114 protein-coding genes and 1 riboswitch (2 of these 115 running past the window's edge) are annotated in these 107,801 nt (G+C 68.5%); of the genes, 66 read left to right on the top strand and 48 right to left on the bottom strand.

The window, feature by feature from the left end; genetic code table 11:
• From MJ605_RS11170 to MJ605_RS11145, 6 genes are all read left to right on the top strand, one after another.
• Positions 1-842: the 3' portion of an NAD(P)H-dependent flavin oxidoreductase gene (locus MJ605_RS11170; protein ID WP_243041592.1), read on the top strand. The gene continues 226 nt to the left of window position 1, outside the view; 842 of the gene's 1,068 nt are visible here — the last part of the coding sequence; its start codon lies beyond the left edge, outside the window; the stop codon is at positions 840-842.
• Positions 843-914: 72 nt separating this feature from the next.
• Positions 915-1,307, top strand: coding sequence for a ribosome silencing factor (gene rsfS / locus MJ605_RS11165; RefSeq protein ID WP_243041591.1), 393 nt, complete (start codon positions 915-917; stop codon positions 1,305-1,307).
• Positions 1,308-1,389: 82 nt separating this feature from the next.
• The gene (rlmH, locus tag MJ605_RS11160) at positions 1,390-1,860 is read left to right on the top strand and encodes a 23S rRNA (pseudouridine(1915)-N(3))-methyltransferase RlmH (protein WP_243041590.1); all 471 of its coding nucleotides are present in this window, start codon (positions 1,390-1,392) and stop codon (positions 1,858-1,860) included.
• A 170-nt stretch (positions 1,861-2,030) separates the two neighbouring features.
• Positions 2,031-2,480 (top strand): GNAT family N-acetyltransferase, encoded by a 450-nt coding sequence (locus tag MJ605_RS11155; RefSeq protein ID WP_243041712.1) that lies wholly within the window; start codon positions 2,031-2,033, stop codon positions 2,478-2,480.
• Positions 2,481-2,575: 95 nt separating this feature from the next.
• Positions 2,576-4,087 (top strand): succinyl-CoA:acetate CoA-transferase ScpC, encoded by a 1,512-nt coding sequence (gene scpC, locus MJ605_RS11150; RefSeq protein WP_345779529.1) that lies wholly within the window; start codon positions 2,576-2,578, stop codon positions 4,085-4,087.
• A 31-nt stretch (positions 4,088-4,118) separates the two neighbouring features.
• Positions 4,119-4,688, top strand: a complete 570-nt coding sequence (locus MJ605_RS11145; RefSeq protein ID WP_243041589.1) for a Maf family protein — start codon at positions 4,119-4,121, stop codon at positions 4,686-4,688.
• Positions 4,689-4,787: 99 nt separating this feature from the next.
• Here the strand turns inward: MJ605_RS11145 and MJ605_RS11140 are convergent, their stop codons facing one another.
• Positions 4,788-5,576: a CPBP family intramembrane glutamic endopeptidase gene (locus tag MJ605_RS11140; protein ID WP_243041588.1), complete on the bottom strand. Its 789-nt coding sequence runs from the start codon at positions 5,574-5,576 to the stop codon at positions 4,788-4,790.
• A 226-nt stretch (positions 5,577-5,802) separates the two neighbouring features.
• On the opposite strand from MJ605_RS11140, the gene MJ605_RS11135 reads away from it, so the two are divergent.
• Positions 5,803-7,359, top strand: a complete 1,557-nt coding sequence (locus tag MJ605_RS11135) for a TerC family protein (protein ID WP_243041587.1) — start codon at positions 5,803-5,805, stop codon at positions 7,357-7,359.
• A gap of 84 nt (positions 7,360-7,443) precedes the next feature.
• On the opposite strand, the gene MJ605_RS11130 is transcribed toward MJ605_RS11135, so the two are convergent.
• Entirely contained in the window at positions 7,444-7,839 is a 396-nt protein-coding gene (locus MJ605_RS11130; protein ID WP_243041586.1) for an MAPEG family protein, read from the bottom strand.
• 98 nt (positions 7,840-7,937) lie between these two features.
• Here MJ605_RS11130 and ypfJ point away from each other — a divergent pair, with 98 nt between their 5' ends.
• Both ypfJ and MJ605_RS11120 read left to right on the top strand, forming a co-directional pair.
• Positions 7,938-8,801, top strand: a complete 864-nt coding sequence (gene ypfJ, locus MJ605_RS11125) for a KPN_02809 family neutral zinc metallopeptidase (RefSeq protein WP_243041585.1) — start codon at positions 7,938-7,940, stop codon at positions 8,799-8,801.
• Positions 8,802-8,904: 103 nt separating this feature from the next.
• A complete protein-coding gene (locus MJ605_RS11120; RefSeq protein ID WP_243041584.1) occupies positions 8,905-9,264 on the top strand; it encodes a YkgJ family cysteine cluster protein in 360 nt (119 codons plus the stop codon).
• A gap of 58 nt (positions 9,265-9,322) precedes the next feature.
• On the opposite strand, the gene MJ605_RS11115 is transcribed toward MJ605_RS11120, so the two are convergent.
• Together MJ605_RS11115 and MJ605_RS11110 are read right to left on the bottom strand one after the other, a co-directional pair.
• Positions 9,323-10,117 (bottom strand): DODA-type extradiol aromatic ring-opening family dioxygenase, encoded by a 795-nt coding sequence (locus tag MJ605_RS11115; protein ID WP_243041583.1) that lies wholly within the window; start codon positions 10,115-10,117, stop codon positions 9,323-9,325.
• 133 nt (positions 10,118-10,250) lie between these two features.
• Positions 10,251-12,089, bottom strand: coding sequence for a DEAD/DEAH box helicase (locus MJ605_RS11110; protein WP_243041582.1), 1,839 nt, complete (start codon positions 12,087-12,089; stop codon positions 10,251-10,253).
• Between the two features lie 120 nt (positions 12,090-12,209).
• Here MJ605_RS11110 and MJ605_RS11105 point away from each other — a divergent pair, with 120 nt between their 5' ends.
• The 3 genes from MJ605_RS11105 to rimJ all read left to right on the top strand — a co-directional run bounded on the left by MJ605_RS11105 (position 12,210) and on the right by rimJ (position 14,450).
• Positions 12,210-12,959 (top strand): SDR family NAD(P)-dependent oxidoreductase, encoded by a 750-nt coding sequence (locus MJ605_RS11105; protein ID WP_243041581.1) that lies wholly within the window; start codon positions 12,210-12,212, stop codon positions 12,957-12,959.
• 91 nt (positions 12,960-13,050) lie between these two features.
• A complete protein-coding gene (fghA, locus tag MJ605_RS11100; RefSeq protein ID WP_279237534.1) occupies positions 13,051-13,899 on the top strand; it encodes an S-formylglutathione hydrolase in 849 nt (282 codons plus the stop codon).
• The gene (rimJ, locus tag MJ605_RS11095) at positions 13,896-14,450 is read left to right on the top strand and encodes a ribosomal protein S5-alanine N-acetyltransferase (RefSeq protein ID WP_243041580.1); all 555 of its coding nucleotides are present in this window, start codon (positions 13,896-13,898) and stop codon (positions 14,448-14,450) included. The genes fghA and rimJ overlap by 4 nt, the downstream gene beginning before the upstream one ends.
• A gap of 69 nt (positions 14,451-14,519) precedes the next feature.
• Here the strand turns inward: rimJ and MJ605_RS11090 are convergent, their stop codons facing one another.
• Positions 14,520-15,836: a DEAD/DEAH box helicase gene (locus MJ605_RS11090; protein ID WP_243041579.1), complete on the bottom strand. Its 1,317-nt coding sequence runs from the start codon at positions 15,834-15,836 to the stop codon at positions 14,520-14,522.
• 196 nt (positions 15,837-16,032) lie between these two features.
• Entirely contained in the window at positions 16,033-16,689 is a 657-nt protein-coding gene (locus MJ605_RS11085; RefSeq protein WP_243041578.1) for a class I SAM-dependent methyltransferase, read from the bottom strand.
• A gap of 176 nt (positions 16,690-16,865) precedes the next feature.
• Here MJ605_RS11085 and MJ605_RS11080 point away from each other — a divergent pair, with 176 nt between their 5' ends.
• Together MJ605_RS11080 and MJ605_RS11075 are read left to right on the top strand one after the other, a co-directional pair.
• Positions 16,866-18,110, top strand: coding sequence for an MFS transporter (locus MJ605_RS11080; RefSeq protein ID WP_243041577.1), 1,245 nt, complete (start codon positions 16,866-16,868; stop codon positions 18,108-18,110).
• A gap of 48 nt (positions 18,111-18,158) precedes the next feature.
• Positions 18,159-18,644, top strand: coding sequence for an FKBP-type peptidyl-prolyl cis-trans isomerase (locus tag MJ605_RS11075; RefSeq protein WP_243041576.1), 486 nt, complete (start codon positions 18,159-18,161; stop codon positions 18,642-18,644).
• Between the two features lie 489 nt (positions 18,645-19,133).
• On the opposite strand, the gene MJ605_RS11070 is transcribed toward MJ605_RS11075, so the two are convergent.
• From MJ605_RS11070 to MJ605_RS11055, 4 genes are all read right to left on the bottom strand, one after another.
• Positions 19,134-19,562, bottom strand: a complete 429-nt coding sequence (locus MJ605_RS11070; RefSeq protein ID WP_243041575.1) for an organic hydroperoxide resistance protein — start codon at positions 19,560-19,562, stop codon at positions 19,134-19,136.
• Positions 19,563-19,566: 4 nt separating this feature from the next.
• Complete coding sequence (locus MJ605_RS11065) at positions 19,567-20,025, bottom strand: MarR family winged helix-turn-helix transcriptional regulator (RefSeq protein WP_243041574.1); 459 nt, start codon at positions 20,023-20,025, stop codon at positions 19,567-19,569.
• A 99-nt stretch (positions 20,026-20,124) separates the two neighbouring features.
• On the bottom strand, positions 20,125-20,700 hold the full coding sequence (locus MJ605_RS11060) for a C40 family peptidase (RefSeq protein WP_243041573.1): 576 nt from the start codon (positions 20,698-20,700) through the stop codon (positions 20,125-20,127).
• A gap of 94 nt (positions 20,701-20,794) precedes the next feature.
• Complete coding sequence (locus MJ605_RS11055) at positions 20,795-22,114, bottom strand: hypothetical protein (protein ID WP_243041572.1); 1,320 nt, start codon at positions 22,112-22,114, stop codon at positions 20,795-20,797.
• 54 nt (positions 22,115-22,168) lie between these two features.
• Between MJ605_RS11055 and MJ605_RS11050 the strand changes: the two genes are divergently transcribed.
• The 4 genes from MJ605_RS11050 (at position 22,169) to MJ605_RS11035 (ending at position 26,039) form a co-directional block, all read left to right on the top strand.
• The gene (locus MJ605_RS11050; RefSeq protein ID WP_243041571.1) at positions 22,169-23,428 is read left to right on the top strand and encodes an NAD(P)/FAD-dependent oxidoreductase; all 1,260 of its coding nucleotides are present in this window, start codon (positions 22,169-22,171) and stop codon (positions 23,426-23,428) included.
• 40 nt (positions 23,429-23,468) lie between these two features.
• The gene (gorA, locus tag MJ605_RS11045; protein WP_243041570.1) at positions 23,469-24,815 is read left to right on the top strand and encodes a glutathione-disulfide reductase; all 1,347 of its coding nucleotides are present in this window, start codon (positions 23,469-23,471) and stop codon (positions 24,813-24,815) included.
• Positions 24,816-24,835: 20 nt separating this feature from the next.
• Positions 24,836-25,618, top strand: coding sequence for an N-formylglutamate deformylase (hutG, locus tag MJ605_RS11040; protein ID WP_243041569.1), 783 nt, complete (start codon positions 24,836-24,838; stop codon positions 25,616-25,618).
• 193 nt (positions 25,619-25,811) lie between these two features.
• Positions 25,812-26,039 carry a hypothetical protein gene (locus MJ605_RS11035; RefSeq protein WP_243041568.1) on the top strand — a complete coding sequence of 76 codons (228 nt, stop codon included), beginning with the start codon at positions 25,812-25,814 and terminating at the stop codon, positions 26,037-26,039.
• Between the two features lie 81 nt (positions 26,040-26,120).
• On the opposite strand, the gene MJ605_RS11030 is transcribed toward MJ605_RS11035, so the two are convergent.
• The 7 genes from MJ605_RS11030 to asnS all read right to left on the bottom strand — a co-directional run bounded on the left by MJ605_RS11030 (position 26,121) and on the right by asnS (position 32,377).
• Positions 26,121-26,543 carry a RidA family protein gene (locus tag MJ605_RS11030; protein ID WP_243041567.1) on the bottom strand — a complete coding sequence of 141 codons (423 nt, stop codon included), beginning with the start codon at positions 26,541-26,543 and terminating at the stop codon, positions 26,121-26,123.
• On the bottom strand, positions 26,540-27,208 hold the full coding sequence (gene can / locus MJ605_RS11025) for a carbonate dehydratase (protein WP_243041566.1): 669 nt from the start codon (positions 27,206-27,208) through the stop codon (positions 26,540-26,542). The genes MJ605_RS11030 and can overlap by 4 nt, the downstream gene beginning before the upstream one ends.
• A gap of 10 nt (positions 27,209-27,218) precedes the next feature.
• Complete coding sequence (locus tag MJ605_RS11020; RefSeq protein ID WP_243041565.1) at positions 27,219-28,670, bottom strand: aldehyde dehydrogenase; 1,452 nt, start codon at positions 28,668-28,670, stop codon at positions 27,219-27,221.
• A gap of 247 nt (positions 28,671-28,917) precedes the next feature.
• Complete coding sequence (locus MJ605_RS11015) at positions 28,918-29,706, bottom strand: SDR family oxidoreductase (RefSeq protein ID WP_243041564.1); 789 nt, start codon at positions 29,704-29,706, stop codon at positions 28,918-28,920.
• Positions 29,707-29,736: 30 nt separating this feature from the next.
• On the bottom strand, positions 29,737-30,051 hold the full coding sequence (locus MJ605_RS11010) for a hypothetical protein (RefSeq protein ID WP_243041563.1): 315 nt from the start codon (positions 30,049-30,051) through the stop codon (positions 29,737-29,739).
• 35 nt (positions 30,052-30,086) lie between these two features.
• Positions 30,087-30,962 carry a MalM family protein gene (locus MJ605_RS11005; protein ID WP_243041562.1) on the bottom strand — a complete coding sequence of 292 codons (876 nt, stop codon included), beginning with the start codon at positions 30,960-30,962 and terminating at the stop codon, positions 30,087-30,089.
• Between the two features lie 14 nt (positions 30,963-30,976).
• Entirely contained in the window at positions 30,977-32,377 is a 1,401-nt protein-coding gene (gene asnS, locus MJ605_RS11000; protein ID WP_243041561.1) for an asparagine--tRNA ligase, read from the bottom strand.
• Positions 32,378-32,509: 132 nt separating this feature from the next.
• On the opposite strand from asnS, the gene MJ605_RS10995 reads away from it, so the two are divergent.
• The 8 genes from MJ605_RS10995 (at position 32,510) to radA (ending at position 39,172) form a co-directional block, all read left to right on the top strand.
• Complete coding sequence (locus MJ605_RS10995; RefSeq protein WP_243041560.1) at positions 32,510-32,836, top strand: HesB/IscA family protein; 327 nt, start codon at positions 32,510-32,512, stop codon at positions 32,834-32,836.
• A 263-nt stretch (positions 32,837-33,099) separates the two neighbouring features.
• The gene (gene rpsF / locus MJ605_RS10990; protein ID WP_243041559.1) at positions 33,100-33,525 is read left to right on the top strand and encodes a 30S ribosomal protein S6; all 426 of its coding nucleotides are present in this window, start codon (positions 33,100-33,102) and stop codon (positions 33,523-33,525) included.
• A 17-nt stretch (positions 33,526-33,542) separates the two neighbouring features.
• The gene (rpsR, locus tag MJ605_RS10985) at positions 33,543-33,773 is read left to right on the top strand and encodes a 30S ribosomal protein S18 (RefSeq protein ID WP_111983860.1); all 231 of its coding nucleotides are present in this window, start codon (positions 33,543-33,545) and stop codon (positions 33,771-33,773) included.
• A 170-nt stretch (positions 33,774-33,943) separates the two neighbouring features.
• Positions 33,944-34,393, top strand: coding sequence for a 50S ribosomal protein L9 (gene rplI / locus MJ605_RS10980; RefSeq protein ID WP_243041558.1), 450 nt, complete (start codon positions 33,944-33,946; stop codon positions 34,391-34,393).
• A gap of 204 nt (positions 34,394-34,597) precedes the next feature.
• Entirely contained in the window at positions 34,598-36,022 is a 1,425-nt protein-coding gene (locus tag MJ605_RS10975; RefSeq protein WP_243041557.1) for a replicative DNA helicase, read from the top strand.
• A gap of 198 nt (positions 36,023-36,220) precedes the next feature.
• Positions 36,221-36,436: a hypothetical protein gene (locus tag MJ605_RS10970; protein WP_243041556.1), complete on the top strand. Its 216-nt coding sequence runs from the start codon at positions 36,221-36,223 to the stop codon at positions 36,434-36,436.
• Positions 36,437-36,623: 187 nt separating this feature from the next.
• Complete coding sequence (alr, locus tag MJ605_RS10965) at positions 36,624-37,712, top strand: alanine racemase (RefSeq protein ID WP_243041555.1); 1,089 nt, start codon at positions 36,624-36,626, stop codon at positions 37,710-37,712.
• Between the two features lie 80 nt (positions 37,713-37,792).
• The gene (radA, locus tag MJ605_RS10960; protein ID WP_243041554.1) at positions 37,793-39,172 is read left to right on the top strand and encodes a DNA repair protein RadA; all 1,380 of its coding nucleotides are present in this window, start codon (positions 37,793-37,795) and stop codon (positions 39,170-39,172) included.
• A gap of 110 nt (positions 39,173-39,282) precedes the next feature.
• Here the strand turns inward: radA and MJ605_RS10955 are convergent, their stop codons facing one another.
• Genes MJ605_RS10955 through MJ605_RS10945 form a run of 3 tightly spaced genes read right to left on the bottom strand, consistent with a single transcriptional unit; the run spans position 39,283 to position 41,565 of the window.
• A complete protein-coding gene (locus tag MJ605_RS10955; protein ID WP_243041553.1) occupies positions 39,283-39,891 on the bottom strand; it encodes a glutathione S-transferase family protein in 609 nt (202 codons plus the stop codon).
• A gap of 13 nt (positions 39,892-39,904) precedes the next feature.
• Entirely contained in the window at positions 39,905-40,765 is an 861-nt protein-coding gene (gene purU / locus MJ605_RS10950) for a formyltetrahydrofolate deformylase (protein WP_243041552.1), read from the bottom strand.
• Positions 40,762-41,565, bottom strand: coding sequence for a cytochrome C assembly family protein (locus tag MJ605_RS10945; protein ID WP_243041551.1), 804 nt, complete (start codon positions 41,563-41,565; stop codon positions 40,762-40,764). Before MJ605_RS10945 ends, purU begins: the two co-directional genes overlap by 4 nt.
• Before the next feature lie 120 nt (positions 41,566-41,685).
• On the opposite strand from MJ605_RS10945, the gene MJ605_RS10940 reads away from it, so the two are divergent.
• From MJ605_RS10940 to rplS, 8 genes are all read left to right on the top strand, one after another.
• A complete protein-coding gene (locus MJ605_RS10940) occupies positions 41,686-41,973 on the top strand; it encodes an autorepressor SdpR family transcription factor (protein WP_243041550.1) in 288 nt (95 codons plus the stop codon).
• The gene (locus MJ605_RS10935; protein ID WP_243041549.1) at positions 41,970-42,611 is read left to right on the top strand and encodes an SdpI family protein; all 642 of its coding nucleotides are present in this window, start codon (positions 41,970-41,972) and stop codon (positions 42,609-42,611) included. Before MJ605_RS10940 ends, MJ605_RS10935 begins: the two co-directional genes overlap by 4 nt.
• A gap of 27 nt (positions 42,612-42,638) precedes the next feature.
• Positions 42,639-43,955 (top strand): alpha/beta hydrolase, encoded by a 1,317-nt coding sequence (locus MJ605_RS10930; protein WP_243041548.1) that lies wholly within the window; start codon positions 42,639-42,641, stop codon positions 43,953-43,955.
• A 79-nt stretch (positions 43,956-44,034) separates the two neighbouring features.
• On the top strand, positions 44,035-45,417 hold the full coding sequence (gene ffh / locus MJ605_RS10925; protein ID WP_243041547.1) for a signal recognition particle protein: 1,383 nt from the start codon (positions 44,035-44,037) through the stop codon (positions 45,415-45,417).
• Between the two features lie 249 nt (positions 45,418-45,666).
• The gene (gene rpsP, locus MJ605_RS10920) at positions 45,667-45,921 is read left to right on the top strand and encodes a 30S ribosomal protein S16 (protein WP_243041546.1); all 255 of its coding nucleotides are present in this window, start codon (positions 45,667-45,669) and stop codon (positions 45,919-45,921) included.
• Between the two features lie 2 nt (positions 45,922-45,923).
• Positions 45,924-46,439, top strand: coding sequence for a ribosome maturation factor RimM (rimM, locus tag MJ605_RS10915; protein ID WP_243041545.1), 516 nt, complete (start codon positions 45,924-45,926; stop codon positions 46,437-46,439).
• A 34-nt stretch (positions 46,440-46,473) separates the two neighbouring features.
• Positions 46,474-47,244, top strand: a complete 771-nt coding sequence (gene trmD / locus MJ605_RS10910; protein ID WP_243041544.1) for a tRNA (guanosine(37)-N1)-methyltransferase TrmD — start codon at positions 46,474-46,476, stop codon at positions 47,242-47,244.
• Positions 47,245-47,273: 29 nt separating this feature from the next.
• Positions 47,274-47,669 (top strand): 50S ribosomal protein L19, encoded by a 396-nt coding sequence (gene rplS / locus MJ605_RS10905; protein ID WP_121878566.1) that lies wholly within the window; start codon positions 47,274-47,276, stop codon positions 47,667-47,669.
• 606 nt (positions 47,670-48,275) lie between these two features.
• On the opposite strand, the gene MJ605_RS10900 is transcribed toward rplS, so the two are convergent.
• Together MJ605_RS10900 and epmB are read right to left on the bottom strand one after the other, a co-directional pair.
• Positions 48,276-50,318 (bottom strand): GGDEF/EAL domain-containing response regulator, encoded by a 2,043-nt coding sequence (locus MJ605_RS10900; protein WP_243041709.1) that lies wholly within the window; start codon positions 50,316-50,318, stop codon positions 48,276-48,278.
• A gap of 136 nt (positions 50,319-50,454) precedes the next feature.
• On the bottom strand, positions 50,455-51,465 hold the full coding sequence (gene epmB, locus MJ605_RS10895; protein WP_243041543.1) for an EF-P beta-lysylation protein EpmB: 1,011 nt from the start codon (positions 51,463-51,465) through the stop codon (positions 50,455-50,457).
• An 85-nt stretch (positions 51,466-51,550) separates the two neighbouring features.
• Here epmB and efp point away from each other — a divergent pair, with 85 nt between their 5' ends.
• From efp to MJ605_RS10855, 8 genes are all read left to right on the top strand, one after another.
• A complete protein-coding gene (efp, locus tag MJ605_RS10890) occupies positions 51,551-52,120 on the top strand; it encodes an elongation factor P (protein WP_243041542.1) in 570 nt (189 codons plus the stop codon).
• A 261-nt stretch (positions 52,121-52,381) separates the two neighbouring features.
• Positions 52,382-53,722, top strand: a complete 1,341-nt coding sequence (locus tag MJ605_RS10885) for a TRZ/ATZ family hydrolase (RefSeq protein ID WP_243041541.1) — start codon at positions 52,382-52,384, stop codon at positions 53,720-53,722.
• Between the two features lie 9 nt (positions 53,723-53,731).
• Positions 53,732-53,986, top strand: coding sequence for a YciI family protein (locus MJ605_RS10880; protein WP_243041540.1), 255 nt, complete (start codon positions 53,732-53,734; stop codon positions 53,984-53,986).
• A 31-nt stretch (positions 53,987-54,017) separates the two neighbouring features.
• The gene (gene ubiG / locus MJ605_RS10875; protein ID WP_243041539.1) at positions 54,018-54,740 is read left to right on the top strand and encodes a bifunctional 2-polyprenyl-6-hydroxyphenol methylase/3-demethylubiquinol 3-O-methyltransferase UbiG; all 723 of its coding nucleotides are present in this window, start codon (positions 54,018-54,020) and stop codon (positions 54,738-54,740) included.
• The gene (gene gph, locus MJ605_RS10870; RefSeq protein WP_243041538.1) at positions 54,737-55,408 is read left to right on the top strand and encodes a phosphoglycolate phosphatase; all 672 of its coding nucleotides are present in this window, start codon (positions 54,737-54,739) and stop codon (positions 55,406-55,408) included. Before ubiG ends, gph begins: the two co-directional genes overlap by 4 nt.
• Complete coding sequence (locus MJ605_RS10865; RefSeq protein ID WP_243041537.1) at positions 55,405-56,244, top strand: squalene/phytoene synthase family protein; 840 nt, start codon at positions 55,405-55,407, stop codon at positions 56,242-56,244. The genes gph and MJ605_RS10865 overlap by 4 nt, the downstream gene beginning before the upstream one ends.
• Before the next feature lie 115 nt (positions 56,245-56,359).
• Positions 56,360-57,313, top strand: coding sequence for a GTP cyclohydrolase FolE2 (gene folE2 / locus MJ605_RS10860; protein ID WP_243041536.1), 954 nt, complete (start codon positions 56,360-56,362; stop codon positions 57,311-57,313).
• 71 nt (positions 57,314-57,384) lie between these two features.
• Positions 57,385-57,846: a YbaY family lipoprotein gene (locus tag MJ605_RS10855; protein ID WP_243041535.1), complete on the top strand. Its 462-nt coding sequence runs from the start codon at positions 57,385-57,387 to the stop codon at positions 57,844-57,846.
• An 85-nt stretch (positions 57,847-57,931) separates the two neighbouring features.
• Here the strand turns inward: MJ605_RS10855 and MJ605_RS10850 are convergent, their stop codons facing one another.
• Positions 57,932-59,269, bottom strand: coding sequence for a dihydroorotase (locus MJ605_RS10850; RefSeq protein ID WP_243041534.1), 1,338 nt, complete (start codon positions 59,267-59,269; stop codon positions 57,932-57,934).
• Positions 59,259-59,519 carry a membrane protein insertion efficiency factor YidD gene (yidD, locus tag MJ605_RS10845; RefSeq protein WP_243041533.1) on the bottom strand — a complete coding sequence of 87 codons (261 nt, stop codon included), beginning with the start codon at positions 59,517-59,519 and terminating at the stop codon, positions 59,259-59,261. The genes MJ605_RS10850 and yidD overlap by 11 nt, the downstream gene beginning before the upstream one ends.
• A gap of 125 nt (positions 59,520-59,644) precedes the next feature.
• Between yidD and dksA the strand changes: the two genes are divergently transcribed.
• Positions 59,645-60,736, top strand: a complete 1,092-nt coding sequence (gene dksA, locus MJ605_RS10840; RefSeq protein ID WP_279237533.1) for an RNA polymerase-binding protein DksA — start codon at positions 59,645-59,647, stop codon at positions 60,734-60,736.
• An 87-nt stretch (positions 60,737-60,823) separates the two neighbouring features.
• Here dksA and MJ605_RS10835 read toward each other — a convergent pair whose 3' ends face one another.
• Both MJ605_RS10835 and cysS read right to left on the bottom strand, forming a co-directional pair.
• A complete protein-coding gene (locus tag MJ605_RS10835; protein WP_243041531.1) occupies positions 60,824-61,264 on the bottom strand; it encodes a SufE family protein in 441 nt (146 codons plus the stop codon).
• Positions 61,265-61,584: 320 nt separating this feature from the next.
• On the bottom strand, positions 61,585-62,973 hold the full coding sequence (gene cysS / locus MJ605_RS10830; protein ID WP_243041530.1) for a cysteine--tRNA ligase: 1,389 nt from the start codon (positions 62,971-62,973) through the stop codon (positions 61,585-61,587).
• A gap of 233 nt (positions 62,974-63,206) precedes the next feature.
• Between cysS and MJ605_RS10825 the strand changes: the two genes are divergently transcribed.
• The 12 genes from MJ605_RS10825 to MJ605_RS10770 all read left to right on the top strand — a co-directional run bounded on the left by MJ605_RS10825 (position 63,207) and on the right by MJ605_RS10770 (position 75,081).
• The gene (locus MJ605_RS10825) at positions 63,207-63,749 is read left to right on the top strand and encodes a glycine zipper 2TM domain-containing protein (RefSeq protein ID WP_243041529.1); all 543 of its coding nucleotides are present in this window, start codon (positions 63,207-63,209) and stop codon (positions 63,747-63,749) included.
• A gap of 305 nt (positions 63,750-64,054) precedes the next feature.
• Positions 64,055-65,062: an N-acetylornithine carbamoyltransferase gene (locus MJ605_RS10820; RefSeq protein WP_243041528.1), complete on the top strand. Its 1,008-nt coding sequence runs from the start codon at positions 64,055-64,057 to the stop codon at positions 65,060-65,062.
• A 4-nt stretch (positions 65,063-65,066) separates the two neighbouring features.
• Positions 65,067-65,693, top strand: coding sequence for an FMN-binding negative transcriptional regulator (locus MJ605_RS10815; protein WP_243041527.1), 627 nt, complete (start codon positions 65,067-65,069; stop codon positions 65,691-65,693).
• Positions 65,690-66,169: an OsmC family protein gene (locus tag MJ605_RS10810; protein ID WP_243041526.1), complete on the top strand. Its 480-nt coding sequence runs from the start codon at positions 65,690-65,692 to the stop codon at positions 66,167-66,169. The genes MJ605_RS10815 and MJ605_RS10810 overlap by 4 nt, the downstream gene beginning before the upstream one ends.
• A 44-nt stretch (positions 66,170-66,213) precedes the next feature.
• Positions 66,214-67,407 (top strand): argininosuccinate synthase, encoded by a 1,194-nt coding sequence (locus MJ605_RS10805; RefSeq protein WP_243041525.1) that lies wholly within the window; start codon positions 66,214-66,216, stop codon positions 67,405-67,407.
• A gap of 82 nt (positions 67,408-67,489) precedes the next feature.
• Entirely contained in the window at positions 67,490-68,641 is a 1,152-nt protein-coding gene (locus MJ605_RS10800) for an acetylornithine deacetylase (RefSeq protein ID WP_243041524.1), read from the top strand.
• Positions 68,641-69,957 (top strand): acetylglutamate kinase, encoded by a 1,317-nt coding sequence (locus MJ605_RS10795; RefSeq protein ID WP_243041708.1) that lies wholly within the window; start codon positions 68,641-68,643, stop codon positions 69,955-69,957. The genes MJ605_RS10800 and MJ605_RS10795 overlap by 1 nt, the downstream gene beginning before the upstream one ends.
• A 4-nt stretch (positions 69,958-69,961) precedes the next feature.
• On the top strand, positions 69,962-70,915 hold the full coding sequence (argC, locus tag MJ605_RS10790) for an N-acetyl-gamma-glutamyl-phosphate reductase (protein WP_243041523.1): 954 nt from the start codon (positions 69,962-69,964) through the stop codon (positions 70,913-70,915).
• Between the two features lie 90 nt (positions 70,916-71,005).
• Positions 71,006-72,301 carry an argininosuccinate lyase gene (locus tag MJ605_RS10785; RefSeq protein WP_243041522.1) on the top strand — a complete coding sequence of 432 codons (1,296 nt, stop codon included), beginning with the start codon at positions 71,006-71,008 and terminating at the stop codon, positions 72,299-72,301.
• Positions 72,302-72,314: 13 nt separating this feature from the next.
• On the top strand, positions 72,315-72,662 hold the full coding sequence (locus MJ605_RS10780; protein WP_243041521.1) for a cupin domain-containing protein: 348 nt from the start codon (positions 72,315-72,317) through the stop codon (positions 72,660-72,662).
• Positions 72,659-73,819 (top strand): glutamate 5-kinase, encoded by a 1,161-nt coding sequence (gene proB, locus MJ605_RS10775; RefSeq protein WP_243041520.1) that lies wholly within the window; start codon positions 72,659-72,661, stop codon positions 73,817-73,819. The genes MJ605_RS10780 and proB overlap by 4 nt, the downstream gene beginning before the upstream one ends.
• A complete protein-coding gene (locus MJ605_RS10770) occupies positions 73,816-75,081 on the top strand; it encodes a glutamate-5-semialdehyde dehydrogenase (protein ID WP_243041519.1) in 1,266 nt (421 codons plus the stop codon). Before proB ends, MJ605_RS10770 begins: the two co-directional genes overlap by 4 nt.
• A gap of 22 nt (positions 75,082-75,103) precedes the next feature.
• Here the strand turns inward: MJ605_RS10770 and MJ605_RS10765 are convergent, their stop codons facing one another.
• Positions 75,104-76,018, bottom strand: a complete 915-nt coding sequence (locus MJ605_RS10765; protein ID WP_243041518.1) for a LysR family transcriptional regulator — start codon at positions 76,016-76,018, stop codon at positions 75,104-75,106.
• 122 nt (positions 76,019-76,140) lie between these two features.
• Between MJ605_RS10765 and MJ605_RS10760 the strand changes: the two genes are divergently transcribed.
• Positions 76,141-77,394: an MFS transporter gene (locus tag MJ605_RS10760; protein WP_243041517.1), complete on the top strand. Its 1,254-nt coding sequence runs from the start codon at positions 76,141-76,143 to the stop codon at positions 77,392-77,394.
• 4 nt (positions 77,395-77,398) lie between these two features.
• On the opposite strand, the gene kynU is transcribed toward MJ605_RS10760, so the two are convergent.
• Genes kynU through MJ605_RS10745 form a run of 3 tightly spaced genes read right to left on the bottom strand, consistent with a single transcriptional unit; the run spans position 77,399 to position 80,274 of the window.
• Complete coding sequence (kynU, locus tag MJ605_RS10755; RefSeq protein ID WP_243041516.1) at positions 77,399-78,679, bottom strand: kynureninase; 1,281 nt, start codon at positions 78,677-78,679, stop codon at positions 77,399-77,401.
• A 54-nt stretch (positions 78,680-78,733) separates the two neighbouring features.
• Positions 78,734-79,243, bottom strand: coding sequence for a hypothetical protein (locus MJ605_RS10750; RefSeq protein WP_243041515.1), 510 nt, complete (start codon positions 79,241-79,243; stop codon positions 78,734-78,736).
• The gene (locus MJ605_RS10745; RefSeq protein ID WP_243041514.1) at positions 79,240-80,274 is read right to left on the bottom strand and encodes an amidohydrolase family protein; all 1,035 of its coding nucleotides are present in this window, start codon (positions 80,272-80,274) and stop codon (positions 79,240-79,242) included. The genes MJ605_RS10750 and MJ605_RS10745 overlap by 4 nt, the downstream gene beginning before the upstream one ends.
• 215 nt (positions 80,275-80,489) lie before the next feature.
• Here MJ605_RS10745 and MJ605_RS10740 point away from each other — a divergent pair, with 215 nt between their 5' ends.
• Entirely contained in the window at positions 80,490-80,864 is a 375-nt protein-coding gene (locus MJ605_RS10740; protein ID WP_243041513.1) for a YciI family protein, read from the top strand.
• A 34-nt stretch (positions 80,865-80,898) separates the two neighbouring features.
• On the opposite strand, the gene MJ605_RS10735 is transcribed toward MJ605_RS10740, so the two are convergent.
• Together MJ605_RS10735 and MJ605_RS10730 are read right to left on the bottom strand one after the other, a co-directional pair.
• Positions 80,899-82,113, bottom strand: a complete 1,215-nt coding sequence (locus MJ605_RS10735) for a beta-ketoacyl-[acyl-carrier-protein] synthase family protein (RefSeq protein WP_243041512.1) — start codon at positions 82,111-82,113, stop codon at positions 80,899-80,901.
• A gap of 10 nt (positions 82,114-82,123) precedes the next feature.
• Positions 82,124-82,378: a phosphopantetheine-binding protein gene (locus MJ605_RS10730; RefSeq protein WP_243041511.1), complete on the bottom strand. Its 255-nt coding sequence runs from the start codon at positions 82,376-82,378 to the stop codon at positions 82,124-82,126.
• Between the two features lie 224 nt (positions 82,379-82,602).
• On the opposite strand from MJ605_RS10730, the gene MJ605_RS10725 reads away from it, so the two are divergent.
• Both MJ605_RS10725 and MJ605_RS10720 read left to right on the top strand, forming a co-directional pair.
• On the top strand, positions 82,603-83,661 hold the full coding sequence (locus MJ605_RS10725; RefSeq protein WP_243041510.1) for a peptidogalycan biosysnthesis protein: 1,059 nt from the start codon (positions 82,603-82,605) through the stop codon (positions 83,659-83,661).
• Entirely contained in the window at positions 83,648-84,523 is an 876-nt protein-coding gene (locus MJ605_RS10720; protein WP_243041509.1) for an arginase family protein, read from the top strand. Before MJ605_RS10725 ends, MJ605_RS10720 begins: the two co-directional genes overlap by 14 nt.
• 90 nt (positions 84,524-84,613) lie before the next feature.
• Here the strand turns inward: MJ605_RS10720 and MJ605_RS10715 are convergent, their stop codons facing one another.
• From MJ605_RS10715 to crcB, 11 genes are all read right to left on the bottom strand, one after another.
• Positions 84,614-85,810: a DegT/DnrJ/EryC1/StrS family aminotransferase gene (locus MJ605_RS10715; RefSeq protein WP_243041508.1), complete on the bottom strand. Its 1,197-nt coding sequence runs from the start codon at positions 85,808-85,810 to the stop codon at positions 84,614-84,616.
• Between the two features lie 12 nt (positions 85,811-85,822).
• Positions 85,823-86,260, bottom strand: coding sequence for a DMT family transporter (locus MJ605_RS10710; RefSeq protein WP_243041507.1), 438 nt, complete (start codon positions 86,258-86,260; stop codon positions 85,823-85,825).
• Positions 86,261-86,264: 4 nt separating this feature from the next.
• Entirely contained in the window at positions 86,265-86,630 is a 366-nt protein-coding gene (locus MJ605_RS10705; protein WP_243041506.1) for an EamA family transporter, read from the bottom strand.
• A gap of 16 nt (positions 86,631-86,646) precedes the next feature.
• Positions 86,647-87,486, bottom strand: coding sequence for an alpha/beta hydrolase (locus tag MJ605_RS10700; protein ID WP_243041505.1), 840 nt, complete (start codon positions 87,484-87,486; stop codon positions 86,647-86,649).
• Positions 87,487-87,655: 169 nt separating this feature from the next.
• Complete coding sequence (locus MJ605_RS10695; RefSeq protein ID WP_279237532.1) at positions 87,656-88,642, bottom strand: cytochrome-c peroxidase; 987 nt, start codon at positions 88,640-88,642, stop codon at positions 87,656-87,658.
• Between the two features lie 138 nt (positions 88,643-88,780).
• A complete protein-coding gene (locus MJ605_RS10690; protein ID WP_243041503.1) occupies positions 88,781-89,299 on the bottom strand; it encodes a hypothetical protein in 519 nt (172 codons plus the stop codon).
• 170 nt (positions 89,300-89,469) lie between these two features.
• The gene (gene parC, locus MJ605_RS10685) at positions 89,470-91,707 is read right to left on the bottom strand and encodes a DNA topoisomerase IV subunit A (protein WP_243041502.1); all 2,238 of its coding nucleotides are present in this window, start codon (positions 91,705-91,707) and stop codon (positions 89,470-89,472) included.
• A 125-nt stretch (positions 91,708-91,832) separates the two neighbouring features.
• Complete coding sequence (locus MJ605_RS10680) at positions 91,833-92,708, bottom strand: TraB/GumN family protein (RefSeq protein ID WP_243041501.1); 876 nt, start codon at positions 92,706-92,708, stop codon at positions 91,833-91,835.
• Positions 92,709-92,799: 91 nt separating this feature from the next.
• The gene (gene cfa / locus MJ605_RS10675) at positions 92,800-93,918 is read right to left on the bottom strand and encodes a cyclopropane fatty acyl phospholipid synthase (RefSeq protein ID WP_243041500.1); all 1,119 of its coding nucleotides are present in this window, start codon (positions 93,916-93,918) and stop codon (positions 92,800-92,802) included.
• Positions 93,919-93,978: 60 nt separating this feature from the next.
• On the bottom strand, positions 93,979-94,323 hold the full coding sequence (locus MJ605_RS10670) for a DUF190 domain-containing protein (RefSeq protein ID WP_243041499.1): 345 nt from the start codon (positions 94,321-94,323) through the stop codon (positions 93,979-93,981).
• Between the two features lie 11 nt (positions 94,324-94,334).
• Positions 94,335-94,721, bottom strand: coding sequence for a fluoride efflux transporter CrcB (gene crcB, locus MJ605_RS10665; protein ID WP_243041498.1), 387 nt, complete (start codon positions 94,719-94,721; stop codon positions 94,335-94,337).
• Between the two features lie 67 nt (positions 94,722-94,788).
• Positions 94,789-94,894, bottom strand: a riboswitch (Fluoride riboswitch).
• 112 nt (positions 94,895-95,006) lie between these two features.
• Between crcB and MJ605_RS10660 the strand changes: the two genes are divergently transcribed.
• Entirely contained in the window at positions 95,007-95,147 is a 141-nt protein-coding gene (locus MJ605_RS10660) for a hypothetical protein (protein ID WP_243041497.1), read from the top strand.
• A gap of 108 nt (positions 95,148-95,255) precedes the next feature.
• A complete protein-coding gene (locus tag MJ605_RS10655; protein ID WP_243041496.1) occupies positions 95,256-96,524 on the top strand; it encodes a multidrug effflux MFS transporter in 1,269 nt (422 codons plus the stop codon).
• A 22-nt stretch (positions 96,525-96,546) separates the two neighbouring features.
• Here MJ605_RS10655 and MJ605_RS10650 read toward each other — a convergent pair whose 3' ends face one another.
• Positions 96,547-98,571 (bottom strand): S1 family peptidase, encoded by a 2,025-nt coding sequence (locus MJ605_RS10650; protein ID WP_243041495.1) that lies wholly within the window; start codon positions 98,569-98,571, stop codon positions 96,547-96,549.
• 129 nt (positions 98,572-98,700) lie between these two features.
• On the opposite strand from MJ605_RS10650, the gene MJ605_RS10645 reads away from it, so the two are divergent.
• The 3 genes from MJ605_RS10645 to MJ605_RS10635 are packed head-to-tail and all read left to right on the top strand — an operon-like array spanning position 98,701 to position 101,472.
• Positions 98,701-99,660, top strand: coding sequence for a pseudouridine synthase (locus MJ605_RS10645; RefSeq protein ID WP_425601002.1), 960 nt, complete (start codon positions 98,701-98,703; stop codon positions 99,658-99,660).
• Between the two features lie 34 nt (positions 99,661-99,694).
• Complete coding sequence (locus MJ605_RS10640) at positions 99,695-100,756, top strand: class I SAM-dependent methyltransferase (protein ID WP_243041493.1); 1,062 nt, start codon at positions 99,695-99,697, stop codon at positions 100,754-100,756.
• Positions 100,753-101,472, top strand: a complete 720-nt coding sequence (locus MJ605_RS10635) for a pseudouridine synthase (protein WP_243041492.1) — start codon at positions 100,753-100,755, stop codon at positions 101,470-101,472. Before MJ605_RS10640 ends, MJ605_RS10635 begins: the two co-directional genes overlap by 4 nt.
• Positions 101,473-101,487: 15 nt before the next feature.
• On the opposite strand, the gene MJ605_RS10630 is transcribed toward MJ605_RS10635, so the two are convergent.
• Complete coding sequence (locus MJ605_RS10630) at positions 101,488-101,688, bottom strand: hypothetical protein (protein WP_243041491.1); 201 nt, start codon at positions 101,686-101,688, stop codon at positions 101,488-101,490.
• 225 nt (positions 101,689-101,913) lie between these two features.
• Between MJ605_RS10630 and MJ605_RS10625 the strand changes: the two genes are divergently transcribed.
• Together MJ605_RS10625 and MJ605_RS10620 are read left to right on the top strand one after the other, a co-directional pair.
• A complete protein-coding gene (locus tag MJ605_RS10625; RefSeq protein WP_243041490.1) occupies positions 101,914-103,473 on the top strand; it encodes a protein adenylyltransferase SelO in 1,560 nt (519 codons plus the stop codon).
• A 25-nt stretch (positions 103,474-103,498) separates the two neighbouring features.
• Positions 103,499-103,951, top strand: coding sequence for a hypothetical protein (locus tag MJ605_RS10620; protein ID WP_425601001.1), 453 nt, complete (start codon positions 103,499-103,501; stop codon positions 103,949-103,951).
• Positions 103,952-104,226: 275 nt separating this feature from the next.
• On the opposite strand, the gene MJ605_RS10615 is transcribed toward MJ605_RS10620, so the two are convergent.
• From MJ605_RS10615 to MJ605_RS10605, 3 genes are all read right to left on the bottom strand, one after another.
• Positions 104,227-104,958, bottom strand: coding sequence for an SH3 domain-containing protein (locus tag MJ605_RS10615; protein ID WP_243041489.1), 732 nt, complete (start codon positions 104,956-104,958; stop codon positions 104,227-104,229).
• A gap of 182 nt (positions 104,959-105,140) precedes the next feature.
• Entirely contained in the window at positions 105,141-107,012 is a 1,872-nt protein-coding gene (locus MJ605_RS10610; protein WP_243041488.1) for a 3'-5' exonuclease, read from the bottom strand.
• 72 nt (positions 107,013-107,084) lie between these two features.
• Positions 107,085-107,801, bottom strand: partial view of an oxygenase MpaB family protein gene (locus MJ605_RS10605; RefSeq protein ID WP_243041706.1) — the 3' portion only. 225 nt of this gene lie beyond the right edge of the window; 717 of the gene's 942 nt are visible here — the last part of the coding sequence; the start codon falls outside the window, past its right edge; the stop codon is at positions 107,085-107,087.

Below are 107,801 nucleotides of genomic sequence, written 5' to 3'. Positions count from 1 at the left end.
CGTTCGCCGAGGACGAGCCGGCGATCGACTTCGCCCGCGCCACGCTGGATGCCCTGATGGAGCGCGAAGGACTGGCGGTGCGCACCAGCCTTCCCGAGCGCTGGGCGCCGCGTTTCAGCGACCAGTTCGCCGCGCTGTGCGAGGCGCGGCCCGCCGCGGCGAGTTTCACCTTCAACCTGCTCGCGCCCGCGCAGGTGGCCGAATTGAAGCGGCGCGGCATCGCGGTGATCGGCAGCGCCACCACGCTGGCCGAGGTACGCGCCTGGGCCGACCTCGGCGCCGATGCGGTGAGCCTGCAGGGCGCCGAGGCCGGCGGCCATCGCGGCAGTTTCCTGCATGCGCCGGAGCAGGCCATGATCGGCCTGTTCGCCCTGTTGCGGCAGGCCGCGCGCGCGGTGGACGTGCCGCTGATCGCCGGCGGCGGCATCATGGACGGTGCCGGCATGCTGGCCGCCGAGGTGCTCGGCGCCGACGCGAGCCAGCTCGGCACCGCGTTCCTGGCGTGTCCCGAATCGGCGGCGGCGCAGGCCTGGAAGGACGATCTCACGCGAGCCCAAGACGTGGACGTCGCCACCATCCGCAGTTTCTCCGGCCGCGCCGCGCGGGGCCTGCGCAACACCTATGTGGAGGCGATGGCGGCGGCCGAGCCGCGCCTGCCGGCCTATCCGGTGATGAATGCGCTGACCGCGCCGCTGCGCCGGGCCGCGGCGGCGGCCGGGCGGGGCGACCTGATGTCGGAATGGTGCGGGCAGGCGGCCGGCCTGGTCCGGCCGATGCCTGCGGCGGAGCTTGCGGCCACCTTGCTGGATGAATACGCGAAGGCCAGGCAAACCCTTGCTTGACGTGGGTTTGAGGCCTGGGCGTTATACTGGCGGCGCGCCATCCCGCGCATCGATCCACCGAGGCAACCGCACTTGAGTCAGACCTCCCCGCGCAGCACCAAATCCGCCACCACGGCGGTCGTTCGCCAGCAAGTCCTTCATGCGCTGGACGAACTGAAGGCCAAGGACATCCGTGAAATCGATGTCCGCGGCAAGACCTCCATCGCCGACCTGCTGGTCATCGCTTCCGGCACTTCCGCGCGCCACGTCAAATCCATCGCCGACGAAGTGGTCAAGTTCGCCAAGCAGGCGGGCGTGATGCCGCTCGGCGTGGAAGGCGAGCAGGAAGCGGAATGGGTGCTGGTGGACCTGGGCGACGTGATCGTCCACGTCATGCTGCCGCGCATCCGCGAGTTCTACGGCCTGGAACGGCTGTGGACCGTGGGCGACCACGCCGTCGACGCCGAAGTCGCCAGCGTGGGCTGATGCCCCCCGCTTCGGTGCCTGTCGCCACGCGCGTCCCGGCGCGCGTGGACGTGCCTGCCGTTTCCGATTCGCGGTGCGATGCATGCGCGCGCGCCTGATCGCCGTGGGCGAACGCATGCCCGCCTGGGTGGCGGAAGGCTTCGCCGAATACCGCAAGCGGCTGTCGCACGAGCTGCCGCTGGAGCTGGTCGAGCTGAAGCCGGGCGCGCGCGGCAAGGGCCGCGACGATGCGCGCGCGATCCAGGACGAGGGCGCAGCGATCCTGGCCGCCCTGCCGCGCGACACCCACGTGGTCGCGCTCGATGGTCGCGGCAAGCCATGGTCCAGCGAGGAACTGGCCGCGCAACTGGCCAAGTGGCGCATGGCCGGGCGCGACCTGGCGTTCCTGGTCGGCGGTCCCGACGGCCACGCGCCGGAGGTGCTGGCGCGCGCCGACCAGAGCTGGTCGCTGGGACCGTTGACGTTGCCGCACATGCTGGTGCGGCTGGTGCTGGCCGAACAGTTGTACCGCGCCACCACCCTGCTCTCAGGCCATCCCTACCACCGCGCCTGAAGCCCCTTCTGCCTTGCCAATCCAATCCCCTGTAGGAGCACACCCTGTGCGTGACCGTGAGCTGGGGCATTGCCGCTGCACCCGGTATTCGCGCGCAGAGCGCGCTCCTAAAGGGAAGATGGACGGCATGCCGCATACTCGCGGCGTCCGTCGCCGAGGGAGAACGGGGCATGTCCATCACGGTGCGCCAGGCCACCATCCACGATCTCGACCAGCTCGCGCCGCTGTTCGACGGCTACCGGCAGTTCTACGGGCAGCCCGCCGATCCGGCGCTGGCGCGGCGATTCCTGCGCGAACGTCTCCAGCACCACGAGTCGGTGCTGCTGCTGGCGCTGGACGGGGATGGCGAGGGCGTGGGTTTCGTGCAGCTCTATCCCCTGTTTTCCTCGGTGCGGGCGGCACGTTTCTACCTGCTCAATGATCTTTTTGTCGCACCTGGCGCGCGTCGAAGTGGGGTAGGTGCGGCATTGATGCGCGAGGCGGCCGATCTTGCGCGGGCGCTGGGCGCCGTGGGCATGTCACTGAGCACGGCGCATGCCAATGAACCGGCACAGCGGCTCTATGCATCCCTCGGGTGGAAACGTGACACCGAATTTCGCGAATACACCCTGGCTTTTTAGGGCAATGCCTACACCAGACCATCGTCTAGGTTGCCAGTAGATTGACGTACCCACGGGTTACGATCGGTGGATTGCAACGTAAGGAGTGAACGACCGTGGACAAGCGCATCCGCCACGCGGGACTGGCCAGCAAGGTGATGACGGCGGCACACGCCGCCGAGCTGATCGACCCCGGCATGACGATCGGCATGAGTGGCTTTACCGGCGCGGGCTATCCCAAGGCGGTGCCGCAGGCACTGGCCGCGCGGATGATGGCCTCGCACGAGCGCGGCGAACCGTTCCGCGTGCGCGTGCTCACCGGCGCCTCCACCGCGCCCGAGCTGGACGGCGCGCTGGCCCGCGCCGACGGCATCGACCTGCGCCTGCCGTACCAGTCCGACCCGGAGCTGCGCGCGCGCATCAACCGCGGCGAGATGGACTACCTGGATATCCACCTGAGCCATGTCGCGCAGTACGCGTGGTTCGGCTTCTTCGGCAAGCTCGACCTGGCCATCGTCGAGGCCACCGCGATCATGCCCGACGGCAGCCTGCTGCCTTCGTCCTCGGTGGGCAACAACAAGACCTGGCTGGACCTGGCCGACAAGGTGATCGTCGAGGTCAACCACTGGCAGCCGCTCGAAATGGACGGCATGCACGACGTCTACTACGGCACCGCGCTGCCGCCGCACCGCAAGCCGATCCCGCTGCTCAAGCCCGACGACCGCATCGGCGAGCCCTACCTGCGGCTCGATCCCGCCAAGGTCGTCGCGGTGGTGGAAACCAACGCGCCCGACCGCAACAGTGCGTTTGCACCGCTCGACGACTGCTCGCGCGCCATCGCCGGCAACCTTATCGAATTTTTCCGGCACGAGATCGCCAAGGGACGGCTCAATTCACAATTGCTGCCACTGCAATCGGGCGTGGGCAATATCGCCAATGCCGTGCTGGCCGGCCTGCGCGACGGTGGCTTCAGTGGGCTCACCGCTTATACCGAGGTGATCCAGGACGGCATGCTCGACCTGCTCGCCAACGAGGTACTGACGGTGGCCTCGGCCACCTCGTTCTCGCTGAGCCCAGCGGGCATCGAGCGCTTCCTCGACAACATCGATTTCTTCCGCAAGCGCATCATCCTGCGCACGCAGGAGATCTCCAACCATCCGGAACTGGTGCGCCGCCTCGGCTGCATCGCCATGAACGGCATGGTCGAGGCGGACATCTACGGCAACATCAATTCCACCCACGTCGCCGGTACCAGCATCATCAACGGCATCGGCGGCTCGGGCGACTTCGCGCGCAACGGCTTCCTGTCGTGTTTCCTCACGCCGAGCACGGCCAAGAACGGCGCGGTGTCGTGCATCGTGCCGATGGTCAGCCACGTGGACCACACCGAGCACGACGTGGCGGTGGTGGTGACCGAGCAGGGCCTGGCCGACCTGCGCGGGCTGTCGCCGCGCCAGCGCGCCAAGGTGGTGATCGAGCGCTGCGCGCACCCCAGCTACCGCCCGATGCTGCAGGACTACTTCGATCGCGCGCTGCGCGACAGCCGCGGCAAACATACGCCGCACCTGCTGACCGAGGCGTTGTCCTGGCACCAGCGTTTCCTCGAAACCGGTGATATGCGACCGTAGGCACCCTTCGACGCCGCCGGTGCATCCCGCCATGCTGTATCTCGCCTCCCAGTCGCCACGCCGCCGCCAGTTGCTCGAACAGATCGGCGTGGCCTTCCGCGTGGTGGACGTGGACGTGCCCGAGCAGCGCGCACTGGCCGAGTCGCCACGCGCATACGTCAGCCGCGTCGCGCGCGAAAAGGCGCGGGCCGGCCTGGCAGTCCTGGACGACCCGCGGGTGGCCGTGCTCGGGGCCGATACCGAGGTGGTGCTGGACGACGAGGTATTCGGCAAGCCCGCGGACGCGGCCGATGCGGCGGGCATGCTGCGCCGGCTGTCCGGCCGCGTGCACGAGGTGATCTCCACCGTGTGGCTGGTGAACCGCAAGGGCGAATGGAGCGATACCAGCCTGTCGCGCGTGCGCATGCCCGAGCTGGACGACGCCACCATCGCCGCCTACATCACCACCGGCGAGCCGTTCGGCAAGGCCGGCGCCTATGCCATCCAGGGTCATGGCGCCACGCTCATCGAGCACCTGGACGGCAGCCATTCGGGCGTGATGGGGTTGCCGGTGTTCGAGACGGCGCGCCTGTTGCGCGCGCACGGGCTGATCCACGCCTGATCACCTGTGGGAGCGCACCCTGTGCGCGATCGCGTCGCCGCCGCATTGCTTCGATGGCTTGTCGCGCACAGAGTGCGCTCCCACAGAAGGCGTGGGTGGCTACTTCCCCGGCGCCATCACGAACCAGGACACCACCGCCAGCAGGTTGTTCATGCCGTGCGCCAGCACCGCCGGCCAGATCGAGCCGGACTGCACGCGCAGCCAGCCCAGCACCAGGCCGAGCAGGGCCAGGTTGGGCAGGGCGTACCAGAGGAAGGACAGGTCCGGCAGGTGCACGCAGGCGAACAGTGCGGCGGTCAGCACCACCGCCCAGGCGTTGCCTGCGTGGCGGGCGATGGCCGACAGCAGCACGCCGCGGAACAGCAACTCCTCCACCAGCGGGCCGAGCGTCACCACCAGCAGGGCCAGCGGCACGCGCAGCGGCAGCGGGATATGGGCGCCCAGTTGCTTGATGTCCTGGCTGACCTCGTGGCCCTGCGCCAGCCACTGCGTGAGCATGCCGCCGACCAGCGGCATCAGGACGCCCAGCGCCGCCGCGACCACGTACATCAGCGCCTGCGGCGGCGGCGTGAAACCCAGCCCCGGCAGGCGGCCCACCGACCATAGGACGGGCCAGCGGTGCCGCACCAGCCGTACGGTGCAGGCGGCGGCGAGCAGGAGGGTGACCATCACCGCGATCGCGCTGGATGCCGGGTCCACCAGCCAGGCACGTCCCACATGGACAACATCGGTGATGGCGCCGCCATGGCGCAGCACGGCGAGCAGACCCGCCACCAGGCTGACCAGGCCGCCGATCGCCAATTGCAGCGCGAAGTAGAGGGCGATCAGCCCGAAGGCGTGCCACACGCCCGGCGCAGGCAAGGATGGCGATGCGGGGGAAGGGGGCATGCGGCTCGCATCCATCGGTGGTTCCTGCCTGGGCGCGCGCCTATGGATCACCGCCAGGACGCAACGCGCTCGTCGCCGGACGCCGACACGCTAGCCCTTGCCCGCGCGGCGGCGCAATCCTGCCCTTTGGCAGGGGCCGTCGCGCGGCTGTCACCGTCGCTGCCCGCCCGCCCTGTATAGTGGATGGACGTTCCAAGGAGGAAAGTGGCGCGCCACGCGCCGACCCATGTTCGCATTCGACTGGCTGGCCGACCCGACGGCCTGGGCGGGACTCCTCACCCTGGTGGTGCTGGAGATCGTGCTCGGCATCGACAACCTGGTGTTCATCGCCATCCTCGCCGACAAGCTGCCGGTGCGGGAGCGCGACCGGGCCCGCGTGCTCGGCCTGTCGCTGGCCTTGGTCATGCGCCTGGCCCTGCTGGCGGCGATGTCGTGGATGGTCAAGCTCACCACGCCCATCGTCGAATGGGGCATGGTCTCGCTTTCCTGGCGCGACATCATCCTGCTGCTGGGCGGCGCCTTCCTGCTGTTCAAGGCCACGGTGGAATTGCACGAGCGACTGGAGGCGGGCGACCACCACGATGCCGCCAAGCGCACGCCGGCGCGCTTCTGGCTGGTGGTGGCGCAGATCGTGGCGCTGGACGCGGTGTTCTCGCTCGATTCGGTGATTACCGCGGTCGGCATGGTCGATCACCTGTCGGTGATGATGATCGCGGTGGTGCTGGCGATGATCCTGATGATAAGCGCCAGCAAGCCATTGACGAGCTTCGTCAACGCGCGGCCGACGGTGGTGATCCTGTGCCTGTCGTTCCTGCTGATGATCGGTTTCAGCCTGGTGGCCGAAGGCTTCGGCTTCCATATCCCGAAGGGCTACCTGTACGCGGCCATCGGCTTCTCGATCATGATCGAGGCGTTCAACCAGACCATGCGGCGCAATCGCCAGCGCAGCCGGCTGGGCAGCGCGCGCACGCTGCGCGACCGCACCGCGATGGCGGTGCTCAACCTGCTTGGCGGCGCCGGTGGCGAGGACGAGGATGCCGCGTCGAGCACGGCCGCCGCCGTGTCCGAGGGCAGCGTGGCGGTGTTCGGCAAGGACGAACTGGCGATGGTGCAGGGTGTGCTCGACCTGGCGCACCGCCCGGTGCGATCCATCATGACGCCGCGCCCGGAGATCCGCTGGATCGATCCGCGTGAAAACGCCGAAGCGCTGCGGGGGGAGATCGCGGCCTCCAGCCATGCGTGGCTGCCGGTGGCCGGCGACGACCTCGACCAACTGGTAGGCGTGGCCTCCTCGCGCGACCTGCTGGCCAGCCTGCTGGAGCACGGGCGCATCGAGGTGGAGCAGGTGGTGCGCAAGCCGCTCACCGTGCTCGAATCGCTCAGCGTGCTGCGCCTGATCGAGGCATTCCGTCGCTCGCCGCTGCAGGTGGCGCTGGTGGTGGATGAGTACGGCAGCGTGCTCGGCCTGGTCACGCCCACCGACGTGCTGGAAGTGATCGCCGGCGAATTTCCCGACGAGGACAGCGGCGATCCCGCCGCCGTGCAGGAGACCGACGGCAGCTGGCTGCTCGATGCCAGCCTGGACCTGCGCCGGGTGGAACAGCTGCTGGGTCTCAGGCTGAGCGGCGACGACAGTTTCTCCACGCTGGCCGGCTACGTGCTGCAACAGTTGGGGCGCTTGCCCAATGTGGGCGACAGCTTCACCAGCGAGGATCTTCGCTTCGAGGTGGTGGCGATGGACGGAGCGCGCATCGAACGCCTGAAGGTGACGCCGGTGGGTTGAGGAGGCCAGTCGCGCACAGGGTGCGCTCCCACAAGGCAGCGGCACTTTTGTGGGAGCGCACCCTGTGCGCGACTGGCCTTTGCCTCAAGCCACCAACAAGGCCCGCACCAACCCGACCACGCCGAGCAGCAAGGCCGCCGCCCATCCGGCGGAGGACACCAGGTAACCCGGCCCGCGCCTGGCCGGGTCCTTCAGGTAGGCCCAGGCGTACCACGCGCGCCCCAGCACCCAGACCAGGCCGGCCACGCCGCTCCACAGCGGATAGCCGTATTGCACCGCCAGCCATAGCGTGGGCAGGAACAGCACGGTGGCCTCCAGTGTATTCATCTGCACGCGGAAGGCGCGCTCGAACGCCGGGTGGCCGCTGACGGCCGGCGCCTTGATACCGTATTTCCCCCGCGCATGGCCAACGACCCAGATCGTGCCGAACTGCAGCAGGACGGTGAGCAGGACGACGAGGGCGGGCAGGTGCTGGGTCATGACGGGTTCTCGCGACGGGAATGGCGCAATGTAGCGGTAGGAGACGCCAGGGGGTATCGTCACGTGACCGTCGATACCGTGCGAGCGAGGGCCGTCTTATGGATTGGCAGAAAGGCGAGCGCAGTCAGAACGTCGAGGTCGACAGCGGGGGCGGCGGTCCCCGTTTCGGTGGTGGGCGGGGCCTGGGGCTGGGCGGCATCGTGATCCTGGCCATCCTGGGCCTGGTGTTCTTCAAGGATCCCACCGCCCTGCTGGGCCAGGCGGACAGCGGCAGCGGCGGCCAAGTCGCCGTGCCCAGCGGTCCACAGACGCAGGTCGATCCGCAGACCAAGGATTTCGTGAGCGCGGTGCTCGGTTCCACCGAGAAGACCTGGGGCGACATCTTCACCGCGCACGGGCAGCAGTACGTCGATCCCAAGCTGGACCTGTTCAGTGGCGGCGTGAATACCGCCTGTGGTTCCGCCTCGACGGCGGTCGGGCCGTTCTATTGCCCCGGCGACCAGAAGGTCTACCTGGACGTGGCGTTCTTCCAGGAGCTGGAAAACCGCTTCCACGCCGCCGGCGATTTCGCCCGCGCCTACGTGATCGCGCACGAGGTGGGCCATCACGTGCAGAACCTGCTGGGCATCTTCGACCAGGTGGAGCAGGCGCGCCGCCGCGGCGCGCGCATGGAAGGCGCCGATGGCCTGTCCGTGCGCCAGGAACTGCAGGCCGACTGCTTCGCCGGCGTCTGGGCCAACCGGACTCAGCAGCGCCTGCAATGGCTGCAGCAGGGCGACGTCGAGTCGGCGCTCAACGCCGCCAGCCGGATCGGCGACGATACCCTGCAGCGGCAAGCCCAGGGCCGGGTGGTGCCCGATTCCTTCACCCACGGCACCTCGGCGCAGCGCGTGAAGTGGTTCCGCGCCGGCTTCGACAGTGGCGACATCGGCAGCTGCAATACGTTTGCCGGGGAACCCTGAACGTTCCTGGCGGAAGCCGGCACGGCGGGCCCCTGCACGAAGCATGCACGGCAGTCTAGAATGCCGCCGCCGCGCGCCTTGGGGTGCGCCTTGTCCGATCCGCATGCCGCATCCTTGCCTGCGTTGTGGCGCTTGCTGCGCTTTCTTCCGCGTCGCCTTCCACTGGTCCGAGGCGGATGCCGCCCTGGGCGGCGTGGTGCCGCCGGAACTGGCCGAGACGCTCGACCCGCATCGTCTCGTCATGCGCGGCACGCAGGCCTCCAAGCCCCGCTGCATCGCCTTGCGCGGCGTGGTGGGCGAGGCGGCCCACTGCGGCATCTACGAGCACCGGCCCTCGGTGTGCCGCGAAGTGGAGCCGGCCTGGGAATATGGACGTCCGAGCGTCCAATGCGACAAGGCGCGCCTGGCCCATGGCCTGGCTCCGCTGGCGCCGGACGACTGGCTTGTGCCGATCGCCGGCTAGTACCTCGGAGCCTGCTCACGATCTCCGCGTGGCCCGCGTTGGGATCGTGAACAGGCTCTCAGGCGGCGGGATCGTCGAAGCGATAGATATCCATGGCCAGCAGGCCGTGCTCGATGCCGGCATCGATACGGGTGGCCTGTGTACCCTCGCCGCCCGCGCCCATCGCCACGAACAGCGGCAGCAGGTGCTCGTCGGTGGGGTGCGCCCGCTCGGCGAAGGGCGCCTGGCGCCGGTAGTCGAGCAGGGCGGGCACGTCGCCCTCGGCCAGCTTGCGCTCGATCCACTCGATGAACGGGCGCACATAGGGGGCCTCGTGCTCCTCGCCGTAGCCCTCGCGGAAGTCGTGCAGGTTGTGGGTGATGCTGCCTGAGCCGATCACCAGCACGCCTTCCTCGCGCAGCGGCGCCAGCGCCTGCCCGACCGCGTACTGGTGCGCGGGGCCGAGCTGCGGCTGGATCGACATCGGCACCACCGGGATGTCGGCCCGCGGATAGAGCAGGCGCAGCGGCACCCAGGCGCCGTGGTCCAGCCCATGGGTGGGGTCGAGCGTGGTCGGCAGGCCGGCCTTGTCGAGCAGTTCGGTGACGCGGGCGGCAAGCGCAGGCTCGCCCTTCGCCGGGTATTCGATATCGAACAGCGCCTGCGGAAAACCATAGAAATCATGGATGGTCTCCGGCCGTGCCGCCCCGCCCACCTGCGGCTGCCGCGTCAGCCAGTGCGCCGTGGCCACCACGATGGCACGCGGCCTAGGCAGCGCTTGCGCCAATTCCGCCAACCGCTCGCCGACACGGCGTGGCTGGATGGCGGTCATGGGGGAGCCGTGGGAGATGAATAGGCTGGGAAGAGGGGGCATGGCGGGACACCTCGGGCAATGCCCTAGGGTAGGGGCTGGGGGCGTATTTGCAGGAGGGGTGGGGTGAACGGTGCGTTGTGGGAGGGGAACGATGAAGGGGCATGGCGGTTGCTCGCGGCCGCCTCATCGCCAGTTACTTGCCGCGACGCGGCGGCTTGCCCCCGCCATGCGCATGCGGCTTCCCCTTGCCGTGCGGCTTCTTGAAGCCACCCGGCCGAAAACCGCTGCCCGGGCGCTTCGGCGCTGCTTCGCCCGCGCCGGTGTCATTGCCGTCCCATTCCTTGATGCGCAGTTGCTGCTGGCTCACCCACACTTTCTGTAGGTGCTGGAATACCTCCGGCGGCATGCCGTCGGGCAGGTCGACCAGGCTGTATTCGCCGCGGATGCTCAGGCGGCCGATGAACTGGCTGTCCAGGCCCGCCTCGTTGGCGATGGCGCCGATGATGTTGCCGGGCTTGACGCCGTGCTCGTGGCCGACTTCGATGCGATAGGTGCGCTTGCCTTCCTCGGTATGGTGCGGGCGCACCGGGCGCGCCACGTATTCGCGCGGGGCGTCGTCGCGGTCGCGCGGGCGGCGCTCGCGTTCGCCGTGGTGTTCGCCGTGCTCGCGCGGCGCGTGTTCGCGCTTGGGCGGCGGCGCCAGCAGCAGCGGCTGGTTGCCCTGGGCGATGCGCGCCAGCGCGGCGGCGATCTCGATGGCGGGGATGTTGTATTCCTGCTCGTACTGCTCGATCAGCTGCTGGAACAGGTCCAGCTCGCCCAGCGCCAGCGTGTCGGTGATGCGCTGCTTGAACTTGGCGATGCGCTGGTCGTTGACCGCCTCCACCGTCGGCAGCTTCATCTCCTCGATGGGCTGGCGGGTGGCGCGCTCGATGGCGCGCAGCATGCCCTTCTCGCGCGGGGTGACGAACAGGATCGCCTCGCCGCTGCGGCCCGCGCGGCCGGTGCGGCCGATGCGGTGCACGTAGCTTTCCGTGTCGTAGGGGATGTCGTAGTTCATCACGTGGCTGATGCGTTCCACGTCCAGGCCGCGCGCCGCCACGTCGGTGGCCACCAGGATGTCCAGCTTGCCGTCCTTGAGCTGCTGGATCACGCGCTCGCGCTGCGGCTGGGCGATGTCGCCGTTGATCGCGGCGGCGGCCAGGCCGCGCGCCTGCAGTTTCTCGGCCAGTTCTTCGGTGGCCTGCTTGGTGCGCGCGAAGATAATCATCGCGTCGAACGGCTCGGCCTCCAGGATGCGCGTCATCGCGTCGAGCTTGTGCATGCCGCTGACGAACCAGTAGCGCTGGCGGATGTTGGCGGCGGTGGTGGTGGAGGACTTGATGGTCACCTCCACCGGCTCCTTCAGGTGCTGCTGCGCGATCTTGCGGATCGGCGGCGGCATGGTGGCGGAGAACAGCGCGACCTGGCGGGTCGGCGGGGTGGCTTCCAGCACCTTCTCCACGTCGTCGATGAAGCCCATGCGCAGCATCTCGTCGGCTTCGTCGAGCACCAGGAAGCGCAGTTCGGAAAGATCCAGCGTGCCGCGTTCCAGGTGGTCGATCACGCGGCCGGGCGTGCCCACCACGATCTGCACGCCGCGCTTGAGCGAGTGCAGCTGCGGGCCGTAGCTCTGGCCGCCGTAGATCGGCAGTACCTGCAGGCCAGGCAGGTGCGCGGCATAGCGCTGGAACGCTTCGGCCACCTGGATGGCCAGTTCGCGCGTGGGCGCGAGCACCAGCGCCTGCGGCTTGCCGGGCTTGAGGTCGATGCGCGAGAGGATCGGCAGGGCGAACGCGGCGGTCTTGCCGGTGCCGGTCTGGGCCTGGCCGAGCACGTCGCGGCCTTCCAGCAGCGGCGGGATGGTGGCGGCCTGGATCGGCGAGGGCGACTCGTAGCCGACGTCGGCCAGCGCGCGCAGCAGCTCCGGATGGAGGCCGAGCGCAGCGAAGCCGACGGCTGCCGGCTGGGAATCGGAAGACGGGGAGGACATGGGGGGAACCTCGACATGGCATGCACGGCGGCATGCGGGAGAATGGCTTATTGTAGCAGGCCGGCCCGTGCCGGCCCGCCCTTTTGTGACACCCTTGAGTCGATTTGCAGAGGAATATTCATGTCTGGACGTCTTGATGGTCGTATCGCGCTGGTGACCGGCGCATCTTCGGGTATCGGCGAGGCCACCGCGCTGGCGCTGGCCGAGGCGGGCGCCAAGGTGGCGATCGCCGCGCGTCGCCGCGATCGCCTGGAAGCGCTCGCCGGCAAGCTGCGGGCGCTGGGCGCCGAACCCACCGTGCTGGTGGCGGACCTGGCCTCCGAGGCCGAGGCCCGGCGCATCGTGGAGGAAACCGAGGCGCACTACGGCCGGCTGGACATCCTGGTGAACAACGCCGGGGTGATGTACCTGGAGCCGGTGGAGCAGGCCGACCTGGGACGCTGGCGGCATATGCTGGAACTGAACGTGCTCAGCCTGATCGCCTCTACCCAGGCCGCGCTGCCGGGCATGCGCGCGCGCCGCGACGGCCATATCGTGAACATCTCGTCGACGGCGGGCCGCGTCGCCAATCCGAACGCGGCCGCGTATTCGGCGACCAAGTTCGGCGTGGTGGCGTTTTCCGAGGCGCTGCGTCGCGAGGTCTACCCGCACAATATCCGCGTCAGCGTGATCGAGCCCGGCGTGGTGGAGACCGAGCTGCGCGACCACATCGGCCATGCCGAGGTGAAGGCCAACCTCAACGCATGGGCCGACAGCATGCGCCAGCTGCAGGGGCGCGACGTGGCCGAGGTCATCGCCTTCTGCGTATCGCGTCCCGCACACGTGAACATCAACGAAGTGCTGATGCGGCCCACCGACCAGGAGCGCTGAGAGCTTTTTTACGATCTCCGCGGAGATCGTGAACAGGCTCTCTGCTATCCGCACTATCATGGCCGCTCGCCTCACCACAGGGAGAGCAGCCATGGCAGAGATCGAGACGATTTCCGAGCAGCGTTGTCACGACGGTGTGCAGGGCTTCTACCGTCATCACTCGGACAGCTGCGGCGGTCCGATGCGTTTCGCGCTCTACCAGCCGCCGCAGGCGGCGCAGGGGCCGCGCCCGGTGCTGTACTACCTGGCCGGCCTCACCTGCACCGAGGAAACCGCCACCATCAAGGCGGGCGCGCAGCGCCTGGCGGCGCAGCTGGGGCTGGTGCTGGTGATGCCCGACACCAGCCCGCGCGACACCGGCTTCGAGGGCGCCACCGGCGACTGGGAGTTCGGCGAGGGCGCAGGTTTCTACGTCGACGCCACGCAGGCGCCGTGGTCGTCGCGTTTCCGCATGCATAGCTACGTGGTGGACGAGCTGCCTGCGCTGTTGGCGCGGCATTTCCCGATCGACCGCGAGCGCAGCGGCATCACGGGTCACTCGATGGGCGGGCACGGCGCGCTGACCATCGCATTGCGCCATCCGGGGCGCTATCGCTCGGTATCGGCGTTCGCCCCCATCGTGGCGCCCACCCAGGTGCCGTGGGGCCAGAAGGCGTTTCCCCGCTACCTGGGCGAGGACAAGGCCGTGTGGACGGAGTACGACGCCTGCGAGCTGGTGCGGCGGCATACGTTCGACGGCACCATCCTGATCGACCAGGGCGAGGCCGATGGCTTCCTCGCCACCCAGCTCAAGCCCGAGCTGTTCGACCAGGCCTGCGCCGAGGGCGGGCAGTCGCTGGTGCTGCGCCGGCACGCGGGCTACGACCACAGCTACTACTTCATCGGCACCTTCATCGACGACCACCTGCGCCATCACGCCAGGGCGCTCGGTTGCCTGTGAACCTGATCCACCCGATACAGACCGCGCGCACCGTGGTGCGTGCGGCCGACGCCGGTGATGCCCGCCGGCTGCTGCGCTATCGCGTGGAGAATCGCGAGCACCTGGCGCCGTGGGAGCCGCTGCGCGAATCCTCGTACTACACGCTGGAGCACTGCGTGCAGGCGCTGGCCGAGGCGTGCGAGGCGATGCGGCTGGACCGCGCCTATCCGTTCCTCGCGCTGGACCACGCCGGCGAGCAGGTCCTGGCCTGCTTCACCTTCGCCAACGTGGTGCGCGGCGCGTTCCAGGCCTGCCATCTCGGCTACAGCGTCGCCGCCTCGCGCCAGGGCCAGGGACTGATGCACGAAGTACTGGACGCGGCACTGCCGTGGGCCTTCCGGCAGTTGGACATGCATCGGGTGATGGCCAACTACATGCCGCGCAACGAGCGCAGCGGCAGGCTGCTCGAACGTCTCGGCTTCGAGCGCGAAGGCTATGCGAAGCGTTACCTGCAGATCGCCGGCACCTGGGAGGACCATGTGCTCACCGCGAAGATTCGCGGGGCGGATTGATTCACGTGCATCGAGAGAACACAGGCTTGCGCTCCCTCGGCAAGCCGAGGGAGCGCGCTCCATCCGCCATTAGGCCTTGGCGGCGGGCCGGCGGCGGCGCTGGCGCTTGCGGTTGCCTTCGGCGGGGCGTTCGTTGCCGCCGTGGCCGTGGCTGGTATTGTGCGGACGATGCGAGCCCTGCGGACGACCGCTCGGTCGCGGCTGGCGCTGGCCCTGCGCCGGGCGGGGCGCGCCCGCGTCGAGGCGCAACGGATGCGAGGGTTCGAAGCCGGCCACGTCGCTGATAGCGATGTCCTGCTTGAGCAGCTTGCGGATGTCGCGCAGCAGGCCCGATTCCTCGTGGCTCACCAGCGACACCGCCATGCCGTCGGCGCCCGCGCGGCCGGTGCGGCCAATGCGGTGCACGTAGTCCTCGGCCACCATCGGCAGGTCGAAGTTGATCACGATGGGCAACTGGTCGATGTCGATGCCGCGCGCGGCGATGTCGGTGGCTACCAGCACGGTGATGCGGCCGCTCTTGAAATCGGCCAGCGCGCGGGTGCGCGCGTTCTGGCTCTTGTTGCCGTGGATGGCGGCGGCGCGCATGCCTGCCGCCTCCAGGTAGCGCACCAGCTTGTCCGCGCCGTGCTTGGTGCGGCTGAATACCAGCGTCTGGCGGCGGCTGTCCTGCGCCAGCACGTGCAGCAGCAGGTCGCGCTTGCTGGCGGCGTCCACCGGATGCACGTGGTGGGTCACCGTGGTCGCCACCGAGTTCGGCGGCGTTACCGAGACCTCGCGCGGCTCATGCATGAACTGCATGGCCAGCGCCTTGATCAGCGGCGCGAAGGTGGCCGAGAACAGCAGCGTCTGTCGCTGCCTGGGCAGCGCGGCCAGGATGCGCTTGAGCGCCGGCAGGAAGCCCATGTCCAGCATGCGGTCGGCTTCGTCCAGCACCAGCACCTCGATACCCGAGAGATCCACCGAGCGCTGCTGCATGTGGTCGATCAGCCGGCCCGGCGTGGCGATGATGACATCAACGCCGCGGCGCAGGGCCTGCATCTGCGGCCCCATGCTGACGCCGCCGAAGATGGTGGTGCTGCCGATGCGCAGGTGCTTGCCGTAGGCGCGCAGGTTGTCGTGTACCTGGGCGGCCAGCTCGCGCGTGGGCGTCAGTACCAGGGCGCGGGGGCGACGGGTGGTGGCGGCGGGACCCTGGGACAGATGCTGCAGCAACGGCAGCGCGAAGGCGGCGGTCTTGCCGGTGCCGGTCTGGGCGGCGGCGAGCAGGTCGGCGCCCTCCAGCACGATGGGAATGGCGGCGGCCTGGACGGGTGTGGGTTCGGCGTAGCCTTGTTCGGCAAGCGCGCGCAACAACGCGGGCGCAAGGCCCAGCGATTCGAAGGACATGGTAGCTCCAGAGCAACCCGGAGCGTTCGACGAACCGCGTTGCAGTAATGAATAAAGAGGGAGGACGACCCGAGGTCGTCTGGCGATTATAGCGCAACGCGCCCAAGCCTGCCTTGAGAGCCTCACGATCTCCCCGTAGCCCGCGGGGAGATCGTGAACAGGCTCTGAGAGGCGGTGGGCGGGTGCAGCCCTTCGTTCATGCCAGCTCCCTTTCGCCCACGATCAGGTAGCAGTCGAGCGGCATCCGCCCATGCAGCGGCCGCAGGGTGACGCGCAGGCCCGCCGCCTCCATGGGCCCGCGCAGCTCCTCGGCGCTGGGATAGTGTTGCGCGCCGACCCGCATCCAGCCGCTGGTGCGCAGGAAGAATTCCGATACCCGCGTGAGCTGGTAGCGCCAACTGCGCTCGCGCAGCATGGTGCGGACTATCACCCGTCCGCCGGGGGCCAGGTGCGCGATGGCGTTGGCAAGCAGGGTCTGCTGGCAGTCCCGGGGCAGGTAATGCAGCACGTCCAGTAGCGCCACGTGGCCGCGCAGCGGATGCTCGGCATGGCCATCGGCCAGGCGCAGGCGGAGCACCCGCTCCAGTCCCGCGTGACGCAGCGCGCGCTGGCCCGCCTCGATCTTGCGTGGGTCGTTGTCCAGTCCCAGATAGCCGCGCAGCACGCCGCGCACATGCAGGTATTGCCCCAGCAAACCCATGCCGCAGCCGATGTCCAGCAAGGGCAGCGGACGCGCGGCCACCAGCTCGGCCACCGCGGCATAGGCGGGATCGGCGGCCAGCTTGCCTTGCACGTAGCGGCGTTGGAGCCAGTGATCGTAGGAACCAGCGATGCGTTCGAGGGCGGCGTCCATGGCCGCCATATCAGCCGGTGGCGTGCCTGCATGGCGTGAAGGCGGAGTGCGCCAGGCATGGCACCGTCGTCACGCGCGCCGCACCGTCCGCCCTTGCGCTGCGGCGGCGCTGATGGTTCGCTTGGCGCCCTGTGCGCCGCGCCCGCGGATACGTTCGCCACGATGGAGTCTCGCCCATGTCACCGTTCGCGCCCCTGCGGGAGCTGACTTCCACCCAGCGCCATACGGTGCTCGCCAGCTTCCTGGGCTGGACGCTGGATGCCTTCGACTATTTCCTGCTCACCTTCGTGATCGTGGGCGTCGCGCGGGAATTTCATGTCGACAACGACGAAGTAGCGGTCGGCCTGCTGCTGACGCTGGCGGCCCGACCGTTGGGCGCGCTGCTGTTCGGGCGCCTGGCCGACCGCTACGGGCGGCGCCCCATCCTGATGCTGGACGTGGTGCTGTTCTCGATCTTCGAACTGGCCACCGCATTCTCCACCTCGCTGACCATGCTGCTGGTGCTGCGCTTCCTGTTCGGCGTGGCGATGGGCGGCGAATGGGGCATCGGCGCCTCGCTGGCGATGGAGTCGATCCCGCCGAAGTCGCGCGGCGTCGTGTCGGGCCTGCTGCAGAGCGGCTATCCCTGCGGCTTCTTCCTCGGCGCGCTGGTGAACTGGCTGTTGGTGGACCATATCGGCTGGCGCGGCCTGTTCGTGGTGGGCGCGGCGCCGGCCCTGCTGGTGCTGTACATCCGCCGCACCGTGCCCGAGTCGGAGGTGTGGCGGCAGGAGCACAAGGGGCAGGCGCGGCAGGGCCTGTTCGCCGCCATGCGTGGCCACTGGAAGTTGGCAATCTACCTGATGCTGCTGATGATGGCCTTCAACATGTTCAGCCACGGCTCGCAGGACCTCTACCACACCTTCGAGGAGGAGAGCCTGCACCTGCCCACCGGCTCGGGTGCGGCCTTCATGCTGGTGGCCATGCTCAACCTCGGCGCGCTGGTGGGCGGCCTGTTCTTCGGCGCGCTGTCCGAGCGGATCGGGCGCCGCCGCGCCATCGTCCTGGCCGCGCTGCTGGCTATCCCGGTGATCCCGCTGTGGATGCACGGCGGCTCGCTGTGGGCGCTGGCGCTGGGCGCCTTCCTGATCCAGGTGATGGTGCAGGGCGCCTGGGGCGTGGTGCCCACCCATCTCAACGAGCTGTCGCCGGAGGGCATGCGCGGCACGCTGCCCGGCTTCGCCTACCAGACCGGCAACCTGCTGGCCGCGGTGACCGCCAATGCACAGTTCGCCATCGCCCGGTGGCATGGCAACGACCTGGCCTTCGCCATGTCGGTGTGGATCGCCGGCGTGGCCGTGCTGCTGGCCGTGCTGGCCCGGCTGGGGCCCGAGGCACGCGGCGTGCGCTTCGGCCGGTCCCGCGCCGCTACGGGCGGCTAGCCGGGCAGACTGCTAGAATCCCAGGTTTGATCCATCACGAGACACGCAATGAAGGCTGGCAAGGACAAGGTCATCTCGCTCCACTACACGCTGACGGTGGACGGGGAAAAGATCGAGAGTTCGCTCGACCGCAACGAGCCGCTGTGGGTGCTGCTGGGCCATGGCCAGCTGATCCCCGGCCTGGAGAAGGCGCTGGAAGGCCACGAGGCCGGCGAGAGCCTGCAGGCCGAGATAGCCCCGGCCGAGGGCTACGGCGAGCGCCAGGAGGGCATGACCCAGCGCGTGCCGAAGAAGTATTTCCAGCAGGCCGCCAAGCTCAAGCCGGGCATGAGCACGGTGCTGGCGCTGAAGGAAGGCGGCCACCGCGTGGTGGTGGTGCAGAAGGTGGGCATGACCACGGTGGACGTGGATCTGAACCATCCGATGGCGGGCAAGACGTTGATGTTCGACGTGACCCTCAATGAGGTACGCGATGGGAGTGAGGAGGAGATCGCCCATGGCCATGCGCATCCGCCGGGTGCCGATGCCCATTGATGGCGGCGTCCCGCTTGGGGCGTTGCCGCCTCGAGAATGCCCGCCGCCCTGTGTAGGAGCGCACCCTGTGCGCGACCGCTTTTCGCCTCGGTCTGCCTTGCTCGTCTCGTCACCCCGGCGAAGGCCAGGGCCCAGGGCCTCGGTGCTTGGTTGTCGCGCTGCCGCCAGGGTGCCGCCTACGACCGAAGGAAGTCCCCGTGGGACGCGGCGGGCGTTTCGACGACCTGCCGGCCGCAACGCGCCGTGGCGGTGAGGGAGCGCGGCACTGCGATAGATACAAGCCTCGAAGGCCTTCGCAAGCCGAATCCGTGTCTCCTTCCGCCACACACCGCGGGGCGGCGATGCACTGAGGACTTAAAACCGCGCGCGCCTTACTCCCTCTCCCCTCCGGGGAGAGGGCTGGGGTGAGGGGCGGGCCTTGCGAGGCCTTTGCTGGTTCAAACAACAACGGCGCCTTTCGGCGCCGTTGTCGTTTCTTCTTTTAGTCGCTTACACCAGCGTGATCTGCACGTCCACGTTGCCGCGCGTGGCATGGGAATACGGGCAGATGTCGCGGTGGGCGGTGTCCACCAGTTCCTGCGCCACGGCGCGGTCGATGCCGGGCAGGCTCACGTCCAGCTTCACGGCGATGCCGAAGCCGGTCGGTTCGCGCGGGCCGATGCTCACGTGCGAGGTCACCGAGGCTTCCTTCAGCGCCACGTTCTTCTGGCGGGCCACGAAGCGCACCGCGCCTTCGAAGCAGGCGGCGTAGCCGGCCGCGAACAGTTGTTCCGGGTTGCTGCCGGCGCCGCCCGGGCCGCCCAGGCCCTTGGGAACGACCAACTGCAGGTCGAGCACGCCATCGTCGCTCTTGACGTGGCCTTCGCGGCCGCCGGTCACGGTGGCGTTGGCGGTGTAGAGAATCTTGCTGATGTTCATGGTGTCAGTCCTCGGTGGGGGATAGTTGGAGTTGCCGGGTGAGCTGCTTCAGTTCATCGCGCAATGCCTGCATCTGTCCGGGGGACAGGCGCAGGCGCTGCGCCATGCATGGGGGGATGCCTTCGGCCTGTTCGCGCAGGGCGAGGCCGGCATCGGTGAGCCGGATTTCCACCTCGCGCTCGTCCTCGGTCCGGCGCCGGCGATCGACCAGGCCCGCGGCCTGCAACCGCTTCAGCAGCGGGGTGAGCGTTCCCGAGTCCAGCAGCAGGCGCTGGCCCAGCTCGCGTACGGTGAGGCCGTCCTGCTCCCACAACACCAGCATCGCCAGGTATTGCGGGTAGGTCAGCCCCAGCGGCTCCAGCAGTGGTCGGTAAAGGCCGGTGACCGAGCGCGATGCCGCATAGAGCGCGAAGCAGAATTGCTGGTCCAGCAGCAGGTGGTCGGGGGTAGGTTTCCGTTTCATGGGGAGGATCATAAGCTCAAAATTAAATTGCATACAATTTAATTTTTCAATGGGAACGATAGGCGCGGCCTGCGCCGGCCCGGGCGAAGCAGGGGGAGGCTAATCGAGCAGGCGTTTGCCGAAGGCGAAATGGTCGCGCCAGTAGGGGCCGTCGATATCGTCCAGCCGCACCGTGCCGCCGCTGTTGGGGGCGTGCACGAAACGGCCCTTGCCCACGTAGACGCCGACGTGGCTGATGCCGCCGGAGCCGCCGAAGAACACCAGGTCGCCGCTCACCAGGTCGGCCATCTGGCGTACCCGTCGGCCGCTCATCTGCGCCATGTCGCGCGAGCTGTGCGGCAGGGCGAGGCCGGCGGCGTTCTGGTAGATGTAGTCGACCAGGCCGCTGCAGTCGAAGCCGCCATCCGGGGTGTTGCCGCCCCAGCGGTAGGGGGTGCCCACCAGGGCGATGGCGCGGAACAGCACATCGTTGGCCGTGCCCATGCTGCCGGCCGGCGCGCGGGCCGGCAGGTTGGCCAGCGACGAGTGTGAGTCCTTGTAGGTGGGCTCGGGGCGGCGGGCGCCGCCGGCGCAGGCGGCGAGCAGGAGGATCGCCGCGCCCAGCACCACCACATGCCGGGCCGCGCGCCAGGGTGTGTCCTGGCGCAAGGACGATTCGGCAGGCTCCTGGCACATCGCGCATCCCCTCAAGCATGAGACGGGCTTGAGGTTAGCAAATCAATGGTTTGGATAGAAGTTCTAAGTGGTCACTGGAAATCATCTCGCTGGCTCATGAGCCGGGCGGATCGACCTTGAGGTTGCGCTGGCTGAGCCTGCGGCCCTCGCGGTCCCAACTGGTCACCAGGTATTCGCCGGGGCGCAGGTACAAGGAGTTCATGCTGTTGTCGGTGAGAAAGACATAGCGGTCGGCGGGAATCGCATCCTCGCTTTCGCCGGCAAAGCGGGCTTCGACCATGCAGGGCAACTGCCGCTGGCACATGTCGCTGGAAATGACCCGGGTCTGGCGCGCGCCATCCAGGCCCAGCCAGTGCGGTCGGCGCTGGTGGCCGGAGGGCGGCAGGATCACGTCCACGTCGTGCCGGGTGGGATCGGAGGCCCACACGCTGCCGTTCTCGCGGCTGACCAGCACCGATGGACGCTCGACCGGGAATTGCCCGTACAACTGCCGGTAGGGGTCGCCCTTGGGCATGGGGCCGATGTCGCGCCAGCGGGTCTGGTCGATGGACAGCGGATCGAATCCGGTGAGCTGCTTCAATTGCATGGCCATCGGCTGGATGGCGTTGCCCAGGTTGCCCGGCGCCTTGTCGATGTGGGCGTAGCCGGCATGCACGAACAAGCGTGCCTTGGGGTCCTTGGCGAATACCTGCCGGTACAGCAGCCTGGCCTGGCCCGCCTCGCGGTCGGCTAGCGCATCGACGTCCGATTCGTAGGCCACCACCTGGAAACCGAGGCGGATCGCCTCGCGGATGATGTCGCCGTACAACGGCTCGTGCAGGTACTGGCTGCCGGTACTGGCGATGGCATAGCCACGTTTCATCAGGCCTGGATCGTCGTTGCCCAGCGCCTCGGCCGCGAAGTAGTTGAAGCCTTCCGCGCGCAGCTTGGGCAGCAGGGCCAGGGTCAGCTCGCGGGTATGCGCATCGTGGTGGGCCTCGTTGATCATCACGATGCGTCGCTCGCTCGACAGCCGGGCGATCTCGTCCGCCGCATCCACTGCCTGCCAGTCGGCGGGCAGGGGCAGGGTGACCGGCGTCTGCACGCGGTTGTCGAACGGGAAGTCCATGATGGCCTCGTCGTACAGGCCCAGCTCGTCCTCGATGGACGACAGCAACTGCTGGTCCACCAGGCGATCTTTCAGGGTCAGTTGCGGCATCACCTCGCGCAGGTACAGGTAGCGCGCCAGGTCGGTCTTCAGGTGGATGGTCTCGGCGAACAGGTCGCGCGACACCTGCAGGGACGAGGAGGCGGTGGCGGGCTTCTGCTGCGCCGCCGCCGTGCCGCCGAGCAGAACGGTGGCGATGGCGGGCAGCCATGCCACCGAGCGCCATGCATGCTTCATCCCGCCGGACTTCACCTCGGACGCTTCCATTGCTCTGATCCCCCCGCAGTTAGGGCCAAGCCGCAGCGACGCTACAATAACGCCATGGATGCTTCACGCAGTGATGTGTTGATTCTCGGCGGCGGCGTCATCGGCCTGGCCAGTGCGTATTACCTGCTGAAGTCCGGGGCCACCGTGCGCGTTCTGGAGCAGGGTACCCCGGGCTGCGGCAGTTCGCACGGCAATTGCGGCACGATCACCCCCAGCCACGCCGCCCCCCTGGCGATGCCGGGCATGCTGGGCGTGGCCCTGCGCTCCATGCTGCGTGCCGATGCCCCGTTGTACATCAATCCACGCTTCGATGGCCCGCGGCTGCGCTGGCTGCTGGGTTTCGCCCGGCATTGCAACTGGCGCGACTTCGAGCGTGCCGCGCGTGCCCGCTCGGCTATCCTGCAGCGTTCGCGCCGGCTGCTGGCCGAGCTGGTCCGGGACGAACGGTTCGACTGCGAGTTCCGCGAGGAAGGCGAGCTCTATGTCTATCGCACCGCATCGGCCCTGCAGTCCGACGAGAAGCACCATGCCCGGGTGCTCGACCGGCTGGGCGTGGAAGTGCAGCGCCTGAACGGCGACGAGGTGCAGGCGCGCGAGCCGGCCCTCAAGCCGGGCGTGGCGGGCGGCCTGTTCCATCCCGGCGATGCGCGCCTGCGGCCCGACCGCTACGCGGCGGAACTGGCGCGGCGCGTCATCGAGCTGGGCGGCGTCATCGAGAGCGGCGCGCGCGTCGAGCGCTTCGGCACCGATGCTGGCCGCATCGGGCAGGTGCACACCACGCGCGGCGCGTTCCGCGGCGAGCGCGTGGTGCTGGCGCTGGGCGCCTGGTCGCCGCTGACCGCCCGCTTGCTCGACCTGCGCCTGCCGATGCAGCCGGGCAAGGGCTATTCACTCACCTACACGCGTCCGGCGCAGGCCCCGCGCCACGCGCTGGTGCTGCGCGAGGCGGCGGTGTGCGTCACCACCTGGGAGTCCGGCTTCCGCCTGGGCAGCACGATGGAGTTCTCCGGCTATGCCGAGGGCCTCAATCGCACGCGCCTGGACGCCTTGCGCCGTGGCGCGGCAGAAAGCCTGCACGTGCCGGAAGGGCCGCAATTGCAGGAAGAATGGTGGGGCTGGCGGCCCATGAGCGTGGACGAGGTGCCGATCATCGGCCCGAGCACGCGCTGGTCCAACCTGCTGCTGGCCACGGCGCACGGCATGCTGGGCATCAGCATGTCGGCCGCGACGGGCGAGCTGGTGGCGGCGCTGCTGCATGGCGGCACGCCGCCGATCGATCCCGCGCCCTATGCGCCGGCGCGTTTCGGGGCATGATGCCGGCGTCGCCCGCACGCCGATGGCTGGAGAACATGGCATGGCCGAATCCTTTGACCTGATCGTGCTCGGCGGCGGCTCCGGCGGGCTGGCCTCGGCCTTCCGCGCGGCGCGCCACGGCGCGCGCGTGGCCTTGCTGGAGCCCGCCGCGCTGGGCGGCACCTGCGTCAACGTCGGCTGCGTGCCGAAGAAGGCGCTATGGTACGCGGCGCAACTGGCGCAAGGGCAGCACCTGGCGCTCGACTACGGGTTTGCCGTCACGCCCGGCGCGCTCGACTGGGAGCATTTCCGACAGCTGCGCCAGCGCTATATCGACGGCATCCGGGAGCGCTACGCCGCGCGCCTGGCGGAGTCCGGCATCCGGGTGTTCGCCGAGGCCGGCCGCTTCGTCTCGGCCGACACCATCGCCACGGCCAGTGGCGGCGAACTGCGCGCTCCACAGGTCGTGATCGCCACCGGCGGCCGGCCGCGCCGCCTGGATGTGCCGGGCTTCGAGCTGGGGCTGGTGTCCGACGACATCTTCGCGCTGCATGACCTGCCGCGACGCATCGCGGTGATCGGCGGCGGCTATATTGCCGTGGAATTCGCGGGCCTGCTGCGCGCCCTGGGCAGCGAAGTCACCCTGCACGTGCGCAACCGCCTGCTGGCGGGCTTCGATGCCGAGCTGGTGGACATGCTGGAAGAACACATGCGCGTGCAGGGCATCGAGGTCACGCACCAGGTGCGGGTCGATGGCCTGCGCCGCGAGGGCGAGGGCATCGTTTTCGACGATGGCGTCAACGGCCCCTGCGGTCCCTATGACGCGGTACTGTGGGCGGTGGGGCGCGTGCCCAATACCGACCGCCTCGGCATCGAGGCGGCCGGCGTGCACGTGGACCAACTGGGGCGCGTGGTCACCGACGCGTGGCAGAACAGCAGCGTGCCCGGCATCTATGCGGTGGGCGACGTCACCGAGCGTTTCCAGCTCACGCCGGTGGCGGTGGCCGCGGGCCGCCACCTGGCCGATCGCCTGTTCGGCGGGCAGCCGGACAGCCGGCTCGACTACGAGAACATCGCCAGCGTGGTGTTCGCCGAGCCGCCGCTGGCGATGGTGGGGCTCACCGAGGCGCAGGCGCGCGAGTTCCACGGCGACGCCCTGCGCGTCTACCGCAGCCACTTCACGCCGCTGCAGTGGGCGGTGGCCGGCCACAAGCAGCAGAGCCTGATGAAGATCCTCTGCATCGGCGAGGAGGAGCGCGTCGTCGGCATCCACGTGCTCGGCCCCGGCGCCGAGGAAATGCTGCAAGGCTTCGCCGTGGCGATGAAGATGGGGCTGCGCAAGCGCGACCTGGATGCGACGGTGGCGATCCATCCCAGTTCGGCGGAGGAACTGGTGCTGATGGGCTAGCGCCGGAATAGACTGCCGGCATGACTGCTACCTACACGCTCCACCGCGGCACCGCGCCGCTGCTGATCAGCCTGCCGCACGATGGCAGCCATATCCCCGGCGGCATCGCCGCGCGCATGCGCCCGAACGCCCGGCGCTCGGCCGATACCGACTGGCACATGCACCGCCTCTACGCGCCGCTGGCCGAGGTGCTGGGCGCCAGCGTGCTGCGGCCGCTCGCCTCGCGCTACGTGGTGGACCTCAACCGTCCCGCCGATGGCCAGGCGCTCTACCCGGGACGCCGCGAAACCGGGCTGGTTTCCACCATCGGCTTCGATGGCGAACCGCTCTACCTCGACGGCGAGGAACCCTCGGCCGAGGAAATTCAACAGCGGGTGAACGCGTTCTGGCGTCCCTACCATGAGGCACTTTCGCAAGAACTTGAACGCTTGCGCGCCGAGCATGGGCGCGTCGTGCTGTGGGAAGGGCATTCCATCCGCAGCCGGGTGCCCATGCTGTTCGAGGGACGGCTGCCCGACTTCAACCTGGGCACCGCCGACGGCGCCAGCTGCTCGCCGGTCCTGCAGCAGCGCTTGCAAGGCGTGCTGGAGACCCAGTCCCGCTATGGCTTCGTGGTGAATGGGCGCTTCAAGGGCGGCTACATCACCCGCCACTACGGCCGTCCGGAAAACGACGTGCAGGCCGTGCAACTGGAGCTGGCGCAGCTCAACTACATGGACGAGGACAGCTTCGCCTACGACGAGGCGAAGGCTGCCACGTTGCAGGAGACCATCGCGGCGCTGCTGCGCCTGTGCGTGGCATAAGCGCAAGAAGCTTCGGCTCCCGTTAGGGACTTGCAAAGTCAAGACGCTCGCGGCGGAAATCTCACGCGCCCGCTTGCGCCGGGCGGTTCCGGCACGCGCCGAAACGTGCCATGGTTTGGCCGTCGCGCCGCCCGTGTCGCCGGGTTCCGGCCGGGTCCGCGATGCAGGTTTCCAATGTTCGAGGCTCATCAACATGCGTAAGTTCGCGATCGCTTCCCTGCTTGTGGCGGGTGTTGCCCTTTCCGGCGCGGTGCTGGCCCAGGACGCTGCTCCCCCGGCGGCGCCCGCGAAGTCGGCCAGTTCCTCTTCGCACCATCACAAGAAGGACAAGTCGGCCAACAGCCAGCCGAAGCAGAAGGGCGGCCACTCGGTCAAGCGCACGGCCAAGTCGACGCTGCCGCAGACCACGGCCAGTCACTGAGCGCCAACGATGCGAAGCCCTGCGCGTGAGTGTCGGGGCTTTCGTTTGGAAAGGTGATGGGCGTGGCACGCCCGCTTTCCCTTATTCGCCTTTCAGAGCCGCCACGCACTTGAGCTCGATCGCGATCGGCGTCGGCAACGCGGTGATGCCTAGCGTGGTGCGGCAGGCGTCCACGCCGGCGAAATACTCAGCATAGAGCCGGTTGTAGGCGGCGAAATCGCGCGCCATGTCGGTGAGGAACACGGTCACGTCGACCAACGCATCCCAGCGCGCGCCGCTGGCCTCCAGGATCGCACGCACGTTGGCGAATACCTGGTGGCACTGCGCCTCGATGTCGTAGCCGACCAACCGGCCCTGCGCGTCGTAGACATTGCCGGGAATGACGTTGTCGCCGGGCCGGCGGGGGCCGACGCCGGAGAGGAACAGCAGGTTGCCCACCCGCCGCGCGTGCGGATAAGCCCCGACCGGGGCGGGCGCCTGGTCGGTGCGGACGGTGTCGCTCACCGGTTGAATTCCGGCAGGGTGCCCAGGCGCTGCAGGGCGTGCTCGTAGGCGGGCCGGAGTTCCGGGTAGGCGCTGACGTGCATGCCCAGATCGTTCACATGGCCATCGAACAGGCTGTAGCACCACGCGTGCACTGACAGCTTCTGCCCACGCTCCCACGCATCCCTCACCATGGTGGTGTGGCACACGTTGACCACCTGCTCCATGGCGTTGAGCTCGCACAGGCGAGCGTTGCGCAGGTTCATCAGGTCGATGGAGGAAAGCAGGCCGGCATGCTTCTGCGCCACGTCGCCCACGTGGCGCAGCCAGTTGTCGACCAGCCCGAGGCGGCGGTCGTCCAGCACTGCCTGCACGCCGCCGCAGCCGTAGTGGCCAACCACCAGGATGTGCTCGACCTTGAGCACGTCCACGGCGAACTGGATGGTGCTCAGGCAGTTGAGGTCGGTATGCGAGACCACGTTGGCGACGTTGCGCTGCACGAAGATGTCGCCGGGCGGCAGGTCCACGATCTGCGTGGCCGGTACGCGCGAGTCGGAGCAGCCGATCCACAGGTATTTGGGCGCCTGCTGCTGGGCGAGGCGTTCGAAGAAGCGCGGGTCCTGAGCGCGTACCGCGGCCGACCACACGCGATTGCTGTCGAGCAGGTTTTGCAGGGGGCTTTTCACAGAGAGGTTCTCAATAGCGTATGCAGATGTTTTTCGGCTCGGTGAAGAAGCGCAGCGCTTCCACGCCGCCCTCGCGTCCCAGGCCGGATTGCTTGGCGCCGCCGAACGGCGTACGCAGGTCGCGCAGCAGCCAGCAGTTGATCCAGACGATGCCGAAGTCCAGCCGTTCGCCGATGCGGTGCGCGCGGGAAAGGTCGCGCGTCCACACCGACGCGGCCAGGCCGTAGCCGGTGCCGTTGGCGATGGCCAGCGCCTCGTCCTCGTCCTCGAACGGGATCAGGCTCACCACCGGCCCGAAGATCTCGTGCTGGTTGGTGAGGGCGTCGGGGCCCAGGCCCTCGATGACCGTGGGGGCCACGAACCAGCCTTCCGCGCAGCGGCCCGGCACGTGGACGGCCTCGCCGCCGCAGAGCACGGCGCCGCCTTCCCCGCGCGCGGTGGCGATGCAGTCCATCACCTTGTCAAAGTGCTCCCGCGAGACCAGCGCCCCCAGGTCGCTGCCCGGCTCGTGCGGATCGCCCACGCGCAGCGCCTTCACACGCGCCAGGTAGCGTTCGCGGAACGCACCGTAGATCGAGCGCTGCACCAACAGGCGCGAGCCACACAGGCAGATCTCGCCCTGGTTGGCGAAACCGGAGCGCACGATGGTGTCCAGGTTCGCGTCGCTGAGATCGGCATCCTCGAACACCACGGCGGGATTCTTGCCGCCCAGCTCCAGCGAGACCTTCTTGAAGTGCGGCGCCGCCGCGGCGGCGATCTGCGCGCCGGTGCGCGTGCTGCCGGTGAACGACACCGCCTTGACCGCGGGATGTTCCACGATGGCCTGTCCCACGCTGGGGCCGCGGCCCTGCACGATGTTGAGCACGCCGGGCGGGAAACCCGCCTCGATGCTCAGCTCGCCCAGCAGGGCGGCGGTGCAGGGCGTGGTCTCCGAGGGCTTGGCGACCACCGCGTTGCCCGCGGCCAGCGCGGGAGCGATCTTCCAGGTGAACAGGTACAGCGGCAGGTTCCACGGGCTGATGCAGCCCGCCACGCCGAGCGGCTGGCGCAGCGTGTAGTTGATCGCGCCGGTTTCCATCGCGTGCGATTCGCTGCTCCACGCCACCACCTGGGCCGCGAAGTAACGCAGGTTGGCGATGGCGCGCGGAATGTCCAGGCTGCGCGCCTGGGCCAGCGGCTTGCCGCTGTCGCGCGACTCCAGCGCGACGAAGTCCTCGAACCGCTCCTGGACGAGAGTGGCCAGCTTGTGCAACAGGCCGGCGCGCCGCTCGGCGGGCGTCGTGGCCCAGCCCGGCGCGGCGCGCTGTGCCGCCGCCACGGCATCGGCGACATCCTCGGCGGAGGCATCGGGACAGTGCGCGAACACCTGGCCGGTGGCCGGCTCGAACACGTCCAGCCAGCGATCGTCGCGCGGCGCCTGCAGGCGGCCATCGATCAGGTTGGCGAGGCGCGGAATAGGCATCGGCGAAGCTTAAGGCCTGCGCCCGCCGAATGCACCGGACGCCGCCGTATGCGGCGCGATATTGCTTTCTGTAGGAGCGCACTCAGTGCGCGACCGCAGGGACGAGGGACGAGTAGCGAGGGCGCAAACCCGAAAGTCTATCGCCCTATACAGGCTGGCCTCAGGTACCTGGACTTTGCGCCCCCGCTACCCGCCCCTCGTCCCCCCGCTTCACCGGCCGCGCACTGGGTGCGTCCCGCAGGTGGAATCAGGCCAGCGCCCGTGTCCGCCCGCCATCCACCGCGATGCTGATGCCGTTGACGTAGGCCGCGGCCGGCGTGCACAGGAAGGCGACCACGGCGGCCACCTCAGCGGCCTCGCCGAAGCGCCGGGCCGGCACGCTGGCCAGCATGCCTTGCGCCACTTCTTCCTCGCTGCGGCCGCTGCTTCGTGCCTGCGCCGCCAGCAGCCCGTCCAGCCGCGCCGTGCGGGTGTAGCCGGGCAGCACGTTGTTGACCGTGATGCCGTCGGCCGCCACCTCGCCCGACAGGGTCTTGGCCCAGGCGGCCACGGCGGCGCGCACGGTGTTGGAGACGCCCAGGCCCGCGATCGGCTCCTTCACCGAGGTGGAGATTACGTTGACGATGCGCCCGTAGCCGCTGGCCCGCATGCCCGGCAGCAGCGCCTGCACCAGCGTCTGGCCGGCCAGCAGGTGCTGGCGGAAGGCACTTTCGAAATCGGCCGCCTCGGCGGCGTGGATAGGCCCGCCCGGCGGGCCGCCGGTATTGTTGACGAGGATTTCCAGCGGATGGTCGGCCACGATGTCGGCCAGTGCGTCGCGCAACTGGTCGGTGTGCAGCATGTCCACCGCGAACCAGCGATGGTGCTGGCCGTCGCGGCGTGGCAGGACCTCGACGGTCGTCTTCAGCGCATCGGCCGAGCGCGCGAGCAGGGTGACGCTGGCGCCCAGCCCGGCCAGCTCGGTGGCGCTGGCGCGGCCGATGCCTCGCGAGGCGCCGCATACCAGGGCATGGCGACCGCTCAGATCCAGCAGCATGGCGGGACTCCTTGTTGGCGGGGAAACGGGTTAGCGCGCGTTGAACTGGAGCCCCAGGGCGGCGAACCAGCACAGCCATGCGGTCCACAGACTGTAGCGCCAGGCCTGCCGCCAGCGCGTGATGGCGCCGTCCTCCAGGGCGGGCAGTACCGGCGAGCGCAGCGCCAACTGCAGGCGCATCCAGGTGCGCAGCAGGTTGGTCGGCCTGCCGTCGCTCTCGGCGATGATCTGCCACTCGTGCGGATGGCGACGGCGCAGCAACGCGGCCACACGGTACTGCGAGGCGAAGTGCAGCAGGAAGCAGGCCACGCCGGCAAGCAACAGGGTGAGATAGAGCTCGATCATGCCGTGCCTGTCATCAGGGTTTGTCCGCGACGCGGTCAGCCGTTCGATGCGTTGCTGGCCGGCGCGGTCGAGGCCGCGCCATTCTGCGTCCCCGTGGCCTTGGCGGCATCGGTCTTGCCGTCATTGCCACCGCCCAGCCCGGGCAGGGGAAGGGCCTCGCGCAATGTGCTGAGCACGCCGTTGCCTTCCGCCGGCTTGGCGCAGATGGCGCTGTCGATGGCGCTCTGGTAGGTCTTGTCCATCAGCCCCAGCCAGACGGTGCCATCCGGCCCGTGCGGCACCTTGAAGGTGCCGGCCGCGGCCATCTTCACCGGCGCCTCGGCGGAGAAAGCGGCGGGCGATTGCTCCCAGTAGGTGCTGTCGGCCTGCTGCTTGGCCGAGCTGTACAGCACCAGGTAGCGGGCGCGGGGATCGTTGATTTCCGCGCTGCCGAAGGCGCCGGTGGTCTCGTCGGTCCAGCCCATGTGCTCGCACAGGCCGATATCCTTGCTGCTGATCGGCTGGAACGCCTCGTCCAGCACCACCACGGTCGGGGCGAACAGGTAGCTGGCGCGCAGCCAGCGCCCGTTGAGCTCGGACTTGAAAGCAATGCGGTAGGGCAGCCTGGCCTCGCGCGGCAGGCTGAAGCTGAGGAAATAGCTGCGTTCGCCATTGAGGCTGGCCACCATGCTGCCGGGACCCAGTACGAACTTCTGCGGCCGCCAAGGCAGGACGTTCTGGTAGGAGAAGTCGGCGAAGGTGGTGCAGCAGGGCGTGGCTTGCTGCAAGGCCTTCTTGGCCTGGTCGAGGCTGCCGTTGACGTTCTCCGGCGGCCGCAGGTTGGGCGGCACCAGCGTATTCATGCTGTGGCAACCGCCCACCGTGAGGGCGAGCAGGGTAATGGCGATGGCGGTGATCGGGCGATAACGCATGGATGGACCGTGGATCAGAATTCGGCTGTCCCTGCCGCACGTGGATAGGGAATGGCGTCGCGGATGTTGGACAGGCCGCACACGTAGACCAGCAGGCGCTCGAAGCCCAGGCCGAAGCCGGCGTGCGGCACGGTGCCGTAGCGGCGCAGGTCACGATACCAGCCGTAGGTGGCCGGATCGAGCCCGAACTGGACCATGCGGCGGTCCAGGTAGTCCAGGCGCTCCTCGCGCTGGCTGCCGCCGATGATTTCGCCGATGCCCGGCGCCAGCACGTCCATCGCCGCGACGGTTTTCCCGTCGTCGTTCAGGCGCATGTAGAAAGCCTTGATCTGCTCGGGGTAGTTCATCACCACCACCGGCCGGCCGACGTGCTTCTCGGCGAGGTAGCGCTCGTGCTCGGTCTGCAGGTCGATGCCCCAGGCCACCGGGAAATCGAACTTCTGGCCCGATTTCTTGAGGATCTCCACCGCCTCGGTGTAGTCGATGCGCTCGAACGGTTCGGCGATAAAGGCTTCCAGACGGCTGATCGCCTCGGGCAGCACGCGCTCGGCGAAGAACGCCATGTCGTCCGGGCGCTCCTCCAGCACGGCCTTGAAGATCGCCTTGAGGAAGCCCTCGGCGCAGTCGGCGTCGGCGTTGAGGTCGGCGAAGGCGATCTCCGGCTCCACCATCCAGAACTCGGCCAGGTGGCGCGGCGTGTTGGAGTTCTCGGCACGGAAGGTCGGGCCGAAGGTGTACACCTTGCTCATCGCCAGGCAGTAGGCCTCGACGTTGAGCTGGCCGGACACGGTGAGGAAGGCCTCGCGGCCGAAGAAGTCCTTGCGGTAGTCGATCTTGCCGTCCGGCGTGCGCGGCAGGTTGGCCAGGTCCAGGGTGGACAGGCGGAACATGTCGCCGGCGCCCTCGGCGTCGGAGGTGGTGATGATCGGCGTGTTGATCCAGAAGAAGCCTTGTTCGGTGAGCCAGCGGTGGATCGCCGTCATCATCGTGTGGCGCACGCGCGTCACCGCGCCAAACAGGTTCGTGCGCGGGCGCAGGTGGGCCACCTCGCGCAGGAATTCCATGGAATGCTGCTTGGGCTGGATCGGGTAGGTCTCCGGGTCGTCCACGAAGCCGGTGACCTCGACCGACTCGGCCTGGATCTCGAAGCGCTGGCCCTTGCCCTGCGAGGGCACCAGGGTGCCGGTGGCGATCACGCCCGCGCCGGCGGTGAGGTGCTTCACCTCGCCTTCGTAGTTGGGGACCTGGCCGGTGACCACCACCTGGATCGGGTCGAAGCAGGAGCCGTCGCTGATATTGACGAAGGACAGGCCTGCCTTGGAATCGCGCCGCGTGCGGACCCAGCCGCGCACGGTCACGGTGCTGCCGGCCTCGATGCCGCCGGAGAGAGCCTGTTTGACGCTGACCACCGCCATGGATTGAAACTCCTGCTGGGCGCCGCATATCGGACGCGTAAGTCGAACGGGGCATGATAATGTACGTCCCATTCAGGTAGCGACCTTTCGCGATCCCTTTCCGACCACCGAAACGCCCCGCAGTTGCACGCCATGACCATCACCATCACGCCAGCCGCCAGCGAACGCATGCGTACCTTCCTTGCCGGTACCCCCGGCGCCGCCGGCGTGCGCTTCGGGGTCAGGCGCACGGGCTGCTCGGGCTTCGGCTACGTAGTGGACCTGGCCGACGCGGTGAACGAAGGCGACGAGATGGTCACCATCGACGGCGTGCCGCTGATCGTGGACGGCAAGAGCCTGCCGCTGGTCGACGGCACCGTGATCGACTTCCAGCGCCAGGGCCTGAACGCCAGCTTCGTCTTCCACAACCCCAACGCCACCGGCGAGTGCGGCTGCGGCGAGAGCTTTACGGTGGGGTGAGCCGTTGTGAAGCAGGGGCGAGTAGTAGGGGCGTGAGCCCATACGGTTGAGCAGGTCGTTGTGCCCAGGCGCCCGGTTTTGGCGCCCTCGCTACTCATCCCTGGTCCCTGGCCCCGGTCACTCCTTGCGCTAACCCCACGTCCCGCCATATTATTCCGCTTCTGTCCGCACCCCAAGGGGGCCGGATGGAACCTTGCCTCACCGCATAGGGCGGGAGGCTGCCAGGCCCCAAAAGGGCCGCATCCACAAGGAGTTACCCACCAATGTCCCTGCGACATTACGAAGTCGTGTTCCTGGTCCACCCTGACCAGAGCGAGCAGGTCCCGGCGATGATCGAGCGCTACAAGGCGCTGATCGAGACCGATGGCGGCAAGATCCACCGCCTGGAAGACTGGGGCCGCCGCCAGCTGGCCTACCCGATCGTGAACCTGGCCAAGGCCCACTACGTCCTGCTCAACATCGAAGTGAGCCAGAACGTGCTGAACGAGCTGGAGTCGGGCTTCCGCTTCAACGATGCCGTGCTGCGCCACCTGGTCATCAAGCGCGATGGCGCCGACACCGAGCAGTCCTTCATCCTGAAGTCGAAGGAAAAGGACGACGCCAAGTCCTCGCGCCGCCGCGATGACGACAGCGACGGTGAAGAGCGCGGCAGCCGCCGTGACAACGACGATCGCGACAGCGACGACTGATCAGGAGCCTTAAAGCCATGTCCAAGTTCTTCCGCCGCCGCAAGTTCTGCCGCTTCACGGCCGAAAACGTGAAGGAGATCGATTACAAGGATCTCAACACGCTGCGCCAGTACGTCACCGAGAACGGCAAGATCGTGCCGAGCCGCATCACCGGCACCAAGGCCCGCTACCAGCGCCAGCTGGCGACCGCCATCAAGCGCGCCCGCTTCCTGGCCCTGCTGCCGTACACCGACAACCACGACGTCTAAGCACGTCGAAGGAACAGGGAGTAGGGAACAGGGAATAGAAAAAGCCGTCCACCGCAAGTCCGCGACGCTTTCGCTCTTCCGATTCCCTATTCTCCATTCCCGATTCCCTCCTTCGGACACCCGTCCACGGCTGCGTCGGGCCACACCGGCGCTAACGAAAAGGAACCACCATGGAACTGATTCTTCTCGAGAAAGTCCGTAACCTCGGCAACCTTGGCGACAAGGTCAATGTGAAGCCGGGCTATGGCCGCAACTACCTCCTGCCGCAGGGCAAGGCCGTGCCGGTCAACGCCGCCAACCTCGAAGCCTTCGAGAAGCGCCGCGCCGAGTACGAGGCCAAGGCCGCCTCGCAGCTGTCCGGCGCCGAGTCGCGCAAGGCCAAGCTGGAAGGCGTCGAGGTGACCATCACCGTCAACGCCAGCCCGGAAGGCAAGCTGTATGGCTCGGTCGGTCCGCGCGAAATCTCCGAGGCCCTGCAGGCCGCCGGCCATGACGTGCACAAGAACGAAGTGATCCAGGGCGAAGGCCCGATCCGCCACACCGGCGAGTTCGAGGCCGTGATCGCGCTGCACGCCGACGTGCAGACCCAGGTCAAGGTGATCGTGGTCGGCGAGAAATAAGCCGATACCTCGCTCGCCATACCCCAGACGGGCGCCTCCGGGCGCCCGTTTGCTTTTGCAGTGGGGGTGGTTCACTGCGTTATCCACAACTAACCACAGTTTTTCCACAGGGTTATTGTCTCGCCGTCTGAGATGGCGCCGCGTATGCTCTGTGCCCAACGTCTGGCTGCCGGCACGTGCGCCGGCCCGCTGCGAGGAATCGCGATGTCCTTCGTTTCCGATCGTTCCGACCGCTCCGAGCGCGGCGGCCGCGAGCGCCGGCCCGCGCCCAGCATCGACGCGCTGCGCGTGCCGCCGCATTCCATCGATGCGGAACAGGCGGTGCTGGGCGGCCTGATGCTGTCGCCCGACTCGCTGGACAAGGTAGCCGACCGCCTGGGCGAGCAGGATTTCTACCGCAAGGACCACCGCCTGATCTGGCGCGCCATCACCGAACTGGCCACCAAGGGCATGCCCTGCGATGCGGTGACCCTGGGCGACTGGTTCGAGGCCAACGGCCTGGCCGAGATGGTCGGCGGCGCCGGCTACCTGATCGAACTGGCCAATACCACGCCCAGCGCGGCGAATATCGCCGCCTATGCGGAGATCGTGCGCGAGAAGTCCGTGCTGCGACAGCTGATCGACGCCGGCACCGCGATCACCGAGGACGGCTACCAGCCCGATGGCAAGGGCGTGCAGGAGGTGCTGGAAAGCGCCGAGCAGCGCGTGTTCAAGATCGCCGAGTCGGGCGCGCGCGGCAAGAAGGATTCGGTCTCCATGCGCGAGGCGGTGAAGGACGCCTTCCGCATCCTGTCCGAGCGCTACGAGAACCGCGGCCAGCTCACTGGCATCTCCACCGGCTTCACCGACCTGGACGAACTCACCTCGGGCCTGCAGCCTTCCGACCTTATCATCGTCGCGGCGCGTCCCTCGATGGGCAAGACCGCGTTCTCGGTGAACATCGCCGAGTCGGCCGCGTTGCGCGGCAAGAAGGCGGTGGCGATTTTCTCGATGGAAATGTCGGCCTCGCAGCTGGCCTTCCGCATGATTTCCTCGATCGGCCGCATCCACCAGCAGCACCTGCGCAACGGCGACTTGGCCGAGGAGGACTGGCCGCGCGTCACCAATGCCATCGCCATCCTGTCGGAGGCGAAGATCTTCATCGACGACACGCCGGGCCTGTCGCCGGTGGAATTGCGCTCGCGCTCGCGCCGCCTGCATCGTGAGCACGGCGGCCTGGGCCTGATCGTGATCGACTACCTGCAGCTGATGCAGGTGCCGGGCAACAAGGAAAACCGCGCGACGGAAATCTCTGAGATCTCGCGCTCGCTGAAGGGCCTGGCCAAGGAACTCAACTGCCCGGTGATCGCGCTGTCGCAGCTGAACCGCTCGCTGGAGCAGCGCGCCGACAAGCGTCCGATGATGTCCGACCTGCGCGAATCCGGCGCCATCGAGCAGGACGCGGACGTGATCATGTTCATCTACCGCGACGAGTACTACAACAAGGAATCGCCGGACAAGGGCCTGGCCGAGATCATTATCGGCAAGCAGCGTAACGGCCCCACCGACACGGTGAAGCTCACCTTCCTCGGCCACTACACCAAGTTCGAGAATTACGCGCCCGACTCCTTCGTCGGCACCTTCGACTGACCTGGCCGCGTCCGCTTTAGGCACCGTTCCGCTTCACGAACGGCGCCTGTACCGCAGTCGTTCCATACGTGGCCTGCACGCAAAACAACGGTACGGTTCACGCCGCGCGGCGCACGCTCGTGGCGGGTTTCGCCCAGGCCGGCACTGGCCGGCCGGCGATGCCGTCAACGAGGACGTTGCGTCAACGAGGACGTTGCCATGAATCGAATCATGCTCCCTGCATTGCTGGTGACCGCCTGCCTGGCACTCGGCGGTTGCGGCAGCAGTACCCGCGTGGTACAGGACAACGAAACCTGCGGCAAGCAGATGACGGATCTGCAGAATGCGCTTGCCTCCGGCGCGATGACCCCGTCCGAGTACGACCGGGCTCACCATGCCGCCATGAAGCGCTGCGCCAACCGCGATCACTACTGAGCGGAAGCACTTGCCATGGGAATGCCATGGCGCGGGCCCGCCGACGCCGCGCCATGGCCTTAGCTTGGCGGCGTCGGGTCATCCCGGTCGCGGACGGTACTGATAAGCTTGGTTCCCTTGCCGGGCCGTCCGGTCCGCGTCGTTATCCACCTCCCATCATGCGCCGTCACCACGGCGCCACGCAGGCATGAGTCGCACCACCGTCGCCACCATCCACCTCGGCGCCTTGCGCCACAATCTTGCCCGCATCAAGCAATTGGCCGCGCCCGCCAAGGTCATGGCGGTGGTCAAGGCCGATGCCTACGGGCATGGCCTGGAGCGCGTGGCGCGCGCGCTCGACGGCGAGGCCGATGCATTCGCCGTGGCCGCGCTGGGCGATGGCCTGCGCCTGCGCGCGGCGGGACACCGCCAGCGCATCGTGGTGCTGTCGGGGCCGGACCGGGCCAGCGACATTGCCGAGATGCAGCGTCTCAACCTGGATGCCGCCATCCACCACGAGGAACAATTGCAATGGCTGCGCGAGGCCTCGCCCTCGCGTGGCCAGCTGCGCATCTGGCTGAAGGTGGACAGCGGCATGCACCGGCTGGGCTTCGCGCCGGAGGCGGTGGCCTTCGTGCATGCACAGCTGGCCGCCATGCCGGGCATCGATCCGGACATCGGACTGCTGACCCATTTCGCCGAGTCGGAAGTGTTCGACGGTAGGCGCACCGCCGAGCAGATCACCCGCTTCGCCGAGGCGACGCGTGGCTTGCGCGGTCCCCGCTCGCTGTCCAACTCGGCGGCCGTGCTCGGCTGGGCCGATGCGCGCGGCGACTGGGTGCGCACCGGCGGCCTGCTATATGGCCTGTCGGTGGTGGACGGCAAGAGCGGCTCTGACTTTGGCTTCCGTCCCGCCATGACCCTGGGCACGCGCCTGATCGCCATCAACCGCATCGGCAAGGGCGAGTCCATCGGCTACAACGGCACCTGGACCTGTCCCGAGGACATGCCGGTGGGCGTGGCCGCGGTCGGCTATGGCGACGGTTATCCGCGCAGCGCGGCGGCGGGCACGCCGGTGCTGGTGGGCGATCGCCAGGTGCCGTTGATCGGGCGGGTCTCGATGGACCTGATTACGCTGGACCTGCGCGGCGCGCCGGACGCCAGGGTAGGGGACCGTGTCACCCTGTGGGGACCGGATCTGCCGGTGGAGATCGTCGCGGCCAGTGCCGGCACCATCTCCTACGACCTCACCTGCGGCATGACCCGGCGCGTGCTGTTCGTCGAAGACGAGAGCTGATCGCGGCGCGGGCGTCTCGCCGCCTGCGATGCGCTCCCGCTAAGCTCGTTCCATTGCATTGCCGTTTGACAGGAATCCGCATGGCCAAGGCCAAGACCGCCTACGTGTGCTCCGATTGCGGGGCGGAACATTCCAAATGGCAGGGCCAGTGCGTGGAGTGCGGCGCCTGGAACACCTTGAGCGAATTCGTGGTGCAGCCGGCGGCCAAGCCGGTGGTGGCCGCACGCGGTACGGGCTATGCGGGCGCCGCCTCTGGCTCGCCCAAGGTCACCTCGCTGACGGCAGTGGCGCTGGCCGCGGAAATACGCACGCTGACCGGCATCGGCGAACTCGACCGCGTGCTCGGCGGCGGCCTGGTCGATGGCTCGGTGGTGCTGATCGGCGGCGATCCCGGCATCGGCAAGTCCACGCTGCTGCTGCAGATGCTGGGCACGCTGGGCGCGCAGATGGCCAGCGTCTACGTCACCGGCGAGGAATCGCTGGCCCAGGTCGCCGCCCGCGCGCAGCGCCTGGACCTGCCGCTGGCGCCGCTGCACGCGCTGGCCGAGACTTGCATCGAGCGCATCATCGAGCAGGCGCTGGCGAGCCGCCCGCGCGTGCTGGTGATCGACTCCATCCAGACCATCTGGACCGAGCTGCTGACGGCGGCGCCGGGTTCGGTGAGCCAGGTGCGCGAGTCGGCGGCCAAGCTCACCCGCTTCGCCAAGGAAACCGGCACCTCGGTGTTCCTGGTCGGCCACGTCACCAAGGAAGGCGGCATCGCCGGTCCGCGCGTGCTCGAGCACATGGTCGACGCGGTGCTGTACTTCGAGGGCGAGTCGGGCAGCCGCTTCCGCGTGCTGCGCGCGTTCAAGAACCGCTTTGGCGCGGTCAACGAATTGGGCGTGTTCGCCATGTCGGAGAAGGGGTTGCGCGAAGTGCCCAATCCCTCGGCGATCTTTTTGTCGGCACACAGCGGCCCGACCTCGGGCAGTGCGGTGATGGTGACGCGCGAGGGCACCCGTCCGCTGCTGGTGGAAGTGCAGGCGCTGGTGGATCAGTCCTCGCTGGGCAATCCACGGCGCGTGGCGCTGGGTCTGGAGCAGAATCGCCTGGCCATGCTGCTGGCCGTGCTGCACCGGCATGGCGGCGTGGCCGCGTATGACCAGGACGTGTTCGTCAACGTGGTGGGTGGCATCCGTGTGCAGGAAACCGCCGCCGACCTGCCCGTGCTATTGGCCGTGCTGTCGAGCCTGCGCGACCGGCCATTGCCCGAGAAGACCATTACGTTTGGCGAGGTAGGCCTGTCCGGCGAGATCCGTCCCGTGCCCAACGGCGAGGAGCGCTTGAAGGAGGCAGCGCACCACGGCTTCCTGCGCGCCATCGTGCCCAGGGCCAATGCGCCGAAGAAGGGGAAAGTGGGCGACATGGATGTGGTGGCGGTAGAGCGCCTCTCGCAAGGCATCGACGCCTGCCGCTAGTCCTCTGACTTTGCCTCTCCTTGGGGGAGAGGATCGAGGTGACGGCCGGTAAGGCGACCTTGTCGACAGCGCGATCCCTCGCTTCCCAGGCGCGAGGGCGCATAGCACGCTCACACCGGCGGCAACGCCACAAAATCCGGATGCTGCTCGGCGTGCTGGGAAAACCCCACCAATCGTGGATAAGCCTTGGCGTCGACCACCTCTGCCACTTCCAACTGGGTGAAGCCCCATGCCACCGCGATCGACACGTCCGCTTGCGTGGGCGCGGTGCCAAACAACCAGCCGTTTACGCCGTCCAACTCACGTTCGAGCAAGTCATACGCCGCATGCAGTTGTCCCTCCACACGCTGCAGCCAGTCCGCATCGCGCTTCTCCGGCGCGCGCTTGTGCTCGTAGACGATCTGCACGGTTTTCTCGTTGGCGGCTATGGCGATGCTGATCAAGCGCAGCGCACGCAGGCGTTGAGTGGGTTCGCTGGGCATGAGCGAAGGTTGGTCGCTGAGCGTTTCGGCCCAGTCGATGATGAGGCCCGACTCGGTCAGCAGAGTGCCGTCATCCAGCCGCAGGGTGGGGGCTTTTACCAGTGGGTTGATCGACTGGAATTCATCGAAGTTACGAAACACGGACAGCGGGCGGTGCGTGAAGGGAACGCCCAGCAAGCGCAGCGAAATCGCGGCGCGGCGCACATAGGGCGAGTCGAGCATGCCGATCAGTTCCACAAGCGTCTCCAGGTCAGGAAGTGAACACCACGGTCTTGCCGCCGTTGAGCAGCACGCGATCGTCGAGATAAAGTCGTAGTGTTCGTGCCAGCACGCGACGTTCGATATCGCGGCCGATGCGGACCAGATCATCAGGCGTATCGCCATGGCTTACCCGCTCGATGTCCTGTTCGATGATCGGGCCTTCATCGAGGTCGGCGGTGACGAAATGCGCGGTGGCGCCAATCAGCTTGACGCCGCGCCGATGCGCCTGGTGGTACGGGCGCGCGCCCTTGAAGCCGGGCAGGAAGGAGTGGTGGATATTGATGCAGCGGCCGGACAGCCGGCTCGCCAGTTCACTCGAAAGCACCTGCATGTAGCGCGCGAGCACCACCAGCTCGGCGCCGCTTTGCTCGATCAGCGCCCATAGCCGTGCCTCTTGCGCCGCCTTGTCGTGCTTGCCGGTGGGCAGGTAGTGGAACGGAATGGCATCGAAATCCAGGTGGCGATAGGTGTCACGCGGATGGTTGGCGACGATGCCGACGATCTCCATCGGCAACTCGCCGATGCGCCAGCGGTAAAGCACATCGGCCAGGCAGTGGTCGAACTTCGACACCAGCAGCAACACCCTGCGTCGCTGCGCTCGGTCGCGCAGGGTCCATTGCATGCGCAGGGCGGGAGCGAAGGCGTCGAGGCCGGCCTCCAGTTCGGCGGCGGCGAGCCGGGCGCTCTCGAACACCAGCCGCATGAAGAAGCGGCCCGTCTCCGGATCGCCGAACTGCTGCGCCTCGATGATGTTGCAGTCGTGCGCGGCCAGGTGGTTCGACACCGCCGCCACGATGCCGGCGCGATCCGGGCAGGACAGGGTGAGCACGAACTGGCCGCCGGCGCTCATGGCATGCGGTGCAGTATCAGCTCCAGCACCAGCTTGGTGCCGAAGAAGGCCAGCAGCAGCACGCCCATGCCGATCAGGGTGAGGTTGACCGCGCTGCGGCCGCGCCAGCCGTGCCGCCAGCGTCCGTAGAGCAGGGCGCCGAACACCAGCCAGGCGATGATGGACAGCACCGTCTTGTGCACCAGGTGCTGGCCGAACAGGTTGTCCACGAACAGGATGCCGGTCAGCAGGGTAAGCGTGAGCAGGGCGAAGCCGGCGCCGATCAGGCGAAACAGCAGCGTCTCGGTCAAGGTCAGCGGCGGCAGGGCGCGCAGCCACGGACCGAGCTGGCGATGGCGCAGCGCGCGCTCCTGCACGGCCAGCAGGATGGCCAGCGCGGCGGCGATGGAGAGCACGCTGAAGGCCAGCAGCGCCACCGTCACGTGCAGCTTGATCTGCCATTCCAGTGGCTCGGGCGTGGTCGTCGGGGCCAGGAAGATATCCACGCCCAGCAGCAGCGCGGACAGCGGGAACACGATGCCGCCCAGCGCGGCGACCGGGCGCCAGATGTTCACCACCAGTGTCATCGCGGACACCACGCAGCCCACCAGCGACAGCGCGGAGAAGAAGTGCAGGTCCAGCGCGCCGCGGTGCAGGCTGAGCAGGATGGCGGCGTGGGTCAGCACGGCCAGCGTGGCCACGGCCAGCGCGATGCGCTGCAGGATGGTGGAGGTGTTGTGGCGCGCGAACAACGGCCACGTCGGCAGCCCGGCGGCGATCAGGTAGTCGGCGATGGCGATCAGGGCGGCGGCGGTAAGCATGGCGAGCAAGTGTGGCACAGGCCCGATGAGGCGTGAACGGCGCTGCCGTCGCACTTGCGACATTTAGATATTTGTCTAAATATATAACCTTTACCACCATCGCCAGGCCTGGTTCCACCCGTGAAGCAGCAGGCCGTATTCCGCGCCCTCGCCGACCCTACCCGCCGCGCCATCCTCAAGCGGCTGCAGGGCGGCGCGCTGAGCGCGGGTGATATCGGCGAGGCGTTCGAGATCACGCCGGCCTCGCTGTCGCACCACTTCGCCGTGCTCAAGCAGGCCGACCTGGTGCGCACCGAGCGGCGGGGGCAATACATCGTCTATTCGCTCAACAGCACGCTGATGGAGGACATCGCGCGCATGGTGCTGGACCTCTTTCCCATCGGCCCGTCCAAGGGGGGCAAACGATGAATCCGTCGCGCAGTCTGCTGGCCTCGCTGGCCTTCGTTGCCATCGCGCTGGCCGCGGTGGTCTGGCTCTATCCGGCCTTGCCCGCGCGAGTGCCGGTGCACTGGAACCTTAACGGCCAGCCGGACGGCTACCGTTCGCGCTTCTGGGGCGCCGCGCTGCCGGTCGCGCTGATGGCGGGCTGGGCGGTGCTGGTCTGGCTGCTGCCCAGGATCTCGCCGAAGGGCTTCGAGCTGTCCCGCTTCGCGCCGGTTTATGGGCTGCTGATGCTGATCGTGCAGGCCTTCGTGCTGGTCACCCTGCTGGCCGGCCTGCTGGCGAGCGCGGGCTACGCCGTGCCCCACTGGAAGGTCTCGATGCTGTCGCTGGGCGCGCTGCTGATGGTGCTGGGCAACTTCATGGGCAAGCTGCGCAAGAACTTCTTCATCGGCATCCGCACGCCGTGGACGCTGGCGAGCGATGCCGTGTGGGAACGCACGCACCGGGTCGGTGGCTGGCTGTTCCTCGGCGCCGGCATGCTGGTGGTGCTGGCGGTGGTGATGGGCGGGCCGCGCTGGCTACCCATCGCGCTGGTGCTGCTGACGGCGCTGGGTTGCGCGTTGTACTCGCTATGGATCTATCGCCGCATCGAGGGGCGATAGGCATTCACTGAAGGGAAGGAGAGGGTGATGCCGGGTTTCAGGAGCGTGTTGATTAGCCTGGGCTTGTTGGGTGCGGCCGGGGCCGCGAGCGCCAGTGTCTGCGCGGATCGCTCCGCCGAGATACTGGCGGCGCTGCGCGAGGGCGACTACGCCGCCGCGACCACCCATTTCGACGCACGGGTAAAAGCCGCGGTGGATGCCCAACGGCTGGAACAGGTATGGGCACAGGCGCTGCCGCTGAAGTTCGGCGCCTTCGACCATGCCGATGCCGGCACGGAAAGCGCGCAAGGCGAAACGGCGCTGGTGGAGACGTCGCTGCATTTCGCCCATGGCCCGCTGGTCATGCGGGTGGCCTGCGATGCGCGGGGACAGGTGACCGGCTTGCGCTTCGCGCCAGCCGCCGCGCCGCCGGAGGCCGGTCCCCGGGCGGTGAATGAGCGTCGCCTGGACGTCCCTTCGCCGCTCGGCCCGCTGCCCGGCACCCTGACCTTGCCGTCCGGCCAGGGACCGTTCCCGGCGGTGGTGATGGTGGATGGCTCCGGACCGCACGATGGCGACGAGACCATCGGCCCGAACAAGCCTTTCCGCGATATCGCGCAAGGGTTGGCGGCGGCGGGCATCGCCAGCCTGCGCTACGACAAGCGCACCCTGGTCTATGGTGCCCGGATCGCGGCACGGAAGGACGTCACCATCGACCAGGAGGTCACCGACGATGCGCTGGCGGCGGTCAAGCTGCTAGCCACCCAGCCCGGCGTCGATCCACAACGCCTGTTCGTGCTCGGCCACAGCCTGGGCGGCTATATGGCGCCGCGCATTGGCCAGCGCGATCCCCGCCTGGCCGGGCTGGTCCTGCTGGCGGCACCGGCACGGCCGCTGCAGGAGGTCTCCGCCCAGCAGGTGCGTGAACAGGGCAAGCTCCAGGGCCTGACGGAAGCACAGGTCGCCCAGCGGGAGCAGGCCATCGATGCCGAACGGCAACTGCTGGCCAAGGCCGATCCCGCGCATCCGCCGGCCGGCGCATTCGGCGGCGCGCCCCAGGGTTATTGGCTGAGCCTGCGCGACTACGACGCGGTGGCGGTCGCCAAGGAATTGGCCATGCCTATGCTGGTACTGCAGGGCGGCAGCGATTTCCAGGTCTCTCCAAGCGGGGACTTCGCCCGCTGGCAGGCGGCATTGGCCGGGCGACCGCAGGTCGCCTTCCACCGCTACGACGGGCTGAACCACCTGTTCATGCCGGCCGGCAAGACGGGCACGCCGGCCGACTACCAGGTACCGGGCCACGTCGATGCGCAGGTGATCGGCGACATGGCCGCCTGGATCAAGGCCCAGCCCGCGCGCCGCTGACCGGGCTTCGGGCAAGGCGGCGGAGCCGGGACGCCGGCTCTGCTATATTTACCCGCTTGCTCCTGGACTTCCGCCCGCCATGTTCGAATCGCTCAGCCAACGCCTTTCCGCCACCGTCAACCGCCTGCGCGGCCGCGGTCGCCTGACCGAGGAGAACATCCGCGAATCGTTGCGCGAGGTCCGCATCGCCCTGCTGGAGGCCGACGTGGCCCTGCCGGTGGTGCAGGCGCTGATCGAGCGCGTGAAGGTGCGCGCGGTCGGCCAGGAAGTCATCAAGAGCCTGTCGCCGGGCCAGGCCCTGGTGAAGGTGGTCAGCGACGAGTTGACCGCCGTGATGGGCACCGTCAACACCGAGCTGAACCTCGCGGCCACGCCGCCGGCGGTGGTGTTGATGGCCGGCCTGCAGGGCGCCGGCAAGACCACCACGGTGGCCAAGCTGGCCCGCTTCCTCACCGAGCGCAAGAAGAAAAAGGTGATGGTGGTGAGCTGCGACGTATACCGTCCGGCAGCCATCGAGCAACTGCGCACGCTGGCCGGGCAGGTTGGCGTGGCGTTCTTCCCGTCCGAGGCGGGCCAGAACCCGGTCGATATCGCCAAGGCCGCCATCCAGGCCGCCCGCCGCGAAGTGGTCGACGTGCTGCTGGTCGATACCGCCGGCCGCCTGCACGTGGACGAGGCGATGATGGCGGAGATCAAGGCGCTGCACGCCGCGATCACGCCGGTCGAAACCCTGTTCGTGGTCGACTCCATGACCGGCCAGGACGCGGCCAACACCGCCAAGGCGTTCGCCGAGGCGCTGCCGCTCACCGGCGTGGTATTGACCAAGACCGACGGCGACGCCCGCGGCGGCGCGGCGCTGTCGGTGCGCTACGTCACCGGCCGCCCGATCAAGTTCCTCGGCGCCGGCGAGAAGACCGATGCGCTGGAGCCGTTCCATCCCGATCGCGTCGCGCAGCGCATCCTCGGCATGGGCGACGTGCTGTCGCTGGTCGAGGAAGTAGAGCGCAAGGTCGACCAGGAAAAGGCCCAGAAGCTGGCCGAGAAGGTCATCAAGGGCAAGCGCTTCGATCTCAACGACATGCGCGACCAGCTCGAGCAGATGGCCAACATGGGTGGCCTGGCCGGCCTGATGGACAAGCTGCCGGGCGTGTCGGGCCTGCCCGACAGCGTGAAATCCAAGGTCAACGACGGCGAGATCAAGCGCATGGTCGCCATCATCCAGTCGATGACCAAGAAGGAGCGCCGTCACCCGGACCTGCTCAACGGCTCACGCCGTGCCCGCGTGGCGCGCGGCTCGGGCGTGCAGCCGGCCGACGTGAACCGCCTGCTCAAGCAGTACATGCAGATGGAAAAGATGATGTCCAAGCTTTCCAAGGGCGGCAGCAAGGGCCTGCTGCGGCAGATGCGCGGCGCCATGAAGGGCATGGGCGGCATGGGCGGTGGTTTTCCGCCGATGCGGTGAAAAGCTCAGGGATGAGGGGCGAGGTAGCGAGGGCGCAGGTCCGCTAGGGTGCGCAAGCGCACTGGCTTCTCTGTCCGGGCATTACGCATCCTGCCGTTATGGTCGGTTTCGGCACCCTCGCTACTCGTCCCTCGCCCCTGATTCAACCCAACCCCTTCCTTTTTATCCAAAATCCATTAAAATGCCGCGTTCACCGCGCACGGCCGCGTGCGTGCTGCCGGCATCCCGGCAACTCTGGAGCTTTTACTTATGGTCAAGATTCGTCTTTCGCGCGGCGGCGCCAAGGGCCGTCCGTTCTACCACATCGTCGTCACCGACCAGCGCAACAAGCGCGACGGTCGCAGCATCGAGAACGTGGGTTTCTACAATCCGGTCGCTTCGGGCAAGGACAAGCGCCTTGAGCTGAACGTCGCCCGCGTGCAGGAGTGGGTCGGCAAGGGCGCGCAGCTGAGCGACAAGGTCGCGTCCCTCGTCAAGGAAGCCGGCAAGCAACAGGCTGCCTGAGCATGACGGCAGCCGGCCGGCGCGTCCTGGTGGGACGCATCGTCGGGCTGTATGGCGTGCAGGGCTGGGTCAAGATCGAATCCTGGACCGAGCCCCGCACGCGGATCTTCACCTACCAACCCTGGCAGCTCGTATCGGCGCCGGATGTGGAGAGGGAGATCACGGGAGTGAAGGGTCGTCCGCAGGGCAAGGGGCTGATCGCCCAACTGCCCGGTGTCGATGACCGGGACACCGCAGCGGCGCTGGTGGGGCAGGACATCCATGTCGCCCGCGAGCTGCTGCCGCCTCCTGGCAAGGATGAGTATTACTGGGTCGACCTCGAGGGTCTGGAGGTCGTCACCACGGAAGGCGTGGCACTGGGTCGGGTCAGTCACCTGTTCGCGACCGGCGCCAACGACGTCGTGGTGGTAAGGGATGAATCGCGCGAACGGCTGATTCCCTTCGTCCAGGGTTCGTATGTGCGTTCGGTGGATTTGTCCGGCGGGCGCATGGTGGTGGACTGGGATCCTGAATTCTGAGCGCGCCCACGCGCGGCCAAGCGGGTTGAGGATCATGCGCATCGATGTCGTCACGCTGTTTCCCGACTTCATGCGCCAGTGCGCCGCGGTGGGGGTGGTGGGACGCGCACAGCAGCGCGAGCTGCTGCAGGTGGAAACCTGGAACCCGCGCGACTACGCCACCGACAATTACCGCACCGTGGACGGCCGCACCTGCGGCGGCGGGCCTGGGATGGTGATGCTGATCCAGCCCTTGCGCGACGCCCTGAAGGCGATGCGCGAGGCGGCACCGGAACCGGTGCATGTGATTTACCTCAGTCCGCAGGGAGCGCGGCTGACGCAAGGCAGGGTGGAGGCGCTGGCAAAGCTGCCGCGCATCGCCTTGCTCTGCGGGCGTTACGAGGGTGTGGACGAGCGCCTGCTGACGCACGAGGTCGACGAGGAGCTTTCCATCGGCGACTATGTGCTGTCCGGCGGCGAGCTGGGCGCGGCGGTAATCATCGACGCCGTGGGCCGCTTGCAGGACGGCGCGTTGAACGACGCGCAGTCGGCGCAGCAGGATTCGTTCTCGGACGGACTGCTGGATTGCCCGCACTATGCGAAACCGGTGCATGACGCACTGGGCGACGTGCCGGACGTATTGCTCTCCGGCGACCACGCGGCGATCCGCCGCTGGCGCCTGAAGCAATCGCTGGGACGGACCTGGTTGCGGCGTCCCGACCTTTTGGCGCAGCGCGCGCTGGACGCGGAGTCCCGGGCGCTGTTGGAAGAATTCCGCCGCGAGCATCTACGGCAGACGCGGCACAACGATGCGGCCGAGCAGTGACCGCGGTACTTATTTAGACAGGTGTTGCCATGAACAAGATCATCGAACAGTTCGAAGCCGAGCAGATCACCCGCCAGCTGCCGGAATTCGGCCCTGGCGACACCGTGGTGGTCAACGTCAAGGTGAAGGAAGGCAATCGCGAGCGCGTCCAGGCGTTCGAGGGCGTCGTCATCGCCAAGCGCAGCCGTGGCCTGCATTCGGCCTTCACCGTGCGCAAGATCTCGCACGGCACCGGCGTGGAGCGCGTGTTCCAGGCCCATAGCCCGGCCATCGATTCGCTGGAAGTGAAGCGCAAGGGCAAGGTCCGCGGCGCCAAGCTGTACTACCTGCGCAACCTGGAAGGCAAGGCGGCCCGCATCAAGGAAGACGTCGCCGCCGTCTCGGCCGCCAAGGCGGCGAAGAAGAAGGCTGCTGCCGCCGAGTAATGCCGGCATGGGTTGTGCGAGAGCCCCGTGGAGCAATCCATGGGGCTTTTGCGTTTGGACCCTTGCCTCTTCCGTGTAGGAGCGCACCTTGCGCGCGACCGCCTTTCGCCCCGGTCCCCACCGCTCGTCGTCCCGGCGCACCCCACAAAAGGGGGGCGAGGGCCGGGACCCAGGTGCGTCGGTTTTCGGTCGCGTTATCGCCAGGATGCCGCCTACGACCGAAGGAAGTCCCCGTGGGGCCGCCGAGTCACGTTTCTCTTGCTGGCCCAAGAGAAAAGTAATCCAAAGAGAATGGCCTCACAGGCTCTGAGCGATGAGTTGAATATGAGCCAGGAAGCTTGAGATTGGCCGGATCAGCGGTGTGCTACCTCGAACGGTGCCGCTACCCCGCAACGCGCCGTAGCGGAGAGGAAGCGCGGCATTGCGTGGCCTACAAGCCTTGAAGGCCTTCGCCAGCCGAATCAGTGTCTCCTTCAGCCACACACCGCGGCTACCCCGCGGGGCGTCGAGGTGCTGAGGGCTTAAAGCACCGCTTTTGGCTCCCTCGCCCCTTTGGGGAGAGGGGCGGGGTTTGCGGGATGGTGCGGTGATGCCGCTTCGTGCCGCTCACCCCAGCCGCTGCGGCTCCTGCAGGAAGTTGCCCTGCACGAAATCCACGCCGCAGGCAAACAGCAGGGAGGTGCTGGCGGCGTCCTCGACCCATTCGGCAATGGTCTGCTTGTTCAGTTCGCGCGCCTGGCGGCAGATCTCGGCGACCTTCTTCTGGCTTTCCGCCTGCTGCGGCAGGTCGGCCATGTAGCTGCGGTCGATCTTCAGGTAGTCGGCGTCGATATGGTTGAGCAACTGGAACGAGTTGAGGCCGGAGCCAAACTGCTCGAGCGCGAACTGGCCGCCCAGCTTCTTCCAGTCCTGGATGAACTGCTGCGCGGGGCGCAGCGAGGTCACCACCTTGCTTTCGGTCATCTCCAGCACCAGTTGCCCGTGCTTGAGGCCCGCCTTCTTGAGGCGCTCGGCCACCCATGGCAGCAGCTCGGTGTCTTCCAGCGAGCTCGACGTGAGCTTGACGAAGAAGGTGGTGGGCGAGCCGTTGCGGTCGCGGGCGCGCAGGTGCTCGATGGCCTGGTTCAGTACCCAGCGGTCGATCGCCGGGGTGAGCTGGTGCTTCTCCGCGATGGGCATGAAGAAGCCCGGCAGCACTTCGCCCTGCGGGCCGTTGAGGCGCAGCAGGATTTCGGAGAACTCGCCCTCGGCATCCTGCAGGCTGATGGTCTGCTGGTGATACAGCACGAAGTCGTTCTGGGTGAGGGCCTGCCGGATTACGCCCAGCCAGTAGCGCTCGCGCTCCTCGTCCGCCTTCTCGCGGGCGGCGGGGTCGTGCAGGTCGCTGCGGTTGCCGCCCTGGCTCTGCGCGTTGCGCAGGGCCTGGCTGGCCTGGTTGAGCAGCAGCTCGGTATTGGCGTTCTTCTCGCCCAGCAGGCTGCCGCCGATGCTGGCGGTGATGGTGATCGAACGCGTGCCCAGGTCGAAGATGCCGCCGGCGATGGCCTGCTGCAGGCTGGCGATCCACTGCTTGATGTTCTCGTCGTTGCGGGTGTGCAGCAGCACGCCGATGGTGTGCTCGGCCAGCAGGCCGGCGGTGTCCTGGGTGCCCAGCTGGCTTTCCACCCGGTTGGCGAAGGCGGCCAGCAGTTCGTCGGCCTTGGCCAGGCCCACGCCGGTGACGATGGCCTGCCAGTTGTCCGGCTCGACCAGCAGCAGCGACTGGCCCTTGGTGCCCTCGGTGGCCGCGGCGACCGCCTGGTCGATGCATTCGAGCATGCGGGCGCGGTTGAACAGGCCGGTGACCGGGTCGCGCTGCAACTGCGCGATGACGTTGGTGTCGACCTGCTGGCGGCGAAACACCACCTGCAGGCAGGGCTCGCCCTCGAAGGTGGCATGGGCGAATTCCACGCTGGCCTTGAAGTTGGTGCCGTCGGCGCGGCGCGCCTGCAGCTCGATCGGGCTGCTGGGCTTCTCGCCGCGCGAGAGGCCCTTGAGCGTGCTCTTGAAGGCATCGGCGTCGTTGGGGCTGATCATGTCCAGCACCGGAAGGCCGAGCAGGTCGTCGAAGTCGGTGTGGCCGAAGGTGTCGAGGTAGGCCTGGTTGGCGCGCACGTGCATGCCTTCGTGCACGTAGGCGATGGCGTCGGTGGAGGAATCCAGCAGCGCATCGCAGCGGCGCTCGGACTCGCGCAGGGCGGCCTCCAGCCGGCGCAGCTGGCGGCGGGCGTTGAGCGCCTCGAACTCGCGCTGCACCACCGCCATCAGCTGGCGGGGCTGCGAACGCAGGGCCACGGCGCGCGCGCCGTTGACGAACAGCTCGGTGATGGTGACGTTGTCCGCCTGGTTGACCAGGGCGACCAGCGACAGGTCGCGGCCGTGGCCGTCCAGCAGCCGGGTCACCTCGCGCAGCTCCAGCGTGCCCACGGCCGGGTCGTACAGCACGATGTCCGGACCGAGTTCATCCAGGGCGGCGTTGACCTGCTCGGCGCTGGTGGCACGGGCGGGACGTACCGCGATGCCGCTGTTGCGCAACAGGCTGATGATCTGTTCCGCGTCTTCGACCGACTTTTCGATGAAAAGGATCTTGATGACCTGGTCAGTTTTCATGGGCACGTCGAGCTTTCCATTGTCCGCCGCTGCTGAAAAGGAACCTGCCATGACAGCAGGGCGCGGGCCATCGGAGGTTGTAGCGGATTCCGCCAGTCACCGCCAGCGGAAAGTTTCCGAAGGTGACGTGGCCCACTTACAGAGGGCGCTTGGATGCCTCGCCGCCCACCTCGCGCACCAGTTTGGGCACCAGGTAGCCGGGCAGGCGATGGCGTATCGCCTCGGCCAGCGCGAGGGCGCGGGCATCGTCCACCTCGAAGTGCGCGGCTCCCTGCACCCGGTCGAGCTGGTGCAGGTAGTAGGGCAGTACGCCTGCGGCGAACAGCCGCTCGGACAGCGTGGCCAGCGTGTCGGCGTCGTCGTTGACCCCCCGCAGCAGCACCGACTGGTTCAGCAGGGTGGCGCCGGCCTCGCGCAGCCGCGCGCAGGCGGCATCCACGCCGGCGTCGAATTCATTGGCGTGGTTGGCGTGCAGCACCACTACCTTCTGCAGCGGCAGCCCGGCCAACCAGCGGACGAAGGACTCGTCGATGCGCTCGGGCAGCACCACCGGCAGGCGCGTATGGATGCGCAGGCGGATGACGTGGGGAATGCCGGCCAGGCCCCGGCCCAGTTCCTCCAGCTTGCCGGTGGCCAGCGCCAGCGGATCGCCGCCGGAAAGGATCAGCTCGCTGATCGACGCATCTTGCCGCACGTGTTCCAGCGCCTTGCGCCACTGGCCGGCGGCGGCCATCTCCTCGCCGTAGGGGAAGTGGCGGCGGAAACAGTAGCGGCAGTTGACGGCGCAGCTGCCGCTGGCGATCAGCAGGGCGCGCCCCTGGTACTTGTGCAGCACGCCCTGGGCCGGGCGGGCGGCCAGGTCGCCCACGGCGTCGGTGCCGAAGCCGTCCACCCGGTCCAGCTCGGCCAGCTGCGGCATCACCTGCAGCAGCAGCGGGTCGGCCGCATCGCCCCGGCGCATGCGGGCCACGAAGCCGCGCGGTACGCGCAGGGCGAAGCCCGCATCGTCCGGCGGCAGGCGTCCGGCCAGGTGCTCAAGGCCCACGGCGGCCAGCAGCTCGTGCGGATCGGTGATGGCATCGCGCCAGAGCGCGCGCCAATCGGATCCGGGCGGCAATAGGCGGGCGGCATGGCTTGCGGTTATCATATCGGGTCTTGAGTCGGGCCCAGGGCCCGGTGAACCACCTATTCTAGCCGCCCGCGGGCGGCGTCACATCTGGAGCACGAAGCGCATGGCCACCGCTGGTCTCAACGACGTCAAGAAGGGTATGAAGATCCTTCACAACAATGACCCCTGGGTCATTACCGACGCCGATTTCATCAAGCCCGGCAAGGGCCAGGCGTTCACCCGCATCTTCATCCGCAACCTGAAGACGGGCCGCACCACCGAACAGACCATGAAGTCCAGCGACTCCTTCGAGATCGCCGACGTCACCGACACCGACATGCAGTATCTGTATTCCGACGGCGAGTACTGGCACTTCATGCACCAGGAAAGCTTCGAGCAGCACCAGGCCGGCAAGGCCGGCGTGGGCGATGCCGCCAAGTGGCTGAAGGGCGAGGAGGAGTGCGTGGTGACGCTGTTCAACGGCGAGATCATCGCCGTGCAGCCGCCGAACTTCGTCGAGCTGAAGATCGTCGAGACCGATCCGGGCCTGCGCGGCGACACCTCCGGCGGCGGCGGCAAGCCGGCCACGCTGGAAACCGGCGCCGTGGTGCGCGTGCCGCTGTTCGTGAGCACGGACGAAGTCATCAAGGTCGACACCCGCACCGGCGAATACGTCAGCCGCGTCGGCAAGTGACGAACCGGGGCGCGGCTTTGCCCGCGCCTTTGCCGGTTCGTCATCCCTGCGAACCCCCAAAAGGGGGCAAGGGCAGGGGGCCAGTGAAGTATGCCGTGCGAAGCACTCGAATCCGCTTTCACACCCTCATACGGCACAGCACTGGATTCCGGCCTGCGCCGGAATGACATGATTGAGACGTAGAGGTTGAGCATCATGGGGCGGCCACCGCAAGGTGATCCGCCCCATGTCGTATCCATCACCGAACAAGCGAGCCCGCACATGAGCCCGACCGCACCGCAACCCGTCGACCTGTTGATCGAAGCGCGCTGGGTGGTGCCCGTCGAGCCGCATGGCGTCGTGCTGGAGCACCACGCCGTAGCGGTGGACAAGGGCGCCATCGTGGCGCTGCTGCCAATCGGCGAAGCCCGCGCCGCGTATGCCCCGCGCGAGCGCGTCGAACTGGGCGAGCACGTGCTGATCCCTGGCCTGGTCAACACGCACACGCACAACCCGATGACCCTGCTGCGCGGCCTGGCCGACGACCTGCCGCTGATGGTGTGGCTGCAGAAGCACATCTGGCCGGTGGAAGGGCAGGTGATCGGCCCCGAGTTCGTGCGCGACGGCGTGGAGCTGGCGGTGGCCGAGATGATCCGCGGCGGCACCACCTGCGCCAACGAGAACTACTTCTTCCCCGACGTGATCGGCGCGACCTACCGGCGCCTGGGCTTCCGCGCCGTGGTGGGCCTGCCGGTGATCGAGTTCCCCACCGCCTGGGCCAGGACGCAGGACGAGTATTTCGAGCGCGCCATCGCCGTGCACGACAGCTTCCTGGGCGATCCGCTGGTGGGCACCTCGTTCGCGCCGCACGCGCCCTACACCGTGTCCGACGAGAGCTTCGAGCGCATCCGCGTGCTGGCCGACCAGCTCGACATCCAGGTGCACCTGCACACCCACGAGACCGCGCACGAGGTGGAGGAGGAGAAGGCCAAGAGCGGCCTGCGCCCGTTCCAGCGCCTGCAGCGGCTGGGCTTGGTCAACGATCGCCTGATCGCGGTACACATGACCCAGCTCACCGACGGCGAAATCGCCGCCTGCGCGGAAGCCGGCGTGTCGGTGGTGCATTGCCCGGAATCCAACCTCAAGCTGGCCTCCGGCTTCTGCCCGGCGGAAAAGCTGCGGCGGGCCGGCGTCAACGTGGCGCTGGGCACGGACGGCTGCGCCTCCAACAACGACCTGGACATGCTCGGCGAGATGCGTACCGCCGCGCTGCTGGCCAAGGCGGTGGCGGGCGACGCGGCCGCCTTCGATGCGGCCTATGCGCTGCGCGCGGCCACGCTCAACGGCGCGCACGCGATGGGGCTGGAGGACCGCATCGGCTCGATCGAGGCAGGCAAGCGGGCCGACCTGGCCGCCATCCGCCTGTCGGACCTGGAAACCCAGCCGCTGTTCCACATCGCCTCGCAGCTGGCCTATGCCACCGGCCGCCACCAGGTGACGGACGTGTGGATCGACGGCGCGCGCAAGCTGGCCGGGCGCGTGCTTACCGATATCGACACTGACGCCATGCTGGCCAAGACACACGCCTGGCGTGAGCGCATCGCGGCCATCGACGCCGCCTGAGGAGGCAAGATGAACCGTTATCTCGTCATGGCCATGCGCCGCCCTGATTTCGACCCGGCCGTGGTGCAACCGCACAAGGATTTCCTCGAAGGCCTGCGCGCCGGCGGAAGCCTGGAACTGGCCGGCCCGTTCGGCAACCAGCCCGGCGGTGCCTACCTGCTACGCGCGGAGAGCCTGGACGAAGCGCGGCGCATCGCGCACGAGGACCCCGCCCATACCAGCGGCGGCTGGGATATCACGATCTACGAATGGCAGGCGCGCTAAGCTCCGCGGCCTGCCAGTGAGGATGCTTCCGATGCAAGCTGCCGCCAACGTCAGTCCCGAGGAAATCGCCCGTTTCGGCAAACTCGCCGCGCGCTGGTGGGATCCGGACGGCGAATCCCGCCCGCTGCACGATCTCAACCCGGTGCGCGCCTCCTACGTGGCGGCCCGTGTGGATCTGCGCGGCGCGCGCGTGGCCGACGTCGGCTGCGGCGGCGGCCTGCTCAGCGAGGCGCTGGCCAGGGCCGGGGCCCGCGTTACCGGCATCGACCTGGGCGAGAAGGTGATCGAGATCGCCCGCCTGCACCTGCACGAGTCGAGGCTGGAGACGCCGGACCTGGCCATCGACTACCGCGTGCAGTCGTCGGCCGGGCTGGCCGCAGCCGAGCCGGAAGGCTTCGACGCGGTGTGCTGCATGGAACTGGTCGAGCACGTGCCCGATCCCGAGGCGTTGGTGAAGGACCTTGCGCGGATGGCGAAGCCGGGCGGCGTGCTGGTGATGTCCACGCTCAACCGCACGCCGGTGGCCTTCGGCGCGGCGATCCTGGGGGCCGAATACCTCACCCGCATGCTGCCGCGCGGCACGCACCACTACGCGCAGTTCCTCAAGCCTTCCGAACTCGGCCGCCTGATGCGCCATGCCGGGCTGGAAGTGGAGGACGTCTCCGGCCTGGGCTACAACCCGATCAACCGCAAGGCTTGGCTGAGCCGCATCACCGCGGTGAACTACCTGATCAGCGCCCGAAAGCCCGCATGAAACCGTTTCCCGAGAACCTGCAGGGCGTGCTGTTCGACCTCGACGGCACCCTGCTCGACAGCGCCCCCGACCTCCATGCCGCGCTGAAGACGCAGTGCGAGGAAATGCGAGTGGCCGTGCCGCCCTACGCGATGGTGCGCGAGGTGGTCTCGCGTGGCTCGCGCGCGATCCTGCGCTGCGCGTTCCCCAGCCTCGACGAGTCACGCCTGCTGGCGCTGCTGCCACGCTACCTGGAGCTTTACCAGGCGGTAATGGCCGAACACACCCGCCCTTTCGACGGCATCGACGAGCTGCTCTCCGCCATCGAATCGCAGGGGCTGTCCTGGGGCATCGTCACCAACAAGCCCGGCTTCCTCACCGACGAGCTGGTGCAGCGCATCGGTTGGGGCAGCCGCGCGGCGGCGGTGGTCTCGGGCGACACGCTGCCGGTGAAGAAACCCGATCCGGCGCCGGTGCTGCTTGCCTGCGAGCGGGCCGGGCTCGATCCCGCGCGCTGCCTGTTCGTCGGCGACGACCGCCGCGACGTGACGGCCGGTGCCGATGCCGGCGCCTACACCGTCGCGGTGCGCTGGGGCTATCTCGACGGTGGCGATCCCGGCCAGTGGGGCGCCGACCTGGTGCTCGACCACCCGGCGGACCTCACCCGCCGCCTGCGGGTGGCCGCGTGAGCGAGGCGGCGCTGCAGAGCTACATCGACAAATGGCTGGCGGTGCAGCCGCAGCAGCGCATCGCGCTGGCCTTCGTCGATCCGCACGCCTATCCCGGCCACGTCGCGCTGGCCGCGCTGGAGCAGGAACTGCTGGCCGCTGCCTACGGCATCCGCGAGCCGCAGGTGGCCGCCACCAAGCTCAACTGGTGGGCCGAGGAACTCTCCGGCGCCGCCGCCAGCGGCGGCCGCCATCCGCTGACCCAGGTATTGTTCGACGACGAACGCGCCCACGCGCTGCCCAGCGAGCGCTGGGTGGCGCCGGTGCTGGCCGCGATGGCCCAGCTGGAAGAGGGCACGGCGGCGGATTTCCCCGCCCAGCTGGCCGCGGGCGCGCTGCTGCACGGCGCGCTGGCCAGGCTGGAAACGGCCTGGTGGTATGGCGAGGACGTTTCGCCGGAGCGTGCCGCCCGCGTCGCCACGCTGTCCCACCTACTGTTCGCATTGCTGCGCCTGGAGGAGGATGCCGAGCGTGACCGCCTGGCGCTGCCGATGGCGCGCCTGGCCCGGCATGGCCTCAGCCGCGCCGATTTGCGTGCGGCTGGCGCGGCGCGCGAGGAGGCCATTCGTGCCCAGTTGGCGGATCTCGACATGGCATGGCGTGAGGCCGAGCGCCTGCCGGGAACGCTCAGCGCCTTCCGCGGGCTGGAATCGCGCCATGCCCGTACCCTGGTGGCGCGGGCGCGCAAGGCGGCCGATCCGCTGGCCGTGCTGCGCAAGGGACAGGGGCGGCAAGGCCCCGGCGTGACCTGGCAGGCCTGGCTGGCGGCGCGGGAGTGGCGTCGCGCGGCCGGTTGAGCGGCACAGGGACGCACCGTTTCCGCCACGCCACTATTGCGAGGCCGGGATGCTGCCCCAAGATGGAGACTCGTTCGCGGCGTCCCCATCGCCCGATGGACCACAGGATTTCCCCATGTACAACGAGCAAAACACCGCCCGCCTGCTGCCCGACGTGGCGGTCCATGCCCAGCCCCACCTGGCCGGTGAGCTGGATTGGGTGGGCATGAACGAGATCGAGGTGCCGGTGCACTTCGACGCCGGCGACGGCGACGTGCAGCGCGCCAGCGCGCGTGTCGGCGCCTTCGTCAACCTGCGCCGCCCCGACAAGCGCGGCATCCACATGTCGCGCCTCTACCTGATGGTGGAGCAGGCGCTCAGCGCGCAGACGCTCAGCGCCGGCATGCTGCGCGAACTGCTCGAGGGTTTCCTGGAATCGCACAAGGAACTGTCGGACCGCGCCTGCCTGAGCATCCGCTTCGAGCACCTGGTGCGCCGTCCCGCGCTGCGCAGTGGCAACAGCGGCTGGCGCGCGTACCCGGTGTGCATCGAGGCCAGCCTGGTGGGCGACCGGTTCCTGCTCGAATTTGGCACGGAAGTGGTCTATTCCTCCACCTGTCCTGCCTCGGCCGCGCTGGCCCGCCAGTTGATCCAGGACCAGTTCGCGCGCGACTTCGATGCCGACGGGCCGCTCGACCACGCTGCCGTGCTGGCCTGGCTGGGCAGCGAGAAGGGCATCGTGGCCACCCCGCATGCGCAGCGCAGCGTGGCGCGCCTGCGCGTGCGCCCGGCCGAGGGCGCGGCATTCGACCTGATCCGGCTGGTCGACCGGGTCGAGCAGGCGCTCGGCACGCCGGTGCAGACCGCGGTCAAGCGCGAGGACGAACAGGCCTTCGCGCTCGCCAACGGCGGCAACCTGATGTTCTGCGAGGACGCCGCGCGCCGCATCCAGAAGGCGCTGGATGCCGACGCAGGCATCGGCGACTTCCATGTCCGCGTGGAACACCAGGAAAGCCTGCATCCGCACGACGCCGTGGCCTACGCCAGCAAGGGCGTTGAAGGTGGCTATGCCGGCAAGGGCTGCGCTTGAGGCGCAGCCTGCTGGCCTACCGCTGCTGCTAGCATCGCGGGAGCCCGGACCGGGCTCCCCAGGAGAAGTGCATGCTGTCCCGTTCCATGCTGCTGGCCGCCATCGTCGCGCTGGCCGGCTGCTCGATGTTTTCGCGCCACGCCCGGCACGAGGCGCCGGCCTCCATGCCGGCACAGCCGGCGGCACCGGTGCACCAGGCCCTGATGAAGTCGATCATCGGCGACGTCCGCTACGAGCTGCCGCAACCGGTGCCCGCCGATGCCTACCTGCTGGTGACGCTGGCCGACGTCAGTCGCCTGGACGCGGCCGCGCGCACGGTGGCCGTGGAGAAGATCCAGCCGGTCGGCGCCTCGCCGGTGGATTTCCTGCTCGGCTACGATCCGGGCGAGCTGCGCGATGGCGTGGACTTCGCCATCAGCGTGCGGTTGTTGCAGGGCGACAAGCTGCTGGCCGTGAGCGAGACGTCGGCGCATGTGCTGGGCCGTTCGGGCGGGAACGGACCGGTGAGCCTCACGCTGCAGCCCGTGCCGTGATTCCGCCATCCTGTGTAGGAGCGCACCCAGTGCGCGACCACGGTGCCCCACGGTCGCGTACTGGGTGCGCTCCTGCAGGTCTGGGTCAGCGGGCGAAAGCCAGGCGCTGGCCCCGTACGCTGTCGTCCACGCGGCTGCCATCCCACACGCGCCGGCCGTTGACGAAGGTGGCGGCGATGGAACTGTCGAAAGTGTAGCCCTCGAAGGGCGACCAGCCGCACTTGGACAGCACCTCCTCGCGACGCACCATGTGCGGCCGCTTCGGATCGACCAATACCAGGTCGGCGGCGTAGCCCTCGCGCAGGAAGCCGCGCTCCTTCACGTCGAACAGCGTGGCCGGGGCATGGGTCACCGCCTCCACCACGCGCTCCAGCGCCAGCTTGCCCTCGAACACGCGCTGCAGCGCCGCCTGCAGGGCGAACTGCACCAGCGGCAGGCCGCTCGGGGCCTTGTCGTACAGCTGCGCCTTTTCCTCCAACAGGTGCGGGGCGTGGTCGGTGGCCAGCACGTCGATGCGGCCTTCGGCCAGCGCCCGGGTGATCGCCTCGCGGTCGGCGGCGGTCTTGATCGCCGGGTTGCACTTGATGAGGAAGCCCAGCCGCTCGTAGTCGCGGTCGTCGAAGTGCAGGAAATGCACGCAGGTCTCGGCGGTGATGCGCTTGCCCTTGAGCGGGCCGGGCTCGAACAGCGCCAGCTCGTCCGCCGTGGAGATATGCAGCACGTGCAGGCGGCTGTGGTGGCGGCGTGCCAGTTCAATGGCCAGCCGGGTGGACTTGATGCAGGCCTCGCGCGAGCGGATCAGCGGATGCTCGCGGGCCGGGATGGCCTCGCCGTATTCCTCATGCGCCCTGGCAAGGTTCGCCTCGATCATCGGCGAATCCTCGCAGTGCGTGATGATCGGCGTGGGCGCCTCGCGGAAGATACCGTCCAGCACCGCCGGATCGTCCACCAGCATGTTGCCGGTGGAAGCGCCCATGAACACCTTCACGCCAGGCGCGGACAGCGGGTCCAGGCGGCGGATCGCCTCCAGGTTGTCGTTGCTGGCGCCAAGGTAGAAGGCATAGTTGACGGCTGAGGTTTCCGCCGCGCGGGCGTACTTGGCCTCCAGCGTGTCGCGGTCGAGCGCGGGTGGCTTGGTGTTGGGCATCTCCATGAAGCTGGTGATGCCGCCGGCGGCGCAGGCGCGCGACTCGTGGGCGATGTCGGCCTTCTGCGTCAGGCCGGGTTCACGGAAATGTACCTGGTCGTCGATCATGCCGGGCAGCAGCCACAGCCCGCTGGCGTCCACCACCTGCTCGCCTGGCCTGGCGTCGAGATCGCCGGCGATGGCGTCGATGCGGCCCTGCCTCACGCGCACGTCGGCGTGGAAACGGCGGCCTTCGTTGACCAGTTCGGCGTTCTTGATCAGCCATTCAGTGGACATGGGGTTCTCCAGGCATGCGGCAACGGCGGAAAGTGAACTGCGCGGGCACCGGATCCTCCCCGCCGGCGCACAGCGGCTGGCAGCGCAGCAGGCGCCAGCCTGTCAGCAGGCCGCCGCGCAGCGGTCCGAAGCGTGTCACCGCAATCCGTGCATAATCGGAACAACTGGGGTGGAAACGGCAGCGCTGGCCCAGCAGGGGGCTCAGCCAGCGCTTGTAGAAGCCGAGCAGTAGAAGTATGAGTCGGGTCACGACGGATGGGTGCTGCCGGGACAGCCTGCGGCATGTAGTGCCACAAGTATTCCAGAAGCACGGTTGCCGGTGTTAGATACATGGGCTATAACACCCGGCCGCCAAGGCCAAAATGGTGAAGGGAAATGGCGAAAACGACGCGTAGTGCGACAGCCACCAAGCCGCAGAAGGGAAAGCCTGCCGGTAAGGTGAAAGACCTCAAGACCGCCAGGAAGCCTGCTCCTGCGCGGGCCGCCAAGGCCGCCACGACCAAGGCTGCCGCGGCGAAGAGGCCAGCGGCCAAGAAGGCGGTGGCCAAGAAGGTCGCGGTCAAGAAACCTGTCGCCAAGAAGGTTGCCAAGGCGCCGGCCAAGCCCGCTGTCGCCAGAAAGGCCGCTCCCAAGCCGCCCGTCAAGAAGGCTGCGCCGGCCAAGAAGCCGGCAGCTGTGAAGAAAGTGACGAAGCCCGTCGCGAAGAAAGTGGCCGTTCCCGCCAAGAAGCAACCGCCCAAGGCCGTGGCCAAGCCAGTCGCCGTGGCGCCGGCGAAGCCGGCCAAGGCCGTGCCGGCCAAGCCTGCCGTGAAGCCGGCGCCTGGCAAGCCGGCCGTGGCCGCCAAGCCCGCGGCGCCGGCGCCCAGGCCTGCCCCCATTCACGCCGAGCCGGCCAGGCCGGCCGCCGCGCCCTTTGCGGGCAAGGTAGCCAGCGCCACCGCTCGACATACCCCCATCAAGAAACAGAAAGCCCAGCAGTCCTCGATGAATAATTCCGCAACGCTCGACAATGGCATCACCCGGGAAGACGGGCGCTACGCGCTCCCTTCCACCACCCAGATCGACCTGCCCAAGGGGTACCGTCCCTCGAACGACGAGGAGTACATGAACCCCAAGCATCTGGCCTATTTCCGCAACAAGCTGCGCGAATGGCGCGAACAGCTGGTGGAGGAATCGCGCCAGACCATGGAGAACCTGCGCGATGAGGTGCGCGACGTGGGCGACGAGGCCGAGCGCGCCACCCGCGAGACGGAAAACTCGCTGGAGCTGCGCACCCGCGACCGCTACCGCAAGCTGATCTCCAAGATCGACAAGGCGCTGCGTCGCATCGAGGAGGGCCGCTACGGCTATTGCGAGGAGACCGACGAGGAAATCGGCCTGGAGCGCCTCGATGCCCGCCCGATCGCCACGCTGTCGCTGGATGCGCAGGAGCGCCGCGAGCACCTGCAGAAGCAGATGGGCGACTGACCGCCGCTGCGCCGCCAGCCGACAAGCAAAGCCCCGCCTGGTGCGGGGCTTTGCTTTTGGACGCTGGCGAAAAGCGGTTCTGTCCGCTTATTCCTTCGCGGCCAGGCTGGCGGCCGCGTATGCCTTCAGCCTGGCCAGCATCGCGGCCAGGCCGTTCGAGCGGGTGGGCGAGAGGTGTTTGGCCAGGCCGATGGCCTCGATGAAGCGCGGCTCGGCGGCGACGATCTCGGCTGCGGGCCGGTCGGAATAGACGCGCAGCACCAGCGCGATCAGGCCCGAGACGATGGCCGAGTCGCTGGTCGCCTGGAAATGCATCCGCTCGGCGCTGCCGCTGGGCACCAGCCAAACCAGCGACTGGCAGCCGTGCACGCGGAAATCCTCGGTCTTTAGTTCCTCGGGAAAGGGCGGCAACTGCTTGCCCAGGTCGATCAGGTACTGGTAGCGCTCGGTCCAGTCGCCAAAGAAGGCGAACTCGTCGATGATGTCCTGCTGCGCCTGCTCGGCGCTGGGGGGGGCGATAGCGTTCATGGCCATATTATCGCTCGTTTCGCCAAAACCCCGCTCTGAGAGCCTGTTCAAAATCTTGGTGGGCCCTCCTCCCCTGCACGCAGCCTTGTGGGAGCGCACCCTGTGCGCGACACCTTTCGCCTCATGGCTCGTCGTCCCGGCGCACCCCGCCAAAGGGGACAAGGGCCAGGATGACGAACCATGCAGACCGAGGCAAAAGGAGGTCGCGCACAGGGTGCGCTCCCACAGAGGGGACCGATGAGCGTCGGCGGGGAGGGAGGGGATGGCACCGAGATTTTGAACAAGCTCTAACGCTGCCCTTCCCGCGGAACGCGAAAGGTTCAACCCTTCGCCACGCTCCAGCGCGTGCCCTGGGCGCCGTCCTCGATCACCACGCCCATGGCGGTGAGCTCGTCGCGGATCGCGTCGGCCCGCTTGAAGTCGCGGGCGGCGCGCGCGGCGCGGCGCTCGTCCAGCAGGGCTTCGACGCGCGTCTCGTCGATCTCCGCCGCGCCGCCGGCCTGCTTGAACCAGGCTTCCGGATCCTGCTGCAACAGGCCGAGCAGGACACCCGCGCCCAGCAGGGCGGCCTTGGCGATGCGCCTGGCCTCATCGTCGCCGGCCTGGCGCGCGGCGTCCGCCAGCTGCGCCAGCTCGGCCAGCGCCTGGGGCGTGTTGAGGTCGTCGCACAGCGCGGCCTCGACGGCATCCGGTACCGGCAGGCTGGCCGTATCCACCTCGATGCAGGCCAGGTCGCGCAGTACGCGATACCAGCCGTCCAGCGTGCTGACCGACTGCGCGATGGCTGCCTCGGACCAGTCCAGCGGCTGGCGGTAGTGGCCACGCAGCAGCAGCAGGCGCAGTGCCTCGGGCGGATGCGCCTTGAGCAGCTCGTGCACCAGCATCACGTTGCCCAGCGACTTGGACATCTTGCGGCCGCTGAAGGTGAGCATGCCATTGTGCAGCCAGTAGCGCGCGAACACCTTGCCGCCGTGGGCGCAGGTGGACTGGGCGATTTCGTTCTCGTGGTGCGGGAACTGCAGGTCCACGCCGCCGGCGTGGATGTCGATGGTGTCGCCCAGATGCGCCTCGCTCATCGCCGAGCACTCGATATGCCAGCCCGGGCGGCCGCGGCCCCAGGGGCTGTCCCAGCCGGGAAGGTCCGGGGTGGATGGCTTCCACAGCACGAAGTCGCCGGGATGCTTCTTGTACGGGGCCACCTCGACGCGGGCGCCGGCGATCAGTTCCTCCGGGTCGCGGCCGGAGAGTTCGCCGTAGGCCGGGAACGACTCCACCTCGAACAGCACATGGCCCTCGGCGGCGTAGGCATGGCCGCCGGCGATCAACCGCTCGATCATGGCGATGATCTGCGGGATGTGCTCGGTGGCGTGCGGCTCCACGTCGGGCGGCGCGACGCCCAGCGCGGCCATGTCCTCGCGGTAGGCCTGGGCGTAGCGGCGGGTGATGCCCTCGATGCCCACGCCGAGCTGGCGGGCCGCCGCGTTGATCTTGTCGTCCACGTCGGTGATGTTGCGGGCGTAGACCACCCGCGGGTAATGGCGGCGCAGCAGGCGCACCAGTACGTCGAACACCACCGGGCCGCGCGCGTTGCCAATATGCACGTAGTTGTAGACCGTGGGGCCGCACAGGTACATCGTCACCCGGTCGGGGGCGAGCGGCACAAAGGGTTCGATACGGCGCGTCAGGCTGTTGTGGAGCGAAATCGGCATCGGTCGGGAGGTCCGGGCAGGGGCGGCGGGTACCGGGCGGGCGCCGGCCAGTCGCGCATCTTAACAAGCCGTGGAGGCTGCCGCTGGGCAGCGAGACCTTCGGAAAAGGGGCGCCGGCAGGAAAGTTCGGAACTTTAGGAAAACTTCTAAGCGTCGATTCAGTGTGAATTTGCTGCAATGGATGCTATGAGGCGCGTAGAAGCGCCCGTATCTTGCCCCGAGCGGAGGTCGCAGTGACCAAGTGGTTGTTCCCCGCGCTGGCGCTATCGCTGATGGCCAGTGGCGTGTTTGCGCAGGATGCGCGGTATCAGAATCCGCAGCCGAATGACGACAACACCCACTTTGGCTGGGCCGACGTGCTGCGCGTGGATCCCGTGTACGGGGTGGCCCGCACCGAGGTGCCGCGCCAGGAATGCTACGACCAGCAGGTGGTGCGCAGCGCGCCACCGCAGGGCAGCGCGGCCGGCACCATCCTCGGCGCGGTAGTCGGCGGCGTGCTGGGCAGCACCATCGGCCATGGCGACGGCCGCACCGCCGCCACCGTGGCGGGCGCCGTGGCCGGTGGCGCGGTGGGCAACAGCGTCTCCGCCAACGGCGGCGGCGAATACCAGACCACCGAGACCCATTGCCGCCAGGTCGCCGCGGTGAGCGAGCAGCGCCGCATCATGGGCTACGACGTGGAATACCGCTATCGCGGCGAGGTCTACGTGTCCCGCCTCAACTACGACCCGGGCGAGCGCCTGAGGGTACGGGTCAGCGTTTCTCCCGCCGATTGAGACCGCCGCCTCCGGGCGGCGGTCTCGCATGGGAGCCCGCCGCATGTTGCATGGCAGCGGGAATCCCGTCATGATGCGCGTTCCACCGCCCGGAACCACCATGTCCGCAGCCGTCTATACCGCCACCGTCCTCACCAGTGCCCGCATGGCCGCTGGCATGACGTCGCGTGCGCGCCGACCGCTGGTCCGACATTCGGCCGGGTAGGCTGTCGCACGCGTTTCATGTGAATCGACGACAAAACCCGGCATGCAGCCGGGTTTTTTTGTTTCCAGCATCCGAAGATTCGATAAAGGCACCCTCCGACATGACCCTCCGCCACTTTCTGACCACCCAGGACTACAGCCGCGCCGAGATCGATGCGCTGCTCGAGCAGGCCGCGGCCTTCAAGCGTTCGCCGCGCGGCCAGCAACTGGCCGGCAAGTCGGTGGCGCTGATGTTCTTCAATCCGTCGATGCGCACGCGCACCAGCTTCGAGCTGGGCGCGTTCCACCTGGGCGGCCATGCCATCGTGCTGTCGCCGGGCAAGGACGCATGGCCGATCGAGTTCGAGGTGGGCACGGTGATGGATGGCGAGACGGAGGAGCACATCGCCGAGGTGGCGCGCGTGCTGTCGCGCTACGTGGACCTGATCGCGGTGCGCGCTTTCCCGAAGTTCCAGGACTGGTCGGTGGACCGCGAGGACAGCGTTATCAAGGCCTTCGCCAGGTACGCCACGGTGCCGGTAATCAACATGGAGACCATCACCCACCCATGCCAGGAACTGGCCCATGCGCTGGCGCTGAAGGAGCACCTGGGCAGCCTGCAGAACAGGAAATACGTGCTGACCTGGACCTACCACCCCAAGCCGCTGAACACGGCGGTGGCCAACTCCGCCTTGCTGATCGCCACCAAGATGGGCATGGACGTGACCCTGCTGTGTCCCACGCCCGACTACGTGCTGGACGAACGCTACATGGAATATGGCTACCAGAACGCCAGGGAAAACGGCGGTTCGCTCAAGGTCAGCCACGACATCGAGGATGCCTATCGTGGCGCCGACGTGGTCTACGCCAAGAGCTGGGGCGCGCTGCCATTCTTCGGCCGCTGGGAGCAGGAGAAGCCGATCCGCGAGGCGAACAAGCACTTCATCGTGGACGAGGCGAAGATGGCGCTGACCAACCACGGCCTGTTCAGCCATTGCCTGCCGCTGCGCCGCAACGTGAAGGCCACCGACGCGGTAATGGATTCGCCCGCCTGCATCGCCATCGACGAGGCCGAGAACCGCCTGCACGTGCAGAAGGCGGTGATGGCCTCGCTGATCGGCCAGCGCTGAGTCGATGTACCTGCCCTCGGCCTTCCAGGAATGCCGCATCGAGGCGCTGCATGCGCTGATGCGCGCGTATCCGTTCGCCACCATCGTCACGGGGGATGGCGGCGACCTGGCTGCCAACCACCTGCCGCTGGAGCTGGCGGAGCGGACGCGGCTGCATGGCCACGTGGCGCGCGGCAACGAACTGGCGACGCTGGATGGCGCCGAGGTGCTGGCGATCTTCCGTGGCCCGGACGGCTACGTGAGTCCCAGCTGGTATCCGAGCAAGCATGCGAACGGCCGCGAGGTGCCGACCTGGAACTACGCGGTGGTGCACGTGCATGGCCGCCTGCGGGTGGTCGACGATGCGGACTGGCTGCGCGGTCTGCTGGAGCGCCTGACCGATCGCCACGAGGCCGGCCAGCCCATGCCCTGGCGGGTGTCCGACGCGTCGCCGGACCACGTGCGGAAGCTGCTGCGCGCGATCGTGGGCGTGGAGATCGCCATCGACCGCATCGAGGGCAAGTTCAAGCTGAGCCAGAACCATCCGGCGGCCAATCGCGCCGGCGTCGTGCAGGGGCTGCGCGAGCGCGTCGGCCACGGCGACGCCGCGCTGGCCGATCTCATGTCGCAACGGGAAGAGGGCAGGCCATGAGCAAGACCCATCGGCACGCATACCGGGTCGAGGTGACCTGGACCGGCAACCGGGGCAGCGGCACCTCGACCTACCAGGCCTATGGCCGCGACCATGAGATCCGCATCGCGGGCAAACCAGTGCTGGCCGGTTCGGCCGATCCCCTGTTCCGCGGTGATGCCGGCAAGCACCATCCGGAGGACATGCTGGTGACCGCGCTGTCCACCTGTCACATGCTGTCCTACCTGCACCAGGCGGTGCTGGCCGGTGTGGTGGTGACCGCTTATACCGATGCCGCCGAGGGCTGCATGGAAACCGACGCGCATGGCGGCCGCTTCACCGAGGTGGTGCTGCGCCCGCAGGTGACCATCGCCGCCGGCAGCGACCCGGCCAGGGCCGAGGCCGCGCACGGGCCGGCGCACCATGCCTGTTTCATCGCCAATTCCGTGAATTTCCCGGTGCGCTGCGAACCGCGCATCATCGTTGAATCCGCCTGACCCCCTTTTCCGTTTAGCCTTCCATACAGCAGGATCCGCAAACCATGAGCAAAGACATCGTTCTCGCCTTCTCCGGCGGCCTCGACACCAGCTTCTGCGTGCCCTATCTCAAGGAGCGCGGCTGGGCCGTGCATACCGTGTTCGCCGACACCGGCGGCGTGGATGCCGAGGAGCGCGCCTACATCGAGCAGCGCGCCAAGGAGCTGGGCGTGGCCAGCCACGTCACCGTGGACGGCGGCCCGGCCATTTGGGAGGGCTTCGTCAAGCCGTTCGTGCAGGCCGGCGAGGCCTACCAGGGCCAGTATCCGCTGCTGGTGTCCGACCGCTACCTGATCGTGGACGCCGCCATCGCGCGCGCCAAAGAGCTGGGTACCAAGGCCATCGCGCATGGCTGCACCGGCATGGGCAACGACCAGGTGCGTTTCGATCTGGCGGTGAAGGCGCTGGGCGACTACGAGATCGTGGCGCCGATCCGCGAGATCCAGAAGGAGCACACCCAGACCCGTGCCTATGAGCAGGCCTACCTGGAAGAGCGTGGCTTCGACGTACGCGCCAAGCAGAAGAGCTACACCATCAATGAGAACCTGCTGGGCGTGACGCTGTCCGGCGGCGAGATCGATCATTGGAAGACCCCGGGCGACGGTGCGCGTGGCTGGTGCAAGCCGCGCGCTGAATGGCCCGCGGAAAAGCTGTCGGTCACCCTTGGTTTCGAGCAGGGCGAGGCGGTGTCGCTCAATGGCGAAAAACTGCCGGGCGCCAAGCTGCTGGCTAGGCTCAACGAACTGTTCGCGCCTTACGGCGTGGGCCGCGGCATGTACACCGGCGACACCACCATCGGCCTGAAGGGGCGCATCGTGTACGAAGCACCAGGGCTGATTTCGTTGCTTACCGCCCATCGCGCGCTGGAAGAGGCAGTGCTGACCAAGCAGCAGAACCGCTTCAAGCCGGACGTGGCGCGCAAATGGGTGGAAGTGGTGTACGAGGGCTTCTTCCACGATCCGATCAAGACCGACCTGGAAGCCTATCTCGCGTCCAGCCAGCGTTGCGTCAATGGCGAAGTGGTACTGGAGACTTCGGGCGCCCAGGTGACCGCGGTGGAAGTGCGTTCGCCACATATCCTCAATGCGAAAGGCGCAACCTATGCCCAGTCGGCCGATTGGGGCGTGGAGGAAGCCGAGGGTTTCATCAAGTTGTTCGGCATGAGCAGTACCCTGTGGGCCGAGGTCAACCGCGGTTGACCTCCGTGGCCGCCGCGCCGGCATTCGACGGCGTGGCGGCCCATGGGCATGCTTGGCAAACACCACCACCACTTGGGATCGCATGAGCGCACTACTGGACGATACGCTCCGACATCTTCGGGCGCTGGTCAGCTATGACACGCGCAATCCGCCGCGCGAGATCGGCACCGGCGGCATCTTCGACTACCTGCGGGAGCACCTGCCGGGTTTCGACATCACCGTGACCGATTACGGCGCGGGCGCCGTCACCCTGCACGCCGTGCGCGGCCAACCGAGGGTGCTGTTCAACGTGCACCTGGACACCGTGCCCGACTCGCCGCATTGGACCGCCGACCCGCACGTGCTGCGGGTGACGGAGGACCGGGCGATCGGCCTGGGCGCTTGCGACATCAAGGGCGCCGCCGCCGCGCTGGTGGCGGTGGCCAATGCCGCCCGTGGCGACATGGCCCTGCTGCTATCCACCGACGAGGAGGCCAACGATCCGCGCTGCATCGCGGGATTCCTCAAGGACAAGCCAGTCTATGACGCGGTGATCGTGGCGGAGCCCACCAAGGGCGAGGCGGTGCTGGCGCATCGCGGCATCCATTCGGTGCAGATGCGCTTCAAGGGCAGCGCTGGCCATGCCTCCGGCGAGCAGAAGCCCAGCGACAGCGCCGTGCACCAGGCGGTCCGCTGGGGTGGCGCCGCGCTGGATTTCGTCGAGAAGCAGTCGCACGAGCGCTTCGGCGGCCTCACCGGCCTGCGCTTCAACATCGGCCGCGTGGATGGCGGTATCAAGGCCAATATGATCGCGCCCACGGCGGACGTGCGTTTCGGCTTCCGACCCCTGCCGACCATGCATCCGGACGCATTGCTGGAAACCTTCCGCACCCTGGTGGAACCGCAGCCGGTGGAATACACCGAACTGTTCCGCGGCGATCCGCTGCCGGCTGGTGATACGGCCACGGCGGAAGCGCGTCGCCTGGCCGCCCGCGACTTCGCCGACGAGCTGAACATCCCCATCGGCAATGCGGTGAACTTCTGGACCGAGGCGGCGCTGTTCTCCGCCGCCGGCTACATCAGCTTCGTCTACGGCCCGGGCGACATCGCCCAGGCGCATTCCGCCGACGAGTGGGTCGCCCTCGAACAATTGCAGCATTACGCCGAAACCATTCATCGCATCATCGATGAAAAGTGTGTCCAGGGACGGCCACTTTCTGATTCCGCGCTCATGGATGAGCGCAAAGGACAATGATGGAAGCCCACAAGCACACCCGGAAAACCATCGTGCGCCTGCTTTCGAGCATGGGCAGCGCGAAGGAGATCCAGCAATACCTCAAGCGTTTCTCGCAGCTGGACGCCAAGCGCTTCGCCGTGGTGAAGGTCGGCGGCGCCGTGCTGCGCGACGACCTGCCGGCACTGACCTCCTCGCTCACCTTCCTGCAGCAGGTGGGCCTTACCCCGATCGTGCTGCATGGCGCGGGGCCGCAGCTTGACGAGGAATTGTCCGCCGCCGGTATCGAGAAGCAGACCGTCAACGGCCTGCGCGTGACCACGCCCAAGGCGCTGGCCATCGTGCGCAAGGTGTTCCAGGAACAGAACCTGCGCCTGGTCGAGGCGTTGCAGTCGATGGACACGCGCGCGACCTCGGTGCCGTCCGGCGTGTTCACCGCCGAATACCTCGACCGTGACGTTTATGGCCTGGTCGGCAAGGTCAGCCGCATCAACCTTGCGCCGATCGAGGCCAGCCTGCGCGCTGGCTCTATCCCGGTGATCGCGAGCCTGGGCGAGACGGAAGAGGGCCAGATCCTCAACGTCAACGCCGACTTCGCCGCTAACGAACTGGTGCGCGTGCTGCAGCCATACAAGATCGTGTTCCTTACCGGCACCGGCGGGCTGCTGGACGACCAGGGCAAGATCATCGACTCGATCAACCTCAGCACCGAGTTCGACCACCTTATGGCACAGCCGTGGATCAACGGCGGCATGCGCCTGAAGATCGAGCAGATCGCCGACCTGCTCAACGACCTGCCGTTGACTTCCTCGGTGTCCATCACCAAGCCGTCGGAGCTGGCCAAGGAACTGTTCACCCACAAGGGCTCGGGCACGCTGGTGCGCCGTGGCGAGAAGGTGCGGCGCTTCGAGTCGTGGGAAGGCATCGACCTGGAACGCATGCGTACGCTGATCGAATCCAGCTTCGGCCGTGGGCTGGTGCCCGACTACTTCGAGCGCACCCGGCCGTTCCGCATCTACGTCAGCGAGAACTACCGCACGGCGATGATCCTGACCATGGAGGACGGCCTGCCGTACCTGGACAAGTTCGCCGTGCTGGACGACGCGCAGGGCGAGGGCCTGGGCCGCGCCGTGTGGCAGGTGATGCGCGAGGAGAACCCCAGGCTGTTCTGGCGTTCGCGCCACGGTAACACCGTCAACCATTTCTACTATGCCGAATCGGATGGCTGCATGAAGCAGCCACGCTGGAAAGTGTTCTGGTACGGCATCGACGATTTCGACACGATCGCCCGCTGCGTCGCGCATTGCGCACAGCGGCAGCCGACCCTGGTGGACTGATGACATGAGCACGACCTATCGCATCGGCATCGTCGGCGCGCGCGGCCATACCGGCGCCGAACTGATCCGCCTGGTGGCCGCCCATCCCAACCTTGAGCTGGCCTTCGTTTCCTCGCGCGAGCTGGACGGCCAACGCGTGGCCGACCACGTGCCGGGCTACCAGGGCGAACTGCGCTATGCCAGCCTCGATCCCGAGGCGGTGGCGGCGCAGGGCGCCGACGTGGTGGTGCTGGCCCTGCCCAACGGCAAGGCCGCGCCCTATGTGGAGGCCATCGACAAGGCCAGGCCCGACACGATCATCGTCGACCTGTCGGCGGACTACCGCTTCGACGAGCGCTGGTACTACGGCCTGCCGGAACTCACCCGCGAGCGTTGGCGCGGCGAGAAGCGCATCAGCAATCCCGGCTGCTACGCCACCGCGATCCAGCTTTCCATCGCGCCGCTGAAGGATTTGCTGGCCGCGCCGCCGGTGAGCTTCGGCGTCTCGGGCTATTCCGGCGCCGGCACCACGCCGTCGGACCGCAACGATCCGGAGAAGCTGCGCGACAACCTGATGCCGTACTCGCTCACCGGGCACACGCACGAGAAGGAGGCGAGCCGCCACCTCGGCCTGCCGGTGGAGTTCATGCCGCACGTGGCGCCGCATTTCCGCGGCCTCACCGTCACCACCAATCTCTACCTCGCGCGCCAGGCGAAGCGCGAGGACATCGTCAACCGCTTCCATGGCGCCTACGATGGCGAGAAGCTGGTGCACGTGGTGGACGAGGCGCCCTGGGTCAGCCGGATCGCGCACCAGCACCACGTGGACGTGGGCGGCTTCGCCGTCTCCAACGACGGCAAGCGCGTGGTGGTGGTGGCGACGCTGGACAACCTGCTCAAGGGCGCCGCCACGCAGGCCATGCAGAACATCAACCGGGCGATCGGCGTGGACGAATACACGGCGATTCCGGTTGCCTGACCGTCATTCCGGTCCTTGCCCACTTTTGTGGGGTGCGCCGGAATGACGGGCAAGAGAGTCGTACTACCCAACGTTTGCGGAACACTTTCCATGACCCAACCCCTCTGGCAAAAATCCAACATCAAGATCGACGCCCGCATCATGCGGTTCCTCGCCGGCGACGACGTGCTGCTGGATCGCGAGTTCTTCCTGCACGACATCACCGCCAGCAAGGCGCACGTGGAAGGGCTGGCCAATATCGGCGTGGTCAGCGCCGACGAAGCCGCGGCACTCAAGCGCGAGCTGGACGTGCTGGCGGAGGATTTCCGCATGGGCCGCTTCGTGCTCGACGAGCGCTACGAGGACGGCCACTCGGCCATCGAGGCGCGCCTGACCGAGCGGCTGGGCGACGCGGGCCGCCGCGTGCATACCGGGCGCAGCCGCAACGACCAGATCCTGGTCGCCACCCGCCTGTGGCTGAAGGAGCAGCTCGCCGCGCTGGAGCAGCACTGCCGCGCCATCGCCCAGGTGTGCCTGGAGCGCGCCGCGCAGCCGGCCATCCCGTTGCCGGGTTATACGCACCTGCAGCGCGCGGTGGTGTCCTCCACCACGATGTGGTTCGCCGGCTTCGCCGAGGGATTCATCGACAACGCGCTGCGCGCCCGGCAGACCGCGGCGCTGATCGATGCCAACCCGCTCGGCACCGCCGCCGGCTACGGCGTCAACCTCAGGCTGGACCGCGAGCACACCACGCAGGCGCTTGGCTTCGCGCGCATGCAGGTGTCGCCGATCTACGCGCAGCTCTCGCGCGGCAAGTTCGAGATGGCAGTGCTGGAGGCCATCGCCGGCGCGCTGCTGGACGTGCGCCGCCTGGCCTGGGACCTCTCGCTGTTCACCACCGCCGAGTTCGATTTCGTCAAGCTGCCGTCCGAATACACCACCGGCAGCTCGATCATGCCCAACAAGCGCAATCCGGACGTGGTGGAACTGCTGCGCGCCAGCTATGCCAGCGTGGCGGCGGCGCGCACCGAGATCGAGCAACTGCTGTCGCTGCCTTCGGGTTACCAGCGCGACCTGCAGTTCTCCAAGGGCTCGCTGTTCCATGGTTGCCGGCACGGCCTGGCCGCGCTGGAACTGGTACCCGACCTGCTGGCGCGGCTGGCATGGAACGAGCCGGCCATGCGCGCGGCGATCGAGCCGGCGATGTACGCCACCGACGTGGCGATCGAGCAGGCGGCGGCCGGCGTGCCGTTCCGCGACGCCTACCGGGCCGCCGCCGACGCGGCCGCCTCGGCGGGCGAGGGCCGCACGCCCGAGGGCAGCCTGGCGGCGCGGGTCTCGCCCGGCGCGGGCAGCGACCTGCGCCTGGACGAATTGCGTGCCAGGCTCGGCCGTCTGGACGGCTGAACGGGCCAGGGGCATGGAAACCGTCAGCACGGGGAATGCCGAACACTACCGCTGGGGCCAGGGCTGCGACGGCTGGCACCTGCTGGCTGGCGACGACCTCAGCGTGATCGAGGAACGCATGCCGGGCGGCACCCGCGAGGTGCGCCACCGGCATGCGCGGTCGCGTCAGTTCTTCTACGTGCTGCAGGGCGAGCTGACGCTGGAACTGGAAGGCGACGTGCACCGGCTGCGGGCGGGACAAGGGCTGCACGTGCCGCCCGGCCAGGCCCACCAGGCATGCAACGACAGCGTGGCCGAGGTGCGCATGCTGGTGGTGTCCTCGCCGCGCAGCCACGGCGACCGCATCGGGGCGCCCGCATGAACGCGGGCCTGCCCGAGCAGGCCTTGCCGGCCTGGCGCCGTGCGGTGCTGAAGGTGGGCAGCAACCTGCTGGCCGCCGACGGCGGCGGGCTGACCACCCGCCACGCCGAAGCACTGGTGGCCTTCATGGCGGCTAGCCGCTCGGCGGGAAGGCAGGTGGTGCTGGTGTCCTCCGGCGCGGTGGCGGCGGGCCGGGCGCAGCTGCGCGCGCATGCCCCTTCCGGCGGCGACCTGGCTGCCCGGCAGGCCCTGGCCGCACTGGGCCAGGCACCGATGATCGCGTTGTGGCAATCCTTGAGCGCCCGGCCGGTGGCCCAGGTGCTGCTGACCCATGACGACCTGCGCAACCGTCGCCGCTACCTCAACGCGCGCGCGACCCTGCGCGAGCTGCTGGCGCTGGACGTGCTGCCGGTGGTGAACGAGAACGACACGGTGGCCGTGGACGAGTTGAAGCTGGGCGACAACGACAACTTGGCGGCCATCGTCGCGGCCCTGGTCGATGCGGACCTGCTGCTGATCGCCTCCGATATCGATGCGCTGTACAGCGCCGACCCGCGCAGCGATCCGCAGGCGGTGCCGTTGCCGCGCGTGCCGGTCCTGACGCCGGAGGTGCTGGCCATGGCAGGCGGCAGCGGCAGCGCGGTGGGCACGGGCGGCATGCGCACCAAGCTGGAAGCCGCGGGAAAAGCCGCGGCGGCGGGCATTCCGACCGCGCTGTTCAGCGGCCGCGATGCGGCCACCGTGTCGGCGCTGGGCCAGGGGCGCTTGCACGGCACGTTGGTCGAGGCTGCGCGAAGCCGCATGCAGGCGCGCAAGTACTGGCTGCGCCACGCGCCGGCCGCCAGCGGCGGCATCCAGGTCGACGAGGGTGCCGCGCGGGCGCTGGCGGGCGGTCGCGCTTCGCTGTTGCCCGGCGGCGTCGTGGCGGCGCGGGGCGAGTTCCACCGCGGCGACCTGGTGGAGATCGCCGGCACGGACGGCCGGGTGGTCGCGCGTGGCATCAGCCAGTACGGGGCGGGCGAGGTGGGTCGCCTGGCCGGCCGCCATAGCCGCGACATCGGGCACGTCCTGGGCTACAGCCATGGCGCCGAGGTCGTGCATCGCGACGACATGGTGTCGATGGGTGAGATCGAAACGGCGGGGGAGGCGAGTCCATGAGCGATATCCGTACGCTGGCCCTGGCCTGCCGCGACGCGGCGCCGCTGATCGCCGCGCTGGATACCGGCGCCAAGCGGGAACTGCTGCGCGACATGGCCGCCGCGGTCGAACGGCGTGCGGGAGATATCCTCGACGCCAACGCGAAGGACAGGGAACAGGCCTCAGCCAAGGGCGTGCAGGGCGCCATGCTTGATCGCCTGCGGCTGGACGAGGCGCGCGTCGCGGCGATCGCGCGGGCGTTGCGCGAGGTGTCCGCGCTGCCCGATCCGGTGGGTGTGGTCACGCGCCGCGAGACGCGGCCCAACGGCATCGCCATCGAACGCGTGCGCATTCCGCTCGGCGTGGTGGCGATGATCTACGAGGCGCGCCCGAACGTGACCGCCGACGCCGCCGGGCTGTGCCTGATGGCCGGCAACGCGGTGATCCTGCGGGGCGGCTCGGAGGCCATCCATTCCAACGCCGCCATCGCGTCGGCATTGCACGAGGCCCTGCCGGCCCATGGCCTGCCCGCCGCCGCCGTCACCCTGCTGGCGGACCTGCGGCGCGAGGCGATGGTGGAGTTGCTGCAGCTCGCCGATATCGTGGACCTGGCCATTCCGCGCGGTGGCGAGGGCCTGATCCGCTTCGTGGCCGAGCACGCGCGCGTGCCGGTCATCAAGCACTACAAGGGCGTATGCCATCTCTATGTGGACCGCGATGTCGATCTCGCGCTGGCGCTGGACCTGCTGGTGGATGGCAAGACCTCGCGCCCCGGCGTGTGCAATGCGCTGGAGACCTTGCTGGTGCATCGCGATATCGCCCCCTTGTTCCTGCCGCTGGTGGCACAGGTCCTGCGTGGACGCGGCGTGGAACTGCGCGGCGACGAGGCGACGCGGGCGCTGGTGCCGGAGGCGTCGCCAGCCGGCGAGGACGACTATGCCGCCGAATTCCTCGACCTGATCCTGGCGATCCGCGTGGTGGACGATCTCGATGGCGCCATCGCGCACATCCGCCGCTACGGCTCGGACCACACCGAGGTCATTGCCACCCGCGACGAGCACGCGGCACGGCGCTTCATACAGGCACTGCGCTCGGCGGTGGTGATGGTGAATGCCTCCTCGCGCTTTTCGGATGGTGGCGAGCTGGGCCTGGGCGCGGAGATCGGCATCTCCACCACGCGCCTGCACGCCTACGGTCCCATGGGGGCGGAGTCGTTGACAGTGGAACGCTTTGTGGTACGTGGCGAAGGGCAGGTACGCCATCCGGAAAGCCGTGTCCGCTGAAGCGGGCCGCCTTGCTGCCGTCCTATCCAACGCGGCGTGAGCGCGGACGCTGCGACATCACGAGCCTGAGTTGTTCCAGCAACAGGGCGACGGGCGCTTCCAGCCGGGGCGGCAGGGCGCGATGGACAAGCCAGGCGATGACGTCCAGGTGGAAATCGCTTACGGTCAGCACCTTCAGCCGATGCCGGTGGGCGCTGCCGGCGAGCAGGTCGGGCGTGACCAGGCCGACACCGGCGCCGCGCGCCACCAGGGATAGCTGCAGGTCGGCGCCGAAGGCCTCGACGCCCACCTCGCAGGGCAGGCCGCGTTCCTCCAGCGCCCGGCGCAGGGTGGCGCGCATGCCGCAGCCGTTCTGGCTGAGTACCCAGGGCAGGCCGGCAAGGTCCTTCAATGTCACGCGCCCGCGCAGGCCCAGCGAGGGCGCCGCCACCACGCGTACCGGCTGGCGATCGAAGGTGTGGGCGATCATGCCCGCCGGCGGCGGCATGTGTTCCGGGAGCACCACCGCGGAGGTATCGAGCTGTCCCTGTTCGACCTGCTCGATCAAGCCGGGCGACCAGCCCGCGTGGATGCGCAAGGACAGGCTGGGAAAGCGCGAGCGCAACTGGTCGACGGGCGCGGTCAGCGCGCGCTCGGCCAGGAACGGCGGCATGCCCAGGCGCAGTTCGCCGGTGGGTTCCGCATCGGCCCGCGCGAGCGCCAGCAGGTCGGCCTCGGCATGCAGCAGCTGCCGGCCCTTCTGGTAGATCTCGCGTCCCGCCGCCGTGGGGCGCAGCGGCTTGGACTGGCGGTCCAGCAGTTCCACACCCAGCAGCGATTCCAGGCTCTGCACGCGCCGCGTCACGCCCGGCTGGGTGAGATGCAACTGCGCGGCGGCCTGCACGATGGAGCCGGTATCCACCACGGCGATGAAGGCTTTGACGTCCCGCGTGTTCATGGCTGGGCCCTGCCTCCAGTGTCATGCGTATCACGCATGATGACTATGAATATTATTCACTTGGATCATGGTGTGGGCCTATTTAGCATCCCAGGCTTCTCCCTTGGCAAGGTCCCGAGGACATGCAGTATTTCTCCCACCGCCGCATCGCCGTCGTTCCGCAGGAGACGCAAGCGGCATTGACCACGCCGCTCACGTGGCTGTTCGCCTTCGCCGTGGGCGTCATCATCGTCAACCTCACCGCGGCGCAGCCGCTGGCCGGACCGGTGGCTCGCGCCCTGCACATGCCTCCCGCCCTGGCGGGGCTGGTGGCGATGCTGCCGCAGTTGGGTTATGCGCTGGGCATGCTGTTCCTGGTACCGCTGGCCGACCTGTTCGAGAACCGCCGGCTGACCGTGGCCACGCTGGCCCTCTGCGCGCTGGCGCTCGGCATGGCGGCCGTGGCGCCACGGGCCTGGTGGCTGTTGCTGGCCGTCTGCCTCGCGGGTACCACCTCGTGCGCGATCCAGGTCCTGGTGCCGCTGGCGGCGGCGATGGCCCGGCCCGAGCACCGCGGCAGCGCGGTGGGCAATGTGATGAGCGGCGTGATGCTCGGCATCCTGCTGTCCCGGCCGTTCGCGAGCCTGGTGGAAGGGGCGTGGGGATGGCGCGCCTGCTACGGCGTGCTGGGCGTTGCCGATGCCGTGCTGGCCGCGGCGCTCTGGCTGGCCCTGCCCACGCGCCATCCGCTGGCCCATGTCCCGTATCGCGCCCTGATCGCCTCGCTGGCGGTGCTGTGGCGCGATGAAATCGTGCTGCGCCGCCATGCCATCTCGGCCGCGATCATGATGGCCGCCTTCAGCGCGTTCTGGACCGGCATCGCCCTGCGCCTGGTGCAGGCGCCGTTCGCGCTGGACAGCCGTGGCCTGGCCTGGTTCGCGCTGGCGGGCGTGGCTGGCACCATCGTGGCGCCGCTGGCCGGCAAGGCGGGCGACCGGGGCTACGGTACCGTGGGCATGCCGGTGGCGCATGTCGTCATGAGCCTGGGTGTGGTGCTGGCGGGCGTGGCCGGCGCGGGCTGGCTGGGCGTGGACATCGCGCGCCATCCATATGCCGCGCTGGGCATGCTGGTGGTGGCGGCCATCGTGATCGACGCGGGTGCCATCGGCGACCAGACGCTGGGGCGGCGCGCGGTCAACATGCTCGATCCGGCGGCCCGCAGCCGGCTCAACGGGCTGTTCGTCGGCGTGTTCTTCATCGGTGGCGGCATGGGTGCGGTGGCGACGGGTGGCGCCTGGGCCGCCGCCGGCTGGACCGGGGTATGCGTGTTGTGCCTGGGCCTGTGTACGCTGGCCTTCGCCGGCGACCTGTGGGCAAGGCGCCGTGGCGCCGGCTGACCGGTCAGCCGCGCCCGGCCCAGTGCCGCACGGCCTCGGCGAATGCCAGGCAGTCGGCGTAGCGGTTGTACAGCGGGGTCGGCGAGATGCGGATGACGTCGGGCTCGCGCCAGTCGCCGATGATGCCGTGCGCCATCAGGTACTCGAACAAGGCACGGCCGCGCTCGCGGCCGCCGAGTACGCGGATGGACAGCTGCGCGCCGCGGCGCTCGGGATCGCGCGGCGTGACCGTTTCCAGCACGTCGTGCAAGCGGGCCTGCACCAGCCATTCCAGGTAGCCGGTGAGGCGCAGCGATTTCGCGCGCAGCCGGTCCATCCCGGCGCGCCGGAAGATCTCCAGCGACACGCGCAACGGCGCCAGCGCGAGGATCGGCGGGTTGCTGAGCTGCCAGCCGTCCGCGCCATAGGTGGGCACGAACTCGGCTCCCATCTGGAAGCGCGTGGTCTTGTCGTGGCCCCACCAGCCGGCGAAGCGCGGCAGCGTGGTGCGTGCGTGGCGGTCGTGCACGAAGGCGCCGCCCACCGCGCCCGGGCCGCCATTGAGGTACTTGTAGCTGCACCAGATGGCGAAGTCCGCGCCGCTGTCGTGCAACCGCAGGGGCAGGTTGCCCACCGCGTGGGCGAGGTCGAAGCCCACCATGCAGCCGTGGCGGTTGGCCAGGCGCACGATGGCGGTCAGGTCGAAGGCCTGGCCGGTGCGGTACTGGATGCCGGGCAGCATCACCAGGGCGATGCGCGAACCGTGCTCGGCCAGCGCGCGCTCGATCGCCGCCAGCGAGAGCGTGCCGTTGGCCTCGTCGCCTTCCAGCTCGACCAGCGCCGTGGCGGGATCGTAGCCATGAAAGCGGATCTGCGATTCCACCGCGTAGCGGTCGGTGGGGAACGAGCCAGCCTCGATCAGGATCGCGTGGCGTTCCGGGGTGGGGCGGTAGAAGCTCACCATCATCAGGTGCAGGTTCACGCCCAGCGTGTTCATCGCCACCACTTCGTGCGGCTGCGCGCCCACCACGGTGGCGAGGTCGTCGCGCACGAACTCGTGGTAGTCCATCCACGGCAGGCGGCCCTTGAAATGGCCTTCCACGCCCAGCTCGCTCCAGTAGTCCAGTTCCGCGCTCAGCGCAGGGCGCACCGCGCGCGGCTGCAGGCCCAGCGAGTTGCCGCAGAAGTAGTGGCTGTCGCGGCCTTCGTGCGGAGGGATCAGGAACTGGTCGCGAAAGCCGCGCAGGGCGTCGGCATCGTCCTGGGCTTGCGCCCAGGCGGAAGTGGCTTCGTAGGCTGCGGACATCGGCGATTCCGGGCGGCGCGCCGCGCCCGGATGGCGCGGCGAAAAAACGCCAGCTTACTTCAGGCGCGCGGCGATGGCATCGCAGCCCTTGTCGAACGCGGCCTTCCAACTGGTGCCGGCCTGGCTTTGCGACGGACGCACGCAGCGCAACTGGATGGCGTGGTTGTCCTTGAACCAGTAGCGTTCGCTGTAGTCGTACCGGGCGCCGTTCTCCTGCGCGGTATACACGAAGTTGTCGGCGCCCTGGCTGGCACCCGGCTGGTAGCCGGTAAGCGACCTGGCCTTGCTCATGGCGCCGCTGACATAGGCCTGGAACGCGGCGAGGTCGCCCACCTGCTTCACCGTCACCGAGATGCGCGCCAGGCTGCTGCTGGCGGTGGGCGAGGGATCGGGCACCTGGAACACGCGCACTTCCGGATCGCCCTGGGTCTCCATGATGCCCACCCATTGGTCGGGCGTGCTGAAGTTGACGCTGCCGCCGGCCATGCTGATGTCGGAGGCGTGCACGGCGCCAGCCAGCACCAGGCCGCTGGCGGCGAAAACCAAGTTGCGCAAGAAGCTCATGCCTGTTCCTGTGGAAGGGTGGATGGTTCGAACCGGTAGCGCGGCAGCCCCAGCCATTCCAGGGCCGTGCCGTGGAAGAGCCGCGCACGGGTGTCGTCATCCAGGCCCAAGGCCTCGATGCCGCTACCCGGATGCTGTTCCCCCAGCGGGAAAGGATAATCGGTCCCCAGCATCACGCGCTCGATCCCGGTCACATCCAGCAGATAGCGCAGGGCGTGCGGATCGTGCACGCAGGAGTCGAAGTACAGGCGCTTCAGGTACTCGCGCGGGTTGCGCGGGTTGTCGGTGGCCACCAGGTCCGGGCGCATGCGGAAGCCATGCTCGATGCGGCCGATGCTCCAGGGGAAGCTGCCGCCGCCGTGGGCCAGCATCACGCGCAGGTGCGGCAGGCGTTCCAGCACGCCGCCGAACACTAGGCAGCAGCCGGCGCGCGACTGTTCGGCCGGCATGCCCACCAGCCACGGCAGCCAGTACTTGGGCATGCTGGCGGCGCCCATCATGTCCCAGGGATGCACCATCACGGCCGCGCCGAGGTCGGCGGCGGCCTCGAAGAACGGGAACAGCTCCGGCGCGTCCAGATTCCAGTCGTTGCAGTGCGAGCCGACCTGCACGCCCTGCAGGCCCAGTTCGTCGATGCAGCGTTCCAGTTCGCGGATGGCCAGGTCCGGCGATTGCAGCGGCACGGTGCCGATGCCCGCGTAGTGACGCGGGTGCGCCTCGCACAGCGCGGCCATGCTGTCGTTGAGATGCCGGTGCAGTTCCAGTGCCTGGTAGCCCGGCGCCCAGTAGGAGAACAGCACCGGCACGGTGGACACCACCTGCACGTCCACGCCGAAGCGGGCGTAGTCCTCGATGCGCTGCCGGGGATCGAAGGCCGAGTCCCACACTTCACGGAAGAACTTGCCGTCCTTGTAGATGCGGTGCCGCCCGTCGTTGTGGATCATCACCGGGAAGCGTTCGTCGCCGTACTTGGCGGCCAGGTTCGGCCAGTCGCGCGGAAGGATATGGGCGTGCGTATCGATCTTCAGCATGCCGGCAGTGTAAGTCCTTGCCCGTGGAGCGTCGCGGGGGGGAAAGCGGCCATCGTCAACGGATCGTGAACGGGCGCCCGTCGCGTGCCGGCCATGCCCGGGCGAGCGGCACGGCGCTTGGCGCCGCATCGTGCAAGCTGGCTGAACGTGCAAGGGCAACACGTTGCCGGCATCATGGCGGATGCGGCCGCAATGGCCCCGCCGAGGGAGGCAGCATGAAGTTCCTGGTGATGATCTACAACGACGACAGCCTGCTGGAGGCCCTGCCCGAGGGCGAGTTCGACCATATGATGCGCGGCTGCCTGGTCCATGCGGATGAATTGCGCGCCGAGGGATGCCTGCTCGATTCCATGCAACTGGAATCGCCGGCGCAATCGAAGTCCGTGCGCGTGCGCGACGGCAAGATGAGCGTGATCGACGGGCCGTTCGCCGAGGCCAAGGAATACCTCGGCGGCTTCAACCTGATCGAGGCGGCGGACATGGATGAGGCCGTGGCCATCGCCCAGTCGTTCCCGTGGTCGCGCACCGGGCGGATCGAGGTAAGGCCGGTGCGCGACATGGAGGCGGTGCGGCGGCGGGTCGGGGCCTGATCGCCGCGCTGCCTTCCCCTCTCCGGAGAGGGCGTCATGGCGCGCGGCGGATGGCCACCACGGCGTTGAGGCCGCCGAAGGCGAAGGAGTTGCTCAGTGCCGCGTCCACCTTCGTCTCGCGCGCCTCGTTCGGCACGTAGTCCAGATCGCAGGCAGGATCGGGGCCGAGGTAGTTCAGCGTGGGCGGCACCACGCCGTGGCGGATTGTGCCGATCGCGGCCAGCAGTTCCAGCGCGCCGCCGCCGCCGAGCACGTGGCCGTGCATGGGCTTGGTGGAGGAAATCGCCAGCTGCCGTGCGTGCGTGCCGAACACCTGGTGGATGGCACGCGTTTCCGTGCTGTCGTTGGCCACCGTGCCGGTGCCATGGGCGTTGATGTAGCCGATCTCCTCCGGCGCCAGTCCGGCATCGCGTAGCGCCATGCCCATCGCTGCGGCGGCGCCGCCATCCGAGGGCGCGGCGATGTCGCCGGCGTCGGCGCTCATGCCCACGCCGGCCAGTTCGCAGAGGATCTCCGCGCCACGCGCCTGGGCCGATGCCAGCGTCTCCAGCACCAGCATGCCGGCGCCTTCGCCCAGCACCAAGCCGCGGCGACCGCTGCTGAACGGGCGGCAGGTATCCGGCGCCAGCACGCGCATGGCTTCCCAGGCGCGCATCAGGCCCAGCGTGATGCAGGCTTCGGCGCCGCCGACCACGGCCGCGTCGACCATGCCGGCGCGGATCATCAGTGCCGCCTGCGAGATGGCGTGGTTGGACGAGGCGCACGCGCTGGCCACGGCGAAGGTCGGACCGGTGATGCCGTGCACCATGCTGATCTGGCTGGCCGGCGCGTTGGTCATGATGCGCACGATGCCCAGCGGGTGGAAACGGCCGACCTTCTCCGCATAGAGCTTGCGGTACAGGCCCTCGCGGGTTTCCTCGCCGGCCACGCCCACGCCTACCACCACCGCCGTGCGCGCGGCGCGCTCGCCATCGAAGCGCAGGCCCGATTGCGCGATCGCCTCGCGCGCCGCCACCAGCGCGTACTGGCTGATCGGGTCGAGCAGCGCCAGGCGCGATTCGTCGAAATGCACGGTGGGGTCGAAATCCTTGATTTCGGCCGCGATGCCACCGCCGCGCAACTGGCCGGGCTCGATGCGGCTGATCGGGCCGATGCCGGAGCGGCCCTCGGTCATGCCCTTCCAGATGGTGGGTACATCGTGGCCGAGCGCGCAGATGCCGCCCATGCCGGTAATGACGATACGGCGCATGTCGGGGTGCTTAGCCTTGGGCGTTCTTCTGCGCGAGCTGGCGCTCGATGGCTTCCACGAGCAGGCCGACGGTGCCGTTCTCCATGTCGGTATCCTCGTTGGGCAGGTTGATGTCGAAGTGTTCCTCGAGGTCGAAGATCACCTCGATGGCGTCCAGAGAGGCGATGCCCAGGTCCTTCAGGGTGGATTCCGGCGTGATCGTGTCCAGCTCGATCTTGGCCTGCTTGGCGATGATGTCGAAGGTTTCCTGTTGAACGGTGCTCATGGTCGCTTTCCTGGGTTCCGTGGCGCCGGCCGGCGCGGCATCGGTGCGATGCCATCCGTCAAGCCTGACGGAAGCGCCGAGGCAAAGTCCAGAACGGATGGTGTACGGAACGGTACGTTTATCCTGCCTCTGTCGCCTTTCGCCTGGCTTATCGCCATCGCCGGCCGTGCCAGGCTGCTATGCGGGGACGTATCCTATGCGCTTGTGCCTTGTGGACTTGCCTTGTGCGGTACCTGAACCAGCTCGAGCCGGATGCGCTGATCGCCCGGTTCGCGGAGCATCCCCCGATCGGTTTCAGCGTGGTGGAGGCGGCGGACACGCCAGCCTTCGTGGCGCCATTCGACCTGCTCACCACGGCCGATGCGTCGGTGCGGGAGCGGCTCGTGCATGCCCCGGGCTACCGCTGGTGGGGACGCCTGCTGCGCTGGCGCACCGCGTTTGTGGGGACCACCGTGTCCGAATACGCGCTGTTCCCGCGCGACGCCCAACCCGCGGCGCTGGCCGAGGCGTTGCGCCGCCAGTTGGGCCGGCGCCAGCGGCTCACCATCGTCAAGGACATCCCGCAGGCCTCGCCGCTGTTCGACGCCGCCGCCGGCGACTGGTGCCGGCGCTTCGCCGAGGCCTGCGCGGCGCAGGGCTTCGTGTTGCTGGAAGGGCAGGCACTGGCTTATGTGCCGATCGATTTCGCCAGCGAGGACGAGTACCTGTCGCGGCTGTCCGCCGGGCGCCGCAAGGACATCCGCCGCAAGCTGCGCAAGCGCGGCGAGGTGGTGGTGGACATGCTGCGCTGCGGCGATCCGGCGTTCGCCGACGAGACGACGATCGATGCCTTCTATGCGCTCTACGAGAACGTCTACGCGCAGAGCGAGATCCACTTCGACAAGCTCAGCCGCGGCTTCTTCGCCGCCGTGCTGCGCGACGCGGCGAACGGCGGCGTGGTGTTCGTCTATCGCCGCCAGGGCGCGATGATCGGCTGGAACCTGTGCTTCGTGGTGGACGGCAAGCTGATCGACAAGTACGTGGGTTTCGCCTATCCGCAGGCGCGCGAGCAGAACCTGTATTTCACCAGTTGGTTCCACAACCTGGCGTTTGCCCGCGAGCAGGGCCTGGGCTACTACGTGGCGGGCTGGACCGATCCGGAGATCAAGTCGTACCTCGGCGCGCGCTTCACCCTGACCCGGCACGCGGTGTACCTGCGCAATCCGCTGTTGCGCCTGCTGGCGCGGCGGCTGGCGCGCTTCTTCGAGAGCGACAGCCAATGGGGCGCGCATGAACCGGCGTGAACCGCTCGTCCTGGATTTCGACGGCTCGGTCGGCGACCTGCCGGGCGCGACCACGCTGGCCTTGGCGGATTGGCAGGAGGCGATCCGCTTCGGCTGCAGCCTGCGCACCTTTCGCCGCCTGAGCGGGTATCTCGATGCGCGCCTGCCGGACGAGTACGGCACGGTGCTGATGGGGTCGGGCGACTACCACCATCTCACCTGGCCGCTGGTGGAGCGCCAGCGCGCGCGCGGGCCATTCCAACTGGTGGTGTTCGACAACCATCCCGACAACATGCGCTTTCCCTGGGGCGTCCACTGCGGCTCGTGGGTGCGCCGGGTGGCCCTGTTGCCGTACGTCACCCACGTGCACGTGGTGGGCATCACCTCCGGCGACATCGGCGCGAAGCACGCATGGGAGAACTACCTGCGCCCGCTGCGCGCGGGCAAGCTCAGCTACTGGTGCATGGACGTGGACGTGGCCTGGGCGGCGCGCCTGGGGCTGGCCGGCGCGTTCCATCGCTTCGACGATCCGGATGCGCTTGCCCGCGCCTTCGTGGACTGGCTGGGCCAGGCACCGCAGGCCACCTACCTGTCGATCGACAAGGACGCCTTCAGCGTCGATACGGCGCGTACCAACTGGGACCAGGGCCGGCTGGAGGAACGCCATGCCATGGCCATCATCGAGGCGCTGCACGGCCATATCGTGGCCAGCGACATCAATGGCGAGATCTCCGCCTACCACTACCGCACCTGGTGGAAACGCCTGCTCAGTGGCATGGACGGCCAGGCGCCGGTGCCGCAGGCCGAACTGGAGGCCTGGCAGGCGCAGCAGCGCGCGCTCAATACCCGCCTGCTGGCCGCCATCGCCGCAAGCAGCCGTTGACCCGCGTGGTTCTGTAGGAGCGCACCCAGTGCGCGACCATCCCGCATGGCTGCACCGGTGGCGCATGGCGGTCGCGCACTGGGTGCGCTCCTACAACAGGGATTGGCGCAGCACGCGGTGGATCGACTCGAACGCGGCATCGCCCAGCCACGGGCTGTTGGTGATGGTGAGGGAGCGCCCGGCGAAGTCGCGGGCGCGAGGCAAGGGCGTGTCGGGCACGATGCCACGCAGGTAGGTGTAGTCGGGCAGGGCATGGATGAATAGCCGGCTGACGCCCAGCCCGGCCGTCCATAGCACGCTCATCGCGCGATCGCGCGCATCCGCATCCGGCAGGGTCAGCAGCAGGAAGGGCCAGGTGCCGCGCTGGTCCGGCGCATCGTCGAACACGGTGACGCCGGGTAGCTCGCGCAGCCGCGCGACGCGATGCCATGCCTGCGTCCGCGTGGCGTCGAGGAAGGGGCGCAGGCGCGGCAGCGCGCGGGCGCCTACCGCTTGCCGCCAGCCGCTCACCGTATGCAGCGGGATGTCCGGGCCGAAATCGTCGCCGACCGCGGCGACCGGGTCGCCGGCGGCCAGCGCCTTGCGCAGCGGTCGGCCATACACCAGCGGTAGCAGCGAGGGACGATAGGCGAGGGCGTAGCCGGCCAGTTCCAGGGCACGCTGCCAGTCCATGCGCGCATCGCGGCGGACAAGCGCCTCGTGGCTGGCGGCGAAGGCTTCGCGCAGCGCCGCGTCGCGCGCCAGCAGCAGGCCGCCCTCGAACAGGGTGAGCCCCTTGCCGACGGCCAGGCTGAAGAAGCCCGCATCGCCGCGCAGACCCACGCTGTGTCCATCCTGTTCGGCGCCCAGCGCCTGGGCGGCATCCTCCAGTACGTAGGCGCCCGCCCGTTGCGCGGCGGCGAGCGCCGCATCCACGTCGGCCACGCGGCCGGCCAAGTGCGTGGGCACGATCGCCAGCGTGCGTCCGCCGCACAGGCTGTCGAGCTGTCCAGGGTCCATGTCGAAATGGTTCGGCGCCAGGTCGCACAGCACCGGCTTGAGTCCCGCGCGGTGGATCGCCAGCGCCACCAGCGGGCAGGTCCAGGCGGGTACCACCACCTCGTCGCGGCGGGGGCGCAGCCGGTGCATGGCATGCAGCGCTACCACCATCGCGGCGGTGCCCGAGCATTCCAGTTGCAGTTGCGCCACGCCCAGCCACTCGGCCATGCGTTCGGCGAACGATGCCCGGCCGGGCCGCAGGTCGCCCAGGTGGAGCGGCAGGCCGGCGGTCGGTGGCAGCTCACGCATCGGGCGGCCTCGTCAGTCGCCCGCGGCCACGCCCAGGGCGCCCTTGGCCTCGGTGGGCGCGTCGTGTTCCGGATGCGCATCGCTCTCGGCGAAGGCCAGGCAGACGATGCCGGCCACGATCACGGTGGCGCCGAGCACGCGCGGCCAGGTCAGCGGCTCGCCGAACAGCCACACGGAGAACAGCATCACGCTCACTACTTCCAGGTGGGTCACCGCGAAGGCGGGACCGATCGGCGCATGCTTGAGCAGGGTCATCCAGGTGAAGAAGTTGCCTACGTAGCCGATCACCGCGACGTAGATCCACGGATGGCCGAACACGCGCACGATCCACGCCCAGTTCGCCTCGGGCGGGAAGGCGTGGTTGCCGGCGTACTTGAAGCTGAGCTGCACCAGGGTGTCGAACAGCACCAGCACGGTGAATCCGATGGCGTAGAAGCGGGCGCGGCTCATCGGTTCAGCCTCCACCGGCCAGGCCGACGAGGGCCACCCCGGCGGTCACCAGCGCGATGCCGGTCACGCGCAGCGGCGTCAACTTCTCTTTGAACAGCAGGCGGCCGGCGATCATGATGACCACGATATTGATCGAGCCCAGCAGCACGCCCTCGGACAGGTCCACCAGCGAGAGGAAGGCGATCCACACCAGGAACTCGGCGACGTAGGAGGCCACACCGACCCAGATCCACGGCCGCGCTAGCATGTATTTCCAGCGTGCTACGCCGTCGCCGGCCCGGGGATCGCCCGCCGCCGCCTTGAAGGCGAGCTGGCCGACGGTGTCCAGGGTGACGTTGAGCAGCCACAGCGAGACGACCAGCGGGGTCATGCGGGCGCCTGCCTGCTCAGGCCGCGGCGCGCGCGGCGGGTTCGTAGGTGGCGGCGATCCGCTGGAAGAACGCGGCGGAGCGGTCGATCAGCAGGCGGCGTTGGCGGTCGATGGTGACCATGTGGTAGCTGTCCTCCAGCCACAGCGTCTCCACCGGGCCGGATACCGAGCGCTCCACCAGGCGCGCGTTGCCGATGCTGGCGACGTCGTCCTCGGTGGCGTGCGCGATCAGGCAGGGCGCCGCCACCCGGGGCAGGTCGCGGCGCACCACGGCGGCCATCTTGTACATCTGCGCCAGCGAGGGCCACGGGTTGCCCGGCAGGCCGGCCGCCGCGCTGTCGCCGCCCAGCATCAGCGAACTGATCTGCTGGCGCAGGCGTTCGTCGCGCAGGCCGTAGGGCTCGTTTTCGTGCACCATGCGGTGGCGGCCGATGCCGAAGCGGTCGATCAGTGGCAGCAGGAAGGAAAGCTTGCCGTACCACGGCGTGGCCCAGCCGTCGTACTTGAAGGTGGCGCCGTACACGCCCACGCCCTTGACCCAGTCCGGATGTTCGGCGGCGAGCTTGAGCGCCAGCACCGCGCCCATCGACAGGCCAGCCACGAACAGGTGGTCCACTTCCTGGCGGAACCGCTCGGCGGCGGCTTCCACGCTGGCGTACCAGTCGTGCCAGCCGGTGGCGATCAGGTCGTCGGCATTGCCGCAATGGCCGGCCAGCTGCATGCCGTACGTGCTGAAGCCGGCGCGGCTCAAACCCTTGCCGACCAGGCGCATCTCCGCCGGGGTGCCGGTCAGGCCATGAATGAGCAGCACACCGCTGCGGCCGCCTTCGAAGCGGAACTCGACGTTCTGGATCACTTGGCGGGCTCCGGTGCCGCGGGCGGCAGGGAATACACGGCGCGACGGTGCGCTCGCGAAAGGTGAGAGTAAACCATGGAGCCAGTCTGCGGGCCCACCCTTTCCAATAACTTTCGGTTGCCCGCCGTGGCGGGGCGCGGCCTGGCGGCGCCCCGCCTCAAGCCTGGAACTATTGGGGATGCGGCGTGCCGGTGCTGCGCGGCGGCAGGGTGGGATAGGCGATGTTCGGCTGGTGGCCGGTCAAGGTCTTGAGGAACAGCGTGATGGATTCGACGTCGGCGTCGCTGAGCTGCTTGCCGAGCTGGGCGTTGCCCATGATGGCGACGGCTTCCTTGAGGTCCCAGACCTGGCCGCTGTGGAAATAGGGCGCGGTGAGGGCCACGTTGCGCAGCGGCGCGGCGCGGAACACGTACTCGTCGCTTTCGGTGCGGGTGATCGCGAAGCGGCCCTTGTCGGCGCTGGGCCGTACCGCCTCGCCGGGCTGGTTGACCAGGCCGAACGGGAAATAGCCCTGGCCACCCACGTTGATGCCGTTGTGGCAGGCCGCGCAGCCGCTGTCGACGAAGGTCTGCAGGCCCTTGCGCTCATCGGCGGTAAGTGCCTTGTCGTCGCCCTTGAGGAAGCGGTCGAAGCGCGAGTCCGGCGTGATCAGCGTGGTCTCGAACGCCTGAATGGCCTTGGCCATGTTCTCGAAGCTCACCGGGGCCTTGTCGCCGGGAAAGGCCAGGCCGAAGGCCTGCACGTAGCCGGGCATGCTGGCCAGGGTCTGCTCGACGTTCTGCGGTGTGTTGTGCATTTCCACCGGATTCTGCACGGGGCCCTTGGCCTGTTCCTCCAGGTCCTTGGCGCGGCCGTCCCAGAACTGCGCGACGTTGAACACGGCGTTGAACACCGTGGGCGAGTTGCGCGCGCCCTTCTGCCAGGCATGGCCGGTGGAGGTGGGCACGTCGTCGGCCCCGCCGGTGCCGATGTTGTGGCAGTTGTTGCAGCTGATGACCTGGCTGCTGGACAGCCGCGGGTCGAAGAACAGCTGCTTGCCCAGCGCGACCTGGGCCGGCGTAACGGGCTGGCCGTCGACCGTGCCGACGGTTTCGGGAATCGGCTTGAACAGCTCCCTGGCGCGGTCCAGCAGGGTATCCGCGTGGGCGGGAGCCATGGCCAAGACCAAAGGCAGGAGCGCCCCCATGGCGCCCCTCGGTATCGATCGCATGGTGGTCTCCTTGTCGTGGTGAGCGCGGCAAGGAGAGTGCATTCGGGCTGTGGGCGGGCTGATATGCATCAAGCCCTGGTGGCGTCAGCGACCGAAGTGCCCGGTGGTGCCCCCGACCGAGATGCTCATGCCCCCGGTGGGGTGCTCGCAGCTGCCGAAGGCCTGGCTCAGGGTGACGCCGCCGCCGGTATAACTGCCGCTGAAATGGTTGCCGGAGACCACGCCGGTGCTGATCGCGCCATGCACCTGCGGCTGGTTGTAGGTGGCGTCGTCGCAGGTCACCGCCGGCGGCGGGCTGGCCGCGGCCTGGGTATCGCCGATCGCGCCGCTGGTGTCGCCGTAGTAGGTGCCCGGCGGGTCCTTGGCGTAGGTGCCGCCCTGGGCCGGTGCGCCGGCCTGGCCTGGGGCGGCGTTGCTGGCGACGGCGTCGCCGGCGGGCTTGGCCGGCGATGCCTGGCTGGCCGCCGGCGCGGGGGCGCTGCTGCTGGAGGCCGGCAGGTTGGCGGGCAGCCGGAGGTTCAGCGCCGGCTCGTTGCTCTGCGCCCAGGCCGCCGCGGCGAGCAGGCTGCCGGCGAGGAAGGCGGTGGTGCGGATGATCTTCATGGGAAAACTCCGGGGACGTGCTGCCTATAACGCGCCACCAGCGCCGGTGTGCACACATTTCCCTTCGATGCCGGGCCGGAGGGGAAGTTCCGGCCCCGCTTCCGGTGACCGGCCCCGGCCGCGACGGGACGCCGCGGTCGGATGCAGGGTGTGCCCGGTCGCGGGGAAGGTCAACCCGTGGTCTCGATGCGCTCCACCCGGCGCAGGCCCTGCGGCAGCAGGCCGCCGCGGGTGGCGCGGTTGCCACCGTACTCGACCAGGTCCGACCATTTCAGCTTGAGCTTGCGCTGGCCGGCGTAGAGCGTCACTTCGCCCTTGCCCTCGGCGACCACGGCGATGCCGACGACCTTGACGCCCGCTGCAAGCTTGGCCTTGGGCACGTCGATCAGCTTGTTGCCCTTGCCCTTGTCCAGTTCCGGCAGCTCGGCCACCGAGAACATCAGCAGGTGGCCCTCGGTGGTGACCGCCACCACGCGGTCGCGAGCCGGGTCGGCGCTGACCTGCGGCGCCAGCACCCTGGCGCCGTCGCCCAGGGTGAGGATCTGCTTGCCGGCCTTGTTGCGGCCGGTGAGCGCTTCGAAGCGGGTCACGAAGCCATAGCCATGGTCGGTGGCGAGGATCAGGCGGGTGTCGTTGTCGCCGGCGATGAGCGCGTCGAAGCTGGCGCCAGCCGGCGGGCTGAAGCGGCCGGTGAGCGGCTCGCCGTTGCCGCGCGCCGAGGGCAGCGTGTGCGCCGGGGTGGAATAGCTGCGGCCGGTGGAGTCGATCACCGCGACCTGCTGCGTGGTGCGCGCCTTCACCGCGGCGAGCAGGCTGTCGCCCTCGCGGTAGTTGAGGCCATCGGCATCGACGTCGTGGCCCTTGGCCGCGCGGATCCAGCCCTTGGCGCTCAGCACCACGGTGACCGGCTCGCTGGCCACCAGCGCGCTTTCATCCAGCGCCTGGGCGGCCTCGCGCTGCACCAGCGGCGAGCGGCGCTCGTCGCCATACTTGGCGGCGTCGGCGCGCAGTTCTTCCTTGATCAGGCCCTTGAGCTTGGCCGGCGACTTCAGCAGCACGTTGATGCGTGCGCGCTCCTCTTCCAACTGGTCACGCTCGCCGTTGATCTTCATCTCTTCCAGCCGCGCCAGCTGGCGCAGCCGGGTTTCCAGGATGTAGTCGGTCTGCTCCTCGCTGAGGCCGAAGCGCGCCATCAGTACCGCCTTCGGTTCCTCCTCGGTGCGGATGATGCGGATCACCTCGTCGAGGTTGAGGTAGGCGATGCGCAGGCCTTCCAGCAGGTGCAGGCGGCGCTCGACCCTGGCCAGGCGATGGTTGAGCCGGCGCGTGACCGTGTCGGTGCGGAAGGCCAGCCACTCGGTGAGGATGCGCTTGAGGTCCTTCACCTGCGGCCGGCCGTCCAGGCCGATCATGTTGAGGTTGATGCGGAAGCTCTTTTCCAGGTCCGTGGTGGCGAACAGGTGCTGCATCACCTCGGCCGCATCCACGCGGTTGGAGCGCGGCACCACCACCAGGCGGATCGGGTTCTCGTGGTCGGATTCGTCGCGCAAGTCCTCCACCATCGGCAGCTTCTTCGCGCGCATCTGCGCGGCGATCTGTTCGAGGATCTTGGACGGGCTGACCTGGTGCGGTAGCGCGGTGATGACGATGTTGCCGTCGTCCAGGTGGTACACGGCGCGGGCACGCACGGTGCCGGTGCCGCCCTGGTACATCGCCAGCAGTTCGTGGCGCGGCGTGATGATCTCGGCCTCGGTGGGGTAGTCCGGGCCCTGGATGTGCTCGCACAGGTCCGCCACGGTGGCGTCGGGGTCGTCCAGCAGGCGGATGCAGGCGCTCACCACCTCGCGCAGGTTGTGCGGCGGGATGTCGGTGGCCATGCCGACGGCGATGCCCATCGAGCCGTTGAGCAGCACGTGCGGCACGCGCGCGGGCAGCCAGCTCGGTTCCTCCAGCGTGCCGTCGAAGTTCGCCACCCAGTCCACCGTGCCCTGGCCCAGCTCGCCCAGCAGCGCTTCGGCGATCGGGCTCAGGCGCGACTCGGTATAGCGCATCGCCGCGAAGCTCTTGGGGTCGTCCGGCGAGCCGAAGTTGCCCTGGCCATCGACCAGCGGGTAGCGGTACGAGAACGGCTGGGCCATCAGCACCATCGCCTCGTAGCACGAGGTGTCGCCGTGCGGATGGAACTTGCCGATCACGTCGCCGATGGTGCGCGCGGACTTCTTGGGCTTGGACGTCGCCGCCAGGCCCAGCTCGCTCATGGCGTAGATGATGCGCCGCTGGACCGGCTTGAGCCCGTCGCCCACGAAGGGCAGGGCGCGGTCCAGCACCACGTACATCGAGTAGTCGAGGTAGGCCCGCTCGGCATATTCCTTGAGCGGGATCTGTTCGAAATTGGCTTGCAGATTCATGCGGTTACGTCATTTCGCCTGCGCGCGGGCGACGCGCTTAACCGGGCGATGGTGCCAGAAAGGGGGGATGGGGGGCGAGGGGGCGCATGGTCAACCGCTCCCACAAGAGCGATTGGGCGTCGTCGTCAATCCTTGATGCGCGTGCACTCGATGCCCAGCTTGCGCAACTGTTCCTGCAGGCTGTCCGGGCCGGCCAGGTGGCCGGCGCCCACGGCGACGAAGCTGATGCCCGGCTGCCTGAGCCGCTCGGCGATGACTCTGGCCCAGGCCTGGTTGCGCGTCACGATCAGGCGCTGGTAGAGCATGGGGCTTTCCTGGCGCAGGTCCTCGTCCTCGATGCGCGCGATGGCGCCGGTGTCGCCGTCGCGCCAGGCATCGACCAGCTCGCGCAGCCTGGCCGGGCCGTCGGACACTTCCTTGAAGGACTGGCGCAGGAAATCCAATTGCATGAACTCGGGCAGGTCGGCCAGCATCAGGATCTGTTGCTCGGCCGTCTCCAGCCCGTCGACCGGCTTGCCGGCCTGCTGCATGCGGGCCCTGAGCCGCTTGTCCACGCCCTGGCTGGGGTCCATGCCGGCCTGCATCAGCGGCGCCATGGTCAGGGTCAGCGCGGCCAGCCACGGCCGCATCGGCTGCAGGGCCGCCGCGCCACCGGGCAGCTTGGCGGCTTCCGCCGCCTGTTGCAGCGCGCGCTGGTCGTTGGCGTCCAGCTTGCTCGACAGCGTCTGGCCCAGGTCCAGCCCGTGATGCATCACCAGCGTCTGCATGGAGGCGGCATCGTCGTCGACGATCTCGATGCTCAGCCGCTGGCTGTCCGACAGCGCCTTGTCCAGCGCGGGGAACATCCAGTCGGCATCCGAAGGCAGCAGGTGCACGGTACCGAACAGGTAGACCGTGGCGTGGCCGTTCCTCGCCACCCACAGCCCTGGTTGGGCGTGGGCGGCGGTGGCCAGCAGCAAGCCCAGGATCAGCGCGGCGGCGATTCTTCGAAGCAGCTTCAAGGCGATATCCGGATCAGGTGGCGGGGCCGCCGATCGGTCCCCGTGCCAGCCAACGCACTATGGTCGGCGCGACGCGGTGCCGCAAGCGGATTCAACGCGGCACGCGATAGCCTCCCGGCACGCCATGGGGGCTGAGGGTGAGCTGCCACAGCTGGTCGCGGCGGCTGCGGAACACCGCGGCCGATACCGCCAGGTAGAAGTGCCACATGCGGCGGAAGCGGTCGTCGTAGCGCGCCGACAGCTGCGGCCAGGCGGCGTCGAAGTTGGCCCGCCAGGCGGTGAGCGTGCGGTCGTAGTCGGCGCCGAAGTTGTGCCAGTCCTCCACCACGAACAAGTCCTGCAGCGCCGCGGCCACCTGCGCGGCGGAGGGGATCATCGAATTGGGGAAGATGTATTTCTCGATCCACGGGTCGGGCCGGCTGGGCGCGCTGTTGCTGCCGATGGAATGCAGCAGGAACAGGCCGTCCTCGCGCAGGCAGCGCCGCGCCACCTCGAAATAGGTGCGATAGTTGAGCGCGCCGACGTGTTCGAACATGCCGATGGACAGGATCGCGTCGAACGGTTCGTGCAGTTCGCGGTAGTCCTGCAGGCGGATCTCCACCGGCAGGCCGGCGCACAACTGGCGCGCGAACTCGGCCTGTTCCTGGGAGACGGTGATGCCCACGCCCTGCACGCCGTAGTGCTCGGCGGCGTACTTGAGCGCCTCGCCCCAGCCGCAGCCGATGTCCAGCACGCGCTGGCCGGGCCGGAGCCGCAGCTTGCGGCAGACCAGGTCGAGCTTGGCGGCCTGCGCGTCGTCGAGGTTGTCCGCCTGCGCCCAGTAGCCGCAGGAGTACACCAGCCGCTGGCCCAGCATGGCCTGGAACAGGTCGTTGCCCAGGTCGTAGTGGGCCTTGCCGATCTCGAAGGCGTGCTCGCCGCGCTGCAGGTTGATGAAGCGGGCCTTCAAGTGGGCCAGCAGCGTGTCCAGCGTCTTCAGCTCGGTGTCCAGCTGCGCGCCAAGGATGCGGGTGAACATGCCGGGCAGGTCGTCGGCGTCCCACCAGCCGTCCATGTAGCTCTCGCCCAGACCGAGCGATCCGTGCGCGAATACGCGGGCGTACAGGCGTTCGTCGTGGACGCGCAGGTCGGTCGGCGCGTCGCCGTCGAGGTGCACGCCGGCATGTTCCAGCAGGGTGGCCGCGCGCGCTTTGAGTGAATCCTGGCTCATGCGTTCCTCGTGTGGCTTGGCGGTGAGGCGTGATGTGGCGTAGAGGCGGCGGGCAAGGGCTCAGCCGGGGCCGTCGGCCTTGCCCAGCACGCCGAAGCTTGCCGGGGCGATCGCATACATCGCGTCGACGCCGCAGGCCTGCACGGCATCGACCAGCGTCTGCGCCTGCGCCTCGGCCAGCAGGAATTCCACCTTCACGGCGAGGTCGTCGGCCAGTTCGAAGAACTGTTCCTCGTGCAGCACGCCGTGCCGGCCATAGCCGCAAATGGCGCGGAATACGGAGCCGCCGCCGATGCCGTGCTTCTTGGCGTGCTCGAGCAGCCACTCGTACAGCAGCATGCCGTCGTGGCGCGCGCGGGCATGGCAATAGAAAGTGAGCTGCACGCCTTGGGTCGGGTTGGTCATGAGGTCGCCTCCTAGCTGCGCAGCACGGCGCGGGTAAGCGCGATGCCGGTGATCGTCATCGCGATGGAGCCGGCCAGGTGCATGGCCAGGTGGCCGCCGAACCACAGGTACTGCTGGCGCAGCAGCAGCGTGGCCGATTCGGCGGAGAAGGTGGAAAAGGTGGTGAGGCCGCCGAGGAAACCGGTGGCGGCGAACAGGCGCAGCTCCGGCGGCAGGGTCTGGAAGTGATCGAACACGCCCAGCACGATGCCCATCAGCAGGCCGCCCAGCAGGTTGGCGGCCAGCGTGCCCAGCGGCACCGTGGGAAACAGGGGATTGAACAGCACGCCCAGGGTCCAGCGCAGCCAGCAGCCCAAGGCTCCCCCGACGCCGACGGCAACAAATCCGGTCAAGCCCACGGTCTCGTCTCCTTGCAAGTCAAAGGACTTCCTGGAAACAGGCATGCGCCTGCGCCCCGGAAGTTCCGGCGGTGCAGGCATCATCAACCCGAAGGTGGTTTGCGCTCGCGGATGTCGTCCTGGCCCTACGGCGACGCGGCGAACGCGGGAGGCATGCCATCTCCCATGTCGCGCATGCTAGCCGATGCGCGGCTGGCCGTCATGGCGTGGGTGATCCAGGTCATGACCCGCCGGCCCGGCGCGTAGGAACGTGGCCGGACTTTTCATGCGGGGGGGGGAAGCACCATGCATCCAGTCTGGCATGCCATTCTCATGGAGCCGGTTGGCTGGCTGGCCATCGGCGGAAGCATCGTCATGGTGGGCATCATCCTGACGGTGGCCGCCTACGTGCGGAACAAGGTGCGCGAGGACGAGCGCCGACGATAAGTCGCCGTGGCGGAAGGCGGCGCGCCTTCCGCGATCCCCATGCTTCACGCCGGACGCGGAGGCTTGCGGGGCTATACTGCGCATCCCTCGCGCCGCGCCGCCTTTGCCATGACTTCACCCCAGCGCCCCGTCAGGCGCAGCCTGCCGTGGCTGCTGGCGGGGCTGTCGATGATCGGCCCGTTCACCATCGACGCCGTGTTCCCGGCGTTTCCGCTGATCGGTGCGCGTTTCGGCGTGGGCAGCGCCGAGCTGCAGCAGATCATCAGCGTGTATCTGGTCACCTATGCGACCATGAGCCTGTTCCATGGCGCCATCTCCGATGCGATCGGGCGCAAGCCGGTGATCGTGGCGGGCATGCTGGTGTATGCCCTGGCCTCGGCGGGGGCGGCGTTGTCCACCTCGTTCGGCATGCTGCTGGCGTGCCGCGCGCTGCAGGGCATGTGCGCTGGCGCCGGCCTGGTGGTGGGGCGCGCCATCGTGCGCGACAGCCTGGCCGGCACCGAGGCGCAGCAGCTGATGGCGCGGGTGATGATGATCTTCAGCATCGCGCCCGTGATCGCGCCCATCGTCGGCGCCCAGTTGCTGTTCCTGGGCGGCTGGCACGGCATCTTCTGGGTGCTGACCGGCTTCACCTTGCTGATGGCGGTGGCGCTGGTGGCGTACCTGGACGAAACCCATCCGCCGTCGGCGCGCACGCCGTTCCACCCGGCCAGCCTGATCAGCGGTTACGCCGGTTTCGGTCGCGACCGTCCGTTCTGGCCGCTGTTGATCTCCTGCACGGTCAATTTCGCCGGCCTGTTCCTGTACATCGCCTCGGCGCCGCACATCATCCGCGATCTGCTGCACTTGTCGGCGCAGGGCTTTCCCTGGCTGTTCCTGCCGGTGGTGGCCGGGCTGATGGGCGGTGCCTGGCTGTCGGGCCGGCTGGCCAATCGCCGCAGCGTGGCCTACACGGTGAACCTGGGCTATGGCGCGATGCTGCTGGCCTGCGCGCTGCACCTGCTGGTCGCGCTGGTCACCGTCGAGCCGGTATTGCCGTGGTCGGTGCTGCCCTTGGTGCTGCATGGCGTGGGCATCCAGTTGGCGTTCCCGACGCTGACCCTGCTGCTGCTCGACCGCTTCCCGCATCGCCGTGGCGGCGTCTCCTCGGTGCAGGCGTTCTGCAGCCTGCTGCTGTGCGCCTTCGTGGCGGGCGTGATGTCGCCGGTGCTGTCGGTCCGGATGCTCGATCTGGCCTGGGGCACCAGCGCGCTCAGCCTGGCCGGCTGGCTGTCGTGGCGCTGGTATCGCCGGTTGACCCGCCGTCCGCCGTCGGCGGGCCTGCGCGCTCCCTCGCTGGAAACCGAGCTGCAGGCGGAGATCGCCGAGCCGCATTGAGGCCTGCTCGGCGGCAGGCGGCTCAATGCTCGTTGATCTGCACCTTCTGCATCAGCAGGTCGAGCTTGCCCTTCATGGTGTCGTCCGGACGCGGCCCATCCACCCCGTAGAACGCGGTATAGAGCACGCCGGGCCGGCCCTCGGCGGAAACCGGCGTGCCGCCGACGGTGCCGATGTAGGTCATGTCGTTCTCGCTGTACGGCACGCCGTCGTCGGGATGGGCGCGGCGGACGATCTTGTCCCAATGGTTGCGGTAGCTGTCGTCCAGGTCGTCGGACGGGGCGACGTGGCGATTGATGCTGATCTTCTCGGCGTTGTCGATATTGGATTTCACCACGACGTAGCTGACGTCCCACACCACCTTGCCGTGGTCCTCGAAATAGGACATGCCCAGCACCAGCTGGCTGTCCTGGTCGATCTTCTGCAACTGCGGCGTATAGGCGAAGCCCAGGCGGCTGGACTGGTAGCGGAAGTCGCTGCCGTAGTCGAAGTGGATGGCGATGTCCGACAGTACCGAGGGCAGCAGCGCGGTGTTGGCCAGGTATTCCTTCCACTGCGCCAGCGTGCCGCTGTAGGCGACCGAGACGAAGTTGGTCAGCGCCTGCAGGTCGCCCATTTCCTCGTGCTCGGTCTTGGCCGGCGCCACGCGGATCATCGCCGCATAGCCATCGGGCACGGGCAGCAGGAAGGCGACGAGCACGGTGTTGTCATAGGCCACCGGCCACTCGCGTACCTGCCAGCGGCGCTGGTAGGCGTCGGTGTAGGTGCGTTCCAGGCTGGGCTTGCCCAGGGAGGTCACCTTGACCTGTTCCGATCCCACGCGGCGCTGCAGCGGCGCGCCCTTGAGCAGCAGGTCCATGAACAGCTTGGAGTCGGCGTAGAGCTGCTTGCTCGGCACGTCGTCGGGCTTGCGCAGGTGGAACATCAGCTGGCTGCCCACCACCGCCCGGGCCACGTAGCCGTTGTGGGGCAGGTTGCCCCGGCTCTCGTTGACGCTGGAAAGTACCCAGGTGCCGGTGCTGTTGCGGTGGAGCAGGGTGGGAAAGGGGTTGAGGTTGGAGTTGCTGTGCAGCAGGCGGCTGGAACCGCTGCCCTTGGGGAACAGAGTGTCCGCGTTCTCCGCCAGCAGGTCGTGCAGCTGCTGGTCGACATTGGTGTCGTAGGCCTTCTGGAAGGCCGCGCTGAACTCCGCGAAGCTCTTGGGCAGCGGGAACTGCGCCTTGAAATGGCCGGTGTGCTTGCTGTCGATCACGTCCAGCTGGTAGACCCCGCGGGTATCCGCCACGGCCAGGTTGGCCGGCGCCTTGAGCACCAGGTCGATGGGCAGGGCGTAGTTGAGGTTCTCGTCGGGCGACTTCATCAGCACCACGCCGATCACCTTCCCTTCCTTGTCCAGCAGCGGGCCGCCGCTGTTGCCGGGCGAGGCGGCGGCGGAGAAGCGCAGCCATTTCCAGCGGCCGTCCTCTTCCTCCGGCGTCTGCGAGGTGTAGAGGCCGTCGCGGATCACGATGCCGGTGCCCAGCGCATTGCCCACCGCATAGACCACGTCGTTCATGGCCGGCTGGGTGTTGGGCTCCAGCGGCTTGACCTTGGGCGGGTCCTTCAGGGTGAATTCGACGAAATCCTCCTGCAGCGAGAAGCGGGTGATCTTGTCGATGGCGTAGACGTGGCCGCCGGCGTCGCGGATGGCCGGCTCGCCCATCAGGTTGTCGATGCCCAGCGACAGCACGTGTCCGGCGGTGACGTAGCGGTTGTCGCCCAGGGCGAAGGCGGTGCCGACCGAGTAGTACTTGTCGTTGCGCATCTGGAACGGCAACTGGTCGAACGGCAACGGCTTCTCATAGCTGACCGGGTCGTTGACCGGCTTGGGGATCACCACCTCGAAGGTGGCGGCCTGCACCTGCGGCAGCACGGCGGGGTCGAGCGTGGCGGCCTCCAGGGCCGGCGCCACGGCCAGCGCCAGGCAGGCCAGCCATGCGATGGGACGCCATGGCCGCGTGTGGGTCGATACAACCGTCCGTCGAGCCTGTCCTGCCCGTTGCCGCATGGTGTGCCCCTGTTCAGTGGTTGCCGGCGCGTCCGCGCCCGTTCGGGCGTCAGGCCCGCTTCGCGGCGAGTGTAGCGAAGCTTTCGTGGCCGGGAAGGGGCGGGCGAGTGGCCAGGAAGGGCTGGCCGGATGTCATCATGGCACCCCGCGCGAGGCAGGTCTGCACGCGGGCCGCCGTCCGGGAGTTGCGCCATGTCCGAGTCCATCGCCGCCAGCACGCTGCACCTGCCGCCAGGTGATTGGCGCACCTTGTTCGAAGGTTTGTGTGCCCAGTTTCCGCGGATCGGGCGCACCGCCTGGGAGGACCGTTTCGCGCGCGGCCTCGTGCAGGACCGGGCCGGCCTGCCGCTGGCGCCGGACGCGCCGTACCGGGTGGGGCAGTGCGTGCGCTATTTCCGCGAGGTGGCCGGCGAGGCGCCCATTCCGTTCCACGAGACGCTGCTGCACGTGGATGCGCACCTGGTGGTGGTGGACAAGCCGCACTTCCTGCCGGTGACCCCGGCGGGCGGGTTCGTGCGGGAGACCGTGCTGGCCCGCCTGGCGCGCGCGCTCGGCAACGCGGACCTGGTGCCGCTGCATCGTATCGACCGCCATACCGCGGGGCTGGTGCTGTTCTCCGCCGATCCGTCCAGCCGCGCGGCCTACCAGGCGCTGTTCCGCGAGCGCCGCATCGACAAGCACTACCAGGCCTGGGCGCCGGCCCTGCCGGCGGTGGATTTCCCGCGGGTACGGCGCACGCGCATCGAGGCGGGCGAGCCGTTCTTCCGCATGCGCGAGGTAGCGGGCGAGGCCAACAGCGAAACGCGGTTCGACGTGCTGGAACGCAGGGAGCGCTACTGGCGCTATGCGCTGCAGCCGGTCACCGGACGCAAGCACCAGTTGCGCGTGCACATGGCCGCCCTGGGCGCGCCGATCCTGCACGACCCGTTCTACCCGGCGCTGGCGGAGCCGTTGCGGGACGACTACGCGCGGCCGCTGCAATTGCTGGCCGAGCGTCTGGCCTTCATCGATCCGCTCAGCGGCAAGCCGCGCGAGTTCGCCAGCGAGCTGGCCCTGCCGCGGCCGGCGCAGGATGCGGCGGACGGCTAAACTAGCCGGCCGTCCTTGCCGGAATCCATTGCGCGTGACCCCAGCCCTGCTTTCCGCTGCCGATGCGACGCTCGAGGCCCTGTTCGTTCCGTTCGCGTCGGGGGAACTGGCCTTGCCGGTGGATGGCCGCGTGCTGTTCCTGCGTGCCCGCGACGGGTTCCGCCTGCGCGAGATGGCGCGGCCCGGCTGGGTATGCGAGCAGAGCTTCAAGCCGTTCGCCGATGCGTTGCGGCGCAGCGGCCTGTCGGTGGCGGAGCCCGGCGGCGGCGAGCGCTTTGCATGCGTGCTGCTGCTGCCACCGCGCCAGCGCGACGAGGCGCGCGCCCTGTTCGCGCACGCCCTGCAACGCGTCGCGCCGGGTGGCGTGGTGCTGGCGGCCGTGCCCAACGCGGAAGGCGCCAAGTCCGCCGAGAGCGACCTGGCGCAGCTGGCCGGGCCGTTGCGGCATCTGTCCAAGCACAAGTGCCGGGTGTTCTGGACCATGGCCACCCACCACGTGGACCTTGCGCTGCAGGAGGCATGGCTGGCGCTCGACGCCGTGCGCCGCAACGAGGCCGGCTACCTGACCCGGCCCGGCCTGTTCGCCTGGGACCGCGTGGATGCGGCCTCGGCGCTGCTGGTGGCGCAGTTGCCGGCCGACCTCGTCGGGCGCGTGGCCGATCTCGGCGCGGGCTATGGCTATCTCTCGGCGCAGGTGGTGAAGCGCTGCCCCGGCGTCGGCGCGATCGACCTGTACGAGGCCGAGGCGCGGGCGCTGGAGCCAGCGCGGCTGAACCTGGAACAAGCCTGCCGCGAGCGCGGCGCGGCGGTGGAGGGCGCGCTGCACTGGCACGACGTGACGCAAGGTCTGCCGCATCGCTACGATGCCATCGTCAGCAATCCGCCGTTCCACCAGGGGCGCGCCGACCTGCCGGAACTGGGCCGCGCCTTCATCCGCGCCGCGGCCGATGCGCTGCGGCCGCAAGGCCGCCTGTGGCTGGTGGCCAATCGCCATCTTCCCTACGAGGCCACCCTGGCCTCGCGTTTCGAGCAGGTCCGCACGGTGGCGGACCAGGAAGGCTTCAAGGTGATCGAAGCGCGTGGGGGGCACGCATGAAGCTGGTCAAGCGGATCGCCAACCTCGGCTATGGCAGCCGCAAGGAAGTGGCGCTGATGTTCCGCGAGGGGCGCATCACCGATCCCGACGGCGAGGTGTTGTACGCCGACGACCAGGTGCCGCACGAGCGCATCCGCATCGACGGCGAGCCGTTGGATCCGCCGCCGGGCCTGGTGCTGATGATGAACAAGCCGCTGGGCGCGACCTGCTCGCGCAAGGATGCCGGCCGCGTGGTGTACGACCTGCTGCCGCCGCGCTATCGCCTGCGCGATCCCGCGTTGTCCACCGTGGGACGGCTCGACCGCGATACCTCGGGCCTGCTGCTGTTCACCGACGATGGCGCGTTGCTGCACCGGATCATCTCGCCGCGATCCCGGGTCGCCAAGGTCTACGAGGCCACGCTGGCGCAGGACCTGCGTGGCGACGAGGGCGCCTTGTTCGCCAGCGGCACGATGATGCTCGAATCGGAGAAGGAGCCACTGGAACCCGCCGCGCTCGACGTGCTCGCGCCACGCCGCGTTCGACTCACGCTTACCGAGGGACGCTACCACCAGGTGCGGCGCATGTTCGCGGCGGTGGGCAACCACGTGGAAACGCTGGCGCGCATCTCGGTGGGCGCGCTGACGATGGATGGCCTGGGCCCGGGGCAATGGCGTGCGCTGAACGCGGCGGACGTGGCGCAGGTGTTCTCCGCCCCGCCGCCAGCGGATGCGTGACGACGCGGGCCGGGTTCAACCGAAGGTGGACTCGCGGCGCCGGGCGAGTTCGTCTTCCCGGCGCGAGTGCGCGCCGGGTTGCCAGGACACGAGCTGGAAGCGGTCGTGCGCCTGGGGGGCCTGTTGATGGGCGTCCTGCGTGTTCTTCGCGGCAAGCATCCCTGCTACCAGCTGCATTCCGCGCTCGATGGCGGAACGGGCAAGAAGCATGTGCATGTGGTGCGTTCTCCCGGCTGCCCCTGTCGCAGCCGTTGCGCGCACTTTAACCAGCTTCACGCATCATGCACAAATGCCAATTGGCACTGAATACAACGTAAGTTTTCCGCAAGCCGGTCATCACTTTCATGAACATGAACGACCTGGTCCGCGATGCGTCGTCCGCCTCGGATAGCGCGCAGGATAGGTCAGGCGGGCAAGCACGTTCGACGGGATCAAGCACCGATGCGCCATCTGCGATTCGACAACACGTTTGTACGGGAACTGCCTGGCGACCCGGAGGAAAGCAGCCGGCAACGGCAGGTGCTGGGCGCCCTCTATTCCCGCGTGCAACCGACGCCCGTGGCGGCGCCGCGCGTGATCGCCTGGTCCCGCGAGATGGCGCGGACCCTGGGCCTGGAGGAAGCCGACATCGCCAGCCCGGTGTTCGCGCAGGTGTTCGGCGGCAATGTGCTGCTGGATGGCATGCAGCCCTATGCCGCCAACTACGGCGGCCACCAGTTCGGCGTATGGGCCGACCAACTGGGCGACGGGCGGGCCATCTCGCTGGGCGAGGCCATCGATGGCGCGGGGCGGCGCTGGGAATTGCAGCTCAAGGGCGCGGGACGCACGCCATACTCGCGCGGCGCGGACGGGCGTGCGGTGCTGCGTTCATCCGTGCGCGAGTTCCTGTGTAGCGAAGCCATGCACCATCTCGGCGTGGCGACCACGCGCGCGCTGTGCCTGGTCGCCACCGGCGACACGGTGGTGCGCGATATGTTCTACGACGGCCATCCGCAGGACGAACCAGGTGCCATCGTATGTCGCGTGGCGCCTTCGTTCATCCGCTTCGGCAACTTCGAGCTGCCCGCCGCGCGCGGCGACATCGGCCTGTTGCGCCAGTTGGCCGACTACACCATCGCGCGCGATTTTCCCGAACTGCGCGGCGAGGGCGAGGCGCTGTATGCGGCGTGGTTCGCCCAGGTGTGCGAGCGCACGGCGTGGATGGTGGCGCACTGGATGCGGGTGGGTTTCGTGCATGGCGTGATGAACACCGACAACATGTCCATCCTCGGGCTCACCATCGACTATGGCCCCTATGGATGGATCGACAACTTCGATCCGGACTGGACGCCGAACACCACCGATGCGGGACGCCGCCGCTACCGCTTCGGCCAGCAGCCCAACGTGGCCTGGTGGAACCTGAGCCGGCTCGCCATGGCGCTGGCGCCGCTGTTCTCCGGCACCGGGCCGCTGCAAGCCGGCCTGGACCACTACGCGGCCACCTATGCCGAGGCGGACCGCTGCAACGTGGCCGCCAAGTTGGGCCTTGCCGAGTGCCGCGACGGCGACACGGTCCTCGCGCGCGACCTGTACGCCCTGCTCGCCGAGGCGGAAGTGGACATGACGCTGTTCTTCCGCGCGCTCGCCGACGTGGACCGGAGGCATCCCTCGCTGGAACCGCTGCGGGAGGCGTTCTATGACGACGCCAGGTACGCATCCTCGGCACCCGCCTTCACCGCGTGGCTGTCGCGCTATGCCGCGCGCCTGGCGGACGACCCGTTGTCCGACGACGAGCGCCGTGCCCGCATGAACGCCGCCAACCCGCGCTATGTGCTGCGCAACTATCTCGCCCAGCAGGCGATCGACCGCGCCATGCAGGGCGATGACGAGGGCATCGCCGAATTGCTGGAGGTGATGCGTCGTCCCTACGACGACCAGCCCGGCAACGAGCGTTATGCGCAAAAGCGCCCGGCCTGGGCCGTGCACAAGGCGGGCTGCTCCATGCTGTCGTGCAGTTCCTGAAGTCCTCGCGCCCGCGAACGGACATATGCATCCCAGGCCCTTGCATACAGCCTTGCTGGCTGGCGCCTGCTGGACCCTGCCCAATAGCCTGCTCGGCCTGCTGGCGGGACTGGCCGGCATGGCCTGGGGTGCGCGTCCGCAATGGCGTCCACGGGAACGGGCGCTGGCGTTCCGCCGCATGCCCTGGCCAGGGCCGGGCGGCGCGCTCACCCTGGGCAACGTTATCCTGCATACCGGGGAGACGCTGGACGTGCCCAGCCTGACCTATGCGCATCGCGCCGGACGCGCCGTCGAGCCATGCATCTCACTGGCCGACCATGAGCGCGCCCACGTCTACCAGTACATGCTGCTCGGCCCGTTGTTCCTGCCCCTGTACGCGCTGTGCGGCGGGATCAGCGAACGTAATCGCTTCGAGCGGGCGGCGGACCGGTATGCCCGAGACGGCCGTGGCTGGTGGCCCTGGCCGTCGCGGGCATGAATCGGCTCAGAGCCTGTTTATGATCTCCACGTAGCCCGCGTTGAGTCGGTGTGCCCGCCAGGGAGTCGTGCGTGGCGAAGCGCCCGACTGGCCGTCAGGTCGAGCCGCGCGCGGCTTCCTGGTGGGCACACCGGCTCAACCCTCCGGGCCGGGTCTGTTTGCCCCCAGGCCAGCGTCATCGCTCGGTCGTGTACGGACGTACACTCCCTCGCTCTTCCTTGTCCTGCGCGCAAACAGCTCCCGGCGCGGGCCACGCGGAGATCATAAACAGGCTCTCAGTGCCCGTTGTCGCCATGGCTGGGTGGATGGGACGGGCGCTGGCCGCCCTGGTGGCCCGGCGGATGGCCGCCTTGCGGCGGTCGGTTGCCCTGCGGTGGCCGCGCGCCTTGCGGCGGATGGTTGCCTTGCGGCGGCCGCGCGCCTTGCGGCGGGTGACCGCCTTGCGGTGGCCGTGCGCCCTGTGGCGGGCGATGGCCCTGGTTCGGCGGGGGGCGATGCCCCTGGTTCGGCGGCGGTCGGTGGGCCGGGCCCGAGGGCGGGCGGTGCCCCGGCGCGGGCGGCCGGAAGCCGGGCCGGTAACCCGGCGGGCGCGGCGGCGGCCGCGGCGTATAGGGACGGCTGTACCAGTAGTTGCGGTTCCGGTAGAAGGGCCGGTTGCTGTAGTAGGCGCCCCAATAGGCGCCGATCGAGAAGGTGACGATCGGGATGCCGATGCGCGGGCCGTAGTCGGCCACGATCACCGGCTGGTTCTGGTAGGTGTATTGCACGTAGGTGCCGGCCACCCAGCCGCGCATGCCCAGCGTGATCACGTCGCACCAGGTCCAGCCTTCCAGGCAACCTTGGATGGCGACGCTGGTGCCGGCGGGCAGCTGCGCGATGGTGGGATAGCCCACGTCGGGACCCGCATAGAGATCGACGTAGGAAGTAATCACGCCATTGGCGACCTGCGCCTGACTGGCCGTGACCACGCCAAAGGCCAGCAGCAGGGACCACAACATCCGTTTCATCGTGTTCGCTCCCGGTGGGGACAGCCCGATCAGACAGCGCTCGGTGCGAAGGAGCCGTCAAGGATGCGGCGACCGGATGTGTGGCATCGCACCCCTGGCCGCCGTCCCAAGCGTAGAGGGCAGGCCGGCGGCCAGCAATACCGGCGCGCAGCCGGCGTTCAGCGCGGGTGCCGGCCTGCCGCTTACGCCACGGTGGCCAGCTGGCCCTGTACCTCGTTGATCGAGTGGCGGATGCGCTGGCTGAAGATGGAATCCTCGTGGTGGATCATCACCAGGCGCTCGGTGGCGCGGGTCATCGCCACGTACAGCAGGCGCGCCTCCTCGGCCTCGTCCTTGCCGGGTTTGGGCAGCGAGCCCAGCCCAGGGATGATCACCAGCGGAAACTCCAGGCCCTTGCTGGAATGCATGGTGACCAGCTTCACCGTGTCCTCCACTACGAACAGCGCGCTCTTGCCGTTGCCCTCGGCGAGCCGGCTGGGCAGGCCGGCGCGTTGCAACGCCTCGTGCAACTTCTCGCCCTCCCAGCTGTTGCGGTAGATCACCGCCATGTCCGACAGCGGCCGTCCCAGCGCCTGCTCGTCGCGCAGGCGCTGGATGATCGCCGGCAACTGGTCCTCCTGGCGCTCCACCCGGATCAGCTCGGGCAGGGCGCCGCGCCGGCCCGCGCTCTCGGGCGCGACCAGCGGCACGCCGTCCTCGTCGTCGCCGCGCTCCAGCAGCAGCTCGTTGGCGAAGCCGCGCGCCACCGCGAGGATCTCCAGCGTATTGCGGTAGTTGAGCTTGAGGATGGTGGTGCGGCCCTGCGCCTGCACGCCCAGGCTCTTCCAGCTGAGCTTCTTGCGGTTGGCCTGGCCGTAGATGTTCTGCGCATCGTCGTACAGCACCAACAGCGAATTGGTGTTCGGATCGATCATCTGCACGATCAGCCGGTACCACTCCGGCTCGAAGTCGTGGCCCTCGTCGATCAGCACGGCGCCGTACTGGAAGCGCGGGATCTGCCCGCGGTCCACGCCGGCGATCACCGCCGGCGGCAGTTCCTCGGCGAAATGGGGGCCGTTCGGCGGCAGCGGCACGTGGTAGGCCGTGAGCATGCTGCGGCACCACTTGTGGAAGTTGTAGACCTGCACCTTGTCGCTGAGCCCGCGTTCGCCCATCAGCTGTTCCAGCCGCGCGGCGAGCGTCTTGTTGTAGCACAGCACCAGGATCGGCTTGGACAGCGCACGCGCCAGGTGCATGGCGCGGAAGCCCAGGATCATCGTCTTGCCCGAGCCGGCCACGCCGTGGATGATGCGGTGCTCGTCGCCCAGCGAGCGCGCCAGCAGTTCCTGCTGCGCGTCCATCACCTTGATCAGCTCGGGGATCGCCACCTTGGTGGCGCCGCTGTGTTCGCCCGCGCCGAACAGGCCGAACTGGCCGTCGCCGGGCTCCACGCGGATCTCCGGGAACAGGTGCCAGCGCACGCGGTCGATCTGCGGCAACGTGAGCGCGGTGGGGAATACCTGCGGAAACATCGCCCACAGGCGTTCCTGGAAGGCCTCCGGTTCCACCGACTCGTACATCTCGTCCTGGCAGATCACCAGGTGCGCGGGGATCACCGCTTCCAACTGGCCCGCCTCGAACTGCTTGCGGCTGATGTTGGACAGCACCACGCCGTAGCCCCACGGCATCAGAAGCTTGCCCTCGTAGACATGGCCGGGCGGGTGGCGCAGCGCGGGATCCTGCGCCAGCACCTTGTAGACCTCGCTGGCGCAGTCGCGCGCCTGCATCAGCGGATTGTGCTCCTTCACGCTGCTGCTGCCGGTGAGCAGGGTGAACAAGGTGCGGTCGGCCTGCTGGATGGTGCCGGGCTTCCAGTCCTTCACCTCCAGCACCAGGAGGCCGCGGCGCGGGTGGAACACGATGAAGTCGGGACGGCGCTGCTTGGGGCCGATGGCCACGTCATACCACAGCAGGTAGTCGTCCTCCAGCTTCTGCTCCAGCCGTTCCGACAGGCGTTTCTCGCCGCTGGTCATGCGCGGCAGGCAGCTGTTGCGGGATGGAATGAGCGTCGCCACCGTGGCCCCCTGGCAGTCCGGTTTGGCGACGTTAGCGAATCGGCGCGGCGTGTCAATCGGACGCAGCTAGGTTCAAGGCCTGGCGCCCGAGACGTGCCAATGCTGCAGCGTGCCGGGATCCACGCCGACGCGCGCGCAGGCGCGGCTAGCGATGCCATCGTGCAGGGCCTGGCGGAACACCGGCGCCACCGACCACAGCGCGCGGGCCGCCAGCCGGGCTTGCGCGCGCTGCAATGGCGAGCGCTGCAGCAGGGCGTCGGCCCAGTCCGGCAGCAGCGCCGCGCCGGCCCGCAGGAACACGTCGCGCGACAGGCCGGCGGCGGGCACCGGCAGGCGCACCCGCGAAAGCACTTCCAGCACGGTGCGCGAGCGCCCGCTGAAGGCCAGTTCCGTGCGCATCGCGCGGAAATAGGCGTGGATTTGCGCTTCCGACGAAGGTACCTCGCGCGCGCCCAGCGCCTCGGCCACGCGGCGCACCTCGTCGTAGTAGCGGTCCGCCGCGCCGGCAGGCAGCGCGATATGGCTGTAGCGCCGGTAGCCCTGCAGGAAGCTGTAGGCCTCGGTGACGTGCACCCAGGTCAGCAGGTGCGGATCGTCGGCGGCATAGGGGCGCCCGTCCTCGGTGGTGCCGCGCACCTGCGCGTGGATTTGCCTGACCCGCTCGATCAACGCCTGCGCCTGGCCGAGCGGCGCATAGGTGGTGCCGCTGACGAACGAAGTGGTGCGGCGCAGGCGGCCGACCAGGTCCTCGCGGAAGTTGGAGTGGTCCCACACCCCGGCCAGCGCCAG

The organism is Dyella sedimenti (assembly GCF_022760995.1).
Classification (GTDB): Bacteria; Pseudomonadota; Gammaproteobacteria; order Xanthomonadales; family Rhodanobacteraceae; genus Dyella; species Dyella sedimenti.
Note: the sequence above shows the minus strand (reverse complement) of the source record. Positions and strands in the feature narration are given on the sequence as shown.

What these genes read in the sequence shown, in the direction of transcription:
- MJ605_RS10735 (WP_243041512.1), bottom strand. Translation starts at nt 82,113, where the DNA reads ATGCGCCGTATCGTCATTACCGGCATGGGCGGCATCTGCGCGCTCGGC.
- rlmH (WP_243041590.1), top strand. Translation starts at nt 1,390, where the DNA reads ATGCGCGCGCGCCTGATCGCCGTGGGCGAACGCATGCCCGCCTGGGTG.
- rpsR (WP_111983860.1), top strand. Translation starts at nt 33,543, where the DNA reads ATGTCCAAGTTCTTCCGCCGCCGCAAGTTCTGCCGCTTCACGGCCGAA.
- MJ605_RS11010 (WP_243041563.1), bottom strand. Translation starts at nt 30,051, where the DNA reads ATGATCGAGCTCTATCTCACCCTGTTGCTTGCCGGCGTGGCCTGCTTC.
- radA (WP_243041554.1), top strand. Translation starts at nt 37,793, where the DNA reads ATGGCCAAGGCCAAGACCGCCTACGTGTGCTCCGATTGCGGGGCGGAA.
- dksA (WP_279237533.1), top strand. Translation starts at nt 59,645, where the DNA reads ATGGCGAAAACGACGCGTAGTGCGACAGCCACCAAGCCGCAGAAGGGA.
- MJ605_RS10815 (WP_243041527.1), top strand. Translation starts at nt 65,067, where the DNA reads ATGTACCTGCCCTCGGCCTTCCAGGAATGCCGCATCGAGGCGCTGCAT.
- MJ605_RS10670 (WP_243041499.1), bottom strand. Translation starts at nt 94,323, where the DNA reads ATGACCAACCCGACCCAAGGCGTGCAGCTCACTTTCTATTGCCATGCC.
- ffh (WP_243041547.1), top strand. Translation starts at nt 44,035, where the DNA reads ATGTTCGAATCGCTCAGCCAACGCCTTTCCGCCACCGTCAACCGCCTG.
- MJ605_RS11135 (WP_243041587.1), top strand. Translation starts at nt 5,803, where the DNA reads ATGTTCGCATTCGACTGGCTGGCCGACCCGACGGCCTGGGCGGGACTC.
- MJ605_RS11085 (WP_243041578.1), bottom strand. Translation starts at nt 16,689, where the DNA reads ATGGACGCCGCCCTCGAACGCATCGCTGGTTCCTACGATCACTGGCTC.
- MJ605_RS10805 (WP_243041525.1), top strand. Translation starts at nt 66,214, where the DNA reads ATGAGCAAAGACATCGTTCTCGCCTTCTCCGGCGGCCTCGACACCAGC.
- MJ605_RS11145 (WP_243041589.1), top strand. Translation starts at nt 4,119, where the DNA reads ATGCTGTATCTCGCCTCCCAGTCGCCACGCCGCCGCCAGTTGCTCGAA.
- MJ605_RS10745 (WP_243041514.1), bottom strand. Translation starts at nt 80,274, where the DNA reads ATGCTGAAGATCGATACGCACGCCCATATCCTTCCGCGCGACTGGCCG.
- MJ605_RS10770 (WP_243041519.1), top strand. Translation starts at nt 73,816, where the DNA reads ATGAGCGATATCCGTACGCTGGCCCTGGCCTGCCGCGACGCGGCGCCG.
- MJ605_RS11035 (WP_243041568.1), top strand. Translation starts at nt 25,812, where the DNA reads ATGCGTAAGTTCGCGATCGCTTCCCTGCTTGTGGCGGGTGTTGCCCTT.
- MJ605_RS11080 (WP_243041577.1), top strand. Translation starts at nt 16,866, where the DNA reads ATGTCACCGTTCGCGCCCCTGCGGGAGCTGACTTCCACCCAGCGCCAT.
- MJ605_RS10660 (WP_243041497.1), top strand. Translation starts at nt 95,007, where the DNA reads ATGCATCCAGTCTGGCATGCCATTCTCATGGAGCCGGTTGGCTGGCTG.
- MJ605_RS10650 (WP_243041495.1), bottom strand. Translation starts at nt 98,571, where the DNA reads ATGCGGCAACGGGCAGGACAGGCTCGACGGACGGTTGTATCGACCCAC.
- MJ605_RS10795 (WP_243041708.1), top strand. Translation starts at nt 68,641, where the DNA reads ATGGAAGCCCACAAGCACACCCGGAAAACCATCGTGCGCCTGCTTTCG.
- MJ605_RS10975 (WP_243041557.1), top strand. Translation starts at nt 34,598, where the DNA reads ATGTCCTTCGTTTCCGATCGTTCCGACCGCTCCGAGCGCGGCGGCCGC.
- MJ605_RS10935 (WP_243041549.1), top strand. Translation starts at nt 41,970, where the DNA reads ATGAATCCGTCGCGCAGTCTGCTGGCCTCGCTGGCCTTCGTTGCCATC.
- fghA (WP_279237534.1), top strand. Translation starts at nt 13,051, where the DNA reads ATGGCAGAGATCGAGACGATTTCCGAGCAGCGTTGTCACGACGGTGTG.
- MJ605_RS11115 (WP_243041583.1), bottom strand. Translation starts at nt 10,117, where the DNA reads ATGCCCCCTCTTCCCAGCCTATTCATCTCCCACGGCTCCCCCATGACC.
- MJ605_RS10970 (WP_243041556.1), top strand. Translation starts at nt 36,221, where the DNA reads ATGAATCGAATCATGCTCCCTGCATTGCTGGTGACCGCCTGCCTGGCA.
- MJ605_RS10740 (WP_243041513.1), top strand. Translation starts at nt 80,490, where the DNA reads ATGAAGTTCCTGGTGATGATCTACAACGACGACAGCCTGCTGGAGGCC.
- MJ605_RS11140 (WP_243041588.1), bottom strand. Translation starts at nt 5,576, where the DNA reads ATGCCCCCTTCCCCCGCATCGCCATCCTTGCCTGCGCCGGGCGTGTGG.
- MJ605_RS10655 (WP_243041496.1), top strand. Translation starts at nt 95,256, where the DNA reads ATGACTTCACCCCAGCGCCCCGTCAGGCGCAGCCTGCCGTGGCTGCTG.
- MJ605_RS11105 (WP_243041581.1), top strand. Translation starts at nt 12,210, where the DNA reads ATGTCTGGACGTCTTGATGGTCGTATCGCGCTGGTGACCGGCGCATCT.
- folE2 (WP_243041536.1), top strand. Translation starts at nt 56,360, where the DNA reads ATGTACAACGAGCAAAACACCGCCCGCCTGCTGCCCGACGTGGCGGTC.
- alr (WP_243041555.1), top strand. Translation starts at nt 36,624, where the DNA reads ATGAGTCGCACCACCGTCGCCACCATCCACCTCGGCGCCTTGCGCCAC.
- asnS (WP_243041561.1), bottom strand. Translation starts at nt 32,377, where the DNA reads ATGGCGGTGGTCAGCGTCAAACAGGCTCTCTCCGGCGGCATCGAGGCC.
- MJ605_RS11130 (WP_243041586.1), bottom strand. Translation starts at nt 7,839, where the DNA reads ATGACCCAGCACCTGCCCGCCCTCGTCGTCCTGCTCACCGTCCTGCTG.
- MJ605_RS11120 (WP_243041584.1), top strand. Translation starts at nt 8,905, where the DNA reads ATGCCGCATCCTTGCCTGCGTTGTGGCGCTTGCTGCGCTTTCTTCCGC.
- MJ605_RS10835 (WP_243041531.1), bottom strand. Translation starts at nt 61,264, where the DNA reads ATGAACGCTATCGCCCCCCCCAGCGCCGAGCAGGCGCAGCAGGACATC.
- MJ605_RS11155 (WP_243041712.1), top strand. Translation starts at nt 2,031, where the DNA reads ATGTCCATCACGGTGCGCCAGGCCACCATCCACGATCTCGACCAGCTC.
- MJ605_RS10855 (WP_243041535.1), top strand. Translation starts at nt 57,385, where the DNA reads ATGCTGTCCCGTTCCATGCTGCTGGCCGCCATCGTCGCGCTGGCCGGC.
- MJ605_RS10900 (WP_243041709.1), bottom strand. Translation starts at nt 50,318, where the DNA reads ATGAAAACTGACCAGGTCATCAAGATCCTTTTCATCGAAAAGTCGGTC.
- MJ605_RS10690 (WP_243041503.1), bottom strand. Translation starts at nt 89,299, where the DNA reads ATGAAGATCATCCGCACCACCGCCTTCCTCGCCGGCAGCCTGCTCGCC.
- MJ605_RS10785 (WP_243041522.1), top strand. Translation starts at nt 71,006, where the DNA reads ATGACCCAACCCCTCTGGCAAAAATCCAACATCAAGATCGACGCCCGC.
- rpsP (WP_243041546.1), top strand. Translation starts at nt 45,667, where the DNA reads ATGGTCAAGATTCGTCTTTCGCGCGGCGGCGCCAAGGGCCGTCCGTTC.
- MJ605_RS10880 (WP_243041540.1), top strand. Translation starts at nt 53,732, where the DNA reads ATGAACCGTTATCTCGTCATGGCCATGCGCCGCCCTGATTTCGACCCG.
- MJ605_RS10850 (WP_243041534.1), bottom strand. Translation starts at nt 59,269, where the DNA reads ATGTCCACTGAATGGCTGATCAAGAACGCCGAACTGGTCAACGAAGGC.
- MJ605_RS11070 (WP_243041575.1), bottom strand. Translation starts at nt 19,562, where the DNA reads ATGAACATCAGCAAGATTCTCTACACCGCCAACGCCACCGTGACCGGC.
- MJ605_RS10780 (WP_243041521.1), top strand. Translation starts at nt 72,315, where the DNA reads ATGGAAACCGTCAGCACGGGGAATGCCGAACACTACCGCTGGGGCCAG.
- cfa (WP_243041500.1), bottom strand. Translation starts at nt 93,918, where the DNA reads ATGAGCCAGGATTCACTCAAAGCGCGCGCGGCCACCCTGCTGGAACAT.
- MJ605_RS10760 (WP_243041517.1), top strand. Translation starts at nt 76,141, where the DNA reads ATGCAGTATTTCTCCCACCGCCGCATCGCCGTCGTTCCGCAGGAGACG.
- rplI (WP_243041558.1), top strand. Translation starts at nt 33,944, where the DNA reads ATGGAACTGATTCTTCTCGAGAAAGTCCGTAACCTCGGCAACCTTGGC.
- MJ605_RS10945 (WP_243041551.1), bottom strand. Translation starts at nt 41,565, where the DNA reads ATGCTTACCGCCGCCGCCCTGATCGCCATCGCCGACTACCTGATCGCC.
- argC (WP_243041523.1), top strand. Translation starts at nt 69,962, where the DNA reads ATGAGCACGACCTATCGCATCGGCATCGTCGGCGCGCGCGGCCATACC.
- MJ605_RS10995 (WP_243041560.1), top strand. Translation starts at nt 32,510, where the DNA reads ATGACCATCACCATCACGCCAGCCGCCAGCGAACGCATGCGTACCTTC.
- MJ605_RS10715 (WP_243041508.1), bottom strand. Translation starts at nt 85,810, where the DNA reads ATGCGTGAGCTGCCACCGACCGCCGGCCTGCCGCTCCACCTGGGCGAC.
- MJ605_RS11015 (WP_243041564.1), bottom strand. Translation starts at nt 29,706, where the DNA reads ATGCTGCTGGATCTGAGCGGTCGCCATGCCCTGGTATGCGGCGCCTCG.
- epmB (WP_243041543.1), bottom strand. Translation starts at nt 51,465, where the DNA reads ATGATAACCGCAAGCCATGCCGCCCGCCTATTGCCGCCCGGATCCGAT.
- MJ605_RS10885 (WP_243041541.1), top strand. Translation starts at nt 52,382, where the DNA reads ATGAGCCCGACCGCACCGCAACCCGTCGACCTGTTGATCGAAGCGCGC.
- trmD (WP_243041544.1), top strand. Translation starts at nt 46,474, where the DNA reads ATGCGCATCGATGTCGTCACGCTGTTTCCCGACTTCATGCGCCAGTGC.
- ubiG (WP_243041539.1), top strand. Translation starts at nt 54,018, where the DNA reads ATGCAAGCTGCCGCCAACGTCAGTCCCGAGGAAATCGCCCGTTTCGGC.
- MJ605_RS10645 (WP_425601002.1), top strand. Translation starts at nt 98,701, where the DNA reads ATGTCATCATGGCACCCCGCGCGAGGCAGGTCTGCACGCGGGCCGCCG.
- MJ605_RS10695 (WP_279237532.1), bottom strand. Translation starts at nt 88,642, where the DNA reads ATGGCTCCCGCCCACGCGGATACCCTGCTGGACCGCGCCAGGGAGCTG.
- MJ605_RS10620 (WP_425601001.1), top strand. Translation starts at nt 103,499, where the DNA reads ATGCATCCCAGGCCCTTGCATACAGCCTTGCTGGCTGGCGCCTGCTGG.
- MJ605_RS10930 (WP_243041548.1), top strand. Translation starts at nt 42,639, where the DNA reads ATGCCGGGTTTCAGGAGCGTGTTGATTAGCCTGGGCTTGTTGGGTGCG.
- MJ605_RS10705 (WP_243041506.1), bottom strand. Translation starts at nt 86,630, where the DNA reads ATGACCCCGCTGGTCGTCTCGCTGTGGCTGCTCAACGTCACCCTGGAC.
- MJ605_RS10800 (WP_243041524.1), top strand. Translation starts at nt 67,490, where the DNA reads ATGAGCGCACTACTGGACGATACGCTCCGACATCTTCGGGCGCTGGTC.
- MJ605_RS10810 (WP_243041526.1), top strand. Translation starts at nt 65,690, where the DNA reads ATGAGCAAGACCCATCGGCACGCATACCGGGTCGAGGTGACCTGGACC.
- MJ605_RS10820 (WP_243041528.1), top strand. Translation starts at nt 64,055, where the DNA reads ATGACCCTCCGCCACTTTCTGACCACCCAGGACTACAGCCGCGCCGAG.
- MJ605_RS10730 (WP_243041511.1), bottom strand. Translation starts at nt 82,378, where the DNA reads ATGAGCACCGTTCAACAGGAAACCTTCGACATCATCGCCAAGCAGGCC.
- MJ605_RS10765 (WP_243041518.1), bottom strand. Translation starts at nt 76,018, where the DNA reads ATGAACACGCGGGACGTCAAAGCCTTCATCGCCGTGGTGGATACCGGC.
- MJ605_RS11005 (WP_243041562.1), bottom strand. Translation starts at nt 30,962, where the DNA reads ATGCGTTATCGCCCGATCACCGCCATCGCCATTACCCTGCTCGCCCTC.
- MJ605_RS11020 (WP_243041565.1), bottom strand. Translation starts at nt 28,670, where the DNA reads ATGCCTATTCCGCGCCTCGCCAACCTGATCGATGGCCGCCTGCAGGCG.
- MJ605_RS11090 (WP_243041579.1), bottom strand. Translation starts at nt 15,836, where the DNA reads ATGTCCTTCGAATCGCTGGGCCTTGCGCCCGCGTTGTTGCGCGCGCTT.
- parC (WP_243041502.1), bottom strand. Translation starts at nt 91,707, where the DNA reads ATGAATCTGCAAGCCAATTTCGAACAGATCCCGCTCAAGGAATATGCC.
- gph (WP_243041538.1), top strand. Translation starts at nt 54,737, where the DNA reads ATGAAACCGTTTCCCGAGAACCTGCAGGGCGTGCTGTTCGACCTCGAC.
- rplS (WP_121878566.1), top strand. Translation starts at nt 47,274, where the DNA reads ATGAACAAGATCATCGAACAGTTCGAAGCCGAGCAGATCACCCGCCAG.
- kynU (WP_243041516.1), bottom strand. Translation starts at nt 78,679, where the DNA reads ATGTCCGCAGCCTACGAAGCCACTTCCGCCTGGGCGCAAGCCCAGGAC.
- rpsF (WP_243041559.1), top strand. Translation starts at nt 33,100, where the DNA reads ATGTCCCTGCGACATTACGAAGTCGTGTTCCTGGTCCACCCTGACCAG.
- gorA (WP_243041570.1), top strand. Translation starts at nt 23,469, where the DNA reads ATGGCCGAATCCTTTGACCTGATCGTGCTCGGCGGCGGCTCCGGCGGG.
- proB (WP_243041520.1), top strand. Translation starts at nt 72,659, where the DNA reads ATGAACGCGGGCCTGCCCGAGCAGGCCTTGCCGGCCTGGCGCCGTGCG.
- MJ605_RS10630 (WP_243041491.1), bottom strand. Translation starts at nt 101,688, where the DNA reads ATGCACATGCTTCTTGCCCGTTCCGCCATCGAGCGCGGAATGCAGCTG.
- efp (WP_243041542.1), top strand. Translation starts at nt 51,551, where the DNA reads ATGGCCACCGCTGGTCTCAACGACGTCAAGAAGGGTATGAAGATCCTT.
- MJ605_RS11075 (WP_243041576.1), top strand. Translation starts at nt 18,159, where the DNA reads ATGAAGGCTGGCAAGGACAAGGTCATCTCGCTCCACTACACGCTGACG.
- ypfJ (WP_243041585.1), top strand. Translation starts at nt 7,938, where the DNA reads ATGGATTGGCAGAAAGGCGAGCGCAGTCAGAACGTCGAGGTCGACAGC.
- MJ605_RS11055 (WP_243041572.1), bottom strand. Translation starts at nt 22,114, where the DNA reads ATGGAAGCGTCCGAGGTGAAGTCCGGCGGGATGAAGCATGCATGGCGC.
- cysS (WP_243041530.1), bottom strand. Translation starts at nt 62,973, where the DNA reads ATGCCGATTTCGCTCCACAACAGCCTGACGCGCCGTATCGAACCCTTT.
- MJ605_RS10720 (WP_243041509.1), top strand. Translation starts at nt 83,648, where the DNA reads ATGAACCGGCGTGAACCGCTCGTCCTGGATTTCGACGGCTCGGTCGGC.
- rimM (WP_243041545.1), top strand. Translation starts at nt 45,924, where the DNA reads ATGACGGCAGCCGGCCGGCGCGTCCTGGTGGGACGCATCGTCGGGCTG.
- purU (WP_243041552.1), bottom strand. Translation starts at nt 40,765, where the DNA reads ATGAGCGCCGGCGGCCAGTTCGTGCTCACCCTGTCCTGCCCGGATCGC.
- hutG (WP_243041569.1), top strand. Translation starts at nt 24,836, where the DNA reads ATGACTGCTACCTACACGCTCCACCGCGGCACCGCGCCGCTGCTGATC.
- MJ605_RS11110 (WP_243041582.1), bottom strand. Translation starts at nt 12,089, where the DNA reads ATGTCCTCCCCGTCTTCCGATTCCCAGCCGGCAGCCGTCGGCTTCGCT.
- MJ605_RS11065 (WP_243041574.1), bottom strand. Translation starts at nt 20,025, where the DNA reads ATGAAACGGAAACCTACCCCCGACCACCTGCTGCTGGACCAGCAATTC.
- MJ605_RS11050 (WP_243041571.1), top strand. Translation starts at nt 22,169, where the DNA reads ATGGATGCTTCACGCAGTGATGTGTTGATTCTCGGCGGCGGCGTCATC.
- MJ605_RS11060 (WP_243041573.1), bottom strand. Translation starts at nt 20,700, where the DNA reads ATGTGCCAGGAGCCTGCCGAATCGTCCTTGCGCCAGGACACACCCTGG.
- MJ605_RS10625 (WP_243041490.1), top strand. Translation starts at nt 101,914, where the DNA reads ATGCGCCATCTGCGATTCGACAACACGTTTGTACGGGAACTGCCTGGC.
- MJ605_RS10750 (WP_243041515.1), bottom strand. Translation starts at nt 79,243, where the DNA reads ATGAGCTTCTTGCGCAACTTGGTTTTCGCCGCCAGCGGCCTGGTGCTG.
- MJ605_RS10710 (WP_243041507.1), bottom strand. Translation starts at nt 86,260, where the DNA reads ATGAGCCGCGCCCGCTTCTACGCCATCGGATTCACCGTGCTGGTGCTG.
- MJ605_RS10615 (WP_243041489.1), bottom strand. Translation starts at nt 104,958, where the DNA reads ATGAAACGGATGTTGTGGTCCCTGCTGCTGGCCTTTGGCGTGGTCACG.
- MJ605_RS10635 (WP_243041492.1), top strand. Translation starts at nt 100,753, where the DNA reads ATGAAGCTGGTCAAGCGGATCGCCAACCTCGGCTATGGCAGCCGCAAG.